Origin of the sequence: Pseudomonas atagonensis (assembly GCF_011369485.1) — a bacterium.
GTDB lineage: Bacteria > Pseudomonadota > Gammaproteobacteria > Pseudomonadales > Pseudomonadaceae > Aquipseudomonas > Aquipseudomonas atagonensis.
The window spans coordinates 167855-279342 of record NZ_VXCA01000025.1 but is presented as its reverse complement, the minus strand read 5'-3'; the positions used below and the strand labels follow the sequence as shown (position 1 = coordinate 279342).

The window sequence follows — 111488 nt, the reverse complement described above, 5'->3', positions numbered from 1 at the left end:
GCGATTTTCTGCGACGAGTGGTAAAAAACCCTCGTCAGCCTTTATCCAAGGCGTTCGCAGGCTGAAAAAGCGCCGTTTTGCCGATTCATTGCACACCGAATGTTGTTGCTCCTCAGTCTTTCTGGTATAAAGCAGCGCTCTTTTCTAGGGGCCCGGTTCCTTCACTGTAGGTGTAGCCGGTAAGACCTCTAAAGAAACGCGGCGCCTGGCGCCAAATGACTGAGAGATTAAGCGGCCAACCCATGCCGGGTTGGGCATGTGGTTTTAGAGGGCTGAGGCATGTCGAGAGTATGTCAAGTTACCGGTAAGGGTCCGGTAACCGGGAATAACATTTCCCACGCAAACAACAAAACCCGTCGTCGTTTCCTGCCGAACCTGCAGCATCACCGCTTCTGGGTTGAAGAAGAGAAACGTTTTGTGCGTCTGCGCGTATCTGCCAAAGGCATGCGTATCATCGACAAGCGTGGCATCACTGTCGTGCTCGCCGAACTTCGCCGCGATGGCAAGATTTAAGGGAGCTAATCATGCGTGAATTGATTCGTTTGATCTCGAGCGCCGGTACTGGTCACTTCTACACTACCGACAAGAACAAGCGTACTACCCCGGACAAAATCGAGATCAAGAAATATGATCCGGTTGTTCGCAAGCACGTGATCTACAAGGAAGGCAAAATCAAGTAATTGATTTTTCCCGACTTACAAAAAAGGCCCGTATCTCACGATACGGGCCTTTTTTGTTGCCTCGAATTTTGTAGCGCGTGTGCGGGCCTGCTCGCGACAGGGCCGGATCAGCCAGCCCAAATCTTCAAGCCTTCTGTTCAAAAATCACATAGATCTTGCGGCACGCCTCCAGCACTTCCCAGGTGCCACGGAAACCTGCCGGAATCACAAAGCGGTCGCCCACGCGCAAGGTTTTGGCATTGCCATCGCTGTCACGCAGCACCGAAACGCCCTGCAGGATTTCGCAGTATTCGTGTTCGGTGTAGTTCACGGTCCACTGACCCACCGCACCTTCCCACACGCCGACGCCCATCTGCCCACAAGGGCTTTCGTATTGATGGAACACGGCCTGCTCCGGATCACCCTTGAGCACTTTGGCCGGGTCCGGGCGATAGCGTTCGGCTTCGCTGCTGGTCAGGCTGATGTCGACGACGTTCTGGATGTTCATTGTTGTTTTCTCTCGTAATGACGGCGCGATGGTTGGAATGGGCGGAAGTCTATGTTTATTAAAATGAACACCGCAAGGCCGTATAGCGCGCTTATGTCAAATATATTGAAACAACCCCGGCCGCTGGTTTAGGGTGGCGGGTGCCTTGGCCGAAAAGCAGGCTGGGCCTGGCAGAATTCCTGAAGACGTCCGCGAAGAACGCGGCGCTCGTATTCAACAAGAGGAGGACACTTCAATGACCACCCTGACTCGTGCCGACTGGGAACAACGCGCTCGCGACCTGAAGATCGAAGGTCGCGCCTACCTCAATGGTGAATACACCGACGCCGTCTCCGGTGAGACCTTCGAGTGCATCAGCCCGGTTGATGGCCGTCTGCTCGGCAAGATTGCCAGCTGTGACGCCGCCGACGCCCAGCGCGCCGTGGAAAACGCCCGCGCCACCTTCAATTCCGGCGTCTGGTCGCGCCTGGCGCCGACCAAGCGCAAAGCCACCATGATCCGTTTCGCCGGCCTGCTTAAACAGCACGCCGAAGAACTGGCCCTGCTCGAAACCCTCGACATGGGCAAGCCGATCAGCGATTCGCTGTACATCGACGTTCCGGGCGCAGCGCAAGCGCTGAGCTGGAGCGGTGAAGCAATCGACAAGATCTACGACGAAGTCGCCGCTACGCCGCACGATCAGTTGGGTCTGGTAACCCGCGAACCCGTGGGCGTGGTCGGCGCCATCGTGCCGTGGAATTTCCCGCTGATGATGGCCTGCTGGAAACTCGGCCCGGCGCTGTCGACCGGTAACTCGGTAATCCTCAAGCCGTCGGAAAAATCCCCGCTGACCGCCATCCGCATCGCCGAGTTGGCCGTCGAGGCCGGCATTCCGAAAGGCGTGCTCAACGTGCTGCCGGGTTACGGCCACACCGTCGGCAAAGCGTTGGCCCTGCACAACGATGTCGACACGCTGGTGTTCACCGGTTCGACCAAGATCGCCAAGCAACTGATGATTTACTCCGGCGAATCGAACATGAAGCGCGTCTGGCTGGAAGCCGGCGGCAAGAGCCCGAACATCGTCTTTGCCGATGCGCCGGATCTGCAAGCCGCGGCTGAATCCGCCGCCAGCGCCATCGCCTTCAACCAGGGCGAAGTCTGCACCGCCGGTTCGCGTTTGCTGGTCGAGCGTTCGATCAAGGACAAATTCCTGCCGATGGTTATTGAAGCGCTGAAAACCTGGAAACCGGGCAATCCGCTGGATCCGGCAACCAATGTGGGCGCGTTGGTTGATACCCAACAGATGAACACCGTGTTGTCCTACATCGAGTCGGGTCACACCGACGGCGCCAAACTGGTCGCCGGTGGCAAGCGCATCCTTCAGGAAACCGGTGGCACGTATGTGGAGCCAACGATTTTTGACGGCGTGAGCAACGCGATGAAAATCGCTCAGGAAGAGATCTTTGGCCCGGTACTGTCGGTCATCGCTTTCGACACCGCTGAAGAAGCGATCCAGATCGCCAACGACACGCCTTATGGCCTGGCGGCTGCGGTATGGACTCAGGACATCTCCAAGGCTCACCTGACCGCCAAGGCACTGCGTGCCGGCAGCGTGTGGGTCAACCAATACGATGGCGGCGACATGACCGCACCGTTCGGCGGTTTCAAACAGTCGGGCAATGGCCGCGACAAGTCGCTGCACGCGTTCGACAAGTACACCGAGCTGAAGGCGACGTGGATCAAGCTGTAAGGCGTTGACGGGAGCCCGGCTACATCGGGCTCCCGCACGAAACAGAGATCCCCTGTGGGAGCGGGCTTTTGTTGCAGGGGATTTATCCCCGTTCGGCTGCGAAGCAGTCGCAAAATCATTGCACGCGGTGTAGCTGATGCATCGCGGTTGCAGGTTTTGGGGCCGCTACGCGACCCAACGGAGATAAATCCCTCGCCACAAAAGTCCGCTCCCACATTTGCTTGATGTGGCTTCTGAAAAATAATTATCCACAGGAGCGTGGAACATGCGGTGGGCGACGTATTTCGCCGTGTTGGCGTCTGTCTTGAGTGTCGGTCTGGCCCTGGGGGTCAGCATGCCGCTGGTGTCGTTGCGCCTGGAAGGTTGGGGCTACGGCTCCTTCGCCATTGGCGTAATGGCGGCGATGCCGGCGATCGGGGTTTTGGTGGGCGCGAAGATCTCCAGCCATCTCGCCGCGCGCTTCGGCACGGCGAATCTGATGCGCCTGTGCCTGTGGGCCGGTGCGTTGTCGATCGGCTTGCTGGCGTTGCTGCCGAGCTATCCGGTCTGGCTGGTGCTGCGCTTGATGATCGGCGTGATCCTGACGATTGTCTTCATTCTCGGCGAGAGCTGGATCAATCAACTGGTGGTCGAACACTGGCGCGGGCGTCTTGTCGCGCTGTATGGCAGCAGTTATGCGCTGAGCCAACTGTCCGGGCCATTGCTGTTGGGGGCGCTGGGTACGGAGCACGATTACGGGTTCTGGGTCGGTGTCGGCCTGCTGCTGGTTTCGCCTTTGCTGTTGCTGGGCCGCAGTGGTGCGCCGAGCAGCGAGGCCAGCAGCGTCACTTTCGTTGATCTGTGGGGTTTTGCCCGCGAACTGCCGGCGATTGCCTGGGCGGTGTCGTTGTTTGCCGCGTTCGAGGCGATGATCCTCACGCTGCTGCCGGTGTATTGCCTGCAGCAAGGCTTCACCGCTGAAATCGCCTTGGCGATGGTCAGCACGGTTGTGGTCGGCGATGCGCTGCTGCAACTGCCGATCGGTGCGCTGGCGGACTACCTGTCGCGGCGCACATTGTTCACCGGCTGCGCAGTGATCCTGATGCTGTCGAGCCTGGCGATACCCATGCTGATCGATACGCTGTTGATCTGGCCGTTGTGGGTATTGTTCGGTGCCAGCGCCGGTGGTTTGTTCACCTTGTCGCTGATTCTGATTGGTGAGCGTTACCGCGATGACGCGCTGGTGCGAGCCAATGCGCATATCGCGCAACTGTGGGGTGTGGGTTGTCTGATCGGGCCTTTGATGGCGGGGGCGGGCAGTCAATGGATCAGCGGACATGCGTTGCCGTTGTTGATGGCGGCGGGGGCGTTCGGGTTGGTGCTGCTGCTATTGCGCCAAGGTGCGTTTGGCCCAGTCACCGAACCTGCCTGACCCGAACCTGAAGCGCTGATGACCTGTGGCGAGGGGATTTATCCCCGTTGGGCTGCGAAGCAGCCCCAAAACCTGCGATTGTGGTGCATCAGATACACGGCGTGCGATGGTTTTTACGACTGCTACGCAGCCGAGCGGGGATAAATCCCCTCGCCACAAAAGCCCTCTAAAGCAAAGATTCTTGTGTGATTACAGCATCCGCTCCAGGCCCACGCGGGTGCTGAACCACGCATTGAATCGTCGCCACCAACTCCCCGGTTCCTTGGTCAGCGTGTGCATCTGACCGTTGTCCTCGGTCACCCAGACAATATTTCGATCCTGCAACTTCGCTTGATAGCTGAGCGCTGGCGCCATGCCTTGCAACGCCAGTTCGCGCACATGCTCGGCCAGCTCCGGGCTGTCCACCAATACGCCGACTTCAGTGTTCCACAACACTGAGCGAGGGTCGAAGTTGAACGAGCCGATAAACGCTTTTTGCCGGTCGAAGATCATCGCCTTGCTGTGCAGGCTCGAGTCTGAGCCGCGAAACGATTTGCTGTAAAACACATGTGGGCCGCTGCCGTAATTATCCCCAGGCTGGCGGCGCAGTTCATACAGCTTCACGCCGTGCTCCAGCAGCGCCTTGCGGTACGGCGCATAACCGCCGTGCACTGCTGGCACGTCAGTGGCCTCCAGTGAGTTGGTCAGCAGACTTACCGAGACCCCGGCATCGGCGCGTCCGGTCAGGTACACAAGCCCCGGTTGGCCCGGGACGAAGTAGGCCGAGATCATGATCAGCTCTTTACTGACACCGCGCAGTTCCGGTGACAGCTGCGTGGTCAGCAACAGTTGCGGATCCGGCTCGTCCTTGGCCAGTACTTTGCTCGGCGCATCCCACAGTGCCTGGTTCCAGGCCCAGATCAGCTCTTTGCGCCAGATGTCCATGCGCGGCTCGGTTTTGAACGTCATCAGCTGCTGATACAGCGCGTGATTCTGCTTGCGCGTTTCTTCCAGCGATTCTTCCAGCCGCGTGCGGGTGTTCTGCAGGTCTTTGGCGGTAGGTTTGCTCGAAAGGAACTCATCGATCGGTTTGCTCAGCGCGCTGTTCCAGTACTGGTCGAAGCTGTGCCCGAGTTGCTCGGCCACAGGTCCCACGCTGAGCATGTCGATGTCGGTGAAATTCAGGTTCGGTTCGGCATCAAAATACTCGTCACCCAGGTTGCGCCCGCCGACGATGGCCGCGCTGCTATCGGCCAGCCACAGCTTGTTGTGCATGCGCCGGTGTTGCAGCGACAGATTGAACAGGCGCCCGGCGGCCCGCGTCACGCCAGTGCTGCGGCCCAGATGCAGCGGGTTGAACAGGCGAATCTGAATCTGCGGATGTGCCGCCAGCGTGGCGATGATCAGGTCGAGGCCGTCGCTGGTGGTGTCATCGAGCAGGATGCGCACGCGCACACCGCGATCAGCGGCCTTGAGCACTTCTTCGACCAGCATCCGTGTGCTGATGCCGTCATGCACGATGTAGTACTGCAGGTCGAGACTGGTTTGCGCGTTGCGGATCAGCTCCGCGCGGGCGGTAAAGGCTTCGGTGCTGTTGGACAGTAAACGAAACCCGGAACGCCCCTGGTATGGCGCGGCTTGCGCGTGAATCGAGCGACCGAAACTTGAGTGGGATGCCGGCAGCGCCTGACTCGGCTCGCGCGGCACATCGAGGTTGGTGCAGCCGTTCAGGAGCGCGGCGAGCATCAAAAGGGCGAGCAGGGGCTGTCTGAAGCTCACGTAGGATCGTTCCGATAGGCGTCAAAGGTCGGCATATGGACGCTGGCCTCTCAAGAAAAGTCAGTCGGCTTCGGCCAGCAATTTGATTGCTGTGGCGCCGACCTTGCGCACCGCTTCTTCGATCTGCGGTGTCGGTTTGGCAGCGTAGTTCATACGCAAGCAATTGCGGTACTTGCCCGAGGCAGAAAAGATGCTGCCAACCGCAATCTGTACGCCTTGATCGTGCAGCGCACGATTCAGTTTCAGTGTGTCGAAGCCCTCCGGCAATTCAACCCAAAGCATGAAGCTGCCCTGTGGGCGGCTGGCGCGGGTGCCGACCGGGAAATAGCGGGTTACCCAATCGATCATCACGTCGCGATTGCGCTGGTATTGCGTGCGCATCCTCCGCAAATGCGGTTCAAAGTGACCGCTTTTAAGGAATTCGGCAATGGCAATCTGCGGCTGCGGCGCGGTGGATCCGGTGCTGATGTATTTCATGTGCAGCACCCGTTCCAGATAGCGCCCCGGCGCGACCCAACCAATGCGCAGGCCTGGCGCCAAGGTCTTGGAAAACGAACTGCAGAGCAGCACGCGCCCGTCCTCGTCGAAGGATTTGATCGTGCGCGGGCGCGGGTAGGTGTAGGCCAGTTCGCCATACACATCGTCCTCGATGATCGCCACGTCGAAACGCTGGGCGAGCGTCAACAACGCGCGTTTACGCGACTCCGGCATGATGTAGCCGAGCGGGTTGTTGCAGTTGGGCGTGAGCTGGATGACCTTGATCGGCCATTGTTCGAGCGCCAGTTCCAGTGCTTCTAGGCTGATGCCGGTGAGCGGGTCGGTGGGGATTTCCAGGGCTTTCATGCCCAGGCCTTTGAGGGTCTGCATGGCGCCGTGAAAGCTTGGCGAGTCCACCGCGACAATGTCGCCCGGTTCGCAAATCGCGTGGATGCTGGTGGACAGCGCTTCGTGGCAACCGGTGGTCACGACCAGGTCGCTGGCGCTCAACTGGCAGCCGGAGTCGAGCATTAACCGGGCGATCTGTTCACGCAGTTCGAGGGTGCCGTGGATGTTGTCGTAATACAGGCCGGGCATGTCTTGCCGACGGCTGATGCGTGCGAGGCCGCGCAGTAACGGTTTCATGGTGGGCGAACTGATGTCGGGCATGCCGCGACCGAGTTGCACGACGTCCTTGCGTGGCACCGCGCGAATCAGTTCCAGCACCTGATCCCATTGCGAGATTTCCACCGGCCGTTGCGCCGGTCGGCCGACGGCTGGCAGCTCCGGCAACTCGCGTCCAACCGGCACAAAGTAGCCGGACTTGGGTTTCGGCGTGGCCAGACCACTGTCTTCGAGCATTCGATAAGCCTGCTGCACCGTGCTCAGGCTGACACCATGTTCTACGCTCAAGGCGCGCACCGACGGCAATCGGTCACCAGGACGATAGAAGCCTTGTTCGATGCGTGTGCCGAGCAGCTCGGCGAGGTTCACATACAGGGTCATGACACTGCCTCGATGCAGGTGATTCGTTAAACCAGTACAGATGCGGCAAAAATCGGCAATTCAGTCTCGGAGACGGCAAATCTGTATGGAATTAATACAGATGTGTTGAATCTGTAATGCTTTTGCCGACCCGCGCATCATGGAATCTCTGGCTACCCAAGTAAACAGGAGCGACAAAAATGAACGGCTTGAGCGATGTGCGGCTGACGTTACACAGTCAGGAACTGGAGGCAGGGCAGGAGGACAGTGCATGGAACATGGCCATGCGCAACGCGCCGTCCGGCCTGAGTCGCTGGGGTCTGTTCTGGCATCGTCTGCACACGCGCAAGGCGTTGCTCGGCCTGACGCCCGCGCAGCTCAAGGATGTCGGGCTGACCCGCGAGCAGGCGCTGGAAGAAGGGTTGAAGCCGTTCTGGCGGATCTGAACGCTTTAGCGCCTGTTTCGGCCTCTTAGCGAGCAAGCCCGCTCCCACATTCGACCGTGTTCTTCAGTCGGAGCGCGGTCACCGGTGGGAGCGGGCTTGCTCGCGAAGGCGTACTCAGAGCCTCAACAAAATCATCAGACCAGCTCTTTGAGCCGATGCCACAGCATCCCCAACGCCAGCAATGGCGAGCGCAAATGCTTGCCGCCGGGGAAGGTGATGTGTGGCACCTTGGCGAACAGGTCGAAGCCACCGCTGTGCTGGCCGCTGATGGCTTCGGCCAAGAGCTTGCCCGCCAGGTGCGTGGCATTTACCCCATGGCCGGAATAGGCCTGGGCGTAATACACATTCGGCTGGTCATTGAGCCGGCCAATCTGCGGTAAACGGTTGGCGCCGATGCCGATCATTCCACCCCACTGATACTCGATCTTCACGCCGGCAAGTTGCGGGAAGACTTCGAGCATTTTCGGCTGCATGTAAGCGCCGATGTCCTTCGGATCACGCCCCGAGTAATGACAGGCGCCACCGAACAACAAACGACGATCCGCCGAGAGACGGTAGTAATCCAGCGCCACACGTTGGTCGCAGACCGCCATGTTCTGCGGCAACAGGTTGTGCGCCTGTTCTGCGGTCAGCGGTTCGGTGGCGATGATGTAGCTGCCCGCCGGCAGGACTTTACCGCTGAGTTGCGGATTCAGGTCGTTGAGGTAGGCGTTGCAACCAAGCACCAATGTCTTTGCGCGTACCGAACCTTGCCCCGCGTGTACTTTCACCTCGGGGCCGTAATCGATGCGGGTTACCGCCGAATGCTCGAACAGTTGCACGCCCAGTTGTTGCGCCGCTGCCGCTTCGCCCAAGGCCAGATTCAGCGGATGCAGATGCCCGGAACCCATGTCGATCAAACCACCGACATAACGTTTCGAGCCCACCACCGTGTGCATTTCATTGGCTTGCAGCAAGCGGGTTTCGTAGTGATAGCCGAGGCTGCGCAGCTCTTCTGCGTCTTCGGCAAACCCCTCAAGGTCGGCAGGCTTGTTGGCGAGGTCGCAGTAGCCCCAGGTCAGGTCGCAGGGGATCTGGAAACGTTCGACGCGCTGGCGGACGATTTCCACCGCTTCCAGACCCATCAGCTTCATTTGCCGCACGCCGTCGGTGCCGATCACATTGGCGAACTGATCGAGGCCATGACCGACCCCGCGAATCAACTGACCGCCATTGCGGCCGCTGGCGCCCCAGCCGATCTTGTGCGCCTCGAGCAGCACCACACTGAGGCCGCGTTCGGCCAGTTCCAGCGCCGTGTTGAGCCCGGAGAATCCGCCACCGACCACGCACACATCGGCAATCACTTCACCTTGCAGCGGCGGATGGTCGGGTTGCGGCAGGCTGCTGGCGGCGTAGTAAGAGGCAACGTGAGGTTGGCTCGCGATGGTTTGGGCGCGGGCGGTCATGGGCGTCATCCTGAGCGGGGGTGCGTCGAGAAAATTTGACGGAGCATAAGCCGCAGGCCCGAGGCCGGGCAACATTGGTCGGCCCGTGGTGTCTGGATCACGGCTTTTGCGGCACAATTGCCGTCTATTTCATGCCGGTTACCGCTGCAATGAGCTGCAACAGTCAAAAAATCCGCACCCTGCGTCAGCAGATTCCCTCGTTCGAGTGCGTGCCCGGCTGCCACGACTGCTGCGGCCCGGTGACCACCTCGCCAGAGGAAATGGCACGCCTGCCGCGCAAGACCCGCGCCGAGCAGGATGCGGCCATGGAAGAGCTGAACTGTGTGCATCTGGGGCCGAACGGCTGCACGGTGTATGAAGAGCGGCCGCTGATTTGCCGGTTGTTCGGCACGACCAAGACCTTGCCTTGCCCGAATGGGCGAGGGCCGGTGGAGCTGATTCATCCGCGGGTCGAGAAGCAGATCTTCGAATACATGGCGGCGAATCGGCAGGTGCTGGTTTAACGGGTTCACTCTGAACCGAGTCGAGGCCATCGCGAGCAGGCTCACTCCTACAGGGGAGTGCATTCCAACTGTAGAAGTGAGCCTGCTCGCGATAGGGCTGGGCCAGGTAATACAAAAAAACTCAGTCCGGAATCGGCAGGCTCAAACTTTCCTTTACCTCTTCCATCACGATATAGCTTTTGGACTCGCGCACATGCGGCAGCTTCAAGAGGATGTCGCCCAGCAGTTTGCGGTACGAAGCCATTTCGGAAATCCGCGCCTTCACCAGATAGTCGAAATCCCCTGACACCAGGTGGCACTCCAGCACGTGCGGCAATTTCAGCACCGCGCGTCGGAACTCTTCGAAAGTATCGCCGGATTTGTAGTCGAGGCTGATCTCGACGAACACCAGCAGACTACCCTTCAAGTGCTGCGGATTCAGCCGGGCGTTGTAGCCCATGATGATCCCCTCACGCTCCAGACGCCGCACCCGCTCGGTGCAAGGCGTGGTGGAGAGCCCGACTTTCTCACCCAGTTCGGTGAATGAAATCCGCCCGTCCGCCTGCAGGATCCGCAAGATGTTGCGGTCGATCTTGTCCAGCTCACGTTTGGTCTGAGTGTTGGTACGCATAGGGGATGCGCCTCCGTGAAAAGGGTTTTTGCCGAGAATTGTCGCCAAATATAGGCGCTTATATAGTGAAAAGCACTGGCATTTATTTTTTACACTGCGCGCATCATTGCTCTAACAACAGACGTACGCGGCACGCCGCGAGAGGGATAAAAAATGCGCGTTATGGTCTTGGGTAGCGGCGTCATCGGTACCGCCAGTGCTTACTATCTGGCCCGTGCCGGGTTTGAAGTGGTGGTGGTCGACCGGCAGCCCGCCGCGGCCATGGAGACCAGCTTCGCCAACGCCGGCCAGGTTTCGCCGGGCTATGCCTCGCCGTGGGCTGCGCCGGGCGTGCCGCTCAAGGCCATCAAGTGGCTGTTGCAGCGCCACGCACCGCTGGCGATCAAGGCCACCGCCGACATCGATCAGTACCTGTGGATGGCGCAGATGCTGCGCAACTGCACCGCCAACCGTTACGCGGTGAACAAGGAGCGCATGGTGCGTCTGTCCGAGTACAGCCGCGACTGCCTCGACGAATTACGCGCCGAAACCGGTATTGCCTACGAAGGCCGCAGCCTCGGTACGACTCAGTTGTTCCGCACCCAGGCTCAGCTGGATGGCGCCGCCAAAGACATCGCCGTGCTGAAAGAGTCCGGCGTACCGTTTGAAGTCCTCGACCGCGCCGGCATCGCCCGCGTCGAGCCGGCACTGGCCAATGTCACCGACATCCTCGCGGGTGCCCTGCGCCTGCCGAACGACCAGACCGGCGATTGCCAGATCTTCACCACCCGTCTCGCCGAAATGGCCGTGAAACTGGGCGTGGAATTCCGTTTCGGTCAGGATATCCAGAAACTCGACTTCGCTGGTGATCGCATCAACGGTGTGTGGATCGATGGCAAGCTGGAAACTGCCGACCGCTACGTGCTGGCCCTCGGCAGCTACTCGCCACAACTGCTCAAGCCGCTGGGCATCAAGGCCCCGGTGTATCCGCTCAAGGGTTACTCGCTGACCGTGCCGATCACCAACCCGGCGATGGCTCCGACTTCGACCATTCTCGACGAGACCTACAAGGTCGCGATCACCCGTTTCGACAACCGCATCCGCGTCGGCGGCATGGCCGAGATTGCCGGTTTTGACCTGTCGCTGAATCCGCGTCGGCGCGAAACCCTGGAGATGATCGTCAACGACCTTTATCCTCAGGGCGGCAATCTGGCCGAGGCGAGTTTCTGGACCGGTCTGCGTCCGACCACGCCGGATGGCACGCCGATCGTCGGCGCCACGCCCTTCAAGAACCTGTTCCTCAACACCGGTCACGGCACCCTCGGTTGGACCATGGCGTGCGGTTCCGGTCGTTTGCTGGCCGACCTGATGGCGAAGAAAAAGCCGCAGATCAGCGCCGAAGGCCTCGATATTTCCCGTTACGGCAATCAAACCCAGGAGTCCGCAAAGCATGGCAATCCAGCGCCAGCTCACCAATGAGCGCATGAGTCAGATCGTCAGCCACAACGGGACGGTATATCTGTCCGGGCAGGTCGGTGATGACTTCAACGCCGGTGTCGAACAGCAGACCCGCGACGTACTGGCCAACATCGAGCGTTTGCTCGACCTGGCCGGCACCGACAAACAGCACCTGTTGTCGGCGACGATTTACCTGAACGACATCGAAGCGCACTTTGCCGCAATGAACTCGGTGTGGGACCAGTGGCTGCCTAAAGGCGCTGCTCCGGCCCGTGCGACCGTTGAAGCGAAAATGGCCAAGCCGAGCATTCTGGTGGAGATTTCCATCGTTGCCGCGCTGCCGTAACTGATTCAAAGATCCCTCTCCCGGCGCTGTTGGCGGTTCACGTCGTCAGCCAGCGCCGGTTTTTCTTCCCATGACCGCCAAGAAGTCTGCTGCCATGCGTCCTGCCCGTGCCCTGATCGACCTTCAAGCCCTGCGTCACAACTACCAAATTGCCCGCGAAGTCACCGGCGCCAAGGCGCTGGCAGTGATCAAGGCCGATGCCTACGGTCACGGCGCGGTGCGCTGCGCCCAGGCGCTGGAAGCCGAGGCCGATGGTTTTGCCGTCGCCTGCATCGAAGAAGCGCTGGAGCTACGCGCTGCCGGTATTCGTGCACCGGTGTTGTTGCTGGAAGGCATCTTTGAGGCCGATGAACTGGCACTGATCGTCGAGCATGATTTCTGGACCGTGGTGCATTCGCTGTGGCAGCTCGAAGCGATCGAGCAGGCTGCGCTGAGCAAGCCGATCACCGTGTGGCTGAAACTCGATTCGGGCATGCACCGCGTGGGCCTGCATCCCAAGGATTACGCGGCCGCGTACCAGCGTCTGCTGGCCAGCGGCAAAGTGGCGAAAATCGTGCTGATGAGCCACTTCGCCCGCGCCGATGAACTGCACGAACAGAGCAGTGCCGATCAGGTGGCGGTGTTCGAGGCTGCGCGTCAGGGCCTGGCGGCCGAAGTCAGTCTGCGCAATTCGCCTGCCGTGCTCGGCTGGCCGCAGATTCACAGCGACTGGGTGCGTCCCGGCATCATGCTCTACGGCGCCACGCCGTTCGAAGAAGCCAACGCTGTGGCCGAGCGCTTGAAACCAGTGATGACCCTCGAATCGAAAGTGATCTGCGTACGTGAGTTGCCCGCCGGCGAGCCGATTGGCTACGGCGCAAAATTCATCACCGACAAGCCAATGCGCATCGGCGTGGTCGCCATGGGTTATGCCGATGGCTACCCTCGTCAGGCGCCGACCGGCACTCCGGTGCTGGTAGCGGGCAAGCGCAGCCGGATTCTCGGTCGCGTTTCGATGGACATGCTCTGCATCGACCTCACCGATGTGCCGGAAGCCGACCTCGGTTCGACCGTCGAGCTGTGGGGTAAAAACATCCTCGCCAGCGAAGTGGCGAAGTGGGCCGACACCATTCCGTACCAGATTTTCTGCAACCTGCGTCGAGTGCCAAGGCTCTATTCCGAGGCTTGAGGCCGCAACGGAGCCCACGTGTTGTAAATACTGAACGCTGTCGCCATGATAACGCTCAATATTTCTACAACATCAGGAGGCTCCAGCCTTGGACGTCGGTGAACGACTGCAATCGATCCGCAAGCTCAAAGGGCTTTCCCAGCGTGAACTCGCCAAACGCGCGGGCGTCACCAACAGCACCATTTCGATGATCGAAAAGAACAGCGTCAGCCCCTCGATCAGTTCGTTGAGGAAGGTGTTGGGCGGCATTCCCATGTCCATGGTCGAGTTCTTTTCCGAAGAGATTCTGCAGGAAAAACCAACCCAGATCGTCTACAAGGCCAACGAGCTGATCGACATTTCCGACGGCGCCGTGACCATGAAGCTGGTCGGCCGCGCGCACCCGAGCCGGGCCATCGCTTTCCTTAATGAAATCTACCCGCCGGGCGCCGATACCGGCGAAGAAATGCTCACCCACGAAGGTGAGGAAACCGGGATTCTGGTGGAAGGTCGTCTGGAACTGGTGGTGGGTCTGGAAACTTTTATTCTCGAAGCCGGCGACAGCTACTACTTTGAAAGTACCAAGCCGCATCGTTTCCGTAATCCGTTCGACTTGCCTGCGCGACTAATCAGCGCAGCCACGCCGGCAAATTTTTGATAAAGAGGTGCCAAGCCATGATGGCAAAGGCATCCGGAGAGTTTTTCTACCGCGCGGTATAACCCCTTCGACTATGGGGTTGTTTCAGTGTGGCGGGCTACCCGCTATACTTCCGCCCGCCTGCGAACCGTGGCCGCAGGCGTGAATAGCCACCATTGAGGGTGAACGCGTGAACCTAATTATGAAAATGCTGGCCGCACCAGCAACCGTACTGGCCCTCTGGGCTGTCAGCGCTCAAGCTGCGACGAACGACGACATTGCCAAACGCCTCGAGCCTGTCGGCCAGGTGTGCGTTCAGGGACAGGAATGCAAGGGAATGGAAGTGGCTGCGACTGCCGGCGGCGGTGGCGGTGCGAAAACCCCGGATGAAGTGATTGCCAAACATTGCAACGCTTGCCACGGCACTGGCCTGTTGGGCGCACCGAAAATCGGTGACGCCGCAGCCTGGAAAGAGCGCGCCGATCACCAGGGCGGCCTCGACGGCATCCTGGCCAAGGCCATCACCGGCATCAACTCCATGCCGCCAAAAGGCACCTGCGCCGACTGTTCGGATGACGAGCTCAAGGGCGCGATCCAGAAGATGTCCGGCCTGAAATAAGCCGCGCTTCTGATGAAAAAAACCGTCTCCGGACGGTTTTTTTGTGCCCGCGATTCAGGCCTGAGGCTGTTCATTGCAGCAAACAACCGGCAATCTCGGTCGTACCTCTATTCACGGAACGGGCGGGAGGCTTCAGATGGTGCAGTTGTGTTCGATCGAACAGGCAGTGGACGACGTACTGGCGCGATTGCCGGCGCATATCCACATGGGCTTGCCACTGGGGCTGGGCAAACCCAATCATTTCGTCAACGCGCTGTACCGGCGGATCAAGGGCCTGCCCGAGCGGCAACTGACGATCTATACCGCCCTGTGCCTGGGTCGCCCGAATCTGGGCGACGGTTTGCAGAAGCGCTTTATCGAACCCTTCGTCGAGCGGGTTTTCGGCGATTATCCGGAATTCGATTTCCTCGCCGACCTGCAGCGCGACAGCCTGCCGGCCAACATCCGCATCGAGCAGTTTTTCATGCAGCCCGGCAGCCTGCTCAACAGCGCGCCGGCCCAGCAAGACTACGTCAGCAGCAACTACAGCCATGCGGCCCGCGACATCAATGCGGCGGGCCTGAATCTGGTTGCGCAATTGCTCGCCAGTAGCAGTGAACACCCCGACCGTCTAAGCCTGAGCTGCAATCCCGACATCACCCTCGACCTGTTGCCGATGATTGCCAGGCGCCGCGAAGCGGGCGAGACCATTTTGCTGGTCGGTCAGGTGCACACGGAGCTGCCGTACATGCCCGGCGATGCCGAGGTCGATATCGACACCTTCGACCTGCTGATGGATGCCAAGGACAGCAGCACATTGTTTTCCACGCCGAATATGCCGGTCGGTTTTCAGGATCACTTTATCGGCCTGCACGCCAGTACGCTGGTACGCGACGGTGGCACGTTGCAGATCGGCATCGGCTCGATGGGCGATGCGCTGACCGCCGCACTGCTTGCACGCCAGGCCGATAACGACGGTTATCAGGCGCTGCTCGCCGACGTGAATCTCAGCCAGTGGGCGCAGTTGATCGAGCGCGAGGGCGGCACCGAACCGTTCGCCAAAGGCCTTTATGGCTGCAGCGAAATGTTCGTCAACGGCCTGCTGGTGCTGGCGGATGCCGGGATCATCCGGCGCAAGGTCTACCCGGATGTGCAGACCCAGGAGCAGGCCAACGCCGGCACCCTCGACGAGGCGGCGCAAACCGACGGCCTGTCGATCCACGGCGGTTTCTTCCTCGGGCCGCGCAGTTTCTATGAGCGTTTGCGTGAGTTACCGCTGAGCAAACGCCTTGAATTCAACATGACCCGCATCAGCTACATCAACGAGCTGTACGGTCAGGAAGAGCTCAAGCGCCTGCAGCGTCTGGATGCGCGGTTCATCAACACAGTGTTTACCATGACCCTGCTCGGCGCGGGTGTGGCGGATCAACTGGAAGACGGGCGGGTGCTCAGCGGTGTTGGCGGGCAGTACAACTTCGTCGCCCAGGGGCACGCGTTGCACGATGCGCGTTCAATCCTGATTCTGCGCAGCTGGCGCGAATCCGGTGGCGATGTCAGTTCGAACATTGTCTGGGAGTATGGCCACTGCACGATTCCACGGCATTTGCGCGACATCGTGGTCACCGAGTACGGCATCGCCGATCTGCGCGGCAAGACGGACTCAGCGGTCATTGAGGCGTTGCTCAACATCAGCGACTCGCGCTTTCAGTCAGGGCTGATCGAACAGGCGCAGAAGGTCGGCAAACTGCCTAAGGATTTCCGCCTCGATCCACGCTTCGCCGAGAATACGCCGCAACGCTTGCAGGCGATTGCCGCGCGGCATCCGCATCTGTTTCCGGAGTATCCGCTGGGCTGTGATTTCACGGCGATCGAGAAGGATTTGCTGCGGGCGCTGAACTGGTTGAAGAGCAAATTCAAGCTGACCGAGATTCTGGAGCTGGGCAAGGCAGCGCTGGACGCGCCTGAGGTTTCGCTGTATCCGGAGCATCTGGCGCGCATGCAGCTCACCGATCCGGAAGGTCTGAAGGAAGACCTGTTTCAGCGGTTGTTGCTTACTGGCCTAAAAGCCACCGCACAATAATCGTCCACCCCAAAACCAACTGTGGGAGCGGGCTTGCTCGCGAAAGCGCCGGATCAGTCAAAGAATATGTCGACTGACACGACGCCTTCGCGAGCAAGCCCGCTCCCACAGGGTAGTGCGGTGTTGCTGGTTATTCGATGAAGGTAACCACGCCATCCTTCAGCGACTTCACGCGGGCCAGCGATTCAACGCGATAACCCTGCGAGTCCAGCTCGGCACGGCCGCCCTGGAACGACTTTTCGATCACGATTCCCAGGCCGGCAACGGTCGCGCCGGCCTGCTTGATGATCGAGATTAGGGCTTGCGACGCCTTACCGTTGGCCAGGAAGTCGTCGATGATCAATACGCGGTCGCTGCTGGTCAGGTGACGCGGGGAGATCGCCACGGTGCTTTCGGTCTTCTTGGTGAACGAGTAAACGGTCGCCGACAGCAGGTTTTCAGTCAGCGTCAGGGACTGTTGCTTGCGGGCGAAGATCACCGGCACACCGAGATTCAGACCGGTCATGATCGCCGGGGCGATGCCCGACGCTTCGATGGTGACGATCTTGGTGATGCCGGAATCCTTGAACAGCGAGGCGAATTCGTCGCCGATCAGCTTCATCAGGGCCGGGTCGATCTGGTGGTTCAGGAAGGCGTCGACCTTCAGGACCTGGTCGGAAAGCACGATGCCTTGTTCGCGGATTTTCTGGTGCAATGCTTCCATGAAGCTGTCCTCATTTGGCGCTTGGTGCGCCGAAGGTCTAGTAAAAAGTGGTCAATTCTAGCGCTTTAACATCGCGCGTATATCAGCCAATGCGTTGTTGCCGCGCACGGCTTTGACTTCGGTCGGTGTATCGTCGTTGCCTTCCCACGCCAGGTCGTCCGGCGGCAGCTCATCGAGGAAGCGGCTGGGCGCGCAATCGATGATCTCGCCGTACTGTTTGCGCTTGGCGGCGAAGGTGAAGGCGAGGGTCTGGCGCGCACGGGTGATGCCCACGTACGCCAGGCGACGTTCCTCTTCGATGGTGTCGGCCTCGATGCTGGAACGGTGCGGGAGGATTTCCTCTTCCATGCCCATGATGAACACATAGGGGAATTCCAGACCCTTGGAGGCGTGCAAGGTCATCATCTGCACGCCTTCGGCGCCGTCCTCTTCTTCCTGCTGACGTTCCAGCATGTCGCGCAGGACGAGTTTGCCGATGGCGTCCTCGACGGTCATTTCGCCGTCTTCGTCTTTTTCCAGGGTGTTCTTCAAGGCTTCGATCAGGAACCAGACGTTGCTCATCCGGTAGTCGGCAGCCTTGTCGCTGGAGCTGTTGGTACGCAGCCAGTTCTCGTAGTCGATGTCCATGACCATGCTGCGCAGGGCGGAGATCGGGTCTTCGCCGGCGCACTGCTCGCGCACCTTGTCCATGAAGCGCTTGAAGCGCGACAGGCGATCGGTGAAGCGGCTGTCCAGATGCTCGCCCAGACCGATTTCGTCGGTGGCGGCGTACATCGAGATCTTGCGTTCGGTGGCGTAGTTGCCGAGTTTTTCCAGGGTCGTGGAGCCGATTTCCCGGCGCGGCACGTTGATCACGCGCAGGAAGGCGTTGTCGTCGTCCGGGTTTACGATCAGGCGGAAGTAGGCCATCAGGTCTTTTACTTCCTGGCGACCGAAGAAGCTGTTGCCGCCGCTCAAACGGTACGGCACCTGATGGTGCTGCAGTTTCAGCTCGATCAGCTTGGCCTGATAGTTACCGCGATAAAGGATCGCGAAATCGCTGTACGGGCGGTCGGTGCGCAAGTGCAGGCTGAGGATTTCCATGGCCACGCGCTCGGCTTCTGCGTCCTCGTTGCGGCAGCGGATCACGCGGATCTCGTCGCCGTGGCCCATCTCGCTCCACAGCTGTTTTTCGAATTCGTGCGGGTTGTTCGAAATCAGCACGTTGGCACAACGCAAGATGCGGCTGGTGGAGCGGTAGTTCTGCTCGAGCATCACCACTTTCAGGGACGGATAGTCATCCTTGAGCAGCATCAGGTTTTCTGGCCGTGCACCGCGCCAGGCGTAGATCGACTGGTCGTCGTCGCCTACCACGGTGAACTGGTTGCGCTTGCCGATCAGCATCTTCACCAGCAGGTATTGGCTGGCGTTGGTGTCCTGGTATTCGTCGACGAGCAGATAGCGAACTTTGTTCTGCCACTTTTCGAGGATGTCGGCGTGCTCTTCGAAAAGCTTCACCGGCAGCAGGATCAGGTCGTCGAAGTCCACCGCGTTGAACGCCTTGAGCGTGCGCTGGTAGTGGGTGTAGACGATGGCCGCAGTCTGTTCTTTCGGATTACGCGCGTTTTCCAGTGCCTGAGGTGGCAGGATCAGGTCGTTTTTCCAGGCGCCGATCATGTTCTTGATCTCGTCGACGCCGTCGTCCCCCGCGTATTCCTTCTGCATGATGTCGGTCATCAGGGCTTTGACGTCGGTCTCGTCGAAGATCGAGAAACCGGGTTTGTAGCCCAGCCGCACGTGTTCCTTGCGGATGATGTTCAGGCCCAGGTTGTGGAAAGTGCAGACCGTCAGGCCGCGACCTTCGCCGGCTCGCAGCAGGGTGCCGACCCGCTCTTTCATCTCGCGAGCGGCCTTGTTGGTAAAGGTCATGGCGACGATGTACTGGGCGCGGATGCCGCAATTCTGGATCAGGTGCGCGATTTTGCGCGTGATCACGCTGGTCTTGCCGGAGCCAGCACCGGCGAGCACCAATAGAGGGCCGCCGACGTAGTTCACGGCTTCTTGCTGCCGGGGATTGAGTCGGGACATACGAAAATTCGGGAGTCGTTGACGAAATGGGCCGGCATTTTAACAGGCTCAGCGATTTGTGCTGCTCTGTCCGACTTGTGACGTACCACGCGATTCAAATTTGCCGGTTTTGTTACTTTCACGCAGGATGCGCGGAGATTTTGCGGCTAATGTTCTCATTCTTGACACAAAATAACGTTTTGATAGCCGTTTTCATTGGGTCTGCTCATTGGTCATTGGTCAGCACAACGGCATAATGCCCCGCCCACATCATTGCAGAGTCTAGGGAGCTAGCTTGTCTACGCCTGTCGAACCCTTGCGTTTGCTGCTACTGGCCGAAGAGCCAGCGTGGACAGCGTTATTGCGCGAGTGTCTGGCTCCTATGGGGAGCGCGGCGGTGCTGATCAGCGCGCCGAGCTGGGAGTCGGTCAGCAGTCTGTTCGAAGACAACCGCCACGCGGTGCTGTTGACCGTTCCCGCCTTGCAGCCCGCGCCCGGCCGGTGCAGCCTGCCGACGGTGTTGCTGCTGGAACACGAACCGGCGACCACGCCCGACGGCGTCAGTGACTGGCTGGTGTTCGATGCTCTCGATGCCGGCATGCTGCGCCGTTGCCTGCGTCATGTGCGCGAGCGCGGCGTCCTCGAAAACACCCTGCAACGCCTTGCCGAACAGGATCCGCTGACCGGTATCGCCAACCGTCAGGGTTTTCAGACCTTGCTCACGGCGCGCCTCGCGGAAAACGACGGCCGCGGCCTGGCCCTCGGGCACCTCGATCTCGACAATTTCCGTCACGCCAACGACGCCCTCGGCCATCAGGCGGGCGACCGCTTGATCCTGCAAGTCGTCTCGCGTCTGAAAAGTCAGCTGGAGGCCGGTGATCAACTGGCGCGGCTGGGCAGTGATGAGTTCGCCCTTCTGATCGACACCCGCCGTGCGCCGCAACGGGCCGAGTGGATGGCCGAACGCATTACCGAAGCCTTGTCGGAACCCTACTGGGTCGATGGCGAAAGCCTGTTGATCGGTTCCAGCCTCGGCATCGCCCACGCCCGCGCGCAGGCTGGCGCTGATCCGCTGATGTGGCACGCCCACATCGCCATGCAGCAGGCCAAGAGCACGCAGGGCTGCACCTTTCATATCTTCAACGAACGCATCAACCGTAACGCGCGCAGCATGGCCGACCTCGAAAGCGAGCTGCGTCGGGCATTGCGTCGCGATGAGCTGGAACTGCATTACCAGCCACGGCTGAATCTCGAAGATGGCCAGATTGTCGGCCTCGAAGCCCTGGTGCGCTGGCGCCATGGCGAGCGCGGTTTGCTGCCGCCCAGTGAGTTCGTGCCACTAGCCGAACAGAGCGGGTTGATCGTGCCGCTGGGTTACTGGGTGATTTCCCGTGCCCTGCGTGACATGCAGGCTCTGCGCGAACGCGGGTTGCCGGCGCTGCACATGGCAATCAACCTGTCGTTCCGCCAGTTTCAGGACAGCCAGTTGTTGCCGACCCTGAGTCGTTTGATCGCCGAGCGTGGCGTCGAGGCGCAGTGGCTGGAGTTCGAACTCACCGAAACCGCTGTGATGCGCCGCAGCGATCTGGTCAAACAGACCATGGACGCTCTTGGCCGCCTCGGCGTGCGTTTCTCGCTGGATGACTTCGGCACCGGGTTCTCATCGTTCGTGCACCTCAACAGCCTGCCGATCACGTTGCTGAAGATCGACAAGAGCTTTGTTGGCGGCATGGAGCAGCGCGAAGAGAACCGCAAACTGGTACACGCGATGATCAACCTCGCGCACAACCTGCACCTGGAAGTGGTGGCGGAAGGGGTCGAAACGCCGGAGCAACTGGAATTGCTGCGCGGGTTTGGCTGCGATCAGGTGCAGGGTTATCTGATCAGCCGGCCGTTGCCGTTGGCGGAGCTGGTTGAGTACCTCACCTTCGGCTCAAGCCAACAGCCAGCCCTGGAAATTGTCAGCTAAACACCTATCCCTACAAGGGATTTCAGTCGGTCTGGGGGACTGTGAACCGACTTGATGGCGCAGGCTCACGCCGAATCATCCGCTTCATCTTCCACTCAAACGCCAGTGTCAGGCTGACCGCCGCACACGCCAGCCCCAGCGCCAGTCCCCACCAGACGCCAGTCGGCCCCCAGTTCAGATGGAACGCCATCCACCACGCTGCCGGCGCACCGATCAGCCAGTAGCAACCGAGCCCGACCAGAAACGTGGTCTTCGCATCCTTGAGCCCGCGAATGCAGCCCATGGCAATCGTCTGCGTGCCGTCGAACAACTCGAACCACGCCGCCACGGCCAACAGGCTCACCGCCAGTCGAATGACTTCGGCAAACGCCGGGTCGTTGTGATCGAGGAACAAGCCGACCAACTGATTCGGCAATAGCCAGAACACCATCGCAAACGCCAGCATCACCACTGCGCCGAACGCGATGCCGACCCGTCCCGACATCCGTGCATCCAGCAACTGCCCGGCGCCGTAATGCTGCCCGATGCGCATGGTGATGGCGTACGACATACCCGCCGGCACCATGAACGCCACCGAGACGATCTGCAGGGCAATCTGGTGTGCACCCATTTGCGTGCTGCCCATGGTGCCCATGCACAGCGCCGCGAAAGCGAACAGCCCGACCTCAACCGCGTAAGTACCGCCGATGGGCAGGCCGAGGCGCCACAGCTCTTTCAGGTACTGCATGTTCAGCCGCGACAGACCGGCGCGCAGCGGATAAGCGTCATACGCCGGGTGCCGACGAATGTGCCAGGCCAGCGCCAGCGCCATGCAGTTGGCGACAATTGCCGTGACGAGACCGATGCCCATCAAACCCAGTTTCGGCAGGCCGAACATGCCGGTGATCAGTGCGTAATTGAGCAGAAAGTTGGCCACCGTGCCGCCGAGGCTAATCACCATGACCGGCGTCGCTCGGCCGATTGCACTGGTGAAACCACGCAGAGCCATGAAGCTCAGATAGCCAGGCAGGGCGAAGGGCAGCGCAATCAGGAACTGGCCGGCCGCAGTGACGTTGGTTTCGGTCTGACCGAACAGCAGCAAAAGCGGTTTCAGGTTCCACAACAGCAAGCCGGCGCCCAGCGCCATCAGCCATGCCAGCCACAAACCGGCCTGGGTCAGGCGTGCCGCGCCAAGAATGTCGCCGGCACCCTGACGAATCGCCACCAGGGTGCCAACGGCCGCAATCACGCCGATGCAGAAAATCGACACGAACGAGTAAGACGCCGCGCCGAGGCCGCCGCCAGCCAGGGCTTCGGGACTGATGCGCGCCATCATCAGTGTGTCGGTCAGCACCATCAACATGTGCGCCAACTGTGAAGCGATCAACGGCCCCGACAGCCGCAGAATGGCCCAGAGTTCGGTACGCACAGGATGCTGCATGGTCATCACCACCCGATTATCGGAAGAAACAGAAGAGCGTCGATTCTCGGCGCTTGGACGGCATTGCACAAAGGGATAAAAAGGATGGGTCGCATGATTAAAACTCATCCAGAACAGATTCTGCTAAGTTGGCCGCATCCCGCTATAGGAGCTTTCCGAATGTCTCGTCGTCTTCCTCCCTTGTATGCCCTGCGCGCATTCGAAGCGGCGGCGCGACACAGTTCGTTTACCCGCGCTGCCGAGGAGCTGTCGATCACTCAGAGTGCGGTCAGCCGGCACATTCGCACCCTCGAAGATCATTTCGCCTGCCGGTTGTTTCACCGCAGCGGCCGCAACCTGCAACTGACCGAATCGGCGCGCCTGCTGTTGCCCGGCATTCGCGAAGGTTTCAGTGCCCTTGAGCGAGCCTGTAACACGCTGCGCGCCGAGGACGACATCCTGCGCATGAAAGCGCCCTCGACCCTGACCATGCGCTGGTTGCTGGCGCGACTGAGTCGCTTCCGTCATTTGCAACCGGGCAACGAAGTGCAGTTGACCAGCGCGTGGATGGATGTCGACTCGGTGGATTTCAACGATGAGCCTTTCGACTGCGCCGTGCTGCTCAGTGACGGCCACTTCCCGCCGGACTGGGAGGCCAGTCTGCTGTTTCCTGAAGAGCTGATACCGGTGGGCGCGCCCAACCTGTTGAATGATCAGCCATGGGATGTCGCTCGTTTGGCCAGTACCGAACTGCTGCACCCGACGCCGGATCGTCGCGACTGGCGCAGCTGGCTGGAGCACATGGGCCTGTCTGAACAGGTGTCGCTCAAGGGCGGTCAGGTCTTCGACACGCTGGAGCTCGGAATGATTGCGGCGGCGCGCGGGTACGGCGTATCCATGGGCGATTTGCTGATGGTGGCCGAGGATGTCGCGCAAGGACGCCTGAGTCTGCCGTGGCCGACCGCCGTCGCCAGCGGACTGAATTATTACCTGGTGTGGCCAAAAACCCGTCCGGGAGGTGAACGTTTGCGCCGTCTGAGTGACTTCCTGCAAGGCGAAGTGCGCGCCATGGAGCTGCCGGCAGTCGCGCGCTTGAGCTGAAACGTTCGAGCCGCCACAATGCCGGCCTTGCGCCATACCCTCGTTGCACGCTCAAGTATTCGCTTTTACCGCCGACTACGAGCAAGTGGGACCGTCGTGCCGGTCTCCACGATCCACCCCTATTACTAGAAAATTATCCGAGCTGCGATCAAGGAGGATCGAATGGCTCGGCCAGGAGCTGTCCATGTCTCAACCTCGCGCCCGGATCGCCTCGCAGCTGGGCCTCGCGCTCGCTGTGATACTGGCGATTGTCATCAGCGGCAGTACGGTGTTCGCCCTGCGTTCGCTGGACACTGCCAACCTCGCCACCCGTGAAGAGCATCTGGCCAGTGAGGCGCGGCTGCTGGCCGACCAACTGAGCACCTTCCACGGCACGTTGCGTGAAAGCACTCAGCGCTTGAGCGGACTGTTCGAGAAGCGCTTCAGCGTGGGCCTGAGCATTCACCCGAGCGAGCCGGTGACGGTGGCAGGCACCCAGACCCCGGGCCTGCACCTGGGCAGCGAGGTGTTGAACAACAACTTCAAGGAAGTCGACGAGTTCAAGCAGATGACGGCCGGCGTCGCCACGCTGTTCGTGCGCAGCGGCGAAGACTTTGTGCGGGTCAGCACCTCCCTGACCAAGCAGGACGGTACCCGCGCCATCGGCACCTTGCTCGATCACGCGCACCCGGCGTACGCAAAGCTGATGGCGGGGCAGGGTTATGTCGGCCGCGCCTTGCTGTTTGATCGTTCCTACATGACTCAGTACACCCCGGTGCGTGACAGCAGCGGCAAGGTGATCGCGGTGTTGTTCGTCGGCTTCGATTACACCGATGCGCAGAACGCCCAGTTCGACAACCTCAAGCGCTTCCGCATCGGTCAGAGCGGTTCGCTGGCGTTGCTCGATGAGCAAAACAAATGGCTGGTTGCGCCAGCGGGTGTCAAGGCGCTGGATCAGGCGGTGCCGGTGATCAAAGGCCTGGCTGCGAAACCGGGCAAGGGTGAGTTCTGGAGTGATTCTTCGGAAGACTTCTACAGCATCGCCGTACCGTTCGACGGCGGGCCGTGGGCGGTGGTGGCAAGTATGCCGAAAGCCGAAATCCGCGCGGTGACCTGGAGTGTCGGCACGCAATTGGCCATCGGCAGTCTGCTGGCGATGTTGATCGCGGTCGGCTCGGCGATGTGGCTGCTGCGCAGCAAGCTGCAACCGCTGGGTGACCTGGTGCGTCAGGCCGAGGCCTTGGGCGCCGGTGATCTGAGCGTGCGCCTGAACGTGTCGAGCAACGACGAAATCGGTCAGCTGTCTCGCGCCTTCAACCAGATGAGCCAGGCACTGTCGACCATGGTCGAGCACATTCGCCGCTCTTCGGAAGAGGTCAACAGCCGTGCGCAGGCCTTGTCCGGTTTGTCCGGTGGCGCGTACGAAGGCATGGAGCAACAGTCCGGTGAAATCACCAGCATGGCCGGCGCGGTCGAAGAGTTCAGCGCCACCTCGCTGAACATCGCCGACAACATGGGCGCCACCCAGCGTCTGGCGCAGGAAAACGCTCAGCAGACGCAGATTGGCCGTAGCTCGATGGAAGAAGCGTCGTCCTCTCTGGAGCAAATCGCTGGTGCCCTGAACAGCACCGCGACGGTGATCAACACCCTCGGTCAGCGCTCACAGGAAATCGGCGGCATCGTCGGGGTGATCACTTCGATTGCCGAACAGACCAACCTGCTGGCGCTCAACGCCGCCATCGAGGCCGCGCGTGCCGGTGAACAAGGTCGCGGCTTTGCCGTGGTGGCGGATGAGGTGCGCAGCCTGGCCTCGCGTACCCGTCAGGCGACCGATGAAATTTCCAGCATGATCCACAGCATCCAGCAGGAAACCGGCAACGCGATCAGCACCATGGAGCAGGGCAATGTGCTGATGCAGGAAGGCCTGTCGCGTAACGCCAATGTCGCCTCGGCGCTGGCACGCATCGACGAGCAAAGCCGTTCGGCGGGGCAGCAGTTTGCCGCGATCACTACGGCGACTCAGGAACAAAGCAGTACCGCGACGTTGCTGAGCAGCAATTTGCAGAGCATTGCGCTGGCCAACAGTGAGCAGCGTGAGGTGGTGTCGAACCTGGCTGTGACGGCTAAAGAGCTGGAGAAGCTGGCGGCGGACCTGCGTTCCGAGGTTGACCGCTTTCGTTGATTTGTCGCTGACATGGTCTTCGCGGGCAAGCCCGCTCTCACAGGATCTCCCCTGAACTTGTGGGAGCGGGCTTGCTCGCGAATGACGGCGGTTCGGTTTCAATACTTACTGAGTCGCCGGCCGATACTGCAGCGCTTCAGCCAGATGCTCACGGCTGATGTCCCTGGCTTGTTCCAGATCCGCCAGCGTTCGCGCGACCTTGAGCAACCGATGCGCCGAGCGCAGCGACAGGATCAGTCGCTCACACGCGGACTCCAGCCATTTCTCATCGGCTGTGGATAACTGGCAGTGTCGCTTTAACCCCGGCAGATCGAGAAACGCATTGGCGCAGCCCTGACGTTTCTGCTGGCGCTCCCGTGCCTCGGCCACGACGGCCGCCGCACTGACACTGTCCTCACCCGGTTTCACCTCTGGATTCAACGCTGTCGCCTCCCGCGCCACCGTCAGGTGCAGATCGATCCGGTCCAGCAGCGGCCCCGACAACTTGTTGCGATAGCGCTGCACCATGTCCGGCGTACACGAACACTTGCCGCTTGGCTCGCCTAGATATCCGCAGGGACACGGATTCATCGCTGCCACCAACTGAAACCGCGCCGGAAAACGCACGCGATCCTTGGCGCGGGCAATCACGATATGCCCGGACTCCAGCGGCTCACGCAGTACCTCCAGTACCTTGCGATCAAACTCCGGCAGCTCATCGAGAAACAGCACGCCGTGATGGGCGAGGGTGATTTCGCCGGGTTGCGGTTTTGAGCTGCCGCCAACCAGTGCCGGCCCGGAAGCCGAGTGGTGCGGTTGGCGAAACGGTCTCTGCGGCCAGTGGGTCAGCGGCACGCCGCTGGCGACCGATTGAATCGCTGCCACTTCAAGAGCTTCGCATTCTGATAACGGCGGGAGTAACCCCGGCAAGCGACTGGCCAGCAGCGTTTTTCCCGTTCCCGGCGGCCCGCTGAACAACAGGTTATGCGCACCTGCGGCGGCGATCAGCAGCGCGCGTTTGGCCGCCAATTGCCCCTGCACTTCGTTGAGATCTGGATAAGGCCGGGCGGCATGAATCAAACCGTCCGACACGTAAGGCTCCACCGGAGTGTGTCCGTTGAAATGTGCCACCGCTTCCAGCAGATGATCCACCGCGTACACCTTCAGGCCCGAGGCCAGACACGCCTCCTCGGCATTCGCCCGCGGCACCACCAGCGCACGACCCGCCTTGCGCGCCGCCAGTGCTGCCGGCAACACGCCACGCACCGCTCGTACTGCCCCGGACAACGCCAACTCACCAAGACATTCCACATCATCGAGCGTCAGGCACGGCACCTGCACACTCGCCGACAGAATTCCCAGGGCAATCGCCAGATCAAACCGCCCGCCATCCTTGGGCAGATCCGCCGGCGCCAGATTCAAGGTGATGCGCCGCGCCGGAAACTGCAGCCCGGAATTGATGATCGCGCTGCGCACCCGATCCTTGCTCTCCTTCACCGCCGCCTCCGGCAGGCCGACCATGGTCAGCGACGGCAGACCGTTGGCCAGATGGACTTCGACGGTGACAGCGGGAGCATCCACGCCAATCTGGGCGCGACTGTGGACGATGGAGAGAGACATGGTCGTTCCTTGAGCTGAATCGGGGGCCGCTTCCTGCGGGTTTTTGAAGGGTAGTCTGGGGAAAGGGCGTTGGTCGGACAGTTTTAAGGGCGAACTTTCACTGGATGTTGCCGGAGGCACTAATCCTCAGGCATAAAAAACCGCCTGTCAGGCGGTTATTTTGGCGGTACTCAGGTTCCACCACCGGCGAGCCAACCATCGGGCTCCATTTCCTTGCCGTAGGTCGCGGGCACTTTCAGAAAATGCCGCTGACTGGCTGAAACTCTGTCCGGCAATCCGAGTGCCTCGGTACCCTGTTTGGACACCCGTGCCGGTTGGGTTTTCTGCTTCTTCTGCTTCATAAACACCTCACGTGCCGGGATGCTTGATTCGATCTTATTGGTCGGATTCAGATTTGAGTGTCTGATTTCGAAGCTTGGTACCCTTTCCTTTTCTTCGTATCGTCTTGTTCTGTCGGGATCAAGCTGCAGACGATATCGAAGGCATTGATGCTTACGTAATCAGACGAAGGGGACGGTCTTCGTAGGACTGTGCCTGCGTGGGTGGAGGACGTTGGAGATGGCCAGTTCAGGATGTGGGAGGGCGGAGGGGCAATACTTTATGTCGGCATGGATGAGAGTTTTGCTCTGCAATCATAAATGAGCTTTGACTCCTGAGCGGTACTGAAGGATCCTCCCGTTCGAGGACTGCAACAGCGCATTCGTCGGGACTGGGCACCAGTAAAAGCTCCCCCGCATTTTTGGCAGCAGAGAAAGTTGGTTTCTCTGAAGTAGTGACGACGGGCTAGCCTGTCGGATTCTGAACCCAAGGCCGTAAAGCCAGGAGCTAAAGAATCGCTGCGACTACTCCTCCAAACACAAAAAAGGCGTCCTATGGACGCCTTTTTTATTTTTGACTCAGGATCTTCTACCGGCCAGCGGGCCGCTTGGCTCAAGCTCTGGCCCACATGTAACAGCAACTTCAATAAATCGCCGTTGGTTGGCTGACATATCCCCTGCCAACCGGAGTGCTTCGAGATGTAGTTCAACAATCTGAAGAAGCTTTGCCTTTCGCTTTTTTGGGCTCATACGCACCTCGTGCGATTGGGTTGTTGATTTCGATGTTATTGACCGTCCACAGAAATGACAAGCCGGTTGGTGTGGTCGAATTTGAACCCCAGTTTTCGGTAATAAAAAACAACATTCGGATCAGGATCCTGAATCTCGATTTCTTTGCATCCTAGCGCTCGCGCATAGTGATCTGCGACAAGCAGAGCAATCGGCGCGATCCTGCCGCGAAGCGGGTGTGCACTGTCCGGATGCCCTTCCAACAGAATAATCTTTAAGCAGATAGAGCTTGCGCGCGGGGTCGCATAGCACATGCCGCAAAGTATCTGTTTGTACCATATCGCCAAATCCAGACCTTTCGCATCTTTACTTTTCCAGTCTGCAACGTCATCCCAAGGGAAAATTGTTGGCCCCTCCCAGAGAAAGCATTGCGTTATCGCTGCTGGGGTAATTGGCTCAAACTTGACCGCTGCTGCATCAATATTCGGGATTCTCGGGGCAATGTTCTTGAGAAAGAATTTGTGGGCGATCTTTCGCGAGTTTGATCTGAATGTCTGGTTACGAAGATCCGTTGCTTTGCCTTTTCTTCTCATTGTTTTCATCTGTTTGGATCTGGTCGCAGAAGATAGCCAGCAGAGAGGGGGCAGCGAAATCAGACGTGGGGGACGCGTTTTGTAGGACGTTACTTCTGTGAGTGGGGGATTTCGGAGTAGGGGGCTGGAGAAAATGAAGACACAAAAAAGGTCATTTCAGTGGCATCACTGAAATGACCTTTGGTGAGGTTGCAGCGCAAAAATTCAGATCAATTGCAGAGCCTTTCTCCACCATGAGTTCACAGCCGTGCGGTTTACCTGTTCTCGCTCCGTCACCATGTGTGGCACATCCTGCAACCGTATCCACGGCTGATTATTCCAGTGCAACAAACTCAACGTCATATCCGGCCAACTGAGCAGGCTCAGGTGTGGGCGTTCGCTTGTGGTGGGCACTTGAGTGTCGCGCAGGGTGGGGATGACCTGGTGGGTGAGCCACTCGCGCAAGGCTCGGTATTCGGGGCAGTAGTGGTAGACGAGGAGGGCGTAGATGCCTGATTCGCTGATCAGCAGGGTTTTTTCGATCTGGTTGTGGATGAGGGTTTTGCGGGTTTGGTATTGGTCGGGGTCGAGTTTTCGCAGCATGCGTTCGTTGAGATGGATGTGCAGCAGGCGGCTCAGGTCTCGGGCGCAGAACCAGGGTTGGTTCTGGATGAGGAGGGCGTGGAGGGGGAGTTTGTGGCGGGTGAAGATGTGCGGGCTTAGATAAGTCTCTTCTTGATTCATTGAGCAGTTCCTCTTGCTTAAGGGGCTGCCCTCAATCGTCGCCAAACGATTGGGTGGCAGTTGTACGCGGGTTGGCGAACCGGAGCAAAAGGAACCCGGCAGACCCGAAGGTCTCCCACGCACAACCGCCATGAAACGATGTGGCGGTAAATGTAGCCGCCATCATGGTTGTCGTGCGCCTTAAGCTATCCAGGTCGCCAAACCCGGTGCTGAACATTCAGCATCGGGTGATGCTTAGAAACCTGGGCTTTTCGGCGCAATCGGACGGCGGTGGTGCAGGTTGTAGGACGTTGCCGAGAAGAATGAAGGGCTGAAGATCAAAAGATCGCAGCCTTCGGCAACTCCTACTGGGGGGGCGGAATTATTCGGCTGGTGGAGTCAGCTTGGCTTCCATTTCGGCGACTTTGGCTTCGAGGCTTTCGAGGCGGGCGCGGGTGCGGGCCAGTACAACCATCTGACTATCAAATTCTTCACGGCTTACCAGATCGAGTTTGCTGAACGCACTTTGCAGCAGCATCTTGAACTGGCTTTCGATTTCGGCTTTCGGCAGCGGGGTATCGCCGCTGAAGAGGCGGGAGGCAGTGCCGCTCAGGGCGTCGAGGAAGTCTTTGGGCGCGAGCATGATGGATGTCCTGGAAACAATGGCCGGCAGTGTATCACGCAGTGTCTATAGTCATTTGCGCAGGCTGGGATGCACGCTTTTCGCGCAAACGGATGGACGGCAGCGCACCGTTGTTGTGCGTATCCGTCGGGCCTTTTGGGCGGGAGTGCCTGCGGCAGCGGCCAAGGGATTGAAATCAGAGGTTTTTGGCGAGATGGCAAGGTTTCTGCTTAGTCACCTTCGACCCATGCACTGATGCAGTCGCTGTGACGAATGCAGTGCGGCAGGCGAAGCGGGGAGTTTCGTCTGATGCGGTTAGCTGGCGTCAGCGATGCGTTACAAAGCCAGGCACTGCGCTTAGACTTGAGTCGGGTTTGTTTTCCTGGGGCAAGTCCACCAATTCGGGAGAGAGTTTCATGAAGCTAGTCACTGCCATCATCAAGCCGTTCAAGTTGGACGACGTGCGCGAGTCGCTGTCCGAAATCGGCGTGCAGGGCATTACCGTTACTGAAGTCAAAGGCTTCGGCCGGCAGAAGGGTCACACCGAGCTGTATCGCGGCGCGGAATATGTGGTCGATTTTCTGCCCAAGGTGAAAATCGACGTGGCCATCGACGACAAGGATCTGGATCGGGTTATCGAGGCGATAACCAAAGCGGCCAACACCGGCAAGATCGGTGACGGCAAGATCTTCGTGGTCAATCTGGAACAGGCGATTCGCATCCGTACCGGCGAAACCGATACCGACGCGATTTAAACGCCGCCACAAACCCCAACGCCCCAGGAGAAAACAATATGACTCTGCGTAAATTCGCAGGGCTAGGAGCCCTGTTGTCCATCGTAATGCCCAGCCTTGCTATGGCGGCAGACGAAGTGGCGGCCCCAGTCCTCAATTCCGGCGACACTGCCTGGATGCTCACCTCCACAGCCCTCGTGCTGTTCATGACCATCCCGGGCCTGGCGCTTTTCTACGGCGGCATGGTTCGCTCGAAAAACATTCTTTCCGTGATGATGCAGTGCTTCGCCATTACCGGTCTGATCAGCGTCCTGTGGGTCATTTATGGCTACAGCATCGCGTTCGACACCACCGGCATGGAGCAGGGCGTCGTCAACTTCAACTCCTTTGTCGGCGGCTTCGGCAAGGCGTTCCTCGCGGGCATCACGCCAGCCAGCCTGACCGGGCCTGCGGCGTTGTTCCCTGAGGCGGTGTTCGTCACCTTCCAGATGACCTTCGCGATCATCACTCCGGCGCTGATCGTCGGTGCGTTCGCCGAGCGCATGAAGTTCTCCGCGATGCTGATCTTCATGGGCATCTGGTTCACTCTGGTTTATGCGCCGATCGCTCACATGGTCTGGTCCGGCAACGGTGGCCTGATGTGGGACTGGGGCGTACTCGACTTCGCAGGCGGCACCGTGGTGCATATCAACGCCGGTGTGGCCGGTCTGATCTGCTGCCTGGTATTGGGCAAGCGTAAAGGCTTTCCGACCACGCCGATGGCGCCGCATAACCTCGGTTACACCCTGATGGGCGCGGCGATGCTGTGGGTCGGCTGGTTTGGCTTCAACGCCGGTTCCGCTGCAGCCGCCAACGGCACTGCCGGCATGGCGATGCTGGTCACCCAGATTGCTACCGCTGCCGCCGCGCTGGGCTGGATGTTTGCCGAGTGGGTCACCCACGGTAAACCAAGCGCACTGGGCATCGCCTCGGGTGTGGTTGCGGGTCTTGTGGCAATCACTCCGGCTGCCGGCACCGTGGGCCCGATGGGGGCACTGGTGATCGGTCTGGCGGCGGGCGTGGTGTGCTTCTTCTGCGCCACTACCCTGAAACGCAAACTCGGTTATGACGACTCCCTGGACGCGTTTGGCGTACACGGTATCGGCGGTATCCTCGGGGCGATCCTCACCGGTGTGTTCGCCGCACCGTCGCTGGGTGGCTTCGGTACCGTCACCGACATTGCCGCTCAAGTATGGATTCAGTGCAAAGGCGTCGGCTTCACGGTGATCTACACCGCGATCGTCACCTTCATCATCCTCAAGGTCCTGGACGCTGTAATGGGTCTGCGTGTGACCGAGGAAGAAGAGTCGGTGGGCCTGGATCTGGCACAACACAACGAACGCGGCTACAACTTGTAAGTACGCGCATTGAAAAACTTGCCCGGCTTGCCGGGCATTTTTTTGTCTGGAATTTGTCATTCACGATACAGCTGAATGGATTTTTCATACGGCTTTGGTCGTGTTTACGACGGGCGTTTTTCTGCGGCCAATGGCTTACATCATTGCAGGAATATTAGGGTCTTTGTTTTTTCCCAGAGCGCGCTAGAATGCGCCCCGAACGTGCGGAGAACTGTATGTGGCAACAGACTCTGATAACCCTGCGGGCACGGCCCCGGGGCTTTCATCTGGTAACGGACGAGTTAATCGCCGGCCTGCCTGAACTCAGGAAGTGCCGGGTCGGTCTGTTGCATTTGTGGCTGCAGCATACCTCGGCGTCGTTGACCATCAACGAGAACGCCGATCCGGCGGTCCGTCGCGACTTCGAACGATTTTTCAATCGTCTGATCCCACAAGGAACAGACGGCTATGAGCATAACGACGAAGGCCTGGACGACCTCCCGGCGCACTTCAAGGCCAGCGTGCTTGGCTGCCAGATCAGTCTGCCGGTTTCGGCAGGTCGCCTGGCACTGGGAACCTGGCAAGGCGTTTATCTGGGCGAGCACCGTGATCATGGCGGTGCCCGAAAAGTCCTCGCCACCTTGCACGGTGAAGGGGCATAAACCGTTGGTCACCAATGGTTACTGATTTTTTAACGGCGACTTTCGACAGTTGCCAAAGCTGGTCTATAACTAATCTGCTTTTCGCAAGTCATGAGGTAGAACATGAGCGACGATGATCTGGAAAACGACGACCTCGAAGTAGGCGACGAGGACGAGGCCGAGGAAGGTCTGGAAGCAGCAGCGGAAGACGTTGCTGACGACGATGGCGGTGACGATACGCCGGCCCCGGCTGCCAAAGGCAAAGCCAAGGCTGCGGTGTCGGTTGATGAGTTGCCGAGCATTGAAGCCAAGAACAAGGAGCGCGACGCCCTGGCCAAGGCCATGGAAGAGTTCCTGTCGCGTGGCGGAAAAGTGCAGGAAGTGGAGGCCAACGTGGTCGCCGATCCGCCCAAGAAGCCGGACAACAAGTACGGTAGCCGCCCTATCTGAGGCGTGCCGCTTGCTTGCTGAAAAAGCCCGCCGTCGCTGCGGGCTTTTTCATGCCTGAAATAAAATCTCTGGATGCACCGCGATCCAATGTAGGAGTGAGCCTGCTCGCGATAGCGGTGTGTCAGTCAACGTAGATGTATCTGACTCACCGCTATCGCGAGCAGGCTCACTCCTACAAGGGAACTGTGTCAGTTCGAGAGGGCATTCCAGCGTGCGAGAACGGCAGGCAGATCAGTCAGGCTGCGAATTTCGGCATCCGGCAAACGCTCCGCTTCCCAGACTTTGCCCCCCGGGTTGAACCAGATCGCCCGCAACCCGGCCTGTTGCGCACCGGCAATGTCATCGCCCGGATGGTCACCGATGTGCACCGCCGCTTCCGCGCTCACGCCACCGCGCTGCAACGCTTCATGGAACAGTCGCGCATCCGGTTTGGCGATGCCGATGTCTTCGGCGCACAACGCAAACTTGAAGTAGTCCGCCAGCCCGAGACGGCGCACATCGGCGTTTCCGTTGGTGACCACGCCGAGGGCGTAGTGCTTGGCGAGGGTTTCCAGGATCGGCTCGACCTCCGGGAACACCTCGATCTGATGCCGCGCATGCAGAAACACTTCAAAACTCTTGTCCGCCAGCTCCGACGCTTCGCCATGAGCGTATCCGGCTTCTTCCAGCGCATGGAACAACACCCGCCGGCGCAGCGCGCTGATGCGGTGTTTGAGTCCCGGTTCGCTGGTCAATACCCGTTCGCGGATCGACCACAGATGTTCCACCGGCACCGCGCCCAGATTCGGCGCATGTTCGCTCAGCCATTGGCGCAAAACCGCTTCGGCGCTGACGATCACCGGGGCGGTGTCCCAGAGGGTGTCGTCGAGGTCGAAGGTGATCAACTGGATGCTCATGAATCGTCGCCTTTCATGCGTTTGGCCCGTGGATGGGCGCTGTCGTAGACCGCCGCCAGGTGCTGGAAGTCCAGGTGGGTGTAGATCTGCGTGGTCTTGATGTCCGAGTGGCCGAGCAACTCCTGCACCGCGCGCAAGTCCTGCGAGGATTCCAGCAAGTGGCTGGCGAAGGAATGCCTGAGCATGTGCGGGTGCAGGTTCTGCCCCAGTTCACGCTCGCCGGCCAGTTTCACCCGCACCTGAATCGCCCGTGGGCCGAGGCGTCGGCCTTGCTGGCTGACGAACACGGCATCGTCCGCCGGGTTGGTCATCGCTCGCAGCGGCAGCCAGTGTTCGAGGGCTTCGCGGGCTTTTTTACCGACCGGCAACAGACGGGTTTTACTGCCCTTGCCGAGCACTTGAACCATGCCGTCGGCCAGATCAAGTTGATCGAGATTGAGCCCGGTCAGTTCGGAAAGACGCAGGCCGGAGGAATAAAACAACTCCAGAATCGCCTGATCACGCCGGGCAAGAAAGTCGTCTTCCACGGTCCCTTCAAGCAGTTGCAGTGCACGGTCGGTGTCGAGGGTTTTTGGCAGGCGACGTTCGCCTTTCGGTGGCGCCAGACCGGTCGCCGGATCGTGATCGCAGAGACCTTCGCGATTCAGGTAGTGATAGAGCCCGCGCACCGCTGAGAGCAGGCGCGCGAGGCTGCGCGAGGACTGGCCCTGCGCATGCAGGCGGGCGATCAGGCTGCGCAGGCGCTGAATATCCAGCGCGGCCCAACTGCCAATGTTCTGCTTGATGCACCAGCCGAGGACTTTATCGAGGTCGCGGCGGTAAGCCGACAGGGTGTGCGGCGACACCTGCCGCTCACTGCGCAGGTGTTCGCAGTAAGCGTCCAGTTGTCGTTCCATGCTCAACGTACCGAGCGCAGGGAGCTGTTGACCCGTGGCAGCACGCGGCCCATGACTTCGGCGATGTAGCTCAGAAACAGTGTACCGACCGAGCTCTTGTAGTGCTGCGGGTCGCGGCTGGCAATCGCCAGAATCCCGTGGATGCCTTGATGACTGACGGCAACCACGGCGGTCGAACCGATCTGCTTGCGCTGTTCCTCACCGAAGAGGAAATCCAGTTCATGTTCGCGCAGGTTGCCGCTGACGCTTTTGCCTTCGGTGAGCAAACCGCCGATGGCCGTTTGCGCTTCGGCGTGGGTCACCCAGCGACCGACCGGCGCGGGGTTGTCGCCGAGCAGAATCAGGCTGACGAAGGGAACCTGAAAGTCCTGGCGCAGGCTGTCTTCGACGCTGATGACCACGTCTTCCAGGCTGGCAGCGTCCATCAGCGAGAGGATCAGGCGGCGGGTCTTGTCGAACAGGCGATCGTTGTCGCGGGCGACGTCCATCAAATGCGAGAGGCGGTGGCGCATCTCGACATTGCGGTCACGCAGGATGGTCATTTGCCGTTCGACCAGCGACACGGTGTCGCCGCGCTGGTGGGGAATACGCAAGGCCGGGAGCAATTCTTCGTGCTCTACGAAGAAGTCCGGATGAGCCTCGAGGTATGCGGCAACCGCTGCCGCCTCCAGGCTCTCGGACGCTGATTCGTCGGACTGTCGGGCGGGTACCTGAGGCTTATCGGTCATGGCTTCTGCTCACTCAAAGACGCACTTGTCCTTCGTATACACGCACTGCCGGGCCGGTCATCAAAACCGGTTGGCCCGGGCCTGCCCATTCAATGGACAGACGCCCGCCGGGCAGGTCGATCAACAGCGGCGAATCCATCCACCCCTGACTGATTGCTGCGACAGCCGCTGCACAGGCGCCGGTACCGCAAGCCTGGGTTTCCCCGGCGCCGCGTTCCCAGACGCGCAATTGCGCGCGGTTGCGGTCGATGACCTGGATGAAGCCGACATTGACCCGCGCCGGAAAGCGCGGATGGTGTTCGATCTTCGGCCCCAGTTCATGCACCGGTGCAGTGTTGATGTCCTGCACGCGCAGCACGGCATGCGGGTTGCCCATCGACACGGCGGCCAGTTCGACTGTGGTGCCGTCGACTTCCAGCTGATAGCTGGAGGCCTGCGCCGGTGCTTCGAACGGAATGTCCGCCGGCACCAGGCGCGGGGCGCCCATGTTCACACCGATCTGGCCGTCGTTACGCACGTCCAGTTCGATGATGCCGCCCTTGGTCTCGACGCGGATCTGGCGTTTGGCGGTCAGACGCTTGTCGAGCACGAAACGCGCGAAGCAGCGCGCGCCGTTGCCGCACTGCTCAACTTCGGAGCCGTCGGAGTTGAAAATCCGATAACGGAAATCCACGTCCGGGTTGCTCGGCGCCTCGACGATCAGCAATTGGTCGAAACCGATGCCAGTGTGTCGATCGCCCCATTGCTTGGCGTGCTTGGGCTGAATGTGCGCGTGCTGGCTGACCAGGTCGAGAACCATGAAGTCGTTGCCCAGGCCGTGCATTTTGGTAAAACGCAGCAGCATGGGTTACTCCGGCAGCAGGCTTTCGCCGGCAAACAGCTCGGCCACGGTCTCGCGGCGACGCACTTCAAATACCTGATCGCCATCTACCAGCACTTCGGCGGCACGGCCGCGAGTGTTGTAGTTGGAGCTCATCACAAAACCGTAGGCACCGGCCGAATGCACGGCCAGCAGATCGCCTTCGGCCAGGGCCAGTTCGCGGTCCTTGGCGAGGAAGTCGCCGGTTTCGCAGATCGGCCCGACGATGTCGTACTTGCGTGCAGCGGTGTCGCGCGGTTTGACCGCAGTGACGTCCATCCACGCCTGATACAGCGCCGGACGGATCAAGTCGTTCATCGCCGCGTCGACGATGGCGAAATCCTTGTGTTCGGTGTGTTTGAGGTATTCGACCTGAGTCAGCAGCACGCCGGCATTGGCGACGATGAAACGGCCCGGCTCGAACACCAGCGCCAGATCACGACCGTTCAGACGTTCACGCACGGCTTTGATGTAGTCGGCAGCCAGCGGCGGCTCTTCATCGCGATAACGCACACCCAGGCCACCACCGAGATCGATGTGGCGCAGGTGGATGCCGCAATCGCCGAGGCGGTCGACCAGATCGAGCAAGCGATCAAGGGCATCGAGGAATGGCGGCAGGGTGGTCAGTTGCGAACCGATGTGGCAATCGACACCCACCACTTCCAGGTTCGGCAGGTGAGCGGCGCGCACGTACACGTCTTCGGCGTCTGCAATGGCGATGCCGAACTTGTTCTCTTTGAGACCGGTGGAAATGTACGGGTGGGTACCGGCATCGACGTCCGGGTTCACCCGCAGCGAGATCGGCGCGACAACGCCCAGTTCGGCGGCGACCACTTGCAGGCGTTCGAGCTCGTCGGTGGATTCGACGTTGAAACAATGCACGCCGACTTCCAGCGCGCGACGCATGTCGTCACGGGTCTTGCCGACGCCGGAAAAGACGATCTTCTCGGGGCTGCCGCCAGCGGCGAGAACACGCTCCAGCTCGCCTCGGGAAACGATGTCGAAACCGGCGCCGAGACGGGCCAGGACGTTCAGAACGCCGAGGTTGGAGTTGGCTTTGACTGCATAGCACACCAGATGCGGCATGCCGGCCAGCGCATCGGCGTAGGCCAGATACTGGGCTTCGATGTGCGCGCGGGAGTAGACGTAGGTAGGCGTGCCGAAGCGGTCGGCGATGGCGGACAGCGCCACACCTTCCGCGAACAGCTCCCCGCCACGGTAGTTAAAAGCGTCCATGGCGATCCCTTAGTAAACGTCGTGCTTGTGTGCCTTGGAGACAGGCTGCTTTTGCGAAGACTGGGCTTGCTCGGCCGGGTCCTGATCGTCATCCGGCAGGTACAGCGGGCCCTTTTGACCGCAGGCCGAAACGAGACAGGCAACCGCGACGAGCGCAGCAAGGGAAGAGATCAGGCGCTTCATGGCGAAATCCTTGAAAATGCGTTAATTGCGCCGGAGTATACCGGCCACCCGGCAGCTTGCCTATGCGACGGGGTTCCCGTCCGGCGGGGCTCCTCAGATACGCTTAATTCCCTGTGGGAGCGGGCTTGCTCGCGAAAGCGGTGGGTCAATCGACAAAGGTGTTGGATGTGCCGGCCTCTTCGCGAGCAAGCCCGCTCCCACGGGTACAGTGTTTGCAGTGCCGGTATTGGTGCTTGGTCGTTATCCTTTGCAATCGGCCAGCGGCGTCCGTATCTTTCGGCGCTTGAGCCTGATCAGACATTTTTTGAGGTTGCCGCAATGAGTTTGTCCGAAGCCCGTTTTCACGATCTGGTCGATGAAACCCAGGAAAAACTGGAAGACATCTTTGACGAAAGCGACCTGGATATCGACATGGAGAACTCGGCCGGTGTCCTCACCGTCAAGTTCGAAAACGGCTCGCAGCTGATCTTCAGCCGTCAGGAGCCATTGCGTCAGCTGTGGCTGGCGGCGGTGTCCGGTGGTTTCCACTTCGACTACGACGAAGAGAGCGAGCGCTGGATGTGCGACAAGAGCGAAGAGCAACTGGGCGAAATGCTCGAGCGCATCGTCAAGCAGCAGGCCGGCGCCGAATTCGATTTCGAAGGCCTGTAACTCCGTGACTGACACCGCTCCCGTTCGTCCGCCGAAGCCGCTTTACAGCAATGTCAGCCAGGCCGTGCCTTCGCCGTGCACCGGCGTGTGCCGGCTGGACGAGCAGAAGGTCTGTCTCGGTTGCATGCGGCATGTCGAAGACATCCGCGAATGGCGTTCGGCGGATGATCAGCGCCGCCGGGTGATTTGCCAGCAGGCTGCCGCACGAAAATCCCAAGTCCAGTGATGTTGTGGAGTTCTCACACAGTCAAAAAAGTGGGTGGCTTGTATATTTTTTGAGCTGTGATAGTGTCCGGAAACGCCTCAACCCATCGAGGCCTGGTGAAAACCCCGTCTTTTGTGGCGGGGTTTTGCTTTTTTTGTGTGCAGAAGAAAGGAGTCTGCCCGGATCATGACCGCACCTTCCATCACCCTTACCCGTCTGGACGTGCAACGTCTGGAGCGCCTGATCGACAGCCTGGATGACACGCTGCCGGGCGTGATCGCGCTGCAAACCGAGCTGGACCGCGCCGACACCGTGGTCGGCCACGATGAAGTGCCCGCCGATGTCGTGACGATGAATTCCCGTGTGCATTGCCGCGAAGAAGGCAGTGGCAAGGATTACCACCTGACGCTGGTCTATCCCAAGGACGCCAATGCCGATGAAGGCAAGATCTCGATTCTCGCCCCGGTCGGCAGCGCGTTGTTGGGCCTGAAAGTCGGTCAACACATCGACTGGCCGGCTCCGGGTGGCAAGACGCTGAAGCTGACCCTGCTGGAAGTCGAATCGCAACCGGCCAACGGTGGTGATTTTCGCGAGTAACCCGCCTCAGACCTGTTCGAGCGCCTCGTTCAGGGCGCGCTCCAGGTCGGCCTTGTAGCGCAGATACAGATTGCTTGAACTTTGCCCGTCACCGAGCAGGCCCGACAGGTCCAGGTCGGTGATGTAGCAGCGGTAGCGCTCGGTCTCACGACGCTGCTCGACGATCTCCCGGGCGACCACGCTGAACAGCTGGTCGCCATGTTCCAGCTCGCTGAATTCCCTTTGATTGCAATATAGGGTGACTTGCACTTCCCCCGGTGCGGCTTTGCCGACGATTGCCTGCACGTCGTAAAACGGTTTGTTGACCGGTGTCTGTGGCGCTGGCCGCGCTTCGACGCGCCGTGCCTTGCCCGGCCCTGATGGCAATAACTGGTAATACAGTGTTTCGAGGCTGACCGCAGGCGCCGCGTCCATCGGGAGCAGGGCATCGCGCCGATACTGGATCGATTGCAGAAAACGCTGCAGCGGCACCAACAGGCTCTGTTCGTCGTGATACGGCAAGTGCTGCTGCCACAGCGCATTGAACTCATCCAGCACATACACCTCGGCCTGCTGCTCGGTGATGCGGTAAAACACTTGAATGCTTTCCGGCTGGCCCATCGGCAGGATCAGTGCGAGGTCGTGATCCTCCAGCGCCATCGGGTCCAGATGCAGCGGGCTGTAGCGCGCCTGCTCTTCGCCGAGATAATCGAGCAGTGCCGGCAGTGTCGCGAGGGCGACATGGTTGACCTGGCCCGGCACCAGTTCCAGCACGTGATAGTGCTGCTGCACCTGAATCAGGTAGCGGTGATTCAATTCGCTGAGTAGCAGGTTTTGCGCGGTGTCGACGATTTCCTCGACGCGGCGGGCGATGAACTGCGCACGGTTATGGCAGAAGCAGCGCACCTTCAACGACGGCTGCAACGGCCCGCGCGGCAGATTGTTCAGGTGGTCGCGCAGGCAGTCGAGCAGGGCATGAGGGCCGTCGAAGCGATTGACCAGCACTTCGTTCCAGCTGTTGAGCGTGACCTGATCGAGGGTCAACACGAGGTTTTCGCGCACGCCGGCGTAGCTCAAGGAGTCGGTGCGTTCGGTGGTCATCAGGATGTTGAGGTCGCGGTGGTGCTTGAGCGGATCGACGCCGACGTTGACCAGCATCAGCACTTCGCTCGGCACGGCTGCGCGCAACAGCGGCTCTTCGGCCACAGTGGGCAAGGGCAGGGATATGCACTGTTGCAGGCTGCCGAGCAGATTGAAAAGTTCGAACTCGCTCAAGTCGCTGGTGCCGGGGTGCAGGGCGAGGCGGGTACTGCTGTCGATCACGCCGTTGCGGTGGCACCAGGTCAGCAGTTCGAGTAATTCGCGGCTGCGCTTGATCGGCGCAAAGTGTTCCCATTCCAGCGCCGTGAGGCTGCCGTTGTACAGACCCCACTGAGTCTGCCCCGGTTCCTTCTTGTTGCGCGATTGCACCAGGGTCAGGGTGTCTTCGGCCAGGTCGGGGGCGATGCCGGGGTTGATGAACTCGACTTTGTCGGCCTTGCGCTCGAACGCGGCATACAGGCGGCGGCCGAGGACGTTGAGATCGCGCTTGTTGATCAGGCTGACGGTCTGTTCAGTACGGGCGAACTGAGTCAGGAAGCGATAGCTGTAATTCAGCTCGTTGACCAGCGCACGCCGCTCGGCGCTGACCTGGCGGACTTTCCACTGGCTGCGGCTGTCGAGCAACGCAAGTTGCCGCTGATCCCAATGCCATTCGCTGGCCAGGCGCTCTAGCAGCGAGCGTTGCCAGCTCTGGGTGCGGCTGTTACCGGTGAGCTTGCGATTGACCTTGAGGTACAGCGCGCGTCGCACCAGTTCAAGGCGTTCCGGCTCTTTGCGGGCAATGAGGTATTCCTCGATACGCCGGTACACGACCATGTACGGATCCAGCTCATCGAGATCCAGCTGATTGGCGAACACGGCTTTTTTGAAGCGCAGGCTCAGGCACTGCACCTTCGGGTGTTCGCTGGCGTAAACCTCGGTCAGCAGCAGTTTGAGCACCGACTTGTACGGCGACTCGATACCCTTGAACAGCTGCCACAACCCGGCACCAATGAATTCCCCCGGCGGAATCGTCGCCAAGTGCCCGAGGTCGAGGGTTTCGTCGGCGCGGATAAAGCGTTTCGACAGCAGGGTGTGGGTGTAAATGTCGTAGGCGGTTTCTTCGTAAACCGGCACCAGCCACCAGATCGGTGTGCGCCCGGCCAGCCAGATCGCAGTGCGGTAGAACTCGTCCAGCAGCAGATAGTGTTGGGTGGTGCCGCAGTTTTCGGAGCTGAGCTGGCTGTCGCGTTCGCCTTTGACGAAGCGCACCGGGTCGATCAGAAAGAAATGTGCCTCGGCGCCCTGACTCGCGGCCCAGACTTCGAGTAACTGGCATTTTTTGCTCAGCTCGGCCAGCTCGTTTTCAGTCAGATCCGGCGCGTGACAGACCCACACGTCCATGTCGCTCTGATCGGCCTGGGCCAGCGTACCGAGGCTGCCCATCAGGAACAGGCCGTGAATCGGTCGCGGCGGGTTGCTGCCGTGGCGCGGCTTGTAGGAGAACGAGCGGGTCAGGCGCTGAGCTTCAGCGAGCGCGTTGGCGTCCGGCTCGTAATTCGACAGGCCGGCCGGCGTGCTGCCCGAAACGTAACCGGGCAGCAAAGGATGATTGACGTGGAAGAACAGCGGTAGCAGCGTCAGCACGCCTTGCTGGCGTGTCGACAACCCTTCCATCGCCCGGCCCAGACGGCCCTCATTGAGTTTTAGAAAACGTGAGCGCAACTGGCTGAGAACCTTGCGGTCGATTCCCTCGTCCAGATCGGGGCGGATTTCGTGGGTGCGCGTCATGTCAGCTCAAACCGGCTCGCAGGCTCGGACGTAGAGGGGCTAAGTGTGGCAGGCAGTTTAGCCTTTGCACGACGGGACTTTTAAGCTGAATTTGTTTTTTGACGTCAGATTTCTATCGCTTGGCGACGATTGACGTCCGGACGGGCCCGCGGAAATCCCGTGGCAGGAGTTCCCGTGGGCGAAGTCAGGGGGGATCAGGCGGTTGCTTGCTCTTTCAGAATGGTCAGCACGGTTTGCACGTTTTGTGCGGCATCGCGACCGAGGCTGGTCAGGTAACCGCCATCAGGCTGGTCTGTCAGTTCTTTTTCAAAGAGGCGTTGGGCAGCGGCAATGTGCTTCGGGGCAGCGGTCTGATGAATTTTCAAACCTTCCTGGGAACTGTCCAGGTTGAAGAGTGCGAGGACTTCCAGTTCGGCAACCAACTCAGGGGTAAGCGACATAAGGACTCCAGACTTTCTAGGAATTGGACGACAGCGTCCCTAAGGTGAACCCGCTTTTGCGGCGTGTCCAGTGCTCAGATCAGGGATTTTGTCTTGAGGCGGGTTCCAGTGTAGTCAGGAGGCGAGAGTAGGCCGTGGAGATGGGTGACAAATTGTGTGGGAGCAGCATGGCTCCCACATCAGACTGCCCGGTTACGGCTTTTCCGGAGGCAGTTCCGGCAGTGCGCGCAGTGCCGCTTCGTACCATTCGGTGTTGAATGCGCGGTCTTCATCAAGCATCGCGTCAATCTCGTAGGCCAGCACGTGCGCCATCAGATTGAGGATTTCTTCGCGTTCAACGCCGACCAGGGTCAGCTTGTTGAAGGTCGCTTTGGCCGCTGGCGGGTTGTCGCTTTCGATCTGGTTTTCGATGGCTTCGATCAAAGTAGCCTCGGTGAACTCTTCTTCGTCGTTGTCGATGTCTGTCGGCTCGCTCATGGCAGGCTCCTCAAGGAAAGGCGCCAGTTTACCCGCATTCAGTGCGGTGATGCTGCTGGCAGGAATCGCCCGGGCGATCTATAAACAGACACCGCCCACCCCGCACGGCCTGGAGGCTCTGTGATGTTCAAGCTCTACGGATTTTCGGTCAGCAACTACTACAACATGGTCAAACTGGCGCTGCTGGAAAAGGGTTTGCCGTTTGAGGAGGTGACGTTCTACCCGACTCCGACGCCGGAGTCCCTGAAGATCAGTCCTCGCGGCAAGGTGCCGGTGTTGGGGGTCGAAGATGGATACATCAACGAAACGATGGTGATGCTCGAATACATCGAAAGTGTAGGCAAAGGCGTGCCGCTGCTGCCAACCGAACCGTTTGCGCGTGCGCAGGTGCTGGCAGTGGCCAAGGAAATCGAGCTGTACATCGAGCTACCGGGTCGCGCCTGTTATGGCGAGGCGTTCTTCGGCACAACGTTGCCGGACGCGATCAAGGAAAAGACCAAAACCGAATTGCTGTTGGGTTTCGCCGCACTGGGTCGGCACGGAAAATTCGCCCCGTACGTGGCGGGCGACAGCCTGAGCATTGCTGACTTGTACTTCCTCTACAGCGTGCCGTTGGCGTGTGCGGTCGGGCAGAAGCTGTTCGGAATTGATTTGCTGGCGGAGATGCCGAAGGCCAAAGCGCTGCTGGAGCGGCTGGAGCAGAATCCGCATGTGCAGAGGATTGCTGCGGACAAGGAAGCGGCGATGCCGACCTTTTTGGCGATGATCGCGGCCAAGAAGTGAGATTTGCAGTGTTGTGAAGGACGATTTCGCGAGCAGGCCGGCTCCCACATTTGGATTTATGTTGTCCACAGAATCTGTGACCGACATAAATCCCCTGTGGGAGCGGGCTTGCTCGCGAAGCTTTTGCTTTTAGCGGCTGGCGATCAGCGCCTGACCACGCACCACAGCAGCCTTGACCTGCGACGGAGCAGTCCCGCCGATATGATCACGGGCATTCACCGAGCCTTCCAGGGTCAGCACGGCAAACACGTCCTGCTCGATCTGGTCGCTGAACTGACGCAGTTCTTCCAGACTCATTTCTGCCAGATCCTTGCGGGTGTCAACGCCGTATTTCACCGCGTGGCCAACAATTTCGTGGCAGTCACGGAACGGCAGACCCCGGCGTACCAGGTAATCCGCCAGATCGGTCGCGGTGGAGAAACCACGCAGCGCCGCTTCGCGCATGATCGCGTGCTTTGGTTTGATCGCAGGGATCATGTCGGCAAAGGCTCGTAGCGAATCGCGCAGGGTGTCGGCGGCGTCGAACAGCGGTTCTTTATCTTCCTGGTTGTCCTTGTTGTAGGCCAGTGGCTGGCCTTTCATCAGGGTCAGCAGGCCCATCAGCGCACCGAACACGCGGCCGGTCTTGCCACGCACCAGCTCCGGAACGTCCGGATTTTTCTTTTGCGGCATGATCGAGCTGCCGGTGCAGAAGCGATCCGGCAGATCGATGAACTGGAATTGCGCGCTGGTCCACAGCACCAGCTCTTCGGAGAAGCGCGACAGGTGCATCATCGCGATGCTGGCCGCCGAGCAGAACTCGATGGCGAAGTCGCGATCGGACACGTTGTCCAGCGAGTTGCCGCCGACGGCGTCGAAACCCAGCAGTTGCGCGGTGTATTCGCGGTCGATCGGGTAAGTGGTGCCGGCCAGCGCGGCGCTACCCAACGGCATGCGGTTGGTGCGCTTGCGGCAGTCGACCAGACGCTCATAGTCGCGGCTGAGCATTTCGAACCAGGCCAGCATGTGGTGACCAAACGTCACCGGCTGCGCGGTCTGCAGGTGAGTGAAGCCCGGCATGATGCTCGCGGCTTCACGCTCTGCCTGTTCCAGCAGGCCTTTTTGCAGGCGGGTGATCTCGGCGAGGATCAGGTCGATTTCGTCGCGCAGCCACAGGCGGATGTCGGTGGCGACCTGGTCGTTGCGGCTGCGGCCGGTGTGCAGTTTCTTGCCGGTGACGCCGATGCGGTCGGTCAGGCGGGCTTCGATGTTCATGTGCACGTCTTCGAGGTCGACGCGCCAGTCGAACTGGCCGGCCTCGATTTCACCCTGGATGGTCTTCAGGCCATCGATGATGCTGTCGCGCTCGGCATCCGTCAGCACGCCGACCTTGGCCAGCATGGTGGCGTGGGCGATCGAGCCCATGATGTCGTGGCGATACAGGCGCTGGTCGAAAGTGACGGAGGCGGTGAAGCGGGCGACGAAGGCGTCGACGGGTTCACTGAAGCGGCCGCCCCAGGACTGATTGGTCTTGTCAGTGCTCATGAATTCGCTCGTATCGGCTTGAAAAAAGAAGGCGTGAAACGCTGGCGAGGATAATAACAGGGTTGCCAATCCTGTCGCTGACACTGGTCGATACGTTTTTTTCTCATCGGCTCCTTCATAGTCCGCGGCCGTGTCGGGGGATTTGCACAAGGATATTTTCCGATTGAGCAATATCGGCCCGGCGAGCGTCTACAGTTGGACATAAGGGTCGGCGCGACTGCGGATCGCGCAAAGGTCTGAGCGCCGACTATAAGAAGAGGGGGTGGGTGTATTGTCCTTCGGCATACCCCGCGAAAAACGCAGGAAACAGCGGGCTTTGAGCAGTACGACCCGGACACTGGCAAATATTGCTGGCCGACGTACGGCACTTTTTGGCGCTCGGGCTAGTCTTAGCGTGGATCGCGGTGACGGACGTCACTCCACCTGTCTACGCTATCCTTGTGCGAGACTCACGCAGGAATCCAGCGCAATATGAATGTCCTGATCGTTGATGACGAACCTCTGGCTCGCGAGCGCCTTAGCCGTATGGTGAGCGAGCTTGAGGGTTACACAGTCCTGGAGCCCAGCGCCACGAATGGCGAAGAGGCGTTGGCGCTGATCGACAGCCACAAGCCGGATATCGTGTTGCTCGATATCCGCATGCCGGGCCTCGACGGCCTGCAAGTGGCTGCCCGTCTGTGCGAACGCGAAACGCCGCCCGCTGTGGTGTTTTGCACCGGATCCGATGAATTTGCCGTGGAAGCCCTGCAGGCCAGCGCCGTGGGCTATGTGGTGAAACCTGTGCGAACCGAACATCTGCATGACGCCCTGAAACGGGCTGAACGTCCCAACCGGGCCCAGCTTTCGGCCCTGACCCGCCCCGCCGCCGAAAGCGGCAATGGCCCGCGCAGCCACATCAGTGCCCGCACCCGCAAAGGCATCGAGCTGATCCCGCTGGATCAGGTGGTCTATTTCATCGCCGACCACAAATACGTGACCTTGCGTCACGAGGCTGGCGAGGTGTTGCTCGATGAGCCGCTCAAGGCCCTCGAAGACGAATTCGGCGAGCGTTTTGTGCGTATCCACCGTAATGCGCTGGTTGCCCGCGACCGTATCGAGCGTTTGCAACGCACGCCGCTGGGGCATTTCCAGCTGTTCCTCAAAGGCCTCAATGGCGATGCGCTGATCGTCAGCCGTCGACATGTGGCGGGTGTGCGCAAGATGATGCAGGGTCTGTAACCCGGTCTTTCCGGGCGGTTCTCCAGTCATTTTACCGGGCATTGCAGGCCAGGGAGGCCACGCCGTTTCTGATTCAAGTCAAAGTGGATTTGGTTGAGCTGTTATTATCCGCCGTATCTATTCAGTACGGATTGATCCATGTCCTCTCGCGAAATCCGCATCGCCACCCGTAAAAGTGCGCTGGCCCTCTGGCAGGCCGAATACGTCAAAGCCCGTCTGGAGGCATCCCACCCGGGTCTGCTGGTGACGCTGGTGCCCATGGTCAGTCGCGGCGACAAGCTGCTCGACTCGCCGCTGTCGAAAATCGGCGGTAAGGGCCTGTTCGTCAAGGAACTGGAAACCGCGCTGCTGCAGAATGAAGCCGACATAGCCGTCCACTCGATGAAAGACGTGCCGATGGACTTCCCCGAAGGTCTCGGCCTGTTCTGCATCTGCGAGCGCGAAGATCCGCGCGACGCCTTCGTTTCCAATACCTATGCAAGTCTTGAAGCGTTGCCGGCCGGCAGCATTGTCGGCACCTCGAGCCTGCGTCGTCAGGCGCAATTGCTGACCCGTCGTCCTGATCTGGAAATCCGTTTTCTGCGCGGCAACGTCAACACCCGTCTGGCCAAACTCGATGCCGGCGAGTACGACGCGATCATCCTCGCGGCGGCCGGTCTGATCCGCCTCGGTTTCGAAGATCGCATCACCTCGGCCATTAGCGTCGATGACAGCCTGCCGGCCGGTGGCCAGGGGGCGGTTGGTATCGAATGCCGCAGCGCCGACACTGAAATTCACGCCTTGCTGGCGCCGCTGCATCACGCGGACACGTCTTCGCGCGTCACGGCCGAACGCGCACTCAACAAGCATTTGAATGGCGGCTGCCAGGTGCCGATCGCCTGCTACGCCGTGCTTGAAGGCGAGCAATTGTGGCTGCGCGGTCTGGTGGGCGAGCCGAGTGGCGGTCGCTTGATCAGTGCCGAGGCCCGCGCGTCACGCGCCGATGCCGAAGCATTGGGTGTAAAAGTTGCCGAAGACCTGCTCGGCCAGGGCGCCGAAGAAATTCTCAAGGCAGTCTACGGTGAGGCTGGTCACGAGTGACCGCTTGGCGCCTGCTGTTGACGCGCCCTGCGGACGACTGCGCGGCGCTGGCCGAGACGTTGGCCGGTGAGGGTTTTTTCAGCAGTTGCTTGCCGCTTCTGGACATTGTGCCGCTCCCGGTCTCTGACAAAGTACGCCAAGGGGTTGCGCAGTTATCCCGGTGCAGCGCGGTGATCGTGGTCAGCAAGCCGGCTGCGCGGATCGCGGTTGCACTGCTGGATGCCGATGGCCCGCATTCACTGGCCATGCCGTGGTTCAGCGTGGGGGCGGCGACGGCGCAGATTCTTCGCGATCATGGTCTCGATGCGCACTGCCCGGAAGAGGGCGATGACAGCGAAGCTTTGCTGCAATTGCCGCGTCTGCGCGAGGGTGTCAGCCTGCCCGGCTCGCGGGTTTTGATCCTGCGCGGGGAGGGCGGTCGCGAGTTGCTCGCCGAGCGCCTGCGCGAGCTTGGTGCTAGTGTCGAGTATCTGGAATTGTATCGACGTGACCTGCCAGCCTATGCGCCGCGAGAACTGCCACGGCGCATCGAAGCGGAACGCTTGAACGGGCTGGTGGTCAGCAGTGGACAGGGTTTCGAGCACCTGCGTCAGATGGCCGGCGATGCCTGGCCGACGATTGCGCAGTTGCCGTTGTTTGTTCCAAGCCCGAGGGTCGCCGAGCAGGCACGTGCCGCCGGGGCTCAAACAGTTGTGGATTGTCGCGGCGCGAGTGCCGCGGCTTTGCTGACGGCGTTACGGGAGCATCCCGTGCCCGTTTTCTAATGCAAAGGATGGATACGTGAGCGAAGCAGCCTTGCCAAAAGATGACGTCCAGCCTGTGATTGATGCGCAGGTTGAAACTCCACCGCCGGCCCAAGTGCCGCGCCGAGGCAATGGACTGGCCATCGTCGCCCTGTTGCTCGGCGCCGCCGGCGTGGCAATCGGTGGCTGGGGTGTCTGGCAGGTCCGTCACCTGCAGACCAACACCCAGCAGCAGTCGGGTCAGGTACAGGCGTTGAACGATCAGGCGCAGAGCCTGAAACTCAACGAACAGCGGCTGACCGAGCGCCTCGCGCAGTTGCCGGGTGCCGACGAACTTGCTGATCGCCAGCGTCTGGTGACGCAACTGCAGGGCGATCAACAACGCCTCAATCAACGACTGGAAACGGTTCTTGGCGCCAGCCGCAAGGATTGGCGTCTGGCCGAGGCTGAGCATTTGCTGCGCCTGGCCAGTCTGCGTCTTTCGGCCTTGCAGGACATCAGCAGCGCTCAGGCGCTGGTGCAGGGTGCCGACGAAATTCTCCGCGAGCAGAACGACCCTGGCTCCTTCGCTGCCCGTGAGCAAGTGGCGAAAACCCTGGTGGCACTGCGCAGCACCGAGCAACCGGATCGCACCGGGCTGTTCCTGCGTCTGGGAGCCTTGCGTGATCAGGTCATCGACCTCACCGAGCTGGCGCCCGAGTACAAGGATCGCGGTGAATCGCTGCTGGGGCTGACCGCCGACGGTGATGGCGCCAGTCGCTGGGCGCAATGGTGGGATAAGGTTTCGCGTTACATCCGCATCGATTTCAACGCTGACAAGAACGTGCGACCACTGCTGGCCGGGCAGAGTCTGAGCCAGGTGCGTCTGGCCCTCAGCCTTGCGCTGGAGCAGGCGCAGTGGGCCGCTCTCAATGGACAGGCGCCGGTCTACACCCAGGCGCTGGCCGAGGCGCGCGACGTTCTGAAAGGCAACTTCAACCCGGACAACCCGCAGAGCAAAGTGATGCTGGAGGAGGTCGCCGAGCTGAGCAAGGAGCCGGTCACCGTGAACACGCCGGATCTCACCGGCACCCTGAGTGCGGTGCAGGCTTATCTGGAGCGGCGTAACGTCAACGCCGAAGAGTCGGTGAAACCGTTCGCCAAACCTGCCGCCAGTACTGCGCAGGAGGCGACGCCATGAAACGCCTGTATGTGATCGTGTTTCTGGTGATCGCCGCCACGGCGGCGTTGGGCCTGGCGATTGCCGAGCACTCCGGTTACGTGCTGGTCGCCTACAAGTCCTTCCGGTACGAGTCGAGCCTGTGGGCCACACTGGCGTTGATTGCGGTGTTGTGGCTTCTGATCTGGGGGATCAAGGCGTTGGTCGAGCTGGTCATGGCTTCCAGCGGCGTGGTCAATCCGTGGTCACGGCGCAACCGTAGCCGACGCGTGCAGGTGGCGATCGAACATGGTCAGCTGGATCTGGCTGAAGGTCGCTGGGCCAGCGCTCAGCGCCATCTGCACCGCGCAGCCGAGGCCGAACGCCAGCCGTTGCTGTACTACCTCGGTGCGGCCCGAGCGGCCAACGAGCAAGGCAACTATGAAGAATGTGATCGTCTGCTCGAACGTGCGCTGGAGCGTCAACCGCAAGCCGAGCTGGCGATTGCGCTCAGCCACGCGCAGTTGCAGACCGACCGTGGCGACACCGACGGTGCCCTCGTCACATTGCAGGCGATGCACGAACGCCACCCGCACAACGCGCAAACCCTGCGTCAATTGCAGCGTCTGTACCAGCAACGCGGTGAATGGTCGGCGGTGATTCGCCTGCTGCCGGAGCTGCGCAAGGACAAAGTCCTGCCGGCCAATGAGCTGGCGGAACTGGAGCGACGTGCGTGGGGGGCCAATCTGTCTCTGGCCGCGCAGCGCGAAGAGGACGGCACGGTCGGTGTGCAATCGCTGGATCGCGCCTGGCAACAGCTTACTTCGGCGCAACGCCAGGAAGCACCTCTGGTGCTGGCGTATGCCGAACAACTGCGCCAGTTGGGCGCACAGGTGCAGGCCGAGGAAGTCCTGCGCAATGCTCTCAAGCGCAAGTACGATAGCCATCTGGCACGCCTGTACGGTCTGGTGCGCGGCAGCGATCCGGCGCGTCAGTTGCAGACCGCGGAAGGCTGGCTCAAGGATCATCCGGGGGATGCGAGTCTGTTGCTGACGCTGGGTCGTCTTTGCCTGCAAACCAGTTTGTGGGGCAAGGCGCGGGATTACCTGGAAAGCAGTCTGCGCGTAGAACGTAACCCGGAAGCCTGTGCGGAGCTGGCACGCCTGCTTGCTCGTCTCGGGGATACCGAGCGCAGCAACCAATTGTTCCAGGAAGGCCTGGTTCTGCTGGATGAACGGCTTCTGGCCGCGCCATTGCCGGTGCCGGTTCACGCCTGAATACAGCGTGGGAGTTCGCTCCCTCCTGCTGGCTCAACGAGCGAGCGATTGTCTTCAGTGGGCGACGGGTGCGAATTCCTACAGCCCACTTCATCTTTTCCTCGCAACTTTGTCGGGTTTTCCCTACACCTCCGCTGAACTGTCCGCAGCCCCCTGTCTTGAAAGCCTGACGGGCTTTCCTCTACCGTAACTGCCTGTCTCTACTGTTACGGAAATGCCATGTCGTTGGCCTGCTCACGCTCCTTGTTTTTCATCGCTTTCACGGCGGGGGCCATTGCCCTGGGAGCTTCCTATTACCTTGAATACGCCGTGGGTCTGACCCCGTGCAGCCTGTGCCTGGTGCAGCGTTTGTTTCTGACTTTGCTGGTGGCGATATGCGGCCTGGCAGCGGTGCATGGCCCACAGCAAGGAGGTTTGTCGTTTTATTGGTTGCTGGCGTTGTGCGCGAGTGCCGGCGGCATTACGGCGGCCTGGCGTCAGGTGCTGATTCAGAGCGACCCGGTCTGGCAATTGGTGAGTTGCTCGCCAGCGCCTGAAATGCTGTTCGGCGGATTGCCGTGGATCTGTGCGCTGGCGCGGATGTTCAACGGTGGCGCCGACTGCGCGGAAATTTCCTGGACGCTGTTTGATCTGAGCTTGCCGGAATGGAGTCTGCTGTTTTTTCTGGGGATGTCGATCATCGCCATTTACCAACTGCTGCGTCAGGTCTGGACGGCTCTGCAACGACCGCTCAGCGACCAAGCGTCGCACCGCCTGCTGGTCAGGGATTAAACACTTGTATGAACTTTATCTCCTGCGTACCTTGAAGCCATAAGCGTGCGGGCATAATCTGGCCCGCACGTGTCATTGGATTTATGTTGCTCGATGACGCTCTGCCCGATTGCCCCCAAGCCAAAAAGAGGGCGCGGGTGTAGAGCAGCATGACCCACAAGGGAAGAGAGATCGCCATGCTCGAAAGTTGTCAGAATGCTCAGGAACGTTGGGGTGGAGTTCATCTGCTGATCGACCGCTGGTTACAGGAGCGTGAGGAGCTGATCGGCGCCTACGACAAGCTCGGTGCGGAGCCTCAGACCCTGTCCGAGAACCGCAAGCCCCTGCAGGAATTCTGCGGCGTGCTGGTCGACTACGTATCGGCCGGGCACTTCGAAATCTACGAACAGCTGACGGGCGAAGCCAAGGCGTTCAATGACAAGCGAGGCCTTGAACTGGCCGAGACAATCTACCCGCGCATCGACGTCATTACCGAGAAGCTGCTCGCGTTCAATGACCTGTGCGACGAAGGCAAGTGCGTTGCCGAGAAATTCAAGGAGCTGGGTGGCCTGTTGCACGAACGCTTCGAACTGGAAGATTGCCTGATTGAGGTGCTGCACACGGCACACAAGGAAGAAGATCCGGTTCAGGCCTGATCAACGCCTTTCAAATGAAAACGGTGCGCCAAAAGCGCACCGTTTTTTTATTGCCCGATCAACTGGTGGCGCCACGCAATTCGACTTCGAACACCAGCGGCGTGAACGGCGCAATCAGGTCGCCGGCACCGTCGGCACCGTACGCCTGATCCGATGGAATCACCAACCGCCACTTCGCGCCTACCGGCATGTTTTGCAATGCGGTGCGCCATCCGGCGATCACGCTGTCGAGATTGAACCACTGCGGCTGACTGTTCTGATCGAACACCGTGCCGTCCGGCAACCGACCGATGTACAGCACCTGCACTTTTCCATCCGGCCCGGCTTTGGCGCCGGTGCCCGCCACCAGTTCGGTCAGGAGGATGCCGTCGGCCAGTTCCTTCACGCCGGGTTTGGCTTTTTCGGCGGTTAGAAAACGCTGCTCGTTTTCCATCGCGGCGTCGCTCGAAGGCTGCGCGGAGTGCTCGGCGTTTTGCGCTTCGTGATCGGCCAGAATCTGTTCGATGCGCGCTTCGCTCAGCGCCAGTGGCTTGCCTTGATAGGCCTGTTGCAAACCATCAACCAGTGCCTGGATCTGCAATTGCGGAACCTCCTGACGCAGTCGTTCACCCAGACTTGCACCGAGGCTGTAAGCCAGATCGTGAGCATCGTTTGCGCTGGTTTTTTCGTCAGCGTGGGCGGTCGAAAAGATCATGCAGAGGGATAAAAAAAAGTAGCGCGACATGGGCACTCTCCGTCCTGAGATGCGGTGGATTATGCCAGCGCGAACGTCTGCAACGGTGAACTGCTTTTGCCTTCGTGCAGAACATTTTCACTTCGGTGCAACGCAACGGAATTGATACTGTCAAGATGACCTAGCGGCGGTAGCAGCAGAGGTCTAGTATGAGCCGCACTCACGTCAGCCAGGAGGTAAACCATGTCGGCCACCAAGAAGCCTGTAAACACTCCGTTGCACTTACTCCAACAACTCTCGGGCAGCCTGCTCGAGCATCTGGAAAACGCTTGCTCCCAAGCCTTGGCTGATGCTGAAAAACTGCTCGCCAAACTGGAAAAGCAACGTGGCAAGGCGCAAGAAAAACTGCACAAATCCCGCACCAAATTGCAGGACGCAGCTGCGGCCGGTAAAGCCAAGGCGCAGACCAAAGCCAAAGGCGCAGTGAAAGAACTGGAAGACCTGCTCGATGCGTTGAAGGATCGTCAGTCCGACACGCGCAGCTACATTCTGCAACTCAAGCGCGACGCCCAGGAAAGCCTGAAACTGGCCCAGGGTGTCGGTCGTGTACAAGAAGCAGTGGGCAAGGTGCTGTCGACCCGTGCAGCCAAGCCTGCGGCGGCACCGGCGAAAAAAGCCGCTGCCAAACCGGCTGCCAAGGCTCCAGCGAAAACCGCTGCTGCCAAACCTGCCGCTGCCAAACCTGCTGCGAAAACAGCTGCCAAGCCTGCTGCCAAAGCACCGGTCAAAGCAGCCGCCAAACCTGCGGCGAAGAAACCTGCCGCGGCCAGTGCTGCAAAACCAGCGGCTAAAACCACTGCAGCCAAACCCGCTGCTCGTACTGCCGCTGCGAAGCCGGCTGCAAAACCAGCCGCAACCAGAGCTGCTCCGGCGAAAACCGCAGCCGCCAAACCGGCTGCCAAAGCCGTGGCTAAACCTGCCGCCAAGCCAGCGGCGAAAACCGCTGCTGCGAAGCCAGCAGCCAAGACTGCCGCTAAACCGGTCGCAGCCAAACCCGCTGCAAAAGCGGCGGCAAAACCGGCCGCCAAGCCTGCTGCCAAACCAGCGGTAAAAGCCGCCGCCAAACCGGCAGCCAAGCCAGCCGCGAAACCGGCTGCCGCTGCCAAACCGGCGACTGCCGCTGCCAAGCCTGCTGCCGCTAAACCAGCCGCCAAGCCAGCTGCAAAACCTGCCGTGAAAAAGCCAGCCGCTGCCAAACCAGCCGCCGCCAAACCGGCTACTGCTCCAGCAACCAAGCCTGCCACCTCGGCAACTCCGGTTTCGCCAACTGCACCGGCATCCGCTGCCTCTACCTCGACCACCACGACTGCGCCATCGCCAGCCGCTGCGTCGAGCGTCACCAGCAACCCGACCAGCGCTTCCTAAGCGCCGGTTGCCGCGACGCGCAGCACTTGCAGCGCGTCGCGGTGCGGTTCGGCCGCCGGGCCAGCCAGCGCCTCCAGCCACCTCGGCGACCCCGTTGCATGCCGTGCCCAGACTTGGGCCACACCTTCCAGTCTCGACAACAACGCTCGCTCGGCTTCAAGCTCCAGCGCCTTGACCTGATCGCGCATGCCTTTCAACACCGCATCGTGCACGGCCCGAGTTTTCCATTGCATTCGCAAGGTTCGCAGCGGTTGTACAACCATCGTGTCCCACGGTTCGGTCAGTGCCTGAAGCGCGCGCACGTGTTGTTCATCGCACGTCACCCCGCGCCGTTCCAGCCACAAACCGCACAGCAACAGGCACACATTGGCCCCCGCCGATTGCAGTTGCAGACAGGCGTCTTCCACGCCCGGACGGGCGTAGGTGGCAAAGGAAAAGCTCCACAGGTCAGAGGACATCGTGCTACTCGCGCCAGTTGTGAGCGAAGCTGGTAGACTCCGCCGCCATTATGATCCGACTTCAGAACCTGACTTTACAGCGTGGCCCGCAACGTCTGCTAGAAGACGCCGAGCTGACCCTGCACGCCGGCCACAAAGCCGGCCTCATCGGTGCCAACGGCGCCGGCAAATCCAGCCTGTTTGCCTTGCTGCGCGGCGAGTTGCACCCGGATTCGGGCGATTGCCTGCTGCCGGCCGACTGGCGCATCGCGCACATGCGTCAGGAGGTCGACACGCTCGAACGCCTCGCGGTCGACTATGTGCTCGATGGCGACCTGCGTCTGCGCGAGGTGCAACGTGACCTCGCGGTGGCCGAAGCGGCGCACGATGGCGTCGCTCTGGCCCGTCTGCACGCCGAGCTCGACAGCGCCGACGGCTACACCGCCGATGCGCGGGCGCGCAAGCTGCTGGCCGGTCTTGGTTTCACCAACGAGCAGATGGATCGCCAGGTCGGCGATTTCTCTGGTGGCTGGCGGATGCGCCTGAACCTGGCGCAGGCCCTGATGTGTCCATCGGATCTGTTGTTGCTCGACGAACCGACCAACCACCTGGATCTCGACGCGATCATCTGGCTCGAAGAGTGGCTGAAAAGCTACCCGGGTACCTTGTTGCTGATTTCCCACGACCGCGACTTCCTCGATGAAGTCGTCGATCACGTAGCCCACGTCGATCAGCGCAAGCTGACGCTCTACCGTGGCGGCTACACCGCGTTCGAACGCGCCCGTGCCGAACGTCTGGCCCAGCAGCAACAGGCCTACGAGAAGCAGCAGGCGCAGCGTGCGCACATGGAAAGCTACATCGCCCGCTTCAAGGCCCAGGCCACCAAGGCCCGTCAGGCGCAGAGCCGGATCAAGGCTCTGGAGCGGATGGAAGAGCTGTCGGCGGCCCACGTCGATTCGCCGTTCGACTTCGTCTTCCGCGAGTCGACCAAGATTTCCAGCCCGCTGATCGATCTGTCCGATGCGCGTCTGGGTTACGGCGACAAAACCATCCTCGAGAAGGTCAAGCTGCAACTGACCCCGGGTGCGCGGATCGGCCTGCTCGGCCCTAACGGCGCGGGCAAGTCGACGCTGATCAAAAACCTTGCCGGTGAGCTGTCACCGATCGCCGGGCGCCTGACCCGTGGCGAGAACACTGTGGTCGGCTACTTCGCCCAGCATCAGCTCGACTCGCTGGATTCCAAGGCCAGCCCGTTGCTGCACTTGCAGCGACTGGCGCCGACCGAGCGTGAGCAGACCCTGCGCGATTTCCTCGGCGGTTTCGACTTCCGTGGCGCGCGGATCGACGAGCCGGTGCTGAATTTCTCCGGCGGCGAGAAGGCGCGTCTGGCCCTGGCACTGATTGCCTGGGAACGGCCGAACCTGCTGCTGCTCGACGAACCGACCAACCACCTCGACCTGGAAATGCGCCTGGCGCTGACCATGGCGCTGCAGGAATTCAGCGGCGCGGTGCTGGTGGTTTCCCACGATCGTCACTTGCTCAAGAGCACCACCGATAACTTCTATCTGGTTGCCGATGGCAAGGTGGAAGAGTTCGATGGCGACCTCGAAGACTATGCGCGCTGGCTGGTGGAATATCGTCAGCGCAACGCGCCGGTCAGCAACACGCCGGTCAACCCGGACAAGACCGACAAGAAGGCTCAACGTCAGGCCGCTGCTGCCTTGCGTCAGCAACTGGCACCGCACAAGCGCGAAGCCGACAAGCTCGAAGCCGAACTGGGCAAGCTCCACGAAAAACTCGCCAAGGTTGATGCCAGCCTCGGCGACAGCGACATCTACGAACCGGCGCGCAAGAACGAATTGCGCGATCTGCTGGCCGAACAGGCCAAACTGAAAGTCCGCGAAGCCGAGCTGGAAGAGGCGTGGATGGAAGCCCTGGAAACCCTGGAAAGCATGCAAGCGGAGCTGGAGGCGCTGTCCTGATGGAGGCGTTCAAGCTTCCTTTGCCGGCGATGTGGGTCGAGCCGATCTGGCTTGGCGTACAGATTCTGCTGATCCTGCTGGCCGGTTATCTCACCCAGCGCTTCGTTGCCAAAGGCCTGACCCGGTTAGGCGAGCGTTACCCGTTCCCGCCTCAGTTGCTGATGCCGCTGCGTGGCGTGCTGCGTTGGCTGATCATGGGCAGCGCGGTGATCTTTGTGCTGGAGCGCCTCGGCGTCTCGGCCACAGTGTTGTGGACGGCGTTGTCGGGTTTTGTCGCCGTGGCGGCGGTGGCGTTCTTCGCGATGTGGAGTGTGTTGTCGAATCTGCTCTGCGCGATTCTGATTTTCACCGTCGGGCCGTTTCGCCTGGGCGATGTGGTCGAACTGGTGGACACCACTGACAAGCCCGGCGTCAAAGGCCGGGTGGTGGCGATCAATCTGCTTTACACCACGTTGATCGAGGCTGAAGAGCTGGGCACCGGCAGCGCGATGGTGCAGGTGCCGAACAGCCTGTTCTTCCAGCGTTCGGTACGGCGCTGGCGCGGTAGCGATGTGTTCCCTTCCAGCGGCTTCGAGAAGTAATTTCTGCGGCGTCTGTTCTAACGCCTTCGCGAGCGAGCCCGCTCCCACATTTGGAATGCATCCCCCTGTGGGAGCGGGCTTGCTCGCGAAGGGGCCGTCAGCGCCACCGGCAACATTCAGCAAAAAATCGGTAGTCATCCATTCAAACCCGCATTAGCTTAGGCATTTGTCACGAGCATGAATCGAGGTGTGCGATGGAGCTTCAAACATGGCTGGCATTCTTTGCCGCCTGCTGGGTGATCAGTCTGTCTCCGGGTGCCGGCGCCATTGCGTCGATGTCCAGCGGTCTGCAATACGGTTTCTGGCGCGGTTACTGGAACGCCTTCGGCCTGCAGATCGGTCTGGCCGTGCAGATTGCGATTGTCGGCGCCGGTGTCGGCGCCGTCCTGGCTGCTTCCGCCACTGCGTTCCATGCAATCAAATGGTTTGGCGTGGCCTATCTGGTGTATCTGGCGATCAAGCAATGGCGCGCACAGCCCATGGACATGAGCGATGACGCGGCGGTGCGGCCGCTCGGCAAGCCGCTGACCCTGTTGTTCCGTGGTTTCCTGGTCAACATCAGCAACCCCAAGGCGCTGGTGTTCATGCTCGCGGTGCTGCCGCAGTTCATCAATCCCCATGCACCGTTACTGATCCAGTACGTGGTGATTGGCGTGACCATGATCTGCGTCGACCTGATCGTCATGGCCGGCTACACCGGGCTGGCGTCGAAAGTGCTGCGCCTGTTGCGCACACCGACCCAGCAGAAACGCATGAACCGCACCTTTGCCGGGCTGTTCATTGGTGCGGCGGCGTTTATGGCGACGTTGCGTAAAGCCGCCGCGTAAAATGATCACGCACAAAAAAGGCGACCTCCAGAGGTCGCCTTTTTCATTTTTGCCGGTTGAAGATCAACTGTGGCAAGGGGGCTTTTGTGGAAGCCCTCAGCCAGAGTCAGCGCAAGATCATCGGCGCGGTATCACGCGGCAGATTGTTGCGTTGCTGCGGTTCACGCGGCTGCTCGTAACCGCCACCACCGAGTTGTTGGCTCAGTTGCCCGGCGACGTCTTCGCCCAGCGCCTTCGACACCTCACGTACCACCCGTGGGCGGTTCAGCGAGATCTTGATGTCGCGGCCGTTCACCAGTTTGGTGTCCTGCGCTTCACCCATCGCCGTGAAGGCCGAGGTGATTTCGAAGGTCTTGGTGTTGATCAGGCTGAAATCCGCCACCAACGTCAGGCCCAGTACCGCCGAATAGCTGTCGGTGTTCGCCAGCTCGTTCATGTCCTGGGTGAAGTCGATGTCCGACACCGTGCCGAACAAGACGTAATCGGCGCCTTTGAAGTTGCCGGCCTTGATCCGCTTGATCACGTCGTAGACGTCACCCTTGGACGACGCGGTGTACGGCGTGCCCTGCACCAGCTGGAACATGCCGGTGCGGAGAATTTCACCCTTGATGTCGCCGGTGAATTTACGCAGCTCGCCCTGTTCGATGTAGCTGGTGGTGGCTTCAAGCTCGTTGTAGCTCGAAGAACCGCTGGCGCTGTAGTAACTCTCGCGATGATTGCTCTGGGCTGAAACGATGTGGATGTATTGCTCCACACGTTCCTGATACGCCAGATCCGTCACCGCGACTTTCGGGGCCGCTTGCGCGCCAAACGCGCAAGCCAGGGCCATCATGCCAATCCATGTGCGCATCAATTAACGCTCCGTGGTTTTGCGGATCTCTTTTTCGTCCATCCACTCGGCCAGACCGCTTTCAACGTCGATCAATTGCAGGCTGAATTTGTAGAAGACGTCCTTGTAGTCGCTGCTGCGCTTGACGATCGAGCTGATCGAACCTTCGATGCGGTACTTGGCCGCGATCATGTTGCCGGTCTTGGCCACGGTGCTTTTCTTGTACAGACCGCTCTGGTTTTGCAGCTTCAGCTGGTCAACCTGGCTCTGCATCGCGTTGTTGTCGCTGGCGAAACGGGCCACGCCGGTCTTCATCAGTTGAGTCTTGATGCTGGTGGTGATTTCGCGGGTATCGATGTACTCGCTGGTCTTGTTCTTCACGTCGTAGACCTGAACTACCGGGCGATTCTGCAGAATGCCGGACTGAGCCAGCGAGCGGGTCATCGACTCGGCGATCATTTGCAGGTCGGTCGAACCGAATTCGTTGGTCACGGTTTCAACCGCTTTGGTGTCGCCGTAGCTGATGTTCTTGCTGCCCAGGGTCGGCGAAGTGTTGGCGCAACCGGAAGCCAGCAGGGCGATGACGGCGATGCAGGAAAAGCGTGCAAACATGGGAATGCTCTCTAAATCAGAAATAGGGTGGCGTGCTTAAGGCGTCTTGAGTTCCAGACGGAAGTCCACGGCTTTCGGTGTCGGGGCGATGCCTTGAATGAAGCTGGTCTGGGCGCCATACATCATCTGGCTTTTCCAGACTTCTTCCTCGGCAATCGGGAAGCCTTCCGGGCCGAGCCAGGCGAAGCGGTAGTAGAACGTCTTGTTGCTGTTGAGGGTGTTGCTCAACTGCACGTTGACGGTCATGAAGCCGTTTTCGCGAGCCACACGCATGGCGCCGACAACGATGTGTTTTTGCGGGCCCATGGCCACGACTTTGCTCGCGGCGCTGCCCGGCTCCGGCGGTGGCGGGGTGGCGCAGCCGCTGGCCAGCAAGGCGAGGGCGGCAACGGCGATGAGTTTGAAGCGCATGCAAAGACTCCGTTCTTAAGGTTGTTTGAGGCTGGCGACGTTGGTCGCGTTGGCGCTCGGCATCACGTGGGCGGCGAGACCGCCGGCAAACACTTGATTGCCCACGGCGCGCAGGCTGATCACCTGATAACGCTGATCGACGGTGACCTTGACCACCGAACCGCCCACGGCGCTCGGCAGAGTAACCTGATGCTCACCCTTTTTCAGGCGCAGACGCACCACTTGGGTGTTGTCCGGCAGGGTACGCCACGTACGGGTATCGGCACCTTCGAGCACGGCTGAAGAAATACCCACAGCCAGACCGGCCAGCGGATTGGTTTCGTTGATCTTTTTCTGCGCCACGCCTTTGGTGATCGCGCGTACGGTGGTGCGCACGATGATCCCCGGCATGTCATCGCGTAAGGCGCGGCGGGACATGGCGGTGGTGCTGTTGAGCGCAGTCAGGTCGACTTGCTGGCCATCGACACCGATCTGGGCGAACGGCGCGGTGGAAGTGTCGGCCTTGATGATCGGGAACGACAGCGGGGTGATCACCACATTGTTGGAAATCGGCAATGGCAGCGGAACGCGGATCGAGTCGCGGGCCGGCGCGAGGCCGCTTTGCACGACGATCAGGATGTCGCTGTCATCGCTCTTGGCCGGCTTGTCGAGATTGACCAGCGCCTGCTCCAGCAACGGCGTGTTCGGGCGCAGTTCGGCGGCCTTGCGGTAGCCCGGTGCAGCGAGGTCTTTTTCACCCAGTGCTTCGTAGACGAAACCGGCCAGGTAATGGCTGAACGCACTCTGGTAGCTGTTCTTCAGGCTCACCACTTCCGGCGCGTCGAGGCTGGCGACCGGGTAGCCCTGCAAGTCCTTGTACTGAGTCTTGATGCCTTCTTTCTCGGCCTCTTCTTCGCTCTTGAGGTATTCCTTGTCACGCAGGTCGGCGATTACCGCTTCGCGTTCGTGCGTCTTCTTGATCGCGGTACGCGCGCCGTCGAAGTCGTTGACCGCCAGCAGGTTCAGGGCCATTTGCGTGGTCAGCATGACTTTTTCGTAGTCGTAGCCCTCGTAGCGGCGAACCTTGTCATTGACGATAAAGCTGCCGAACTGGGCCAGGTACTTGGCGCTGTCGAGCTTGACCGCATCTTCCCACTGACCGACCACTTGATCGGCGCTGGTCCAGGCGTTCTGGCTGCCGGACAGATCACCCTTGGCGCGCAGCAACTCACCTTTCTCGAAGTAATAGAGCAGGTCTTTGTCGGGGCCGGTGTTGTTTTTTTCCAGCAGGGTCAGGGCGGCGTCGACGTTGCCGGAGGCCAGTTGCTGGTTGGTCTGTGCCAGTTCGGAATCGTAGTTGCGAAACGCCGAACAGCCGGACAGCAGAGTGACGGCGCTGAGCGCGATCAGAGTGGGAGCGCGGAATGCCATAGGGGGTACTTCTTCCCTGAGTGTGTAGTGCTGACTGCAGCCACGTGCGCTGGTCGGGCTGGTGTGACCCATCGACAGTGGCCCTGGCCTCCTGCCAATTCCTCATAACCTGAGGAGCTTTAATACCTCGTCGCAATAACGAGGCGCGGCATTATAGGCGGGCAATGCTGGCGTTGTAATAGCTTTTTAATTGCACCGGTTAGTTAGGTGCCATTACTTATTTCAGCCCGGATACGCGACTTTCGAGCGACGGGTTCGATTGGAAAGCGCTGCCATTGACGTAGATCAGCTTGCCCAAGGCTCGTAGCGCGATGACCTGACGGTTCTGGTCGATGCGAATTTTCAGGGGAGATGCACTCTGAGTGTTGGGCAGGCTGATCAGGTGATCGCCCTTTTTCAGGCGCAGGCGCACGACTTGGGTCAGGTTTGGCAAGGTGCGCCAGGTGCGTGTGTCTGCGTGTTCAAAACCGTCCCAGTGAGTCACGTAGGAGGCCTTGGCCGGATTGCGCCGATTGTCTGTGCCCTGAACATCGGCGGCGAGAAAAGCCCGGTAGGTGGTGCGCTGAACAATGCCCGGCATGTCGTCACGCAAGGTGCGCAACGACATGTCGGTAATGCTGTTGACCGCGATCAGCGCTTTCTGGCGACCGTCGATGTTGACCCGGTTGAACGAGGCCGTGGAAGTGTCCGGCACCATGACCGGAAACGAAATATTGGCAACGATGACTTGCCCGTCCGCCAGTTTCACCGGATACGGAACACGCACCGAGCTGCGGGCGGGTGCCAGGCCACTCTGCACGATGATCAGCACATCGCTTTCGTCCGCTTTCAGTCCCGGACTGTCGAGGTCTTTCAGTGCCTGCTGGAAAAACGTGATGTCCGGGCGCAACTCGATGGCCTGACGATAACCCGGAGCCGCGAGATCCTTCTCGCCCAACGCCTCATACGTAAAACCGGCGAGGTAATGACTGAACGCACTTTGATAGCCGTTTTTCAGGGCAATGACCGCGGGTGAATCGAGCATTACCACCGGATAACCCTGTAGGTCTGTGTAGTGCACGCGTGCGCCTTGGGACTTGGCAGCGTCTTCGACGCGCTCGTATTCCAGCTCCCGTTGCCGCGCGATCAGTGCTTCGCGCTCGTGGGTTTTCTTGATATCGGCACGGGCGCCGTCGAAGTCATTCTCGGCCAGTTGGTTGAGGGCCATCTGCGTGGTCAGCATGACTTTTTCATAGTCGTAACCCTCATAGCGGCGGACCTTGTCGTTGATGATGCTGCCCCAGTGATCGCCCATCGCCGCGAGCAATTTATCGGTGGTGGTTTGGAGAGTGTCCTGGCGCTGAATGATCATCTGCTCGGCACTGCGCCACGCCACCTGACTTTGCGCGAGCGCTCCGTCGAGGCTGAGCACGGCACCTTTTTCGAAGTAGTAGAGCAGGTCTTTTTCTTCGTCCGGGTTGTACGCTTCCAGCACATACAGCGCGCCTTCGGGATTGCCCTGTTTCAACTGGTCGGTGGTCTGCTGAAGTTCCAGGTCGTAGTTGCGCCAGGCACCACATCCGCTCAGTTGAACAATGGCTGCGAGCATCAGCAAAAACAGCAGGCATGGGCGCATGGCGGCGGGTTCTTCCTTGAACGAAAAAGGCAAAGAGGTGGCGCATTATAGGGTGCCGTCATGGCCATGCGCTGCGCCGTTTTTTGCGGCGTTATCTGTTCAGGATTCACACAAGTCTTGCGCGTAAACCTGCGCTTTATCCGGTTCAAAGGGATCGGCGATTGAGCTAGGCTTGTTCGTTTGTTGATCAAATCCGGGAGCCACGATGAATCAATTGCAGGCCATGCGCGCGTTTCGCTGCATCGTCGAGTGTCGCGGTTTCAGCGCTGCGGCCGAGCGGCTCGACACCACGCACTCGACCATCTCCCGGCAATTGCAGCAGTTGGAGAGCGAACTCGGCACGCGGCTGATCAATCGCAACACCCGTGGCTTCAACCTGACCAGCGCTGGCCAGCAGTATTACGCCGCGTGCGTGGACATTCTTGATCGACTGGATCAAGCGGCCGTGGCGCTGGGGCAGGCTCATGAAAGCCCCCGTGGCGTGTTGCGGATCAGCGCGCCGATGGTGATCGGCACGCTGGAACTGGCGAACTGGCTACCGGCGTTTCAACAGCGCTACCCCGACATTGAGGTCGATTTGTCCTGCGATGACCGCTTTGTTGACCTGATCACCGAAGGCTTCGATGTGGCGCTGCGCATTTGCGGGCCGCTGGAGGACTCGTCACTGGTGGCGCGCCTGCTCACCGTTTCGGAGATGGTGCTGGTTGCCGCGCCGGCGTATGTCGCCCGGCATGGGCTGGTGCGTCAGGTACGGGAGTTGATCGAGCATCAACTTCTGGCATTTACCGGCGGCAGCGACTGGTCATTGACCGACGCGCGCGGGGCGACCACGGCGATCAGTGCGCACGGGCGCTTCAAGGCGGATTCGATCAGCGCGCTGCATGCTGCCGCGCTGGCGGGTGTCGGCATCGCCTCGTTCACCCGTGCCACAGTGCAGGACGACCTGTTGAGCGGGCGGCTGGTGCAGATTCTGCCCAACTGCACGCTGGGCCAGCGCCACTATTACGCGTTGTATCCCCATGCCCGGCATGTCGCGCTGAAGGTGAAGGTATTCGTGGATTTCATGGCCGGGCATTACCGCCCTCTGACCGCGCTCACACACTAAACAACGGCCAGGGTGCCGACAAAGCTTGAGGGAAATGTCTTCGAAGTGAACAATATGTAACTTCGCATTTCCATTTGAGACCCCTTCATGACTGCCTCGTCCCGATTTCTGGCCTGGCTGGTGTTCCCGTTGTGTGCCCTGAGCAGCTTCAACCTGCTGGCCGATACCGTGGAAGGCGCACCGCAAGCGCTGCACCTGCTCGATTACATCAGCGCTGACTATCCGCAGACGGTGGCGGCGGGCAAAGTCGTCGACGACTCTGAATACCGCGAGCAGCTCGAATTCACCCGGGCGCTGCAAGGCTTGATCGCCGACATGCCGGCCAAGCCCGAGAAAGTGGCGCTGGAGCAGGGCATCGAAGCGCTGCACGCGGCGATCAAATCGAAGCAGGACGGCGCCGACGTGGCTCGTCAGGCCCGGCAATTGGGCGCACAACTGGCGGTGGCGTATGAAGTCAGCCAGGCGCCGATCATTACCCCAGACCCGACGCGTGGCGCGCCGCTATATGCGCAAAACTGCTCGGTGTGTCACGGCGACAGCGGCGCCGGTGACGGCCCGGCAGGTCTGGGTATGACGCCGGCACCGGCCAATCTGCGTGACGCGGCACGTCTTGATCACCTGAGCCTGTACGCAATCTACAACACCCTCGGCCAAGGCGTCGAAGGCACCGACATGCCGGCGTTTGCCGATCAGCTGGATGATCGTCAGCGCTGGGATCTGGCCACCTACATCGCCGGCTTCAGCGCCGACGCAGCAGTGGCCACCTCCGAGAAGACTTACAACATCGCCGATCTGGCGCGGCAGACGCCGGCCGAAGTGCAGGCTGCCGAAGGCGCGCAAGCCGCGGCGACGTTCCGCGCCCAGCGTGCGCAGCCGCCGCAGGTCAAACGCGGCCCGGCGCAATTGCTCGACTATACCGCCGCGACACTGGACAAGAGCCTGGCGGCTTACCGTGCCGGTGAGCACGATCAGGCCTATGACCTGTCGGTGGCGGCGTATCTGGAAGGTTTTGAACTGGTCGAGAGTTCGCTGGATAACGTCGACGCCAATGTGCGCAAAGACACCGAGAAGTCGCTGATGGCTTACCGGCAGTCGTTGCAGGACGGCCTGCCGGTCGAGCAAGCCGAGCAACGTCTGGACGCGGCGAAAGCCAAACTCAAAGAGTCTGCTGGCCTGCTCGGCAGCGATGGCCTGAGCTGGTCGCTGAGCTACATTTCCGGCCTGCTGATTCTGCTGCGTGAAGGCCTGGAAGCGATTCTGGTACTGGCCGCGATCCTCGCGTTCCTGCGCAACACCGGCCAGCAATCGGCGGTACGCAGCGTCAACGTCGGTTGGGGCCTGGCGTTGTTGGCCGGCCTCGGCACGTGGGCGCTGGCGGCGTATGTCATCGATGTCAGCGGTTCTCAGCGCGAATTGCTTGAAGGCGCAACCGCGCTGTTCGCCAGCGTCATGGTGTTGTGGCTCGGCGTGTGGATGCACGACCGTCGCCACGCAGCGGCCTGGCAGGACTACATCAAAAGCAGCCTGGTGGGCGGCGGCGGACGTTTCGGCTTTGCGATTCTGGCGTTCTTCTCGGTCTATCGCGAACTGTTCGAAGTGATCCTGTTCTACGAAACCCTGTGGTTGCAGGCTGGTCCCGCCGGGCATGACGCAGTGCTCGCCGGTGGTGCGACGGCGCTGGTGCTGCTGGTCGGTCTGGCGTGGGTGATCCTGCGCGGTTCGGCGAAACTGCCGCTGACGCTGTTCTTCAGCATCAATGCTGCGCTGCTGTGCGCGCTGTCGGTGGTGTTTGCCGGGCATGGTGTGAAGGCATTGCAGGAAGCCGGGATCTTCGGCACGCGGCCGGTGGCGTTCTTCGAGTTCGACTGGCTGGGGATTCACGCCGATGCGTATTCGTTGACGGCGCAGGCGGTGGCGATTCTGGCTATTGTTGTGCTGTACGGGCGCAGTTGGGTAGCCGAGAAGAAGCGGGTAGCCGCTTAACCGCATTCGCTGCGTTCACAAACGCGGGCAAGCCCGCTCCCACAGGTTTAGCGTTAACCTTGTGGGAGCGGGCTTGCCCGCGATGCTTTTTGGAAAGAGGAAGCGATGATGCGTGTATGGATCGATGCCGATGCCTGCCCACGGGCGGCGAAGGATCTGGTGGTGAAGTTCGCCCTCAAGCGTCAGTTCGAAGTGGTGCTGGTGGCCGGGCAACCGCAGACCAAACCGGGGCTGGCCATCGTCAAGCTCATCGTGGTACCGAGCGGCCCGGATGCTGCGGACGACTATCTGGTCGAGCACGCGGTGCCCGGCGAGCTGGTGATTTGCAGCGATATTCCGCTGGCGGATCGGCTGGTGAAGAAGGGCGTGGCAGCGCTGGATCCGCGCGGCAGGGAGTTCGACGCGCAAAACATGGGCGAACGATTGGCGGTGCGCAACCTGTTCACCGATCTGCGCGAGCAGGGCCAGATGAGCGGCGGGCCTGCGCCGTTCGGCGATCGCGAGAAGCAGGCGTTTGCCAATGCGCTGGACCGGATCCTCACGCGCCTGACCCGCAAAGCCTGAGCCTTACGAACGCTCGTTCCCATGCTCCGCGTGGGAATGCATCTTGGGACGCTCCGTGTTCCGGCCTCACCGCAAATGTAGCGCCAAAGTGAGCAGGCGCGGAGCGCCTATGGCGGCATTCCCACGCAGAGCGTGGGAACGATCATACGAGGTGGATCAGGCGTCGTTTTCGTGGGTCAGTTCGAGGACGCGGTCGACCAGTTTGTTGATCCCCGATGCCGCTTCGCTGATGTTTTGCGCCAGCATGTACGCAGGCGTGGTCACCAGTTTGCGCGCTTTGTCTTCGATGATGTCGCTGACGGCGCAGTCTTCGTGGGTCGCGCCCATTTTGTTCATCGCCGTGGCGGTGTCAGCATCGTTGCCGATGGTGCAGGTCACGCCCGGGCCGTAGATCTTCGCCGCGAGTGCTGGCGAGATGCACATCAGCCCCACCGGTTTGCCCGCTTCGGCGAACGCTTCCGCCAACGCCAGAACCTCAGGCTGGACGGTGCAACCCGCGCCTTCGACGGCGAAGTTCGATAGGTTTTTCGCAGCGCCAAAACCACCCGGCACGATCAGCGCATCGAAGTCATCGACGTCGGCGTCGCGGATGTCCTTGATGTTGCCGCGAGCGATACGCGCCGATTCCACCAGCACGTTGCGCGATTCGGGCATTTCTTCACCGGTCAGGTGATTGATCACGTGCAATTGCGCGATGTTCGGCGCGAAGCACTGCACCTGCGCGCCGCGTTGATCGAGACGCAGCAGGGTGATGACGCTTTCATGGATCTCGGCGCCGTCGTACACGCCACTGCCGGACAGGATCACTGCAACTTTTTTGCTCATGGGTTTCTCTCCAGATTCATGGCGCTAAATGTCCACTAATTTGTCGCGCGTGGCCATAGGGTCAATGGCCGGCAACACCTGGGATTTGTCCTCAGCCCTGCGCCATCCAGCCATCGCGTTCACGATGCACAGAGCGCTCTCTACATGGATCGCAGCGGCGGCGAGGTGTTCATTCTTTGGGATCGAATGTGTGGAATGACGCGCGGCGGGCCCGGGAGCCGCTTGCCGCCAGCGTCTTACTCGGCTGGCGTCTTGGGGTCGGCCGGGTTGGCCTGTTCGGCCTGGAGTTGCTCGGCTTTTGCCGCTTTGGCGATTTGCTCGTCTTCATAGACCTGTTTGGCCAGACGAGCATTCTTGAAGCGGCGACGCAGCCACAGGCCAACGCCCAGTACCAGCAAGGCGCCGAGCACCCACAGTTCGTATTTCTTGATGCTGCCGAGCATGCCTTCCAGCACCGCGCCGAAATGGTAAGCGGCGGCGGCCAGTGCGGTGGCCCAGATGGCGGCGCCAATGCCGTTGAGCAACAGATAACGTCCCGGCGGATAACCCGACAGGCCGATCGCCACCGGCATCACCGTGCGCAGGCCGTAAACGAAGCGGAAGCTCAGGACCCAGATGTCCGGATGCTTGCGAATGTGCTCCAGGGCGCGGTCGCCCATCATCTGCCAGCGCGGTTTGCGCGCAAGCAATTTGCGCCCGTGCTTGCGGCCCAGGAAATACCACAACTGATCGCCGGCATAACTGCCGAAGAACGCCACGACCACCACCAGGTTGATGTCCATGTATCCACGGAACGCGAGGAAGCCCGCGAGCACCAGGATGGTTTCGCCTTCGAAGAATGTGCCGAGAAACAAGGCAAAGTAGCCAAAGTCATGCAGAAATTGTTGGAGCATTGTCTGGGTGCTGGCGAAATGAACGCGCAGCCTAACCCTTCGGACACATTCATGAAAGTGTCCAAATGTGTCTCGACGTGAACAATTCCTACACTGAGAATGGAATGCGGCTACATGTCACGGGTCTCACACAACTGTCATCTGTTAGTCATAATGGCCGTCTATAACTGTCACGCTCGCCCGTTTACGCGGGCTCAGGAGTCTGCCGTGAGCTTTACCCCTGCCAACCGTTTGTTCCCAGCCACTCGCCTGCGCCGCAATCGCCGTGACGATTTTTCGCGCCGGCTGGTACGGGAAAATGTGCTGACGGTCGATGACCTGATCCTGCCGGTGTTCGTGCTCGACGGTGAAAACCGCCGCGAAGCCGTGGCGTCGATGCCGGGTGTAGAGCGCTTGACCATCGACCTGCTGCTCGAAGAAGCGGCGAAATGGGTCGAACTGGGCATTCCGGCGCTGGCGCTGTTCCCGGTAACGCCACCTGAACTGAAATCCCTCGACGCCGCCGAAGCCTGGAATCCAGAAGGTATCGCGCAGCGCGCCACTCGCGCCCTGCGTGATCGTTTCCCGGAACTGGGGGTGATTACCGACGTGGCGCTCGACCCGTTCACCACCCACGGTCAGGACGGCATTCTCGACGAAGAAGGCTACGTGCAGAACGACATCACCGTCGACGCACTGGTCCGTCAGGCTCTGTCCCATGCCGAGGCTGGCGCTCAAGTGGTCGCCCCTTCGGACATGATGGACGGCCGCATTCAGGCGATCCGCGAAGCGCTGGAAATCGCCGGCCACGTCAATGTGCGGATCATGGCCTACTCGGCCAAGTACGCCAGCGCCTATTACGGCCCGTTCCGCGATGCCGTGGGTTCGGCGTCGAACCTGGGCAAAGCCAACAAGGCCTCTTACCAGATGGACCCCGCCAACAGCGACGAAGCGCTGCACGAAGTCGGTGCGGACTTGTCTGAAGGCGCGGACATGGTCATGGTCAAACCCGGCATGCCGTATCTGGACATTCTTTTCCGGGTAAAAGATGCCTTCAAAGTGCCGACCTTCGTCTATCAGGTCAGCGGCGAATACGCCATGCACATGGCGGCGATCCAGAATGGCTGGTTGAGCGAGGCGGTGATTCTCGAATCACTGACCGCCTTTAAACGTGCCGGTGCTGATGGCATCCTGACTTACTTTGCTGTCCGTGCCGCTCAATTGTTACGAGAGCAGAAATAGCCCTCCCAGGAACATTCGATGAATACCGAAGGACTCACAGAAGTTGCAGTAAAAGAAGCTCAGCCGGTGGTGGAACAAATCACCGAAACCCCGCCGGAACTGGAGCCTGCGCCACCCGCGCCGGCGGCCGAAGCCGCTGCGGCGGTACCGGCCATCGCGATTCCGGGCCTGGATGACAGCAGCCTCTACATCCATCGCGAGCTCTCGCAACTGCAATTCAACATCCGCGTGCTGGAACAGGCGCTGGACGAGTCCTATCCGTTGCTGGAGCGGCTGAAGTTCCTGCTGATCTTCTCCAGCAACCTCGACGAATTCTTTGAAATCCGTGTTGCCGGTCTGAAGAAGCAGATCACTTTCGCCCGTGAACAGGCCGGTGCCGACGGCCTGCAACCGCATCAGGCGCTGGCGCGAATCAGCGAGCTGGTCCACGGTCACGTTGACCGTCAGTACGCGATCCTCAACGACATCCTGCTGCCGGAGCTGGAAAAGCATCAGGTTCGCTTCATCCGTCGTCGCTACTGGACGACCAAGCTCAAGACCTGGGTGCGCCGCTACTTCCGCGACGAGATCGCGCCGATCATCACCCCGATCGGCCTCGACCCGACGCACCCGTTCCCGTTGCTGGTGAACAAGAGCCTCAACTTCATCGTCGAACTCGAAGGCATCGACGCCTTTGGTCGCGATTCGGGTCTGGCGATCATCCCGGCGCCACGTCTGCTGCCTCGGATCATCAAGGTGCCGGAAGAAGTCGGCGGCCCTGGCGACAATTACGTGTTCCTGTCGTCGATGATTCATGCCCACGCCGATGACCTGTTCCAGGGCATGAAGGTCAAGGGCTGCTACCAGTTCCGTCTGACCCGAAACGCCGACCTGGCACTCGATTCCGAAGACGTCGAAGACCTTGCCCGCGCCCTGCGTGGCGAGTTGTTCTCGCGTCGTTACGGTGACGCGGTGCGTCTGGAAGTTGCCGACACTTGCCCGAAACACCTCTCGGATTACCTGCTCAAGCAGTTCAACCTGAGCGAGACCGAGCTGTATCAGGTCAATGGCCCGGTCAACCTGACGCGGCTGTTCAGCATCACCGGTCTGGACAGCCACCCGGAGCTGCAATACACGCCGTTCACCCCGCAGATCCCGAAACTGCTGCAGAACAGCGAGAACATATTCAGCGTCGTCAGCAAGCAGGACATCCTGCTGCTGCACCCGTTCGAGTCCTTCACTCCGGTGGTCGACTTGCTGCGCCAGGCGGCGAAAGACCCGCATGTTCTGGCCGTACGCCAGACCTTGTACCGCTCCGGCGCCAACTCGGAAATCGTCGACGCGCTGGTAGACGCCGCGCGCAACGGCAAGGAAGTGACAGCGGTCATCGAGCTGCGCGCACGCTTCGACGAAGAATCCAACCTGCAACTGGCCAGCCGTCTGCAAGCGGCGGGTGCGGTGGTGATCTACGGCGTGGTCGGCTTCAAGACCCACGCCAAGATGATGCTGATCCTGCGCCGCGAAGCGGGCGAGATCGTGCGTTACGCGCACCTCGGCACCGGTAACTACCACGCCGGCAACGCCCGTCTGTACACCGACTACAGCCTGCTGACCTCCGACGACGCCTTGTGTGAAGACGTCGGCAAACTGTTCAGCCAGTTGATCGGCATGGGTAAAACGCTGCGCATGAAGAAGCTGCTGCATGCGCCGTTCACCCTGAAGAAGGGCATGCTCGACATGATCCTGCGCGAGACGCAATTCGCGCTCGACGGCAAGCCTGCGCACATCATCGCCAAGTTCAACTCGCTGACCGATCCGAAGATCATCCGCGCGCTGTACAAGGCCAGCCAGTCCGGCGTGCGCATCGATCTGGTGGTGCGCGGCATGTGCTGCCTGCGTCCGGGCATCGCCGGGGTTTCGCACAACATTCACGTGCGCTCGATCATCGGCCGCTTCCTTGAGCACACCCGGGTGTTCTACTTCCTCAACGGTGGCGAGGAGCAGATGTTCCTCTCCAGCGCCGACTGGATGGAGCGCAACCTCGACAAGCGCGTCGAGACTTGCTTCCCGGTGGAAGGCAAGAAGCTGCTGACCCGGGTCAAGAAAGAGCTGGAGCTGTACCTGACTGACAACACCCACAGTTGGAGCCTGCAGTCGGATGGCCGGTACATCCGCAACACGCCAACCGGCAACCAGAACCCGCGCAGTGCGCAGGCGACATTGCTGGAGCGGTTGGGCAGCCCGATTTTGCCGGTGAGCAGCTAAGAGCTTAAAAGCACCCCCTCACCCTAGCCCTCTCCCATCGGGAGAGGGGACTGACCGAGTTGGATGTTCGAAGTACATCGACCTGAGATATCGAGTCGAACTCAGGATTTGAAAGGCCCATAAATCGGCTCCCTCTCCCTCCGGGAGAGGGCTGGGGTGAGGGGCTAGATTCAAGTAACGCCAAAACTCTTGAATCCGAACGCCCAAGCCAATAAAAAAGGCGATCCGAAAGGATCGCCTTTTTTGTGCCTGCCGGTTACTCAGTGCACGGTCAGGACAATCCCCACCCGCGTCAGCCACTCAGCCTCAAGCCCGAAATCCGCCTGAGTCAGCTGATTCTCATCCAGCCAGTTCTCCGGGAATTCCACGTCGAGGTTGTCTCCGTTGGCGTGCAGAACCACCTGCGGCATGGTCTGCGTGCCACGAATGTGGTGGAACAGGATCGCAAAGCGCAGCAGCACGCAGAGGCGTATCAGCTTGTCGCCGTCGTCACCGAACTCGGCAAACTTGTCCTTGGGGATGTTGCGACGGTGGCCGCGCACCAGCAGGGCAAGCATTTGCTGGTCTTCGCGGGAGAAACCGGCGAGATCCGAGTGCTCGATCAGGTAGGCGCCGTGCTTGTGGTAGTGATAGTGCGCGATGTCGAGGCCGACTTCGTGCACTTTCGCGGCCCAGCCCAGCAGTTCGCGCCAGATACCGTCGTCCAGCTCCCAGTCCACTGCGACCTGATCGAAGGCGTGCAGGGCTTTGCGCTCGACCCGTGCCGCCTGTTCGAGGTCGACGTGGTAGCGCTCCATCAGCGAGGTCAGGGTGCGTTCGCGCACATCTTCGTGGTGATGGCGACCGAGCAGGTCATACAACACGCCTTCACGCAGCGCGCCTTCGCAGTGATCCATGCGTTGCAGTTCGAGGGCGTCGAAAATCGCTTCGAGAATCGCCAGACCTGCCGGGAAAATCGCCCGGCGGTCAGGCTTGATGCCTTCGAAATCGATCTTGTCGACATCGCCGAGTTTGAACAGGCGACGCTTGAGCCACGCCAGTCCTTCGGCATTCACTTCGCCAGTACCGTGCCCGCCGGCCTTCAGCGCCAGGCCGATGGCGCGGATGGTGCCCGAGGAGCCGATAGCTTCATCCCAGGTCAGGCGGTGCAGGGCGTGTTCGATGCTCATGATTTCCAGGCGCGCCGCCGTGTACGCCTGGGCGTAGCGGGCCGGAGTGATCTTGCCGTCCTTGAAGTAGCGTTGGGTGAAGCTCACGCAGCCCATTTGCAGGCTTTCGCGCAGCAACGGCTCGAAGCGTTGGCCGATGATGAATTCGGTACTGCCGCCGCCGATGTCGGCGACCAGGCGTTTGCCCGGAGTGTCGGCGAGGGTGTGCGAGACACCGAGGTAGATCAGGCGCGCCTCTTCACGGCCGGAGATCACTTCCACCGGATGGCCGAGGATTTCTTCGGCGCGGTGGATGAATTCCAGACGGTTACGGGCCTCGCGCAGGGCGTTGGTGCCGACGATCCGCACGGCGCCCAGCGGCATACCGTTGATCAGTTGGGCAAAACGCTTGAGGCAATCGAGGCCGCGTTGCATCGATTCTTCGTTGAGGTGGCGTTCATCGTCGATGCCAGCGGCGAGCTGAACCTTCTCCCCGAGACGTTCGAGAATACGGATTTCGCCGTTCTGGGCCTTGGCCACGACCATGTGAAAGCTGTTGGAGCCCAGGTCGATTGCGGCGATCAGGGACAGATTCTTGGCTTGGGATTGCGGCATGGTCAGGGGGTCTCGGTCGATAACCCCGACATCGTGCCACGATCAAACGCTGGCGCCAACGCGCACGGTTCAAACCCTTGATTCAGCGCATAAAGTCTGTGACCGCTGCGCGGTCAATCGCGAGCAGGCTCACTCCTACAGGTGACCGCATTCCAATGTAGGAGTGAGCCTGCTCGCGATGAGGGCCTGAAAGCGCCTGTATTTCCTTCAGGCTGTCGCTTCAACCGTGCCAATGAAATTCGCCAGCTCCGGCGTCTGCGGATCGGCAAACAACACCTTCGGATCGCCCACTTCGTGCACCTTGCCTTGATGCATGAACACCAGTTTGTCCCCGACCTCCCGGGCGAAGCGCATTTCGTGGGTGACCATGATCAGCGTCATGCCTTCCCTTGCCAGTTGGCGCACCACGCTGAGCACTTCATTGACCAGTTCCGGGTCGAGCGCCGAGGTGATCTCGTCGCATAACAGTACTTTTGGCGACATCGCCAACGCCCGGGCAATTGCCACCCGCTGCTGCTGACCGCCGGACAGCCGATCCGGGAAGGCATCGAATTTCTCGCCCAGACCGACCCGGTCCAGCATCTCGCGCGCCAGCTCGGCAGCCTTGGTCTTGGGCACTTTCTGCACCACTTGCGGCGCGAGCATCACGTTTTCGCCCACCGTCAGGTGCGGGAAAAGGTTGAACTGTTGAAACACCATCCCGACTTTCTGCCGCAGGCTGCGCAGGTCGGCGCGGGCGGCGTCGAGGTACTCGCCGTCGACTTCGATCACGCCGTCGTTAATCGACTCCAGGCCATTGAGCGTGCGCAGCAGGGTCGATTTGCCCGAGCCGCTGCGGCCGATGATCGCCACCACCTGACCTTCCTCGACGCTGAGGTCGATGCCTTTGAGCACGTGGTGATCGCCGTAGTATTTATGCAGGGCGGAAATTCTAAGCAGAGGCATGCAGTCTCCTTTCCAGGTAGCGCGCACTGAGGGACAGGGGGTAGCAGAGCAGGAAGTAGCCCAGGGCAACGAGGCCGTAGACCATGAACGGTTCAAACGTTGCGTTGGCGAGCATGCCGCCGGTCTTGGTCAGTTCGGTGAAGCCGATGATCGAGGTCACCGCAGTGCCTTTGACTACTTGCACCGAGAAACCCACGGTCGGCGCCACGGCAATCCGCAAGGCTTGCGGCAGAATCACGTAGCGCAGTTGCTCCAGCGGATTCAACGCCAGGCTCGACGAGGCTTCCCACTGGCCATTCGGGATCGACTCGACGCAACCACGCCAGATCTCCGCCAGGTAGGCGCTGGTGAACAGCGTCAGAGCAATCGCCGCCGCCATCCACGGCGAAATTTCGATCCCGGCCAGCGCCACGCCGAAGAACACCAGAAACAGCTGCATCAGCAACGGTGTGCCCTGGAACAGTTCGATCCAGGTGCGGGCAATGTTGCTTGGCAGAGGGTTTTTCGAGATGCGCATGACCAGAATCAGCAGCCCGACAAGGCCTCCGCCGATAAATGCCACCAACGACAACGCCAGCGTCCACTGCAGGCCGGTGAGCAGGTTGCGCAGGATGTCCCAAAAGGTGAAGTCGCTCATGCGCTGCTCCTCGAAATGTAGCGACGACCGATCCAGTTCAGCAATTGGCGGATCAGCAGCGCCATGCACAGGTAGATCAGCGTGGTCAGCGCATAGGTTTCAAAGGCGCGGAAGTTGCGCGACTGAATGAAGTTGGCAGCGAAGCTCAGCTCTTCAGTGGCAATCTGCGAACACACTGCCGAGCCGAGCATGACGATGATGATCTGGCTGCTCAGCGCCGGCCAGACCTTGCCCAGCGCCGGCAGCAGCACCACATGGCGGAACGCTTCGAAGCGCGTCATTGCCAGCGCGGCGGCGGCTTCCAGTTGCCCGCGTGGGATCGCTTGAATACCGGCGCGGATGATCTCAGTCGAGTACGCGCCGAGGTTGATCACCATTGCCAGCACCGCTGCCTGCCACTCGGAAATCTGCACACCGAGCGACGGCAGCCCGAAAAAAATGAAGAACAACTGCACCAGAAACGGCGTGTTGCGGATCAACTCGACGTAGACGCCGAAGATCGCCGAGAACGGGCGAATGTTCCACGCCCGCACCAGCGCTCCGACAATTCCCACGCCAACCCCAAGCAGCGCGCCGATGGCCGTCAGCTCAAGGGTGAACAGTGCTCCGCGCAGCAGCAGGTCGGTGTTTTCCAGCACCGGCAAGAAATCGAACTGATAAGCCATGAAAATCTCCCGCGCAGTCGATCAGAGATCGGCCGGCAGCGGCTCTTTCAGCCAGGTCTGCGAATTTTTTTCCAGCGCGCCGTCAGCCTTGGCGGTGGTCAGGATATCGTTGACCTTGGCCAGCAGCGCTGCTTCGTTCTTGTTTACGCCGACGTAGACCGGCGAATCCTTGAGCTTCACTTTCAGCGCCGGCACGCGTTTCGGGTTTTTTTCGCTGATCGCGACCATGACCACGTTACCGCTGGCGATCAGATCGACTTGCCCGGCGAGGTAAGCGGCGATGGTCGAGTTGTTGTCTTCGAAACGCTTGATAGTCACGCCTTCGGGGGCGACTTTGCTCAGCTCGATGTCTTCGATGGCACCACGGGTGACGCTGATGGTTTTGCCCTTGAGGTCGTCGAGGCTGGCGATCGCGGCTTCTGGCGGGCCGAACACCGCGAGGTAAAACGGAGCGTAGGCGCGAGAGAAATCGATGACTTTCTCGCGCTCCGGGTTTTTGCCGAGGCTGGAAATCACCAGATCGACCTTGCCGGTGGTCAGAAACGGAATGCGGTTGGTGCTGTTGACCGGGGTCAGTTCGAGTTTGACCTTGAGTTGGTCGGCCAGCAGTTTGGCTGTGTCGATGTCCAGACCGCGAGGATTCATGTCCGGGCCGACCGAGCCGAACGGCGGGAAGTCCTGGGGCACGGCGACTTTCAACGTGCCGCGTTTGACCACGTCGTCGAGACCGTCGGCGTGGGCGGGAGCCTGACTCAGCAGCAGGCCGGCAAACAGGGAGGCGAGGAGGGCGCTGTAACGCTTGGTCATGAACAATCTCCGGATCGACGGGAAGTGATTTCTGCGATCGGACAGAGCATGGGCCGTGCCAATACGTGTGCTTAAGCCACGCAGGCCGCGGTTTTTCCGGGTTTGTTCGGTCTTACTGGTCTGAACAGTCAGGTTGTTTTTCGCACTGCCGTGGCGCATCGGCCCGCGGCACCGAACCCCGTTGGGGCACGACTTGCCGGACTCACCGAATAGCTTTACAACTAGCCGCACATTGGCCTGGTTCGTCTGGAAAACCATGAACTCGATCTCCCGCGCCGTACCCGAAGTGGCGTTGCAAGCGATCCGCAAACTGATCACCGAACAGGGCTTCGCCCCGGGCGACGCCTTGCCGTCACAGCGCGATCTGGCAGTTCAATTGGGCGTGAGTCGCGCGTCGTTGCGTGAGGCGCTGTCCTCACTGAGCGCGCTGGGCGTGGTCAGCATTCAGCCGGGCAAGGGTGTGTTCGTGCAGTCGCCGGTGGAGCTTTCGCGCAGCGAGCATTCGCTGAGCTGGCCGTTCGCCGCGCAAGCTTCGCCGCTGGACATCTTTCAGCTTCGTTATGCGCTCGAAGGCTTTGCCGCCGGGCTGGCGGCGGTGACGCTGAGCACGTTCGAGCTGGATGCGCTGGAAGACAATGTGGCGGCGATGCGTGAGCAATTGAAGGCTGGCGACTTCGAGGCGGCGGCGAAACTGGACTTCGAATTTCACCGGCGCATCCTGCTGGCCAGCGGCAATCAGGCGATGCTGAGCATCCTCACCAACAGTGCCGAGATCTTTCTGGAGAGCCAGAAACTACCGTTCATCCGCGCCGAACGGGCCATGGAAACCTGGCAGGAGCACCGCAAGATCCTTCGCGCACTGGCCCGTCGAGCCTCGGGTGCGGCGCAAAAAGCCATGCAGGAACACGTGCGCAATGCCGCACTGCGCACCGGAATTGCCTTCATCGCCCCCGCCACGGCGTGACTTGAGCTATACCCAGACTCATGGGGCACCATAGCAAGACTCAATCATCTGCGGCTTCCTGAACCGGGGAAGGGCGGATATGATGGGCCACGTTTTTTTGCTTACAACCTGGAGAATTCCATGAGCAGCGATCTTATCAAACACGTTAGCGACGCTAGCTTCGAAGCCGACGTACTCAAGGCCGAAGGCGCTGTCCTGGTCGACTACTGGGCTGAATGGTGCGGCCCTTGCAAAATGATCGCTCCGGTTCTGGACGAGATTGCCGAGACTTACAAAGGCAAGCTGACCGTCGCCAAACTGAACATCGACGAAAACCAGGAAACCCCGGCCAAGCACGGCGTGCGTGGTATCCCGACGCTGATGCTGTTCAAGAACGGCAACGTTGAAGCGACCAAAGTCGGCGCCCTGTCGAAGTCGCAACTGGCTGCTTTCCTCGACGCCAACATCTAAGCGTCGCTGTAAAGTGCCTGAAAAAAAGCCCCGCAATTAGCGGGGCTTTTTGCATATTCAGGGCTAGACGCTCCGAAACTCAGGTGGTACATTCGGCCCCGCACTGGTTTCTCCACTGCCCCCTGCTAGCCGTCGCCGACGCACTCCTTTTCGAACAAGTACGCGATCCTGTCGCCTTCTCCGCGGCGCGGCCTCATTAAGCCAAAAGCTTAATTTCCCCCCCTCCATAAATGATTACGTCATTCCTATATGAATCTGACTGAACTCAAGCAAAAGCCGATTACCGAACTGCTCGAATTGGCCGAACAGATGGGCATAGAAAATATGGCCCGTTCGCGCAAGCAGGACGTGATTTTCTCCCTGCTGAAAAAGCACGCTAAAAGCGGCGAGGAAATCTCCGGTGATGGCGTGCTGGAGATTCTCCAGGACGGCTTCGGCTTCCTGCGCTCCGCTGACGCTTCCTACCTCGCCGGCCCTGACGATATCTACGTCTCGCCGAGCCAGATCCGCCGTTTCAACTTGCGCACCGGTGACACCATCGTTGGCAAGATCCGCCCTCCGAAGGAAGGCGAGCGGTATTTCGCCCTGCTCAAGGTCGACACAATCAACTTCGATCGTCCCGAGAACGCGAAAAACAAGATTCTCTTCGAGAACCTGACCCCGCTGTTCCCGACCGTGCGCATGAAGATGGAAGCCGGTAACGGTTCCACCGAAGACCTGACTGGTCGTGTGATCGACCTGTGTGCCCCGATCGGCAAGGGCCAGCGTGGTCTGATCGTCGCACCGCCGAAAGCCGGTAAAACGATCATGCTGCAGAACATCGCAGCGAACATCGCCCGTAACAATCCTGAAGTTCACCTGATCGTGCTGTTGATCGACGAACGTCCGGAAGAAGTGACCGAAATGCAGCGCACCGTGCGCGGCGAAGTGGTTGCCTCGACCTTCGACGAGCCGCCGACCCGTCACGTACAGGTTGCCGAAATGGTGATCGAGAAGGCCAAGCGCCTGGTCGAACACAAGAAGGACGTGGTGATCCTGCTCGACTCCATCACCCGTCTGGCCCGTGCCTACAACACCGTGATCCCGAGCTCCGGCAAGGTACTGACCGGTGGTGTCGATGCCCACGCCCTGGAGAAGCCAAAACGTTTCTTCGGTGCCGCGCGTAACATCGAAGAAGGCGGCTCGCTGACCATTATCGCCACCGCGCTGGTTGAAACCGGCTCGAAGATGGACGAAGTGATCTACGAAGAGTTCAAGGGTACCGGCAACATGGAACTGCCGCTGGATCGCAAGATTGCGGAAAAGCGCGTCTTCCCGGCCATCAACATCAACCGCTCGGGCACCCGCCGCGAAGAGTTGCTGACCGCCGACGACGAACTGCAGCGCATGTGGATCCTGCGCAAGCTGCTGCACCCGATGGACGAAGTCGCCGCCATCGAGTTCCTGGTCGACAAGCTGAAAACGACCAAGACCAACGACGAGTTCTTCTTGTCGATGAAGCGCAAGTAATACGAAACACGTTTGGAAAGAAGCGCCCGAAAGGGCGCTTTTTTTTGCCCTGATGAATTTGTATCTGGAATGAAATTTACCCGGCTGATAAGTTTCGCCCTCTCTTTGGACGATGTATCCAGAATTGGAAAGGGCTTTCATGCACACGTTTGGCAATCGCCGTGATATCGACGGATTACGGGCTCTGGCGGTTATCCCCGTCGTACTTTTTCATTTCGGATTTACTACATTCAGCGGCGGTTTTGTCGGCGTTGACGTGTTCTTCGTCATTTCCGGTTTCCTGATCACCGGCATCCTGTTGCGGGAAATCAGCGCGCAGCGTTTCAGCTTTATTGATTTCTGGGCCCGTCGCGCTCGTCGCATTATTCCGGCCCTGAGCGTGGTCATGCTGGTCACGCTGGCATTGGGCTGGTTGCTGCTGACGGCCAAGGACTACTCCGAACTGGGACGAACGGTGCGCTATCAGTCGCTGTTCATTTCCAACATTCTGTTCATGCGTGAGGATGGCTATTTCCAGCCGGCTTCGGATCTGAAACCGCTGCTGCACACCTGGTCGTTGGCGGTGGAAGAGCAGTACTACATTTTCTTCCCGTTGCTGATGGCTGTGCTGGTTCGCTTTTTCCGTCATTGGCGCTGGGTGCTGCTTGCCGTACTGCTGGTGTCGTTTGGCTTTAACATTCACTACATCGAGCACAGACCGGAATTCGCCTTCTTCTCTCTGCCAACCCGTGCCTGGGAGCTGTTGTGCGGCGCAATGCTTGCCGTGACACCGGCGCCGAAACAGGCTGTACGTCCATGGTTGTATCAAACGGTCGGCGTCGCCGGGCTGGCAGCCGTACTGGTCGCGGTGTTCACTTTTGACAAATCCACCGTATTTCCCGGCTGGGCGGCTTTATTGCCGGTGCTGGGCACTACGGCGCTGATCTGGTCGGGCACGCAGAGCGCGTGCTGGACCGCCCGGTTGTTGAGTCTGCGCGCGCTGGTCTGGGTCGGCTTGCTCTCTTACTCGCTGTATCTGTGGCACTGGCCGGTCTATGTCTACGCGAATGCCATTTCGGTTGATGGAATTCAGCCTGTCGAGGCTATCGGCTGGATCGCTCTGGCGCTGGGCCTCGCGTGGCTGAGCCTGCGCTATGTCGAGTTGCCGTTCCGAGAGAAACGCCTGCTGGCTTCGCGCAATGCAGTGCTGGCCGGTGCGGTCGCGACCATCGCCGTATTGGTGGCGTCAGGTTCTGCGATTCGCTCGGCCGATGGTGTTCCGCAACGTCTGACCGGAAAGGCTCTGGAATATGCGCAGTCCCGTGAATGGCGGGCCGGGCAGATGAAGTGCATGTTGGTCACTCAGGACAAGTCGCTGGACAAGGCCTGCCTGGTCGGTGGCAATGACGATGTCCCGGCCACTCAACTGATCTGGGGTGACAGCCACACCGCCGCGTTGCTCCCGGCCATCGAGAGCAATGCCCGTCGCGAAGGGCGTCCGGTCTGGTTGTACAGCATGAGCGCTTGCCCGCCGATCCTCAGTGATGATCCGCGCCAGCGCTGCAAGGATTTCAACGAGCAGACCATGGAGCGAGTGCGCAGCCTGGGGATCAAGGATGTGGTGCTGGCGTCCAACTGGAGTCTGTACATGTATGGCCGCGAAGACGGGGACAAGAAGGTTCTGCTCAATCCCCAGGACGATATCGCCCAGGCCGAGCAGCGCATGGCCGTTGCGCTGAAGGCGCGAGTGGCTGCGCTGAGGGAAGCCGGGGTGCAAGTCTGGCTCTTTAAAGACGTGCCCTTGCAACACAAGGGCGCGATCAATCGCCTGACCAGCCTCGCGCGAATAGGTCGTTCGGCGGAGGGGCTCGGACGCCCTCTTGAAGAGCATCTGGCGCGACAACATTTCATCAGCGTCCTGTTTGAAGCCATGAGCGCTGCCGATCCGGGCGTGCACGTGATCGATCCGACACCGATGATGTGTGCGGGCGGCGTCTGCAGTATCGAGGTCAACGGTCATTCGCAGTACCGGGACGAAGATCATTTGTCGGACGCCGGCAGTGCACGATTGAGTCCGTTGTTTGCGCCGATACTGCTGGGTACCAGCCACAATTGAGCGATGCAGGGCGCTGACGGGCTGCTGTTTGCCCGTCAGAGCAGGTAGGATGTACGCCTATTTTGAGGGTGCCATCGTCAATGAAATTCAAGGATCTTCGGGATTTCGTGCAGCAGCTTGAGCAGCGCGGAGAGTTGAAACGCATCCAGATTCCCGTCTCGCCGGTGCTGGAAATGACCGAGGTGTGCGACCGCACGCTGCGGGCCAAGGGCCCGGCGCTGCTGTTCGAGAAACCCACCGGCTACGATATCCCGGTGCTCGGCAACCTGTTCGGCACCCCTGAGCGGGTTGCCATGGGCATGGGCGCCGAGTCGGTCAGCGAGCTGCGCGAAATCGGCAAGCTGCTGGCCTTCCTCAAGGAGCCGGAGCCGCCGAAGGGCTTGAAGGACGCGTGGTCGAAGTTGCCGATCTTCCGCAAGATCATCGCGATGGCGCCGAAAGTCGTCAAAGACGCCCCGTGCCAGGAAGTGGTCATCGAAGGTGATGACGTCGACTTGGCGATGCTGCCGGTGCAGACCTGCTGGCCGGGCGACGTGGCGCCGTTGATCACCTGGGGCTTGACCGTTACCAAAGGCCCGAACAAGGACCGGCAGAACCTCGGCATCTACCGTCAGCAAGTCATTGGCCGCAACAAGGTCATCATGCGCTGGCTCAGCCACCGTGGCGGCGCGCTGGACTTCCGTGAGTGGTGCGAGAAGCATCCGGGCCAGCCGTTCCCGGTTTCCGTGGCCCTTGGCGCGGATCCGGCAACCATTCTCGGCGCGGTCACTCCGGTGCCGGACAGCCTCTCCGAATACGCCTTCGCCGGTCTGCTGCGCGACAGCCGCACGGAGCTGGTGAAGTGCCGCGGCAACGACCTGCAAGTGCCGGCCACGGCCGAAATCATCCTCGAAGGCGTGATTCATCCGGGCGAGATGGCCGACGAAGGCCCGTACGGCGACCACACCGGTTACTACAACGAAGTCGACAGCTTCCCGGTGTTCACCGTCGAGCGCATCACCCACCGGATCAAACCGATCTACCACAGCACCTACACCGGCCGTCCGCCGGACGAGCCGGCGATTCTCGGCGTGGCGCTGAACGAAGTGTTCGTGCCGATCCTGCAGAAGCAGTTCCCGGAGATCACCGACTTCTACCTGCCGCCGGAAGGTTGCTCGTACCGCATGGCCATCGTGACGATGAAGAAGTCGTATCCGGGCCACGCCAAGCGCGTGATGCTGGGTGTCTGGTCGTTTTTGCGACAGTTCATGTACACCAAGTTCGTTATCGTCACTGACGACGATATCAACGCGCGGGACTGGAACGACGTGATCTGGGCCATCACCACGCGCATGGACCCCAAGCGCGATACGGTGATGATCGACAACACGCCGATCGACTACCTCGACTTCGCCTCGCCGATCTCCGGCCTGGGTTCGAAAATGGGCCTCGATGCTACCCACAAGTGGCCGGGCGAAACCACTCGCGAATGGGGTCGCGTGATCGTCAAGGACGACGCCGTCACCCAACGGATCGATGCCATCTGGAATCAGTTAGGAATAGATTGATGCGTGTAACCCTGCAGCCCTCCGGAGCGGTGCTTGAGATACGGCCCGGCGAGCGGATTCTCGATGGTGCGCGGCGCCTGGGCTACGAATGCCCGCAAAGCTGCCGCAACGGCAATTGTCATGTGTGTGCGGCGCTGCTGGTCGAAGGCCGCGTCGAACAGGCCGGCAAGGTGCATGACCACGGCGAGTTCTACACTTGCATAGCCGAGCCGCTGGAAGACTGCATCCTGCTGTGGGATGGCGTGCTCGCGCTGGGAGAACTGCCGGTGCGCAGCCTGTCGTGTCAGGTCATCGAATGCCGGGACGTCGGTGGCGATACCTGGCGCGTGCGCCTGCGTGCGCCGGCCGGCAAGCCGCCGCGTTATCACGCCGGGCAGTATTTGATGATCGAGCGCGAGAACGGCGAGAAGTCGGCGTTCTCCATGGCCTCGGCACCCCACGGCGGGCGCGATCTGGAAATTCACGTGCTGGCGCGCGAAGCCAGTGCACTGAGCCTGATCGAACAACTACAACGCAACGCGATGGTGCGCGTCGAGCTGCCGTTCGGTGATACCCACCTGGCCGAATTGCCGGACGGGCCGCTGGTACTGATCGCTGCCGGCACGGGCATGGGCCAGATTCACAGCCTGATCGAGCACTGCCGCGCCAATGGCTTCAAACACCCGGTGCATCTGTATTGGGGCGTGCGTCGTCCGGAAGATTTTTATCAGATCGAACATTGGGACGAATGGCTGAAGTTGCCCAATCTTTTTCTGCACAAAGTCGTCAGCGATCAATGTGGCTGGGAAGGGCGCTGCGGGATGTTGCACGAAGCGGTGTGCGAAGACTTCCCCGATCTGAAACCCTTGCATGTCTACGCCAGCGGCTCGCCGGCCATGGTCTACGGCACGCTGGATGCGTTGGTTGAAGCGGGGATGGACGCGCATCAAATGCGCGCTGACGTGTTCGCTTACGCGCCTCGTTCCTGAATCTTTATAACTCTCCATATAGCCGATCGGTATTTATGTAATTGCATAAATACCGCTAGGTTATATATAAAACAGGCAATCCATTAAGAACTGTGCCATGGCACTCAAATTGCCTTAAAACATATGTGCCTTATTGTTACAGCGGTGCGTTCTATTAAGTAATTCTTCACCCGCGGGGAGCTGAACGCTATTCGCCATGAGCGCCATTGAAAACGCTTTTCTGAACCTGGCTTACCCTCCGCGGCTCGATCTTGGGCCGCAGCTGACGCACGAACAACTTCTCGCTTCCATGCAATCGACCATGGCGCGCCACAAGGGCGGGCCGGTGTGGCTGTTCGCCTACGGTTCGCTGATCTGGCGCCCGGAGTGTTCGGCGGTCGAGCGCGTGCGTGGCCGCGTGCATGGCTACCATCGTGGTTTGTATTTGTGGTCGCACGAACATCGTGGCACGCCGGAAATGCCGGGACTGGTGTTCGGTCTGGATCGTGGCGGTTCGTGCAGCGGCTTCGCCTATCGGCTGCCGGAAGACAATCTCGACGCTGCGCTGTATGCGCTATGGAAACGCGAGATGCCATTCCCTTCTTATCGTCCACACTGGCTCAACTGCCGGCTCGAAGATGGCAGTCAGGTTCAGGCATTGGGATTCGTTTTGGAGCGACACCTGCCCAGCTATGCCGGCAACTTGCCGGATCATGTGCTGAGCCAGGTGTTCGAAAGCGCTTGCGGGCGTTACGGCACCACTCGCGATTATGTCGAGCAGACCGCGCACGCCCTGCGCAGCCACGCCATGCCAGACCGCAATCTGGAGGCGCGGCTCAAGCGCTGTAAGTCAAAGGCCGATCAAGCGACTGCTTCGCGGCTCTGACTGGCAACTTGCTTGTGCCACAGCGTCGGGGCCAGGAAGGCCATCGACAGCAGGCAAGCGCCCACCAGCAGCACGAAACCACCGTCCCAGCCGAAATGGTCCACGGTGTAGCCCATCGCCGCACTCGCCGCGACCGAACCGCCCAGATAACCGAACAGACCCGTGAAGCCTGCGGCCGTACCGGCTGCTTTCTTCGGTGCCAGTTCCAGCGCTTGCAGGCCGATCAGCATCACCGGGCCGTAGATCAGGAAGCCGATCGAGAACAGCGCGATCATGTCGACGGTCGGGTTGCCGGCCGGGTTCAGCCAGTACACCAGCGTCGCGACAGTCACCAAGGCCATGAACACCATGCCGGTCAGGCCACGGTTGCCACGGAAGATCTTGTCCGACATCCAGCCGCACAGCAGCGTGCCCGGAATGCCCGCCCACTCGTAGAAGAAATAGGCCCACGAGGTTTTATCCACGGTGAAACCCTTGGCTTCCTTCAGGTAGGTCGGCGCCCAGTCCAGCACGCCGTAGCGCAGCAGGTAAACGAAGACGTTGGCCATGGCGATGTACCAGAGCATTTTGTTGCGCAGCACGTATTTGACGAAGATTTCCTTGGCGCTGAATTCGTCTTCGTGGCTGGCGTCGTAGCCTTCCGGGTAATCGTTCTTGTACTTCTCGATCGGCGGCAGACCGACTGATTGCGGGGTGTCGCGCATGGTGATGAAGGCAAACACCGCCACGCCCAGTGCCACGGCAGCCGGTACATAGAACGCCGCGTGCCAGTCGTTGAACAGGCCCATGCCGATCAGGAACAGCGGGCCGATCAGACCGCCGCCGACGTTATGCGCCACGTTCCACACCGACACCACGCCGCCGCGTTCCTTCTGCGACCACCAGTGCACCATCGTGCGTCCGCTCGGCGGCCAGCCCATGCCCTGCGCCCAGCCGTTGATGAACAGCAGAATGAACATCATGGTCACGCTGGACGTTGCCCAAGGCGCGAAACCGAAAATGAACATCACCCCGGCCGACACCAGCAGGCCGAACGGCAGGAAGTAACGCGGGTTGGAGCGGTCGGACACCAGGCCCATGAGGAACTTCGACAAGCCGTAGGCGATGGCAATTGCCGACATCGCCAGACCCAGATCGCCACGGCTGTAGCCTTCGTCGATCAGGTAAGGCATGGCCAGCGAGAAGTTCTTGCGCAGCAGGTAATAACCCGCGTAACCAAAGAAGATACCGGCGAAGATCTGCCAGCGCAGGCGTCGGTAGGTGCTGTCTATTTTTTCTTCAGGCAGGGGAGCCTGATGTGCGGCAGGACGAAAGAAAGCAAACATTCAAGAGCTCCAAATTTCTTGTTTTGACTGCGGATGCGAATGTTACAGTTTCGTTACCGAAAATAGCACCGGTTCGCATTGACCAAACAGCGGAAATAGTGGAATTCGCGTGTTCCTTTACGAACCTGTCGCTCAGCTGTAAGAACAGGGCGTTTTTGTCTCGGTGCCGTTGCAGTGACTTAGACTCGCGGTCACTTACAGCCCCCTTCGCGCAGAGATAAACGATGGACCCGAACGTCCGCAGGTTATTGCCCAGGTTATTGATGGTGGTGGCCGTCGCTGTGTCAGTGGTGGCGCTGAGTTTTGCCCAGGGCGCTACGGCGCCGGGCTTGCGCAATGTCACTGTGTTGATCGTTCGTCATGCGGAAAAGCCCGAGGTGGGCCGGGAGCTCAACGCCCGAGGCGAACAGCGTGCCACGGCCTACGCCGACTATTTCGACCCGCTGAAACTGGGTGGCCAGGCGCTGATCCCGCAACGTCTGATCGCCACCGCTGACAGCGCCGAAAGCATGCGGCCTTGGCAGACGCTGATCCCATTGTCTCAACGCCTGCAACTGCCGATTGAACAGCCGTACGCCAATAATGATGTCGACAAACTGGTAGAGCTGCTGCGCAAGAAAAATCAGGCGAAAACCGTGCTGATCGCCTGGCACCACGGGCACATCAACAAATTGATCGCCGCGTTCGGTGGCGACGGCCCCGCGCTGATCGGCCAGCCAAAATGGCCGGTGGATGTTTATGACTGGCTGATTGTTCTGCGCTTTGATGACAAGGGGCAGTTGATCCTGTCACGCAGTCAGAAGATTCAGGAGCACTTGCTGCCGGGCGACATTGAGCAGTCGCCCGGGCAATCAGGCTTCAGCGCACCTGCACCACCACTTTGCCCACCGCCTTGCGCTGGCCAAGATCATTGATCGCCTGCGCCGCATTGTTCAGCGGATAAACCTGCGACACCAGTGGTTGCAACTTGCCTTCGGCAAACCAGCCGAACAGTTGCTGGAAATTCGCCGCGTTGTCCTGCGGTTGGCGTTGGGCGAACGAGCCCCAAAACACCCCGAGCACTGCCGCGCCTTTGAGCAGAGCAAGATTGACCGGCAGTTCGGGAATGCGTCCGCTGGCGAAACCGACCACCAGCAGACGGCCGTTCCAGGCGATGGCGCGGATGGCTTGATCGAACAGGTCGCCACCGACCGGGTCGTAAATCACGTCGGCGCCTTGGCCATCGGTAAGGCGCTTGATTTCGTCCTTGAGGCTGGTTTCGCTGTAGTTGATCAGTTCATCGGCGCCGGCCGCCTTGGCCACGGCGAGTTTTTCCGCACTGCTGGCCGCGGCGATGACGCGAGCGCCCATGGCTTTGCCGATCTCTACGGCAGCGAGGCCGACACCGCCCGACGCACCGAGTACCAACAGGGTTTCGCCCGGTTGCAGATTGGCGCGTTGCTTGAGGGCGTGCATCGAGGTGCCGTAGGTCATGCTGAAGGCGGCGGCGGTGTTGAAGTCCATCGACGGCGGAATCGGCAATACGTTATAGCCCGGCACTGCTACCTGCTCGGCGAAACTGCCCCAGCCGGTCAGGGCCATGACGCGGTCGCCGACTTTCAGGTGGCTGACCTTCTCGCCGACGTCGCGCACTACGCCAGCCGCTTCGCCACCCGGGGAGAACGGGAAGGGCGGTTTGAACTGGTATTTGCCCTCGATGATCAGCGTGTCCGGGAAGTTGACCCCGGCGGCGTGCACGTCCAGCAGGATTTCGTTCTTCTTGGCGACAGGACTGGCGACGTCTTCCAGCACCAGCGATTCGGCAGGGCCGAAGGCTTTGCACAGCACGGCTTTCATCAGGGCTATTCCTTTGGGAGTGATGGCCGATAAGTGTAGGTGTGTCAGTCAACGGGTCAACGAGCATGCCCGGCCCTGATAGTCAGCCATAAGCTTGTGCTTGCGCGGCGGGTCGTTATGCTAGGCCGCAAACCGGATAAGGAGCGAATTGTGAAAGCGTGGATCATGTTGTTGCTGGCCCTGTCTCTGCCTGTGGCAGCGCTGGCCGAAGAAGCCAAAGAAGGCGAGGCGCCGAAGGTCAACTACATCACCCTGAGCCCGCCGTTTGTGGGCAACTACGGGCTGGATGGCACGCCAAAGCTGAAGGTCTACAAGGCTGACGTCGCATTGCGCGTGACGGGCGAAGAGGCGACCAAACTGGTCAAGGCCAACGAACCGCTGATCCGCAACCAGTTGGTCGCGCTGTTCACCCAGCAGAGCACCGAGGCGATGAGCAGCATCGAAGGCAAGGAAAAACTGCGTCAGGAAGCGTTGAAGCAGACGCAGCAAGTGATGAATGACGAAACCGGCAAGCCGGTGGTCGAGGATCTGTTGTTCAACAACCTGATCATTCAGTAAGGCATTCGTTGTCCGGGCTGGCCCTATCGCTGGCAAGCCAGCTCCCAGAGTGGTTTTGTGGTGCCACACATTTGTGTGATCGCCGCTGAACCCTGTGGGAGCGGGCTCGCTCGCGAAGGCGTTTTGTCAGGCAACCAATGACTCAAGGTTTCAGCGCAATAACCGCCGCCCACTGCTCCGGCGTCACCGGCATCACCGACAACCGCGAACCCTTCTGCACCAACGGCATCTCGGCCAGCGCTGTCTGCTGCTTCAAATAATCAAGCTTCAATACCCGTGCAAACGTCTCTACGTGAGCGACATCAATCGCGCTCCAGGCGTTTTTCTCCGGCGTGGCTTTCGGGTCGAAGTAGTGACTTTCCGGCTCCAGTGCGGTGGGATCCGGGTACGCGGCTTCGATTATTTTGCCGATCCCGGCAATTCCGGGCTCCGGGCAGCTGGAATGGTAGAAAAAGAACTCGTCTCCCACCGCCATGGCCCGCAGAAAATTGCGCGCCTGATAGTTGCGAACCCCGTCCCAGCGCGCTTTGCCGAGTTTTTCCAGGCCTTTGATCGAGAGCTCGTCGGGCTCGGATTTCATCAGCCAATAGGCCATGGTGTTTGCTCCTGATGCGGTCATTGGACAAGTTGTCGGGCAATTTTATGACAAACCGACGGTCGGTTGACGTCAGCGTTTGCGCAGAGGTTCACGTTGTCGCAAAATGCCGGCCTTTAAAGCTTGACGCTGCTGCACGGCCTACGAATGGAAACCGCTGCTGTCATCGTGATGATGTGCCTTGAGGGGGGCAATCGATGAAACGCAAACCGGATTTGCTGTGGACTTTGGTGATTTTGTTCGGTCTGGGCGTCGTGACCACCGGTTATGCGCAAAGCCTGTGGGCCAACAAGGCCGATGCACCGATGGAAGTGGCGCAACAGGTTCAACAGTCGACAGCGTTCAAACGCTGAAACTGCTTTCTGGGCGCCGCTGTTCTGCGCGGCGTCTATTCCGCGAAATACCAGGCCTTGTCGGTAACCGTGCCTTGTAACGGGACATCCCAGCTCGCCTGCGCCAGTCGTTCGACTTTCTGACATTCATGGGCCAGCCCCAGCAGCGTCGGCTTGCGCCAGTTCTGGCGCCGCGCCAGATACGCCAGGCTCCGGTCATAGAAACCGCCGCCCATCCCCAGTCGCCCACCGACGTCGTCAAATCCCACCAGCGGCAACAGCACCAGATCCAGCGTCCAGATTTTTCGCTGGCGCGCCAATTGCGCGCGCGGTTCGAGAATGCGGAAGCGATTGGGTTTGAGTTTTTCGCCGGGACGGATGCGCTGGAAGACCATTTTGGTTCGCGGCCAGGCGCTGAGTACCGGCAAGTACGTGGCCTTGCCGCGTCGCTGGGCTTCGCGCAGCAACAGGCGCGGGTCGATTTCACCGTCGGTGGGCAGGTACAGAGAAATGTGTTTTGCCCGGCGAAAATGCGGGTCTTGTGCCAGTTGCCGGAACAGGCCTTTGGCGGCTTGGCGTTGTTCACCGGGGGTGAGTGAACGACGCGCCTTGCGCAGCAGGCGACGGAGTTGTGGGCGAGGCAGCAACGCGGGTTCGGTCATGGTTCGGCTTCGGCAGGTTGGACGAAAACGCACGCATAAAAAATCCGATGGCGGTTTTCACCGACATCGGATTCGAATCAGGCTCCCCGGATGAACCGCTGTCAACTTAGCCCTTGAACCCGAAAGTTCAAGGTGGAAGATGCAGTAGACCTTAAGGCTTTCCGTCTGGCGGACATGCACACCAGCCCAACGTGCAACTTCCAGGGTAGTGCGAATCGGCTCAGGGACATCGTCAACTGGCAAGCACCCCAGGGAGTGCCGCGAGTATACCTCAAGCGGTCTGGCGAATCAGCCCTTGCTGATGTCCGGATCGTCGGCCAGCACCAGATCGACACGATCGAGCAAGTCGCGCACCTGTTCACGGGTCGAGCCGCTGGCCTGGATGTCCGGGCGCTCTTCTTTGTGCAAGAGGTCATGGGTGATGTTCAGCGCAGCCATCACGGCAATGCGGTCGGCACCGATGACTTTGCCGCTGCTGCGGATCTCGCGCATCTTGCCGTCCAGGTAACGCGCGGCACTGACCAGATTGCTGCGTTCTTCCTGCGGGCAGATGATCGAATACTCTTTGTCGAGGATCTGCACGGTAACGCTATTGCTTGAACTCATGAGTCTTGCTCCAGGGCCTTGAGGCGCGAAATCATCGATTCGACCTTACGCCGGGCGATTTCGTTTTTTTCAATGAGGTGAGCGCGTTCCTCGCGCCAGGTCTTTTCCTGAGCTAGTAAGAGTGCGTTTTGACTCTTAAGTTGCTCGACTCGGCCAATCAGCAGTTCGAGTCTGGCCATCAGCGCTTGCAGGTCGGTGTCTTCCATTGTGTCCACTGAGTTGGAGTCTGTCTGATGGGATAGCTGGCGGACAGCCTTTAATAGTCTTGGCGAGTCTGTCGATGTAGGATACAAGGCCTTCATTCTAGACATAGCGCCGTCTGGCGCCTAGCTGCCCATGACCATTGCGAATTCCCCGTACCAAGCCTTTGCCACCCTGCTGACCTCCAGCGGCCACAATGTCTCGCCTGCCGAACTGCATGGCCTGCTGCTCGGCCGCAGCTGCGCCGGCGCTGGCTTCGACAACGAAGGCTGGCTGATCGACGCCGCCGAACTGCTCGAAGGCGACATCCAGGACAACGTCCGCAACGCCCTGATCGGCCTGCAAGAGATGGTCAAAGGCGAACTGACCGGCGACGACGTCACCGTCGTTCTGCTGCTGCCGACCGATGACGCACCGCTGGCCGACCGCGCCGCTGCATTGGGCGAGTGGTGCCAGGGCTTCCTCAGCGGTTTCGGCCTGAACTGCCGCGACAGCAGCATGCTCAGCACCGAAGCCACCGAAGTGCTGCAGGATCTGGCTGCCATTTCTCAGGTGCAAGATGCCCTGGAAGAATCCGAAGACGGTGAATCCGACTACATGGAAGTCATGGAGTACCTGCGCGTCGCGCCGCTGCTGCTGTTCTCGGAAACCAAAAAAGCCGACGTGCCGCCAGCCGCCAAGCCGTCGCTGCATTAATCGCGTGCCAGGGAAAGCCATCTGCCCATGATCCATATCCCGAAAGCGGAATACAGCCGTCGCCGCAAGGCGCTGATGGCGCAGATGGAACCCAACAGTATCGCGATCCTGCCCGCCGCCGCGGTGGCGATTCGCAACCGCGACGTCGAGCACGTCTACCGTCAGGACAGCGACTTTCAGTACCTCAGCGGGTTTCCCGAGCCGCAAGCCGTCATCGTCTTGATGCCCGGCCGCGAGCATGGCGAATACGTGCTGTTCTGCCGTGAACGCAATGCCGAACGCGAATTGTGGGACGGTTTACGCGCAGGGCAGGAAGGCGCGATCCGCGACTTCGGCGCCGACGATGCCTTTCCGATTACCGACATCGACGACATTCTCCCGGGCCTGATCGAAGGTCGTGACCGGGTGTATTCGGCGATGGGCAGCAACCCGGAATTCGATCGGCACCTGATGGACTGGATCAACGTGATCCGCTCCAAGGCGCACCTCGGCGCCCAGCCACCGAACGAATTCGTTGCCCTGGATCATCTGCTGCACGACATGCGCCTGTATAAATCGGCGGCAGAAGTGAAGGTGATGCGCGAAGCCGCACGGATCTCGGCGCAAGCCCACATTCGCGCGATGCAGGCCAGCCGGGCCGGGCTTTACGAGTACAGTCTGGAAGCCGAACTCGACTACGAGTTCCGCAAGGGTGGGGCGAAGATGCCGGCCTACGGCTCAATCGTCGCCGCCGGACGCAACAGCTGCATCCTGCATTACCAGCAGAATGACGCGTTGCTCAAGGACGGCGATCTGGTGCTGATCGATGCCGGTTGCGAGATCGACTGCTATGCCAGTGACATCACGCGCACCTGGCCGGTCAACGGCACGTTTTCGCCTGAACAGAAAGCGATCTACGAATTGGTATTGGCTTCGCAGGAAGCCGCGTTCGCCGAAATCGCCCCGAACAAACACTGGAACCAGGCCCATGAAGCCACGGTTCGAGTGATCACCACCGGGCTGGTGAAGCTCGGATTGTTGCAGGGCGAAGTCGACGAGTTGATCGCGACGGAAGCCTACAAAGCGTTTTACATGCACCGCGCCGGTCACTGGCTGGGCATGGATGTGCACGACGTCGGCGAGTACAAGGTCGGCGGCGAATGGCGCGTGCTGGAAGTCGGCATGGCGCTGACCGTTGAGCCGGGCATCTACATCGCTCCGGACAACCAGAATGTAGCGAAAAAATGGCGCGGCATTGGCGTGCGCATCGAGGACGACGTGGTAGTGACCAAAACGGGCTGTGAAATCCTCACCGGCGGCGTGCCGAAAAGCGTCGCTGAAATCGAAGCGCTGATGGCGCAAGCACGGACACACGCGGCATGAGTCGAGTCAATCTGGCAATCATCGGTGGCGGCCTGGTTGGCGCCAGTCTGGCGTTGGCCTTACAGGCCGGGGCCAAGGCGCGTGGCTGGAAAATCGTCCTGATCGAACCCTTCGCTCCCGGCGACAGCTGGCAGCCGAGTTACGACGCGCGTTCGTCGGCGCTTTCTTTCGGATCCCGTCAAATCTATCAACGGCTGGGCGTGTGGCAGGAAATCTCCCGCCGCGCCGAGCCGATCAAACAGATCCACGTCTCCGACCGGGGCCGCTTCTCCACCGCACGTTTGTCGGCGATGGAAGAGGGCGTGCCGGCGCTCGGTTACGTGGTGGAAAACGCCTGGCTCGGTCAGTGCCTGTGGCAGCACATCGATAAAGAAGTGATCAGTTGGCGTTGCCCGGCAGAAGTCACGCGCATGGAGCCGCTGCCCGATGGCTATCGCCTGACCCTCAACGATGAAACCACGCTTGAATGCGACCTCGCGGTGCTTGCCGATGGCGGCCGTTCCGGGCTGCGCGAACAGTTGGGCATCAACGTGCGCAAGCGTCCGTACAACCAGAGTGCGCTGATTGCCAACATCACCCCGAGCGAAGCGCACAACGGCATGGCCTTCGAGCGTTTCACCGATGAAGGCCCGATGGCGCTGTTGCCGCTACCGGAAAACCGCTGCGCGCTGGTCTGGACCCGTCTGGGCATGGACGCGCAGCGTTTGGCAGACCTGAGCGAGCGCGATTTCCTCAGCGAATTGCAGGGCGTGTTCGGTTATCGCCTCGGTACGCTGAAACAGGTCGGTGCGCGGCATCTGTATCCGTTGTCGCTGGTGGAGGCCGAAGAGCAAGTGCGTTCGCATCTCGCCGTGCTCGGCAACGCGGCGCACAGTCTGCATCCGATTGCCGGTCAGGGATTCAACCTGTCCCTGCGCGATGCCGACGCCTTGGCCGCTGCGCTGTTGAGCAGTGACAAACCGCTCGGCGACTTCGCCACGTTGCAGGCGTATCGCGAGCGTCAGCGTCTCGATCAGGATCTCACCGTCGGCTTCTCCGATCAGGTCACGCGCCTTTTCGGCAGCACACAGCCGCTGGTCTCGCTGGGCCGCAACATCGGCCTGCTCGGCCTCGATCTGCTGCCGCCGGCCAAACGCTGGTTTGCCCGTCAGGCCATGGGCTTGGGAACACGTCCGGATGCGTAACCGGTTGATGCGTTCGTTCGGCAAGGCGCGGTTGATGCGCTGGGTCATGACCTTTTACCCGCCATATCTCGGCGCCGGGGTGCGGGTGCGGCACATCAGCGATGACTTTCGTGACATTCAGGTGTCGATGGGACTGGGTTGGTACAACCGCAATTACGTCGGCACCCAGTTCGGCGGCAGTCTGTATTCGATGGTCGATCCGTTTTTCATGCTGATGCTCATGGAAAACCTTGGGTCGCGCTACATCGTCTGGGACAAGGCGGCTGACATCGATTTCATTGCGCCGGGCAAGGGCCCGGTGTTCGCCAGTTTTCATATCGACGAGACGTTGCTCGACGAGGTTCGCCGGCAGACCGCCAGTGGCGAGAAATACCTGCCGCAGTTGCAGGTCGACATTCATGACGGCGCCGGCAATCTGGTGGCGCGGGTCGGTAAAACCCTTTACGTGCGGCTCAAGCCGCAAGCGAGACAGGCTTAAAGCATGGAAATGCGCGCAGATCTGCTGATTGTCGGAGCCGGAATGGTCGGCAGCGCTTTGGCGCTGGCACTGCAGGACAGCGGGCTGGAAGTCCTGCTGCTCGACGGCAGCCCGTTGAGCGTCAAACCATTCGATGCCGATGCGGCGTTTGAACCGCGTGTCAGTGCGCTGTCGGCGGCCAGCCAGCGAATCCTCGAACGCCTTGGCGTCTGGGATGGCATCGCCAGGCGGCGCAGCAGTCCGTACACCGACATGCACGTGTGGGACGGCAGCGGCACCGGGCAGATTCATTTTTCGGCGAGCAGTGTGCACGCCGACGTCCTTGGCCATATTGTCGAGAACCGTGTGGTTCAGGACGCCTTGCTCGACCGTTTGCACGATTGCGATCTGGGCCTGCTGGCCAATGCACGACTGGAACAGATGCGTCGCTCCGGCGATGACTGGCTGCTAACGCTGGCCGATGGTCGGCAATTGCGTGCGCCGCTGGTGATTGCAGCGGATGGCGCCAATTCGGCCGTACGCCGCCTGACAGGCGTGGCGACCCGCGAATGGGATTATCTGCATCACGCCATCGTCACCAGCGTGCGCTGCAGCAAACCGCACCAGATGACCGCGTGGCAGCGCTTCACCGATCACGGCCCCTTGGCGTTTCTGCCGCTTGAACGTGACGACCAGCAGGATTGGTGTTCGATTGTCTGGTCGACCACGCCGAGCGAGGCCGAGCGCTTGATGAAAATGGATGAGGCGGATTTCTGCCGTGAACTGGAGCGTGCGTTTGAAGGCTGCCTCGGCGAAGTCATCAGCGCTGACCCGCGCCTGTGCGTGCCGCTGCGTCAACGCCACGCCAAGCGTTACGTGGCTGAAGGGTTGGCGCTGATTGGCGACGCGGCGCACACCATTCATCCGTTGGCGGGGCAGGGCGTGAACCTGGGCTTCCTCGATGCGGCGGTGCTGGCCGAAGTGTTGTTACAAGCGCACGAGCGTGGCGAGCGTCTGGCAGACGTGAAAGTCCTCAGCCGTTACGAGCGTCGGCGCATGCCGCATAACCTGGCGCTGATGGCCGCAATGGAGGGCTTTGAACGGTTGTTCCAGGCTGATCCTTTGCCGCTGCGCTGGTTGCGCAACACCGGGTTGAAACTGGTCGAGCAGTTGCCTGAGGCGAAGGCCTTGTTCGTGCGCGAAGCACTGGGTTTAACCGGCGATCTTCCGAGTCTCGCCAAACCCTGAGATCTTCATCGCGGCTGTTGGCCTCTTCGCGAGCAAGCCCGCTCCCACATTTGAAATGCATTCCAGTGTGGGAGCGGGCTTGCTCGCGAAAGGGCCAGAGTCGACAGCAAAGATTTCAGCTTGTGCAACATCTGGTAACTCCTTCAAAAAGAGTTCGATTGAGGTGGTAAATGTGAGTCCTTATCATTTGGCCCACATTTTTCCGACCGAGAGACCACTCCCATGTTGGCACCCAAGCGTCTTCTGACCGCACTGGCCTTGACCCTGATCGGCAGCACCACGGCCCAGGCCGCTGATGAGGTGGTGGTTTACTCGTCGCGCATCGATGAGCTGATCAAACCGGTGTTTGATGCCTACACCGCCAAGACCGGGGTGAAGATCAAGTTCATCACCGACAAGGAAGCGCCGCTGATGCAGCGCATCAAGGCCGAAGGCGAGAACGCCACCGCCGACCTGTTGCTGACCGTCGATGCCGGCAACCTCTGGCAGGCTGAGCAGATGGGCATTCTCCAGCCGTTCACGTCGAAGACCATCGACGCCAACATTCCTTTGCAATATCGCTCGTCCAGCCATGCCTGGACTGGCCTCAGCCTGCGCGCGCGCACCATTGCCTATTCGACCCAACGCGTGAAGCCGGGCGAGCTGACCACTTACGAAGCACTGGCCGACAAAAACTGGGAAGGGCGCCTGTGCCTGCGCACGGCGAAGAAGGTCTACAACCAGTCGCTGACCGCAACCATGATCGAAGTCCATGGTGCCGAGAAGACCGAGAAGATCCTCAAGGGCTGGGTCAACAACCTGTCCACCGACGTGTTCTCCGATGACGTCGCGGTGCTCGAAGCGATCAACGCTGGTCAGTGCGATGTCGGCATCGTCAACACTTACTACTACGGTCGTCTGCACAAGCAGAAGCCGGATCTGCCAGTAAAACTGTTCTGGCCGAATCAGGCGGATCGCGGCGTGCACGTCAACCTGTCGGGGATCGGCCTGACCAAACACGCGCCGCACCCGGAAGCGGCCAAGGCGCTGGTTGAATGGATGACCACGCCTGAAGCGCAGAAGATCTTTGCTGACGTGAACCAGGAATTCCCGGCCAACCCGGCAGTGAAACCTTCGGAAGAAGTGGCGGCGTGGGGCCAGTTCGTCGCGGATACCTTGCCGGTGGAAGTGGCGGGCAAACGTCAGGCCGAGGCAATCCGGATGATGGATCGGGCGGGTTGGAACTGAGTCCTTCCTGAAACCATTGTTTGCCATGATACCGCTGCCCTCACCCCAGCCCTCTCCCGGAGGGAGAGGGAGCCGATTTGGGTTGCTTTCGAGACCTGAGTTCGGCTCGATTTATCAGGTCGGCGTAACCCGAAAGATAATCACGGTCAGTCCCCTCTCCCTCCGGGAGAGGGTTAGGGTGAGGGCAGCAATCCTGACCTGAAACAAAAAAATCAAGAACACCTACATCCCTCCAGAGTTCTAAAAGTGGCCCACCCCGCCCAACGCCGCTGGTACCCCATCGTCTTCGCCATCGCCGCGTTGGTGCTGTTACCCCTGAGCGTCCTGCTGCTCTCGTGGCAGACCATCGATCAGCAGATCTGGTCGCACCTGTGGGAAACCCAGATGCCGCGCCTGCTGGGCAACACCCTGACGCTGGTCGTCGGCGTCGGTGTCGGCGTGACGCTGCTCGGCGTCAGCCTCGCCTGGCTCACCAGCCTCTGTGAATTCCCCGGACGCCGCTGGCTCGACTGGGCGCTGATGTTGCCGTTCGCCATCCCGGCTTACGTGCTGGCCTTCGTCTTCGTCGGCTTGCTGGATTTCGCCGGCCCGGTGCAAACGCTGCTGCGCGAATGGTTCGGCTCAGGCCTGCGGCTACCGCGAGTGCGCTCCACTGGCGGGGTGATTGTGGTGTTGGTGCTGGTCTTTTACCCCTACGTTTACTTGCTGGCGCGCACCGCGTTTCTTGCGCAAGGCAAGGGTTTGATGGAAGCCGCACGGGTGCTCGGGCAATCGCCTTGGCAAGCGTTCTGGCGCGTGGCGTTGCCGATGGCGCGACCGGCCATCGGTGCCGGCGTGGCGCTGGCACTGATGGAAACCCTGGCGGACTTCGGTGCGGTCTCGGTATTCAACTTCGACACCTTCACCACCGCGATCTACAAAACCTGGTACGGCTTTTTCAGCCTGCCGAGCGCGGCACAACTGGCCAGCCTGTTGCTGCTGGTGGTGATGCTGGTGTTGTACGGCGAGCGCCGCGCACGCGGGGCCAACCGGGCGAGCAACGAGCGACCACGGGTCAAGGCGCTGTACCACCTGCGCGGGCTCAAGGCGTTCGCGGCGATGAGCTGGTGCGGATTAGTGTTCGCCTGCGCCTTCGTAATTCCGCTGCTGCAACTGATTGTCTGGTTCTGGCAGCGCGGGCGCTCCGATCTGGATGAGCGCTACGCCGGGCTGATTCTGCACACCCTGTATCTGGGCGGCATGGCCGCACTGATCACCGTCAGCGTCGCGTTGTTGCTGGCATTTGCCCGACGTTTGGCGCCGACGCGGGCGATCCGTTCCGGGGTCAGTCTGGCCAACCTCGGTTATGCCTTGCCGGGTTCGGTGTTGGCGGTGTCGATCATGCTGGCGTTCAGTTATCTGGATCGTGAGCTGGTGATCCCGCTCTCGGGCTGGCTCGGTGGCGCCGGCAAACCTTTGCTGTTGGGTAGTCTGGCGGCGCTGCTGATGGCTTATCTGGTGCGATTCATTGCTGTCGCCTACGGGCCGCTGGAAGGCAGCCTGGCGCGTGTACGGCCATCTTTGCCCGAAGCGGCACGTAGCCTGGGTGTCAGTGGGCCGCGACTGTTTTTCAAAGTGTATCTGCCACTTTTGCTGCCCGGCACGTTGAGTGCTGCGTTGCTGGTGTTCGTCGATGTGCTCAAGGAAATGCCCGCGACCCTGCTGATGCGCCCGTTTGGCTGGGACACGCTGGCGGTGCGGATCTTTGAAATGACCAGCGAAGGCGAATGGGCGCGGGCATCGTTGCCGGCGTTGACTCTGGTTCTGGTCGGACTGTTGCCAGTCATCGGCCTGATTCGCCGCTCCGCCCATCGAAACACTTAGTAGTGAGTCCTGAATCATGCGGCTACAATGCGCGGCATTCGGTGCGGTTCGTCTGACAGACCCGTTCGCTGAAATCGGCTGGGAGTCTTCTATTTCAAGGCTTTCCCCCGTGCAGCGGCTGTCCGCACCCTCGCCACGCCCGGAAGGAGAAACCCATGGGACAGCGTACGCCTCTGTATGACCTGCATCTCGCCCTCGGCGCGAAGATGGTCGATTTTGGCGGTTGGGACATGCCACTGCATTACGGCTCGCAGGTCGAGGAGCACCACGAGGTGCGCCGCGATTGCGGGGTATTCGATGTTTCCCACATGACCGTTATTGATGTCACCGGTGTTCAGGCCAAAGCCTGGCTTCAGCATTTGCTGGCCAATGACGTCGAGCGCCTGCACCGTCCCGGCCGTGCGTTGTACAGCACCATGCTCAACGAGCGCGGCGGCATCGTTGACGACATGATCGTCTACCGTCTCGAGGACGGCTATCGGTTGGTGGTCAACGCCTCCACCCGCGATCAGGATCTGGCCTGGATGAACGCCCAACTGGGCGGTTATGACGTGCAACTGCACGAGCGCTCCGAACTGGCCATGCTCGCCATTCAAGGCCCGCAGGCCCGGCACAAGATTGCCGAACTGGTCACCCAGTCCCGCGCTGCACTGATCCATCACCTCAAACCGTTCGAAGCTGAAGTCGATGGCGACTGGTTCATTGCCCGTACAGGTTATACCGGTGAAGACGGTCTGGAAATCGCCCTGCCGGCCGATCAGGCTCCAGCGTTTTTCAACGATCTGGTCGGTGCCGGCATTTCGCCGATAGGCCTCGGCGCCCGCGACACGCTACGGGTTGAAGCCGGGATGAACCTCTACGGTCAGGACATTCATCAAGACGTTTCGCCGCTCGCCTCGAACATGGCCTGGAGCATTGCCTGGGAACCGGCCGCGCGTCAGTTCATCGGCCGCGCCGCGCTGGAGGCGGAAAAAGCCGCCGGAGTTGCGCACAAACTGGTCGGTCTGGTGCTGGAAGAACGCGGTGTTTTGCGTGCTCATCAGGTGGTTCGCATCGCCGATGTTGGCGAAGGAGAGATCACCAGTGGTAGTTTCTCTCCTACGCTGAGCAAATCGATTGCCCTGGCGCGTGTTCCGATGGCCACCGCCGACCGCGCCGAAGTGGAAATCCGTGGCAAGTGGTACCCGGTACGTGTGGTCAAACCGACCTTCGTGCGCCACGGCAAAACTTTGATCTAACCTTTTTCGGCGGGCTCGACCGCTGACCTATTTCCTGAGGACACCGAACATGAGCAATATCCCCGCTGAACTGCGTTTTGCCGAAAGTCATGAATGGGCACGTCTGGAAGCCGACGGCACGGTTACCGTGGGCATCAGCGATCACGCGCAAGAAGCGCTGGGTGACGTGGTGTTCGTCGAACTGGCTGAGGTCGGCAAGGTGTTTGCTGCCGGTGATGCGGCAGGTGTTGTCGAGTCGGTGAAGGCGGCTTCCGACATCTACTCCCCGGTTGGCGGCGAAGTGATTGCGGTCAACGACGAACTGGCTAACTCGCCGGAAGAACTGAACAACGATCCATACGCTGCCTGGATCTTCAAGCTCAAGCCAAGCGACAAGGCCGAGCTGGACAAGCTGCTCGACGCCGCTGCCTACAAGGCTGCCATCGGCGAATAAGCGCAATGCTGCATCCCAAAGCCCCGATCCGTCGGGGCTTTTTTGTGGGCGATGTTTTCTGGCGGGAGAGCGATCAGGCGTCGCGCAACACGGCTTTGACCGCCGCTACCGAGCGCTCGACGTCATCCTTGTTCATCGCAGTGAACATCGGCAGTGACACGATCAGCCGCCCGACACGCTCGGCCACCGGCAACATGCCTTCTTTGAAACCGCGCTCGCGGTACAAGCTCAGCAAATGGATCGACGGGTAGTGATAGCCGATGCCAATGCCGTGCGCCTGCATCTGTTCCATAAAGGTTGCCCGCGCCGGCCGCCCGTCCTTGCGCTCCGGCAACACCAGTTGGAACAGGTGCCAGTTGCTGTTCGCGAAATCCGCCGGCGGCAGTTGCGCGCCATAGACAGCTTCGAAATCCTCGCCAAAGCATTTGAAGTAATGCCGGGCCAGCTCACGGCGATGAGCGGTCAGCGTTTCGATGTGAGCGAACTGCCCGAGGCCGATGGTGGCTGCGACATCGGTCATGTTGAACTTGCCGCCCAGCACATCGACGTCCAGACCATCGAAACCGTTGCGGGTAACGCCTTGCAGACGGTACTTCTCGGCCAGCCGTGCTTCCTCAGGCGTGTTCAATACCAGGCATCCGCCTTCGGAACAGGTGACATTCTTGTTCGCCTGAAAACTGAACGACACGAAGTCGCCGGTGGCGCCGATGCGCTGGCCGTTCCAGCTCGATCCCAAGGCCTGAGCGGCGTCTTCGACGATGCGCAGATTGTGTTTGCGGGCAATGGCGTAGAGACGATCCATGTCCACTGGTAACCCGGCGAGGTACACCGGAATCAGCGCTTTGGTGCGCGGGGTGATGGCCGCTTCGAGCTTGTTCAGATCGATGTTGCGAGTCACCGGATCAATATCGGCAAACACCGGCGTGGCGCCGACTTCGAGGATCACGTTGGCGGTGGCCACCCAGGAAATCGCTGTGGTGATGACCTCGTCGCCCGGGCCGACGCCGGCGATGCGCAAGGCTATTTCCATGGTGCAGGTGCCGGAGTTGAACGTGCGCACCGGGCGGCCACCGAAGTATTCCGAAAGCTGCGCTTCGAAGGCTTGTACCTTCGGCCCGCTGGTGATCCAGCCGGAGCGCAGCACGTCGCCCACAGCGGCAATCGTCGCTTCATCGATGACAGGTTTGGAAAAAGGCAGGACTGGCAGTTGGCTCATGAATTTCAATCATCCGCGCGTTGGACGCCTGAAGCAGGCAGCACAGCATGGCCCGGAACAGCCTGCGCCGCCAAGCCGTGCGCGTCGGCATCGGCTGCTATGCTGGTTTGACCGTGTTGCATTGACGCCGAGCGCCAGCCAAGAGAGAGCCCGTCATGTCCCAGTTGCCGTCCCTGAGCCAGTTACGCGACCCCGATGCCTTTCTGCGCCGCCACCTCGGCCCCGACGCCGCCGAGCAACAGGCGATGCTCGACAGCCTCGGGCTGGGCAGTCGGGTCGAACTGATCGAGCAAACGGTGCCACCGGGTATCCGCTTCAACCGCGCACTGGATCTGCCGCCAGCGCTGGATGAGCAGGCCGCACTGGCCAGACTGCGCGGGTACGCCGAGCAGAATCAGGTCTGGACCAGCCTGATCGGCATGGGTTACCACGACACCCTCACGCCGGCCGTTATCTTGCGCAACGTGCTGGAAAACCCCGGTTGGTACACCGCGTACACGCCGTATCAACCGGAGATCGCTCAGGGCCGGCTCGAAGCCTTGCTGAATTTCCAGCAAATGACCATCGACCTCACCGGCCTGGAACTGGCCAACGCCTCGTTGCTCGATGAAGCCACGGCGGCAGCCGAAGCCATGGCGCTGGCCAAACGTGTCGCCAAGTCGAAGAGCAATCTGTTTTTCGTCGACGAGAACTGTCATCCACAGACCATTTCCGTCGTGCAGACCCGCGCCGAAGGTTTCGGCTTCGAGTTGATCATCGACGCTGTGGATAACTTGAAGCAGCACCAAGTGTTCGGCGCGCTGCTGCAGTATCCCGACACGCATGGCGAGATCCGTGATCTGCGACCACTGATCGATCACTTGCATGCGCAACAGGCACTGGCCTGCGTCGCTACGGATCTGTTGAGTCTGTTGTTGCTGACGCCGCCGGGCGAACTGGGCGCCGACGTGGTGTTCGGTTCGTCTCAGCGTTTCGGCGTACCCATGGGTTACGGCGGCCCGCACGCGGCGTTTTTTGCCAGCCGCGAGGAATACAAACGGGCGATTCCCGGGCGGATCATCGGCGTGTCGAAAGACGCCCGGGGTAACGTCGCGCTGCGCATGGCCCTGCAAACCCGAGAGCAACACATCCGCCGCGAGAAGGCCAACTCCAACATCTGCACTGCGCAAGTGCTGTTGGCCAACATTGCCAGTTTCTACGCGGTGTATCACGGGCCGGAAGGCTTGAAACGGATCGCCCAACGGGTGCATCGGTTGACCTGCATTCTGGCCACAGGCCTTGAACGCCATGGCATCAACCGGATCAATGCGCAGTTTTTCGACACCCTCACGCTGGACGTTGGCGGCGCGCAAACGGCGATCATCGAAAGTGCCCAGGCTGCACAGATCAACCTGCGGATTCTTGGCCGCGGTCGTGTGGGTCTGAGCCTTGATGAAACGAGCGATGAAAGCACCGTGGCGAAGTTGTTCGACGTGCTGCTCGGCGCCGATCATGGCTTGAACGTCGACGATCTCGATGCTGAAGTGCTGACGTGCGGCATTCCCGACTTTCTCCAGCGCAGCACGCCTTACCTGCGCCATCCGGTGTTCAACGCCCATCACAGCGAAACCGAGATGCTGCGTTACCTCAAGCAGCTGGAGAACAAGGATCTGGCGCTCAACCAGTCGATGATTCCGCTGGGCTCTTGCACCATGAAACTCAACGCCACCAGCGAGATGATCCCGATCACTTGGCCGCAGTTCGCCAACCTGCATCCGTTTGTGCCCCGAGAGCAGGCAGTCGGCTACACCTTGATGATCGAAGAGCTTGAGCGCTGGCTCTGCGCGATCACCGGCTTCGACGCGATCTGCATGCAGCCCAACTCCGGCGCGCAGGGGGAGTACGCCGGGCTGCTGGCCATCCGCAAATATCACGAGAGCCGCCAGCAGGGTGCGCGGGACATTTGCCTGATTCCGTCCTCGGCCCACGGCACCAACCCGGCCTCGGCGCAGATGGCCGGGATGCGTGTGGTGATCGTCGAGTGCGACGAGGCCGGCAACGTCGATCTTGAGGATTTGAAAGCGAAAGCTGCCGAGGCCGGGGACAGGTTGTCTTGCCTGATGGCGACCTATCCGTCGACGCACGGCGTGTACGAAGAAGGCATCAGCGAGATCTGTGAAGTTATCCACAAGCACGGCGGTCAGGTGTACATGGATGGCGCCAACCTCAACGCGCAAGTCGGCTTGGCGCGGCCGGCGGACATCGGCGCCGATGTCTCGCACATGAACCTGCACAAGACGTTCTGCATTCCCCACGGTGGTGGCGGGCCGGGCATGGGGCCGATCGGCATTCGCGCGCACCTGGCGCCGTTCGTCGCCAACCATCCGGTGGTGCCGATTGACGGGCCGCTGGCGCAGAACGGTGCGGTCAGCGCGGCGCCGTGGGGCAGCGCGAGCATTCTGCCGATCAGCTGGATGTACATCGCCATGATGGGCCCGCAACTGGCGGATGCCAGTGAGGTGGCGATTCTCGCGGCTAACTATCTGGCGCAGCATTTGTCCGGCGCGTTCCCGGTGTTGTATACCGGGCGCAATGGTCGCGTGGCCCACGAATGCATTCTTGATCTGCGGCCGCTGAAGGCGCAGACCGGGATCAGCGAGGAAGACGTCGCCAAGCGTTTGATGGATTACGGCTTCCACGCGCCGACCATGTCTTTCCCGGTGCCGGGAACCCTGATGGTCGAGCCGACCGAGAGCGAATCCAAGGCTGAACTGGACCGATTCATCGGCGCGATGCTGAGCATCCGTGCGGAAATCACCGAGGTGCAAAACGGCAACTGGCCGGCCGAAGACAACCCGCTCAAGCGCGCGCCGCATACGCTGGCGGATGTCACCGGGGTGTGGGAGAGGCCGTACAGCATCGAGCAGGGTATTACCCCGGATGCGCACACCAAGGCGCACAAATATTGGCCGGCGGTGAATCGGGTGGATAACGTTTACGGCGATCGCAATCTGTATTGCGCGTGTGTGCCGGTGGATGATTACCGCTGATTTCCCTGAAAGCACACAGTCCAAATGTGGGGGATTTGAAATTACGGGCAAAAAAATGCCGCTCAATCGAGCGGCATTTTTATTGATGCAAGGCTTATTCGGATGCCACGGCGTTCTTCGCCAGAATCGCGTTCGCCAGTTCCATGTCCGTCGCCTGCAGGCCCGGATTGTCGGCGCGGACTTTCTGCATCGCCGCTTCCAGATACGGCCCGCGGATGCCGCCGTCACTGGCAACGAAGCTGCCGGCATCGTCCTGTGCGGCGATGATCAGCTTGTGATCCTTAAAGGTCAGGTAAGTGGAGCCAGTGGTGGCGCCGGAGGAAATGACGTTACGCCAAAAGCTGTCCGCCATGGCCGAACCAACGGGAAGGGACAGCAGGGCCAAGGTGGCGACAGCAAGTTTGAGACGCATGATTAGGTGACTCCTGGGGGTTAACTACGGCGTTGGATCGTCATTTCCCGGATCCGGTTCCGTGTCGCTCATTTCTGCTCGCTCTGTGGCGTTACGCGCAGCACTTCTTCAACCGTGGTCAGCCCCGCCGCGACTTTCTGCGCGCCGGACAGGCGCAGGCTGCGCATGCCTTCCTTGAAGGCCTGGCGGCGGATGGCCGTGAGGTCGGTGTCCGGGGTAATGCAGGCTTTGAGGCTGTCGCTCAGTTGCATGATTTCATACACGCCGGCGCGCCCGTGGTAGCCGGTATCACGGCATTCCAGACAGCCAATCGCGCGTTGGGCGTTGGTCGGCAACGGCGCCTGCCACGGCCGGGTCAGGGTTTGCCAGTCTTGTTCCTCCAGCGTCAGTGGTGCCTTGCAGTGCGGGCACAACGTGCGCACCAGGCGTTGGGCCATGACCCCGAGCACGGTGGCCTTGATCAAGTAATGCGGCACGCCGAGTTCGAGCAGGCGGCTGATCGCGCTCGGCGCATCGTTGGTGTGCAACGTCGACAGCACCAGGTGCCCGGTCAGCGCTGCCTGAATCGCCATTTCGGCGGTTTCGAGGTCGCGGATCTCGCCGATCATGATGATGTCCGGGTCTTGCCGCATCAGCGCACGCACGCCGGCGGCGAAGCTCAGGTCGATGTTGTGCTGCACCTGCATCTGGTTGAACGCCGGCTCGACCATTTCGATCGGGTCTTCGATGGTGCAGAGGTTGACCTCCGGCGTCGCCAGTTTTTTCAGTGTGGTGTACAGGGTGGTGGTCTTGCCCGAACCGGTCGGCCCGGTGACCAGAATGATGCCGTTGGGCTGACGGGTCATGTCTTGCCAGCGGCGCAGGTCGTCAGCGGAAAAGCCGAGCTGGTCGAAATCCTTGAGCAGTACCTCCGGGTCAAAAATCCGCATGACCATTTTTTCGCCGAACGCGGTGGGCAGGGTCGACAGGCGCAGCTCGACTTCGCCGCCGTCCGGGGTCTTGGTCTTGACCCGGCCGTCCTGGGGTTTGCGCTTCTCGGCGACGTTCATCCGGCCGAGGCTTTTCAGGCGACTGACGATGGCCATGGTCACCTGTGGGGGAAATTGATAGACGTTGTGCAGCACGCCGTCGATGCGAAAACGCACGGTGCCTTGCTCGCGGCGCGGCTCGATGTGGATATCACTGGCGCGCTGCTGGAACGCGTACTGGAACAGCCAATCGACAATGTTGACGATGTGCGCGTCGTTGGCGTCCGGCTCCTGATCGCTGGCGCCGAGGTTGAGCAACTGTTCGAAGTTGCCGAGGTTGCCGCTCTGCGGGTCGGCATTGCTGGCGCCGCTGACCGACTTGGCCAGGCGAAAGAACTCGACGCTGAAGCGCTGGATGTCCGCCGGGTTGGCCACGACCCGTTTGATCGGCAACTTGAGGACATGGGTCAGATCGGCTTCCCAACCGGTCACGTAAGGCTGGGCGCTGGCCACGGTCACCGAGTCGCGGTCGACCGCGACGGCAAGAATCCTGTGCCGTTGGGCGAAGGCGTAGGACATCAGCGGGATGATGGCGGCGACGTTGATCTTCAGCGGGTCGATGCGCAAATACGGCTGGCCGGCCTGCTGTGCCAGCCACAGGGTCAGGCTTTCGAGGTCGAGGTGTTTGCCCGGACGGCTGAGGTCATCCAGTTGTTGGCTGGCGATGAATTCCAGCGGATGCATCTGGCCGTGGGCAGCGTGACGACGACGCGCGTTCAGCGCCTGCTCGGCCGCGTCCTGGCAGATAAAGCCTTGGGCGACCAGTTCACGCAACACATCGTTGAGCTCCAGCCAGCGCTCCTGAGTGGCGAGTTGAACGGACATGCGGGCTCCTTTTGAACGACTGTGCGCAAAGGATAGTCGTGGCCCCGCAGACTGTTGGGCCACTACCCGACGAAGCCGTTGCCGGATTTGTCAGCCGGCCGCTTGCGCCTGTGCATCCCACGCCGAGTCGGCGTTTTGCAGATGCACCGAGCAGACGCTGATCAGGTTACGAAGTTTTTCCGCAATCACTTGCGCGCGATGCCAGCTCAGGCCGCCCATGACAATGTCGACCGACATCAAGTCATCCATTCGCTGCACATTGACCTGCTCTGGCGTCAGGAACTGCAGCGCAAACAGGTTCAGCAGCCGCACCAGCAAGTCCGGTTCGGCTTCGGCGAGGATCTGATACTGCGCCAGGCAGTGGGCATTGCTGATATTCCAGACATCGGCGCGGGTTGGCGAGGGATTGACGGCTTCGAGGTGCGGCATGGCGAGTCTCCAAAATCACTGGAGGAATTTTTACATCTGGCGCCGGGTATTTCTTGGCTATGATCGGCTTTATTGGCGATTGATCGACTGGATCAATTTGCAGAATGTTCTGATTGAGGTTTTTTTATGCACTGCGAGCTGGACAGTTACGACCGCAGGATTCTCGCCCTGCTGCAAGAGGACGCATCGCTGTCCAGTGCGCAGATCGCCGAACAGGTGGGCTTGTCGCAATCGCCGTGCTGGCGGCGGATTCAGCGGATGAAGGAGGAGGGCATTATTCGTGGCCAGGTGACCTTGCTCGATCGCAAGAAAATTGGCCTGAACACGCAGATTTTCGCCGAGATCAAACTCAACGCCCACGGGCGTTCGAACTTCACCGAGTTCACCGAGGCGATTCGTGGTTTCCCGGAAGTGCTGGAGTGTTACGTGCTGATGGGCGCGGTGGATTTTCTGTTGCGGATTGTCGCGGCGGACATTGAGGCGTATGAGCGGTTCTTCTTCGAGAAGCTGTCGCTGGTGCCGGGGATTCAGGAAGTGAACTCGATTGTGGCGTTGTCGGAGATCAAATCCACAACCAGCCTGCCGGTACTGCGCTGAAGATCGTTCCCACGCAGAGCCTGGGAACGATCTTTAGCAGGGTGTTACATACGCAGCAGCATTTTCCAGGCGCGATTCTGGTAAACCGCAATCGCCTGCTGCTTGCGTGCATCGAGCAGTTCGTCAGTGATTGTCGGTTCGTTGGCCAGTTGCGCCAGTTTGTTCAGCTCGCCGTACAGGCGATCCATTTCCGGGATCTCCAGTACGTTACGAGCGTGGTGCAACCAGACCTGAATACGCTCGATTCGCGGCAGTTGTTCGGCCAGATCTTCCGGCTGCTGCTGGTAACGCTGCAACTGCAGGGCCGTGGCTTCTTCGCCCAACAGGCGCGGCAACCAGCTGTGCAACTGCGCGCCACCCTGACGGTTGCCACGCACGTTGCGCTCGGCGGTCCAGCTGCGAGCCAGCAACCAGCGCGAAGCGTTCAGCGAGAACAGGCCCCAGCGCGGGTCTTCCAGTTCTTCGAGGAACTGCTCCGGCGCGGCCTTGCGCACGTCTTCGTCTTCGATGCCGACCTGCACCAGCGGGCGCCAGTCTTCCAGCAAGGCATCCAGTGCCACGCGCAGGTCGTGGGTCGACGGACGCGGCGCGGCCTGGCCGAGACTGCTGAGCAGGGCGCGCATTTCCGCGAGGTTCTCGACCCAGTCGAGCAACAGGCGCCAGTGACCGTTGAAACGGTACTGTTCGGCCAAGCGCTGGCTGCTGCCGAGCAAGTGCCAGCACAACGCGGCGAAGGCGTCGTCGAGTTGGGTTTCCGGCGTCAGCTCCGGCGCCGGCAGGCTCAGCGAGTAGCTGTTGGCGTCGTACAGACGATAACCGCGCTCGGCCTTGCTGATGTCACACGGCATCAGCGCCAGGGTTTCAGCCAGTTCAGCGGCCAGTTCCAGCAGCGCGGCAGGCTCGCCTTCGCGCAGTTCCAGTTCCAGTTCGCAGATCTCTTCTTTTTGCTTGCCGACCACCACGTGGCCCAGATCCAGCGCGGCCTCAATGACCACTTTGGCCTTGCCACGACCCCAAGCGATTTCGGCGCGTTCGCGGACGAAGTCGGTGGTGAAGATCGGCTTCAGGGTTTTCTTGTCCAGCTCTGCCAGCGACTCGGGCCAGCATTCGCCGTCGAGTTTCTTCACGTCGAGTTTGGCTTTCGGCAGTTTCCAGTCGTACTCGTTACGCTCGGACAGACCGGCGACGCTCTGGCCGCGAGTCTTGAGGGTCTGAATCACTTCGTCGCCATCCTTGCGCAGGCGCAGGGCCACTTTGGCCTGAGCCAGATCGCGCTCAGGGGTGTCGAAGTACTGGTTCATCAACTCACGGCGTTCCCAGCCATTTTTGTTGCGTTTTTTCAGAAGCGGGTGCTCGCGCAGAGCGGCGAGGGTTTCGCGGCTGACGCGGAGTTTGATTTCGGTTTCTTTCTGCATGGCCGGAAAATCCAGGATCGGGAGCGCAGCCGGGGGAATGTGTGGCTGCCAAGGTCGTGCAGTGTACAGGACTCAAACTTCCTACGCCCTGCGGCGGTTTATTCCTGACGCCGGATGGCTCTATGATGGACTTCAAATCGGGAATGGGAGTCAGCGATGCCTTTGCCGTCCATGAAAGACCAGTTCGCTGCGCTGATTGCCGCGCCGTCGGTCAGTTGTACGCAACCGAGCCTGGATCAGTCCAACCGGGCGGTAATAGATCTGCTCGCCGGATGGCTCGGTGATCTGGGTTTCAGTTGCGACATCCAGCAGGTCAGCCCCGGTAAATTCAATCTGCTTGCCAGCTTCGGCAGCGGCCCCGGTGGCCTGGTGCTGGCCGGGCACAGCGACACGGTGCCGTACGACGACGCGTTGTGGCAGACCGATCCGCTGAAACTCACCGAAGTCGATGGTCGCTGGGTCGGCCTCGGCAGTTGCGACATGAAGGGTTTCTTCGCCCTGATCATCGAAGCCGTGCTGCCGCTGCTCGATCAGCCGTTCAAGCAACCGCTGCTGATCCTTGCCACCTGCGACGAAGAAAGCTCGATGTCCGGTGCCCGTGCGCTGGCGGAAGCGGGGCGACCGTTGGGCCGGGCGGCGGTGATCGGCGAGCCGACCGGGCTCAAGCCGATCCGCATGCACAAAGGCATCATGATGGAGCGCATCGATATTCTCGGGCAGAGCGGCCATTCGTCGGACCCGCGCCTGGGCCACAGCGC

The 111488-nt window shown here is 60.5% G+C and carries 109 protein-coding genes and 1 other RNA gene (1 of these 110 cut by a window edge); 61 read left to right on the top strand and 49 right to left on the bottom strand.

What is annotated here, in order from left to right:
- Nucleotides 1–279: 279 nt before the first annotated feature.
- Nucleotides 280–513 (top strand): 50S ribosomal protein L28, encoded by a 234-nt coding sequence (gene rpmB, locus F2P67_RS16865; RefSeq protein ID WP_007920377.1) that lies wholly within the window; start codon nt 280–282, stop codon nt 511–513.
- An 11-nt stretch (nt 514–524) separates the two neighbouring features.
- Entirely contained in the window at nt 525–680 is a 156-nt protein-coding gene (rpmG, locus tag F2P67_RS16860; protein ID WP_003177274.1) for a 50S ribosomal protein L33, read from the top strand.
- Between the two features lie 124 nt (nt 681–804).
- Here rpmG and F2P67_RS16855 read toward each other — a convergent pair whose 3' ends face one another.
- Entirely contained in the window at nt 805–1167 is a 363-nt protein-coding gene (locus F2P67_RS16855) for a cupin domain-containing protein (protein ID WP_064589815.1), read from the bottom strand.
- A 235-nt stretch (nt 1168–1402) separates the two neighbouring features.
- On the opposite strand from F2P67_RS16855, the gene F2P67_RS16850 reads away from it, so the two are divergent.
- Both F2P67_RS16850 and F2P67_RS16845 read left to right on the top strand, forming a co-directional pair.
- Complete coding sequence (locus F2P67_RS16850; RefSeq protein WP_166221809.1) at nt 1403–2896, top strand: aldehyde dehydrogenase; 1494 nt, start codon at nt 1403–1405, stop codon at nt 2894–2896.
- A 265-nt stretch (nt 2897–3161) separates the two neighbouring features.
- Nucleotides 3162–4307, top strand: coding sequence for an MFS transporter (locus F2P67_RS16845; RefSeq protein WP_166221807.1), 1146 nt, complete (start codon nt 3162–3164; stop codon nt 4305–4307).
- 189 nt (nt 4308–4496) lie between these two features.
- Here the strand turns inward: F2P67_RS16845 and F2P67_RS16840 are convergent, their stop codons facing one another.
- A complete protein-coding gene (locus F2P67_RS16840) occupies nt 4497–6065 on the bottom strand; it encodes a phospholipase D-like domain-containing protein (protein WP_166221805.1) in 1569 nt (522 codons plus the stop codon).
- A 60-nt stretch (nt 6066–6125) separates the two neighbouring features.
- Nucleotides 6126–7547 carry an aminotransferase-like domain-containing protein gene (locus tag F2P67_RS16835; RefSeq protein WP_166221803.1) on the bottom strand — a complete coding sequence of 474 codons (1422 nt, stop codon included), beginning with the start codon at nt 7545–7547 and terminating at the stop codon, nt 6126–6128.
- A gap of 179 nt (nt 7548–7726) precedes the next feature.
- Here F2P67_RS16835 and F2P67_RS16830 point away from each other — a divergent pair, with 179 nt between their 5' ends.
- Nucleotides 7727–7972, top strand: a complete 246-nt coding sequence (locus tag F2P67_RS16830) for a DUF1127 domain-containing protein (protein ID WP_166221801.1) — start codon at nt 7727–7729, stop codon at nt 7970–7972.
- Between the two features lie 134 nt (nt 7973–8106).
- Here F2P67_RS16830 and F2P67_RS16825 read toward each other — a convergent pair whose 3' ends face one another.
- The gene (locus F2P67_RS16825; RefSeq protein WP_166221799.1) at nt 8107–9417 is read right to left on the bottom strand and encodes an NAD(P)/FAD-dependent oxidoreductase; all 1311 of its coding nucleotides are present in this window, start codon (nt 9415–9417) and stop codon (nt 8107–8109) included.
- Between the two features lie 149 nt (nt 9418–9566).
- On the opposite strand from F2P67_RS16825, the gene F2P67_RS16820 reads away from it, so the two are divergent.
- The gene (locus F2P67_RS16820; protein ID WP_166221797.1) at nt 9567–9920 is read left to right on the top strand and encodes a YkgJ family cysteine cluster protein; all 354 of its coding nucleotides are present in this window, start codon (nt 9567–9569) and stop codon (nt 9918–9920) included.
- A gap of 121 nt (nt 9921–10041) precedes the next feature.
- On the opposite strand, the gene F2P67_RS16815 is transcribed toward F2P67_RS16820, so the two are convergent.
- Nucleotides 10042–10530 (bottom strand): Lrp/AsnC ligand binding domain-containing protein, encoded by a 489-nt coding sequence (locus F2P67_RS16815; RefSeq protein WP_003177284.1) that lies wholly within the window; start codon nt 10528–10530, stop codon nt 10042–10044.
- 153 nt (nt 10531–10683) lie between these two features.
- Between F2P67_RS16815 and dadA the strand changes: the two genes are divergently transcribed.
- The 6 genes from dadA (at nt 10684) to F2P67_RS16785 (ending at nt 16775) form a co-directional block, all read left to right on the top strand.
- Nucleotides 10684–11988: a D-amino acid dehydrogenase gene (gene dadA / locus F2P67_RS16810; RefSeq protein WP_166221795.1), complete on the top strand. Its 1305-nt coding sequence runs from the start codon at nt 10684–10686 to the stop codon at nt 11986–11988.
- Nucleotides 11960–12313 carry a RidA family protein gene (locus F2P67_RS16805; protein WP_166221793.1) on the top strand — a complete coding sequence of 118 codons (354 nt, stop codon included), beginning with the start codon at nt 11960–11962 and terminating at the stop codon, nt 12311–12313. The genes dadA and F2P67_RS16805 overlap by 29 nt, the downstream gene beginning before the upstream one ends.
- Nucleotides 12314–12407: 94 nt before the next feature.
- Nucleotides 12408–13481: an alanine racemase gene (gene alr, locus F2P67_RS16800; protein ID WP_166222263.1), complete on the top strand. Its 1074-nt coding sequence runs from the start codon at nt 12408–12410 to the stop codon at nt 13479–13481.
- An 88-nt stretch (nt 13482–13569) separates the two neighbouring features.
- Nucleotides 13570–14118 (top strand): cupin domain-containing protein, encoded by a 549-nt coding sequence (locus F2P67_RS16795; RefSeq protein ID WP_166221791.1) that lies wholly within the window; start codon nt 13570–13572, stop codon nt 14116–14118.
- 181 nt (nt 14119–14299) lie between these two features.
- Nucleotides 14300–14716 (top strand): c-type cytochrome, encoded by a 417-nt coding sequence (locus F2P67_RS16790; protein ID WP_166222261.1) that lies wholly within the window; start codon nt 14300–14302, stop codon nt 14714–14716.
- Nucleotides 14717–14852: 136 nt separating this feature from the next.
- Nucleotides 14853–16775: an acetyl-CoA hydrolase/transferase family protein gene (locus F2P67_RS16785; RefSeq protein WP_166221789.1), complete on the top strand. Its 1923-nt coding sequence runs from the start codon at nt 14853–14855 to the stop codon at nt 16773–16775.
- Between the two features lie 130 nt (nt 16776–16905).
- Here F2P67_RS16785 and F2P67_RS16780 read toward each other — a convergent pair whose 3' ends face one another.
- A complete protein-coding gene (locus F2P67_RS16780; protein WP_007920398.1) occupies nt 16906–17478 on the bottom strand; it encodes a xanthine phosphoribosyltransferase in 573 nt (190 codons plus the stop codon).
- Between the two features lie 57 nt (nt 17479–17535).
- Nucleotides 17536–19545 (bottom strand): DNA helicase Rep, encoded by a 2010-nt coding sequence (rep, locus tag F2P67_RS16775; protein WP_166221787.1) that lies wholly within the window; start codon nt 19543–19545, stop codon nt 17536–17538.
- 274 nt (nt 19546–19819) lie between these two features.
- On the opposite strand from rep, the gene F2P67_RS16770 reads away from it, so the two are divergent.
- Nucleotides 19820–21493, top strand: a complete 1674-nt coding sequence (locus F2P67_RS16770) for a putative bifunctional diguanylate cyclase/phosphodiesterase (protein WP_166221785.1) — start codon at nt 19820–19822, stop codon at nt 21491–21493.
- A gap of 22 nt (nt 21494–21515) precedes the next feature.
- On the opposite strand, the gene F2P67_RS16765 is transcribed toward F2P67_RS16770, so the two are convergent.
- On the bottom strand, nt 21516–22913 hold the full coding sequence (locus F2P67_RS16765) for a NorM family multidrug efflux MATE transporter (protein WP_166221783.1): 1398 nt from the start codon (nt 22911–22913) through the stop codon (nt 21516–21518).
- 159 nt (nt 22914–23072) lie between these two features.
- On the opposite strand from F2P67_RS16765, the gene F2P67_RS16760 reads away from it, so the two are divergent.
- Together F2P67_RS16760 and F2P67_RS16755 are read left to right on the top strand one after the other, a co-directional pair.
- Nucleotides 23073–23993, top strand: a complete 921-nt coding sequence (locus tag F2P67_RS16760; RefSeq protein WP_166221781.1) for a LysR substrate-binding domain-containing protein — start codon at nt 23073–23075, stop codon at nt 23991–23993.
- A 184-nt stretch (nt 23994–24177) separates the two neighbouring features.
- Complete coding sequence (locus F2P67_RS16755; RefSeq protein ID WP_166221779.1) at nt 24178–26154, top strand: methyl-accepting chemotaxis protein; 1977 nt, start codon at nt 24178–24180, stop codon at nt 26152–26154.
- Between the two features lie 105 nt (nt 26155–26259).
- Here the strand turns inward: F2P67_RS16755 and F2P67_RS16750 are convergent, their stop codons facing one another.
- The 5 genes from F2P67_RS16750 to F2P67_RS16730 all read right to left on the bottom strand — a co-directional run bounded on the left by F2P67_RS16750 (nt 26260) and on the right by F2P67_RS16730 (nt 30737).
- A complete protein-coding gene (locus F2P67_RS16750) occupies nt 26260–27753 on the bottom strand; it encodes a YifB family Mg chelatase-like AAA ATPase (RefSeq protein ID WP_166221777.1) in 1494 nt (497 codons plus the stop codon).
- A gap of 170 nt (nt 27754–27923) precedes the next feature.
- Nucleotides 27924–28094 (bottom strand): hypothetical protein, encoded by a 171-nt coding sequence (locus F2P67_RS16745; protein ID WP_166221775.1) that lies wholly within the window; start codon nt 28092–28094, stop codon nt 27924–27926.
- Nucleotides 28095–28855: 761 nt separating this feature from the next.
- Entirely contained in the window at nt 28856–29401 is a 546-nt protein-coding gene (locus F2P67_RS16740) for an N-acetyltransferase (RefSeq protein WP_343045159.1), read from the bottom strand.
- Nucleotides 29402–29596: 195 nt separating this feature from the next.
- Entirely contained in the window at nt 29597–30115 is a 519-nt protein-coding gene (locus tag F2P67_RS16735) for a BRO-N domain-containing protein (protein ID WP_166221773.1), read from the bottom strand.
- Nucleotides 30116–30476: 361 nt separating this feature from the next.
- Entirely contained in the window at nt 30477–30737 is a 261-nt protein-coding gene (locus F2P67_RS16730) for an accessory factor UbiK family protein (RefSeq protein ID WP_007920416.1), read from the bottom strand.
- A gap of 395 nt (nt 30738–31132) precedes the next feature.
- On the opposite strand from F2P67_RS16730, the gene glnK reads away from it, so the two are divergent.
- The 4 genes from glnK (at nt 31133) to sutA (ending at nt 33917) form a co-directional block, all read left to right on the top strand.
- Nucleotides 31133–31471, top strand: coding sequence for a P-II family nitrogen regulator (glnK, locus tag F2P67_RS16725; protein WP_002555808.1), 339 nt, complete (start codon nt 31133–31135; stop codon nt 31469–31471).
- 38 nt (nt 31472–31509) lie between these two features.
- Nucleotides 31510–32847: an ammonium transporter gene (locus tag F2P67_RS16720; protein ID WP_166221771.1), complete on the top strand. Its 1338-nt coding sequence runs from the start codon at nt 31510–31512 to the stop codon at nt 32845–32847.
- 215 nt (nt 32848–33062) lie between these two features.
- Nucleotides 33063–33488: a secondary thiamine-phosphate synthase enzyme YjbQ gene (locus F2P67_RS16715; protein WP_166221769.1), complete on the top strand. Its 426-nt coding sequence runs from the start codon at nt 33063–33065 to the stop codon at nt 33486–33488.
- 102 nt (nt 33489–33590) lie between these two features.
- A complete protein-coding gene (sutA, locus tag F2P67_RS16710; protein WP_007920420.1) occupies nt 33591–33917 on the top strand; it encodes a transcriptional regulator SutA in 327 nt (108 codons plus the stop codon).
- Between the two features lie 188 nt (nt 33918–34105).
- Here sutA and F2P67_RS16705 read toward each other — a convergent pair whose 3' ends face one another.
- Genes F2P67_RS16705 through lptM form a run of 6 tightly spaced genes read right to left on the bottom strand, consistent with a single transcriptional unit; the run spans nt 34106 to nt 38715 of the window.
- Entirely contained in the window at nt 34106–34813 is a 708-nt protein-coding gene (locus F2P67_RS16705; protein ID WP_166221768.1) for an HAD family hydrolase, read from the bottom strand.
- Complete coding sequence (xerC, locus tag F2P67_RS16700; RefSeq protein ID WP_166221766.1) at nt 34810–35709, bottom strand: tyrosine recombinase XerC; 900 nt, start codon at nt 35707–35709, stop codon at nt 34810–34812. Before xerC ends, F2P67_RS16705 begins: the two co-directional genes overlap by 4 nt.
- A 2-nt stretch (nt 35710–35711) precedes the next feature.
- Nucleotides 35712–36437: a DUF484 family protein gene (locus F2P67_RS16695; protein WP_166221764.1), complete on the bottom strand. Its 726-nt coding sequence runs from the start codon at nt 36435–36437 to the stop codon at nt 35712–35714.
- 13 nt (nt 36438–36450) lie between these two features.
- The gene (gene dapF / locus F2P67_RS16690; RefSeq protein WP_166221762.1) at nt 36451–37281 is read right to left on the bottom strand and encodes a diaminopimelate epimerase; all 831 of its coding nucleotides are present in this window, start codon (nt 37279–37281) and stop codon (nt 36451–36453) included.
- Between the two features lie 3 nt (nt 37282–37284).
- Nucleotides 37285–38532: a diaminopimelate decarboxylase gene (lysA, locus tag F2P67_RS16685; RefSeq protein WP_166221760.1), complete on the bottom strand. Its 1248-nt coding sequence runs from the start codon at nt 38530–38532 to the stop codon at nt 37285–37287.
- 9 nt (nt 38533–38541) lie between these two features.
- The gene (gene lptM, locus F2P67_RS16680) at nt 38542–38715 is read right to left on the bottom strand and encodes an LPS translocon maturation chaperone LptM (RefSeq protein WP_123469791.1); all 174 of its coding nucleotides are present in this window, start codon (nt 38713–38715) and stop codon (nt 38542–38544) included.
- A gap of 318 nt (nt 38716–39033) precedes the next feature.
- On the opposite strand from lptM, the gene cyaY reads away from it, so the two are divergent.
- From cyaY to rnk, 3 genes are all read left to right on the top strand, one after another.
- On the top strand, nt 39034–39366 hold the full coding sequence (cyaY, locus tag F2P67_RS16675; RefSeq protein ID WP_007911100.1) for an iron donor protein CyaY: 333 nt from the start codon (nt 39034–39036) through the stop codon (nt 39364–39366).
- A 4-nt stretch (nt 39367–39370) separates the two neighbouring features.
- Nucleotides 39371–39592 carry a DUF1289 domain-containing protein gene (locus F2P67_RS16670; RefSeq protein WP_166221758.1) on the top strand — a complete coding sequence of 74 codons (222 nt, stop codon included), beginning with the start codon at nt 39371–39373 and terminating at the stop codon, nt 39590–39592.
- 165 nt (nt 39593–39757) lie between these two features.
- Nucleotides 39758–40168: a nucleoside diphosphate kinase regulator gene (gene rnk, locus F2P67_RS16665; RefSeq protein WP_034152030.1), complete on the top strand. Its 411-nt coding sequence runs from the start codon at nt 39758–39760 to the stop codon at nt 40166–40168.
- Between the two features lie 6 nt (nt 40169–40174).
- Here the strand turns inward: rnk and F2P67_RS16660 are convergent, their stop codons facing one another.
- The 3 genes from F2P67_RS16660 to F2P67_RS16650 form a co-directional block, all read right to left on the bottom strand.
- Complete coding sequence (locus tag F2P67_RS16660) at nt 40175–43018, bottom strand: class I adenylate cyclase (protein WP_166221756.1); 2844 nt, start codon at nt 43016–43018, stop codon at nt 40175–40177.
- Between the two features lie 194 nt (nt 43019–43212).
- Complete coding sequence (locus tag F2P67_RS16655; RefSeq protein WP_166221754.1) at nt 43213–43458, bottom strand: TIGR02647 family protein; 246 nt, start codon at nt 43456–43458, stop codon at nt 43213–43215.
- A 192-nt stretch (nt 43459–43650) separates the two neighbouring features.
- Entirely contained in the window at nt 43651–43935 is a 285-nt protein-coding gene (locus F2P67_RS16650; protein ID WP_166221752.1) for a hypothetical protein, read from the bottom strand.
- Between the two features lie 123 nt (nt 43936–44058).
- Between F2P67_RS16650 and F2P67_RS16645 the strand changes: the two genes are divergently transcribed.
- Nucleotides 44059–44718 carry a glutathione S-transferase family protein gene (locus F2P67_RS16645; protein WP_166221750.1) on the top strand — a complete coding sequence of 220 codons (660 nt, stop codon included), beginning with the start codon at nt 44059–44061 and terminating at the stop codon, nt 44716–44718.
- 129 nt (nt 44719–44847) lie between these two features.
- Here the strand turns inward: F2P67_RS16645 and argH are convergent, their stop codons facing one another.
- A complete protein-coding gene (gene argH, locus F2P67_RS16640) occupies nt 44848–46242 on the bottom strand; it encodes an argininosuccinate lyase (protein WP_166221748.1) in 1395 nt (464 codons plus the stop codon).
- Nucleotides 46243–46713: 471 nt separating this feature from the next.
- Between argH and F2P67_RS16635 the strand changes: the two genes are divergently transcribed.
- From F2P67_RS16635 to rsd, 7 genes are all read left to right on the top strand, one after another.
- Complete coding sequence (locus F2P67_RS16635; RefSeq protein ID WP_166221746.1) at nt 46714–47460, top strand: LytR/AlgR family response regulator transcription factor; 747 nt, start codon at nt 46714–46716, stop codon at nt 47458–47460.
- 138 nt (nt 47461–47598) lie between these two features.
- Entirely contained in the window at nt 47599–48540 is a 942-nt protein-coding gene (gene hemC, locus F2P67_RS16630) for a hydroxymethylbilane synthase (RefSeq protein ID WP_166221744.1), read from the top strand.
- A complete protein-coding gene (locus tag F2P67_RS16625; RefSeq protein ID WP_166221742.1) occupies nt 48537–49304 on the top strand; it encodes a uroporphyrinogen-III synthase in 768 nt (255 codons plus the stop codon). Before hemC ends, F2P67_RS16625 begins: the two co-directional genes overlap by 4 nt.
- 16 nt (nt 49305–49320) lie before the next feature.
- Nucleotides 49321–50463: a uroporphyrinogen-III C-methyltransferase gene (locus F2P67_RS16620; protein WP_166221740.1), complete on the top strand. Its 1143-nt coding sequence runs from the start codon at nt 49321–49323 to the stop codon at nt 50461–50463.
- Entirely contained in the window at nt 50460–51698 is a 1239-nt protein-coding gene (locus F2P67_RS16615; protein WP_166221738.1) for a heme biosynthesis protein HemY, read from the top strand. The genes F2P67_RS16620 and F2P67_RS16615 overlap by 4 nt, the downstream gene beginning before the upstream one ends.
- 219 nt (nt 51699–51917) lie before the next feature.
- Nucleotides 51918–52469, top strand: coding sequence for a disulfide bond formation protein B (locus tag F2P67_RS16610; RefSeq protein ID WP_166221736.1), 552 nt, complete (start codon nt 51918–51920; stop codon nt 52467–52469).
- 176 nt (nt 52470–52645) lie between these two features.
- Complete coding sequence (gene rsd / locus F2P67_RS16605; RefSeq protein WP_166221734.1) at nt 52646–53104, top strand: sigma D regulator; 459 nt, start codon at nt 52646–52648, stop codon at nt 53102–53104.
- Between the two features lie 58 nt (nt 53105–53162).
- Here rsd and F2P67_RS16600 read toward each other — a convergent pair whose 3' ends face one another.
- Complete coding sequence (locus tag F2P67_RS16600) at nt 53163–53828, bottom strand: FKBP-type peptidyl-prolyl cis-trans isomerase (RefSeq protein ID WP_166221733.1); 666 nt, start codon at nt 53826–53828, stop codon at nt 53163–53165.
- 192 nt (nt 53829–54020) lie between these two features.
- Here F2P67_RS16600 and F2P67_RS16595 point away from each other — a divergent pair, with 192 nt between their 5' ends.
- Complete coding sequence (locus F2P67_RS16595; protein ID WP_166221731.1) at nt 54021–55202, top strand: AlgP family protein; 1182 nt, start codon at nt 54021–54023, stop codon at nt 55200–55202.
- Here F2P67_RS16595 and F2P67_RS16590 read toward each other — a convergent pair.
- A complete protein-coding gene (locus F2P67_RS16590; protein WP_166221729.1) occupies nt 55199–55660 on the bottom strand; it encodes a TIGR02444 family protein in 462 nt (153 codons plus the stop codon). The genes F2P67_RS16595 and F2P67_RS16590 overlap by 4 nt on opposite strands.
- A 50-nt stretch (nt 55661–55710) precedes the next feature.
- On the opposite strand from F2P67_RS16590, the gene F2P67_RS16585 reads away from it, so the two are divergent.
- The 3 genes from F2P67_RS16585 (at nt 55711) to rhtB (ending at nt 59029) form a co-directional block, all read left to right on the top strand.
- Nucleotides 55711–57621, top strand: a complete 1911-nt coding sequence (locus F2P67_RS16585) for an ATP-binding cassette domain-containing protein (RefSeq protein WP_166221727.1) — start codon at nt 55711–55713, stop codon at nt 57619–57621.
- Nucleotides 57621–58202: a mechanosensitive ion channel family protein gene (locus F2P67_RS16580; protein ID WP_166221725.1), complete on the top strand. Its 582-nt coding sequence runs from the start codon at nt 57621–57623 to the stop codon at nt 58200–58202. The genes F2P67_RS16585 and F2P67_RS16580 overlap by 1 nt, the downstream gene beginning before the upstream one ends.
- 194 nt (nt 58203–58396) lie before the next feature.
- Entirely contained in the window at nt 58397–59029 is a 633-nt protein-coding gene (rhtB, locus tag F2P67_RS16575; protein ID WP_166221723.1) for a homoserine/homoserine lactone efflux protein, read from the top strand.
- Between the two features lie 106 nt (nt 59030–59135).
- Here rhtB and F2P67_RS16570 read toward each other — a convergent pair whose 3' ends face one another.
- The 5 genes from F2P67_RS16570 to F2P67_RS16550 form a co-directional block, all read right to left on the bottom strand.
- Nucleotides 59136–59879, bottom strand: a complete 744-nt coding sequence (locus tag F2P67_RS16570) for a penicillin-binding protein activator LpoB (RefSeq protein WP_166221721.1) — start codon at nt 59877–59879, stop codon at nt 59136–59138.
- A 3-nt stretch (nt 59880–59882) separates the two neighbouring features.
- Nucleotides 59883–60470 carry a penicillin-binding protein activator LpoB gene (gene lpoB, locus F2P67_RS16565; RefSeq protein WP_166221720.1) on the bottom strand — a complete coding sequence of 196 codons (588 nt, stop codon included), beginning with the start codon at nt 60468–60470 and terminating at the stop codon, nt 59883–59885.
- A 36-nt stretch (nt 60471–60506) separates the two neighbouring features.
- Nucleotides 60507–60881: a YcfL family putative periplasmic lipoprotein gene (locus tag F2P67_RS16560; protein WP_011336502.1), complete on the bottom strand. Its 375-nt coding sequence runs from the start codon at nt 60879–60881 to the stop codon at nt 60507–60509.
- Between the two features lie 15 nt (nt 60882–60896).
- Nucleotides 60897–62291 carry a COG3014 family protein gene (locus tag F2P67_RS16555; RefSeq protein WP_166221718.1) on the bottom strand — a complete coding sequence of 465 codons (1395 nt, stop codon included), beginning with the start codon at nt 62289–62291 and terminating at the stop codon, nt 60897–60899.
- Nucleotides 62292–62508: 217 nt separating this feature from the next.
- Complete coding sequence (locus F2P67_RS16550) at nt 62509–63906, bottom strand: COG3014 family protein (protein ID WP_166221716.1); 1398 nt, start codon at nt 63904–63906, stop codon at nt 62509–62511.
- 205 nt (nt 63907–64111) lie between these two features.
- Here F2P67_RS16550 and F2P67_RS16545 point away from each other — a divergent pair, with 205 nt between their 5' ends.
- The 3 genes from F2P67_RS16545 to F2P67_RS16535 all read left to right on the top strand — a co-directional run bounded on the left by F2P67_RS16545 (nt 64112) and on the right by F2P67_RS16535 (nt 67558).
- Nucleotides 64112–65011 (top strand): LysR family transcriptional regulator, encoded by a 900-nt coding sequence (locus F2P67_RS16545; RefSeq protein ID WP_166221714.1) that lies wholly within the window; start codon nt 64112–64114, stop codon nt 65009–65011.
- Between the two features lie 87 nt (nt 65012–65098).
- On the top strand, nt 65099–66994 hold the full coding sequence (locus F2P67_RS16540) for an FTR1 family protein (protein ID WP_166221712.1): 1896 nt from the start codon (nt 65099–65101) through the stop codon (nt 66992–66994).
- A 108-nt stretch (nt 66995–67102) separates the two neighbouring features.
- Nucleotides 67103–67558 (top strand): YaiI/YqxD family protein, encoded by a 456-nt coding sequence (locus F2P67_RS16535; protein WP_166221711.1) that lies wholly within the window; start codon nt 67103–67105, stop codon nt 67556–67558.
- A gap of 156 nt (nt 67559–67714) precedes the next feature.
- Here the strand turns inward: F2P67_RS16535 and elbB are convergent, their stop codons facing one another.
- Both elbB and F2P67_RS16525 read right to left on the bottom strand, forming a co-directional pair.
- On the bottom strand, nt 67715–68383 hold the full coding sequence (gene elbB / locus F2P67_RS16530; protein WP_166221709.1) for an isoprenoid biosynthesis glyoxalase ElbB: 669 nt from the start codon (nt 68381–68383) through the stop codon (nt 67715–67717).
- Between the two features lie 236 nt (nt 68384–68619).
- On the bottom strand, nt 68620–69276 hold the full coding sequence (locus F2P67_RS16525; protein ID WP_166221708.1) for a DedA family protein: 657 nt from the start codon (nt 69274–69276) through the stop codon (nt 68620–68622).
- A gap of 207 nt (nt 69277–69483) precedes the next feature.
- Between F2P67_RS16525 and hemB the strand changes: the two genes are divergently transcribed.
- Complete coding sequence (hemB, locus tag F2P67_RS16520; RefSeq protein WP_166221706.1) at nt 69484–70497, top strand: porphobilinogen synthase; 1014 nt, start codon at nt 69484–69486, stop codon at nt 70495–70497.
- Nucleotides 70498–70515: 18 nt separating this feature from the next.
- Entirely contained in the window at nt 70516–72741 is a 2226-nt protein-coding gene (gene ppk1 / locus F2P67_RS16515) for a polyphosphate kinase 1 (protein WP_166221705.1), read from the top strand.
- 260 nt (nt 72742–73001) lie between these two features.
- Here the strand turns inward: ppk1 and ppx are convergent, their stop codons facing one another.
- From ppx to F2P67_RS16490, 5 genes are all read right to left on the bottom strand, one after another.
- Nucleotides 73002–74504: an exopolyphosphatase gene (gene ppx, locus F2P67_RS16510; RefSeq protein WP_166221704.1), complete on the bottom strand. Its 1503-nt coding sequence runs from the start codon at nt 74502–74504 to the stop codon at nt 73002–73004.
- 207 nt (nt 74505–74711) lie between these two features.
- Nucleotides 74712–75449, bottom strand: a complete 738-nt coding sequence (locus F2P67_RS16505; protein WP_166221703.1) for an amino acid ABC transporter ATP-binding protein — start codon at nt 75447–75449, stop codon at nt 74712–74714.
- The gene (locus F2P67_RS16500) at nt 75436–76086 is read right to left on the bottom strand and encodes an amino acid ABC transporter permease (protein ID WP_166221702.1); all 651 of its coding nucleotides are present in this window, start codon (nt 76084–76086) and stop codon (nt 75436–75438) included. The genes F2P67_RS16505 and F2P67_RS16500 overlap by 14 nt, the downstream gene beginning before the upstream one ends.
- On the bottom strand, nt 76083–76751 hold the full coding sequence (locus tag F2P67_RS16495) for an amino acid ABC transporter permease (RefSeq protein WP_166221701.1): 669 nt from the start codon (nt 76749–76751) through the stop codon (nt 76083–76085). Before F2P67_RS16495 ends, F2P67_RS16500 begins: the two co-directional genes overlap by 4 nt.
- A 21-nt stretch (nt 76752–76772) precedes the next feature.
- Nucleotides 76773–77558, bottom strand: a complete 786-nt coding sequence (locus F2P67_RS16490) for a transporter substrate-binding domain-containing protein (protein WP_166221700.1) — start codon at nt 77556–77558, stop codon at nt 76773–76775.
- A 256-nt stretch (nt 77559–77814) separates the two neighbouring features.
- Here F2P67_RS16490 and F2P67_RS16485 point away from each other — a divergent pair, with 256 nt between their 5' ends.
- From F2P67_RS16485 to F2P67_RS16455, 7 genes are all read left to right on the top strand, one after another.
- The gene (locus F2P67_RS16485) at nt 77815–78522 is read left to right on the top strand and encodes a FadR/GntR family transcriptional regulator (protein WP_166221699.1); all 708 of its coding nucleotides are present in this window, start codon (nt 77815–77817) and stop codon (nt 78520–78522) included.
- A gap of 120 nt (nt 78523–78642) precedes the next feature.
- On the top strand, nt 78643–78972 hold the full coding sequence (trxA, locus tag F2P67_RS16480) for a thioredoxin TrxA (RefSeq protein WP_003206727.1): 330 nt from the start codon (nt 78643–78645) through the stop codon (nt 78970–78972).
- A gap of 249 nt (nt 78973–79221) precedes the next feature.
- Nucleotides 79222–80481 carry a transcription termination factor Rho gene (gene rho / locus F2P67_RS16475; protein ID WP_003229334.1) on the top strand — a complete coding sequence of 420 codons (1260 nt, stop codon included), beginning with the start codon at nt 79222–79224 and terminating at the stop codon, nt 80479–80481.
- Nucleotides 80482–80620: 139 nt separating this feature from the next.
- Nucleotides 80621–82576, top strand: a complete 1956-nt coding sequence (locus F2P67_RS16470) for an acyltransferase family protein (RefSeq protein ID WP_166221698.1) — start codon at nt 80621–80623, stop codon at nt 82574–82576.
- Nucleotides 82577–82656: 80 nt separating this feature from the next.
- A complete protein-coding gene (gene ubiD / locus F2P67_RS16465; RefSeq protein ID WP_166221697.1) occupies nt 82657–84123 on the top strand; it encodes a 4-hydroxy-3-polyprenylbenzoate decarboxylase in 1467 nt (488 codons plus the stop codon).
- Nucleotides 84123–85091 carry a CDP-6-deoxy-delta-3,4-glucoseen reductase gene (locus F2P67_RS16460; protein WP_166221695.1) on the top strand — a complete coding sequence of 323 codons (969 nt, stop codon included), beginning with the start codon at nt 84123–84125 and terminating at the stop codon, nt 85089–85091. The genes ubiD and F2P67_RS16460 overlap by 1 nt, the downstream gene beginning before the upstream one ends.
- A 196-nt stretch (nt 85092–85287) precedes the next feature.
- On the top strand, nt 85288–85956 hold the full coding sequence (locus tag F2P67_RS16455; RefSeq protein ID WP_166221694.1) for a gamma-glutamylcyclotransferase: 669 nt from the start codon (nt 85288–85290) through the stop codon (nt 85954–85956).
- Here F2P67_RS16455 and glpT read toward each other — a convergent pair.
- On the bottom strand, nt 85932–87281 hold the full coding sequence (gene glpT, locus F2P67_RS16450) for a glycerol-3-phosphate transporter (protein ID WP_047596691.1): 1350 nt from the start codon (nt 87279–87281) through the stop codon (nt 85932–85934). The two genes, F2P67_RS16455 and glpT, sit on opposite strands and share 25 nt — an antisense overlap.
- Nucleotides 87282–87505: 224 nt before the next feature.
- Here glpT and F2P67_RS16445 point away from each other — a divergent pair, with 224 nt between their 5' ends.
- The gene (locus F2P67_RS16445) at nt 87506–88195 is read left to right on the top strand and encodes a flagellar basal body-associated protein FliL (RefSeq protein ID WP_246226512.1); all 690 of its coding nucleotides are present in this window, start codon (nt 87506–87508) and stop codon (nt 88193–88195) included.
- Here F2P67_RS16445 and F2P67_RS16440 read toward each other — a convergent pair.
- Entirely contained in the window at nt 88140–89117 is a 978-nt protein-coding gene (locus tag F2P67_RS16440) for an NADPH:quinone oxidoreductase family protein (protein WP_166221692.1), read from the bottom strand. The two genes, F2P67_RS16445 and F2P67_RS16440, sit on opposite strands and share 56 nt — an antisense overlap.
- Nucleotides 89118–89267: 150 nt before the next feature.
- Here F2P67_RS16440 and F2P67_RS16435 point away from each other — a divergent pair, with 150 nt between their 5' ends.
- The gene (locus tag F2P67_RS16435) at nt 89268–89675 is read left to right on the top strand and encodes a flagellar basal body-associated protein FliL (RefSeq protein WP_045123128.1); all 408 of its coding nucleotides are present in this window, start codon (nt 89268–89270) and stop codon (nt 89673–89675) included.
- Nucleotides 89676–89817: 142 nt separating this feature from the next.
- Here the strand turns inward: F2P67_RS16435 and F2P67_RS16430 are convergent, their stop codons facing one another.
- Nucleotides 89818–90270, bottom strand: coding sequence for an EVE domain-containing protein (locus tag F2P67_RS16430; protein ID WP_166221691.1), 453 nt, complete (start codon nt 90268–90270; stop codon nt 89818–89820).
- A 197-nt stretch (nt 90271–90467) separates the two neighbouring features.
- Between F2P67_RS16430 and F2P67_RS16425 the strand changes: the two genes are divergently transcribed.
- A complete protein-coding gene (locus tag F2P67_RS16425; RefSeq protein WP_166221689.1) occupies nt 90468–90623 on the top strand; it encodes a hypothetical protein in 156 nt (51 codons plus the stop codon).
- A gap of 35 nt (nt 90624–90658) precedes the next feature.
- Here the strand turns inward: F2P67_RS16425 and F2P67_RS16420 are convergent, their stop codons facing one another.
- The 4 genes from F2P67_RS16420 to F2P67_RS16405 all read right to left on the bottom strand — a co-directional run bounded on the left by F2P67_RS16420 (nt 90659) and on the right by F2P67_RS16405 (nt 92076).
- Nucleotides 90659–91264 (bottom strand): 5-formyltetrahydrofolate cyclo-ligase, encoded by a 606-nt coding sequence (locus tag F2P67_RS16420; RefSeq protein WP_166221688.1) that lies wholly within the window; start codon nt 91262–91264, stop codon nt 90659–90661.
- Nucleotides 91265–91343: 79 nt separating this feature from the next.
- Nucleotides 91344–91522, bottom strand: a non-coding RNA gene (gene ssrS, locus F2P67_RS16415) — 6S RNA.
- Nucleotides 91523–91552: 30 nt separating this feature from the next.
- Nucleotides 91553–91870, bottom strand: coding sequence for a cell division protein ZapA (locus tag F2P67_RS16410; RefSeq protein WP_007967943.1), 318 nt, complete (start codon nt 91868–91870; stop codon nt 91553–91555).
- The gene (locus F2P67_RS16405; protein WP_007911197.1) at nt 91867–92076 is read right to left on the bottom strand and encodes a TIGR02449 family protein; all 210 of its coding nucleotides are present in this window, start codon (nt 92074–92076) and stop codon (nt 91867–91869) included. Before F2P67_RS16405 ends, F2P67_RS16410 begins: the two co-directional genes overlap by 4 nt.
- A 130-nt stretch (nt 92077–92206) precedes the next feature.
- On the opposite strand from F2P67_RS16405, the gene F2P67_RS16400 reads away from it, so the two are divergent.
- From F2P67_RS16400 to gcvH, 9 genes are all read left to right on the top strand, one after another.
- Nucleotides 92207–92767: a YecA/YgfB family protein gene (locus tag F2P67_RS16400; RefSeq protein ID WP_166221687.1), complete on the top strand. Its 561-nt coding sequence runs from the start codon at nt 92207–92209 to the stop codon at nt 92765–92767.
- 27 nt (nt 92768–92794) lie between these two features.
- Complete coding sequence (gene pepP / locus F2P67_RS16395; protein WP_166221685.1) at nt 92795–94129, top strand: Xaa-Pro aminopeptidase; 1335 nt, start codon at nt 92795–92797, stop codon at nt 94127–94129.
- Nucleotides 94126–95313: a 2-octaprenyl-6-methoxyphenyl hydroxylase gene (gene ubiH / locus F2P67_RS16390; RefSeq protein WP_166221684.1), complete on the top strand. Its 1188-nt coding sequence runs from the start codon at nt 94126–94128 to the stop codon at nt 95311–95313. Before pepP ends, ubiH begins: the two co-directional genes overlap by 4 nt.
- Complete coding sequence (locus F2P67_RS16385; protein ID WP_166221682.1) at nt 95306–95791, top strand: DUF4442 domain-containing protein; 486 nt, start codon at nt 95306–95308, stop codon at nt 95789–95791. The genes ubiH and F2P67_RS16385 overlap by 8 nt, the downstream gene beginning before the upstream one ends.
- A 9-nt stretch (nt 95792–95800) precedes the next feature.
- Nucleotides 95801–97018 carry a 2-octaprenyl-3-methyl-6-methoxy-1,4-benzoquinol hydroxylase gene (locus F2P67_RS16380; RefSeq protein WP_166222257.1) on the top strand — a complete coding sequence of 406 codons (1218 nt, stop codon included), beginning with the start codon at nt 95801–95803 and terminating at the stop codon, nt 97016–97018.
- Between the two features lie 222 nt (nt 97019–97240).
- Nucleotides 97241–98245, top strand: coding sequence for an extracellular solute-binding protein (locus F2P67_RS16375; protein ID WP_166221680.1), 1005 nt, complete (start codon nt 97241–97243; stop codon nt 98243–98245).
- A gap of 246 nt (nt 98246–98491) precedes the next feature.
- A complete protein-coding gene (locus tag F2P67_RS16370) occupies nt 98492–100108 on the top strand; it encodes an ABC transporter permease subunit (protein ID WP_166221678.1) in 1617 nt (538 codons plus the stop codon).
- Between the two features lie 155 nt (nt 100109–100263).
- Entirely contained in the window at nt 100264–101346 is a 1083-nt protein-coding gene (gcvT, locus tag F2P67_RS16365) for a glycine cleavage system aminomethyltransferase GcvT (protein WP_166221676.1), read from the top strand.
- 49 nt (nt 101347–101395) lie between these two features.
- The gene (gcvH, locus tag F2P67_RS16360; protein WP_166221674.1) at nt 101396–101779 is read left to right on the top strand and encodes a glycine cleavage system protein GcvH; all 384 of its coding nucleotides are present in this window, start codon (nt 101396–101398) and stop codon (nt 101777–101779) included.
- Between the two features lie 73 nt (nt 101780–101852).
- Here gcvH and F2P67_RS16355 read toward each other — a convergent pair whose 3' ends face one another.
- Complete coding sequence (locus F2P67_RS16355; protein ID WP_166221672.1) at nt 101853–102995, bottom strand: DegT/DnrJ/EryC1/StrS family aminotransferase; 1143 nt, start codon at nt 102993–102995, stop codon at nt 101853–101855.
- Nucleotides 102996–103150: 155 nt separating this feature from the next.
- Between F2P67_RS16355 and gcvP the strand changes: the two genes are divergently transcribed.
- Nucleotides 103151–106024, top strand: a complete 2874-nt coding sequence (gcvP, locus tag F2P67_RS16350) for an aminomethyl-transferring glycine dehydrogenase (protein ID WP_166221670.1) — start codon at nt 103151–103153, stop codon at nt 106022–106024.
- Between the two features lie 94 nt (nt 106025–106118).
- On the opposite strand, the gene F2P67_RS16345 is transcribed toward gcvP, so the two are convergent.
- From F2P67_RS16345 to F2P67_RS16335, 3 genes are all read right to left on the bottom strand, one after another.
- Nucleotides 106119–106439 carry a DUF2388 domain-containing protein gene (locus F2P67_RS16345; RefSeq protein WP_171057234.1) on the bottom strand — a complete coding sequence of 107 codons (321 nt, stop codon included), beginning with the start codon at nt 106437–106439 and terminating at the stop codon, nt 106119–106121.
- Nucleotides 106440–106504: 65 nt separating this feature from the next.
- Complete coding sequence (gene tfpB / locus F2P67_RS16340; protein ID WP_166221668.1) at nt 106505–108289, bottom strand: type IV pilus assembly ATPase TfpB; 1785 nt, start codon at nt 108287–108289, stop codon at nt 106505–106507.
- Nucleotides 108290–108379: 90 nt separating this feature from the next.
- Nucleotides 108380–108718, bottom strand: coding sequence for a hypothetical protein (locus F2P67_RS16335; protein WP_166221666.1), 339 nt, complete (start codon nt 108716–108718; stop codon nt 108380–108382).
- Between the two features lie 126 nt (nt 108719–108844).
- Between F2P67_RS16335 and F2P67_RS16330 the strand changes: the two genes are divergently transcribed.
- Nucleotides 108845–109315: an Lrp/AsnC family transcriptional regulator gene (locus F2P67_RS16330; protein ID WP_166221664.1), complete on the top strand. Its 471-nt coding sequence runs from the start codon at nt 108845–108847 to the stop codon at nt 109313–109315.
- 44 nt (nt 109316–109359) lie between these two features.
- Here F2P67_RS16330 and F2P67_RS16325 read toward each other — a convergent pair whose 3' ends face one another.
- Nucleotides 109360–110730 carry a CYTH domain-containing protein gene (locus F2P67_RS16325; RefSeq protein ID WP_166221662.1) on the bottom strand — a complete coding sequence of 457 codons (1371 nt, stop codon included), beginning with the start codon at nt 110728–110730 and terminating at the stop codon, nt 109360–109362.
- 156 nt (nt 110731–110886) lie between these two features.
- Between F2P67_RS16325 and argE the strand changes: the two genes are divergently transcribed.
- A protein-coding gene (gene argE, locus F2P67_RS16320; RefSeq protein WP_166221660.1) for an acetylornithine deacetylase crosses the window boundary here: on the top strand, nt 110887–111488 show its 5' portion. Its footprint extends 568 nt past the window's final position; only the first 602 of its 1170 coding nucleotides appear in the window; it begins with the start codon at nt 110887–110889; its stop codon lies beyond the right edge, outside the window.

Excerpts from the sequence above, each read along its gene's own strand:
- F2P67_RS16740 (WP_343045159.1), bottom strand. The coding sequence starts at position 29,401 with ATGAAAACAATGAGAAGAAAAGGCAAAGCAACGGATCTTCGTAACCAG.
- F2P67_RS16375 (WP_166221680.1), top strand. The coding sequence starts at position 97,241 with ATGTTGGCACCCAAGCGTCTTCTGACCGCACTGGCCTTGACCCTGATC.
- lysA (WP_166221760.1), bottom strand. The coding sequence starts at position 38,532 with ATGGACGCTTTTAACTACCGTGGCGGGGAGCTGTTCGCGGAAGGTGTG.
- F2P67_RS16720 (WP_166221771.1), top strand. The coding sequence starts at position 31,510 with ATGACTCTGCGTAAATTCGCAGGGCTAGGAGCCCTGTTGTCCATCGTA.
- F2P67_RS16645 (WP_166221750.1), top strand. The coding sequence starts at position 44,059 with ATGTTCAAGCTCTACGGATTTTCGGTCAGCAACTACTACAACATGGTC.
- F2P67_RS16655 (WP_166221754.1), bottom strand. The coding sequence starts at position 43,458 with ATGTCGCTTACCCCTGAGTTGGTTGCCGAACTGGAAGTCCTCGCACTC.
- ppx (WP_166221704.1), bottom strand. The coding sequence starts at position 74,504 with ATGCCGCAATCCCAAGCCAAGAATCTGTCCCTGATCGCCGCAATCGAC.
- F2P67_RS16580 (WP_166221725.1), top strand. The coding sequence starts at position 57,621 with ATGGAGGCGTTCAAGCTTCCTTTGCCGGCGATGTGGGTCGAGCCGATC.
- F2P67_RS16785 (WP_166221789.1), top strand. The coding sequence starts at position 14,853 with ATGGTGCAGTTGTGTTCGATCGAACAGGCAGTGGACGACGTACTGGCG.
- F2P67_RS16455 (WP_166221694.1), top strand. The coding sequence starts at position 85,288 with ATGAGCGCCATTGAAAACGCTTTTCTGAACCTGGCTTACCCTCCGCGG.
- F2P67_RS16750 (WP_166221777.1), bottom strand. The coding sequence starts at position 27,753 with ATGTCTCTCTCCATCGTCCACAGTCGCGCCCAGATTGGCGTGGATGCT.
- F2P67_RS16790 (WP_166222261.1), top strand. The coding sequence starts at position 14,300 with ATGAAAATGCTGGCCGCACCAGCAACCGTACTGGCCCTCTGGGCTGTC.
- F2P67_RS16835 (WP_166221803.1), bottom strand. The coding sequence starts at position 7,547 with ATGACCCTGTATGTGAACCTCGCCGAGCTGCTCGGCACACGCATCGAA.
- F2P67_RS16535 (WP_166221711.1), top strand. The coding sequence starts at position 67,103 with ATGCGTGTATGGATCGATGCCGATGCCTGCCCACGGGCGGCGAAGGAT.
- F2P67_RS16545 (WP_166221714.1), top strand. The coding sequence starts at position 64,112 with ATGAATCAATTGCAGGCCATGCGCGCGTTTCGCTGCATCGTCGAGTGT.
- F2P67_RS16765 (WP_166221783.1), bottom strand. The coding sequence starts at position 22,913 with ATGCAGCATCCTGTGCGTACCGAACTCTGGGCCATTCTGCGGCTGTCG.
- F2P67_RS16815 (WP_003177284.1), bottom strand. The coding sequence starts at position 10,530 with ATGCGTACCAACACTCAGACCAAACGTGAGCTGGACAAGATCGACCGC.
- rpmG (WP_003177274.1), top strand. The coding sequence starts at position 525 with ATGCGTGAATTGATTCGTTTGATCTCGAGCGCCGGTACTGGTCACTTC.
- F2P67_RS16525 (WP_166221708.1), bottom strand. The coding sequence starts at position 69,276 with ATGCTCCAACAATTTCTGCATGACTTTGGCTACTTTGCCTTGTTTCTC.
- F2P67_RS16405 (WP_007911197.1), bottom strand. The coding sequence starts at position 92,076 with ATGGAAGACACCGACCTGCAAGCGCTGATGGCCAGACTCGAACTGCTG.
- F2P67_RS16400 (WP_166221687.1), top strand. The coding sequence starts at position 92,207 with ATGACCATTGCGAATTCCCCGTACCAAGCCTTTGCCACCCTGCTGACC.
- F2P67_RS16560 (WP_011336502.1), bottom strand. The coding sequence starts at position 60,881 with ATGCGCTTCAAACTCATCGCCGTTGCCGCCCTCGCCTTGCTGGCCAGC.
- F2P67_RS16805 (WP_166221793.1), top strand. The coding sequence starts at position 11,960 with ATGGCAATCCAGCGCCAGCTCACCAATGAGCGCATGAGTCAGATCGTC.
- F2P67_RS16490 (WP_166221700.1), bottom strand. The coding sequence starts at position 77,558 with ATGACCAAGCGTTACAGCGCCCTCCTCGCCTCCCTGTTTGCCGGCCTG.
- F2P67_RS16410 (WP_007967943.1), bottom strand. The coding sequence starts at position 91,870 with ATGAGTTCAAGCAATAGCGTTACCGTGCAGATCCTCGACAAAGAGTAT.
- ubiH (WP_166221684.1), top strand. The coding sequence starts at position 94,126 with ATGAGTCGAGTCAATCTGGCAATCATCGGTGGCGGCCTGGTTGGCGCC.
- cyaY (WP_007911100.1), top strand. The coding sequence starts at position 39,034 with ATGAGTTTGTCCGAAGCCCGTTTTCACGATCTGGTCGATGAAACCCAG.
- lpoB (WP_166221720.1), bottom strand. The coding sequence starts at position 60,470 with ATGTTTGCACGCTTTTCCTGCATCGCCGTCATCGCCCTGCTGGCTTCC.
- rpmB (WP_007920377.1), top strand. The coding sequence starts at position 280 with ATGTCGAGAGTATGTCAAGTTACCGGTAAGGGTCCGGTAACCGGGAAT.
- F2P67_RS16330 (WP_166221664.1), top strand. The coding sequence starts at position 108,845 with ATGCACTGCGAGCTGGACAGTTACGACCGCAGGATTCTCGCCCTGCTG.
- pepP (WP_166221685.1), top strand. The coding sequence starts at position 92,795 with ATGATCCATATCCCGAAAGCGGAATACAGCCGTCGCCGCAAGGCGCTG.
- F2P67_RS16470 (WP_166221698.1), top strand. The coding sequence starts at position 80,621 with ATGCACACGTTTGGCAATCGCCGTGATATCGACGGATTACGGGCTCTG.
- F2P67_RS16705 (WP_166221768.1), bottom strand. The coding sequence starts at position 34,813 with ATGAGCATCCAGTTGATCACCTTCGACCTCGACGACACCCTCTGGGAC.
- F2P67_RS16555 (WP_166221718.1), bottom strand. The coding sequence starts at position 62,291 with ATGGCATTCCGCGCTCCCACTCTGATCGCGCTCAGCGCCGTCACTCTG.
- F2P67_RS16540 (WP_166221712.1), top strand. The coding sequence starts at position 65,099 with ATGACTGCCTCGTCCCGATTTCTGGCCTGGCTGGTGTTCCCGTTGTGT.
- F2P67_RS16695 (WP_166221764.1), bottom strand. The coding sequence starts at position 36,437 with ATGACCGATAAGCCTCAGGTACCCGCCCGACAGTCCGACGAATCAGCG.
- F2P67_RS16825 (WP_166221799.1), bottom strand. The coding sequence starts at position 9,417 with ATGACCGCCCGCGCCCAAACCATCGCGAGCCAACCTCACGTTGCCTCT.
- ppk1 (WP_166221705.1), top strand. The coding sequence starts at position 70,516 with ATGAATACCGAAGGACTCACAGAAGTTGCAGTAAAAGAAGCTCAGCCG.
- hemC (WP_166221744.1), top strand. The coding sequence starts at position 47,599 with ATGTCCTCTCGCGAAATCCGCATCGCCACCCGTAAAAGTGCGCTGGCC.
- F2P67_RS16830 (WP_166221801.1), top strand. The coding sequence starts at position 7,727 with ATGAACGGCTTGAGCGATGTGCGGCTGACGTTACACAGTCAGGAACTG.
- F2P67_RS16660 (WP_166221756.1), bottom strand. The coding sequence starts at position 43,018 with ATGACGCGCACCCACGAAATCCGCCCCGATCTGGACGAGGGAATCGAC.
- F2P67_RS16570 (WP_166221721.1), bottom strand. The coding sequence starts at position 59,879 with ATGCGCACATGGATTGGCATGATGGCCCTGGCTTGCGCGTTTGGCGCG.
- F2P67_RS16845 (WP_166221807.1), top strand. The coding sequence starts at position 3,162 with ATGCGGTGGGCGACGTATTTCGCCGTGTTGGCGTCTGTCTTGAGTGTC.
- ubiD (WP_166221697.1), top strand. The coding sequence starts at position 82,657 with ATGAAATTCAAGGATCTTCGGGATTTCGTGCAGCAGCTTGAGCAGCGC.
- F2P67_RS16355 (WP_166221672.1), bottom strand. The coding sequence starts at position 102,995 with ATGAGCCAACTGCCAGTCCTGCCTTTTTCCAAACCTGTCATCGATGAA.
- dapF (WP_166221762.1), bottom strand. The coding sequence starts at position 37,281 with ATGCTGCTGCGTTTTACCAAAATGCACGGCCTGGGCAACGACTTCATG.
- F2P67_RS16485 (WP_166221699.1), top strand. The coding sequence starts at position 77,815 with ATGAACTCGATCTCCCGCGCCGTACCCGAAGTGGCGTTGCAAGCGATC.
- gcvT (WP_166221676.1), top strand. The coding sequence starts at position 100,264 with ATGGGACAGCGTACGCCTCTGTATGACCTGCATCTCGCCCTCGGCGCG.
- F2P67_RS16460 (WP_166221695.1), top strand. The coding sequence starts at position 84,123 with ATGCGTGTAACCCTGCAGCCCTCCGGAGCGGTGCTTGAGATACGGCCC.
- rsd (WP_166221734.1), top strand. The coding sequence starts at position 52,646 with ATGCTCGAAAGTTGTCAGAATGCTCAGGAACGTTGGGGTGGAGTTCAT.
- sutA (WP_007920420.1), top strand. The coding sequence starts at position 33,591 with ATGAGCGACGATGATCTGGAAAACGACGACCTCGAAGTAGGCGACGAG.
- F2P67_RS16600 (WP_166221733.1), bottom strand. The coding sequence starts at position 53,828 with ATGTCGCGCTACTTTTTTTTATCCCTCTGCATGATCTTTTCGACCGCC.
- lptM (WP_123469791.1), bottom strand. The coding sequence starts at position 38,715 with ATGAAGCGCCTGATCTCTTCCCTTGCTGCGCTCGTCGCGGTTGCCTGT.
- F2P67_RS16615 (WP_166221738.1), top strand. The coding sequence starts at position 50,460 with ATGAAACGCCTGTATGTGATCGTGTTTCTGGTGATCGCCGCCACGGCG.
- F2P67_RS16850 (WP_166221809.1), top strand. The coding sequence starts at position 1,403 with ATGACCACCCTGACTCGTGCCGACTGGGAACAACGCGCTCGCGACCTG.
- F2P67_RS16440 (WP_166221692.1), bottom strand. The coding sequence starts at position 89,117 with ATGAAAGCCGTGCTGTGCAAAGCCTTCGGCCCTGCCGAATCGCTGGTG.
- F2P67_RS16635 (WP_166221746.1), top strand. The coding sequence starts at position 46,714 with ATGAATGTCCTGATCGTTGATGACGAACCTCTGGCTCGCGAGCGCCTT.
- rhtB (WP_166221723.1), top strand. The coding sequence starts at position 58,397 with ATGGAGCTTCAAACATGGCTGGCATTCTTTGCCGCCTGCTGGGTGATC.
- F2P67_RS16610 (WP_166221736.1), top strand. The coding sequence starts at position 51,918 with ATGTCGTTGGCCTGCTCACGCTCCTTGTTTTTCATCGCTTTCACGGCG.
- F2P67_RS16445 (WP_246226512.1), top strand. The coding sequence starts at position 87,506 with ATGGACCCGAACGTCCGCAGGTTATTGCCCAGGTTATTGATGGTGGTG.
- glpT (WP_047596691.1), bottom strand. The coding sequence starts at position 87,281 with ATGTTTGCTTTCTTTCGTCCTGCCGCACATCAGGCTCCCCTGCCTGAA.
- gcvH (WP_166221674.1), top strand. The coding sequence starts at position 101,396 with ATGAGCAATATCCCCGCTGAACTGCGTTTTGCCGAAAGTCATGAATGG.
- F2P67_RS16385 (WP_166221682.1), top strand. The coding sequence starts at position 95,306 with ATGCGTAACCGGTTGATGCGTTCGTTCGGCAAGGCGCGGTTGATGCGC.
- F2P67_RS16855 (WP_064589815.1), bottom strand. The coding sequence starts at position 1,167 with ATGAACATCCAGAACGTCGTCGACATCAGCCTGACCAGCAGCGAAGCC.
- F2P67_RS16380 (WP_166222257.1), top strand. The coding sequence starts at position 95,801 with ATGCGCGCAGATCTGCTGATTGTCGGAGCCGGAATGGTCGGCAGCGCT.
- alr (WP_166222263.1), top strand. The coding sequence starts at position 12,408 with ATGCGTCCTGCCCGTGCCCTGATCGACCTTCAAGCCCTGCGTCACAAC.
- F2P67_RS16595 (WP_166221731.1), top strand. The coding sequence starts at position 54,021 with ATGTCGGCCACCAAGAAGCCTGTAAACACTCCGTTGCACTTACTCCAA.
- F2P67_RS16430 (WP_166221691.1), bottom strand. The coding sequence starts at position 90,270 with ATGGCCTATTGGCTGATGAAATCCGAGCCCGACGAGCTCTCGATCAAA.
- F2P67_RS16425 (WP_166221689.1), top strand. The coding sequence starts at position 90,468 with ATGAAACGCAAACCGGATTTGCTGTGGACTTTGGTGATTTTGTTCGGT.
- rep (WP_166221787.1), bottom strand. The coding sequence starts at position 19,545 with ATGTCCCGACTCAATCCCCGGCAGCAAGAAGCCGTGAACTACGTCGGC.
- rnk (WP_034152030.1), top strand. The coding sequence starts at position 39,758 with ATGACCGCACCTTCCATCACCCTTACCCGTCTGGACGTGCAACGTCTG.
- F2P67_RS16495 (WP_166221701.1), bottom strand. The coding sequence starts at position 76,751 with ATGGCTTATCAGTTCGATTTCTTGCCGGTGCTGGAAAACACCGACCTG.
- F2P67_RS16745 (WP_166221775.1), bottom strand. The coding sequence starts at position 28,094 with ATGAAGCAGAAGAAGCAGAAAACCCAACCGGCACGGGTGTCCAAACAG.
- F2P67_RS16500 (WP_166221702.1), bottom strand. The coding sequence starts at position 76,086 with ATGAGCGACTTCACCTTTTGGGACATCCTGCGCAACCTGCTCACCGGC.
- trxA (WP_003206727.1), top strand. The coding sequence starts at position 78,643 with ATGAGCAGCGATCTTATCAAACACGTTAGCGACGCTAGCTTCGAAGCC.
- F2P67_RS16585 (WP_166221727.1), top strand. The coding sequence starts at position 55,711 with ATGATCCGACTTCAGAACCTGACTTTACAGCGTGGCCCGCAACGTCTG.
- F2P67_RS16335 (WP_166221666.1), bottom strand. The coding sequence starts at position 108,718 with ATGCCGCACCTCGAAGCCGTCAATCCCTCGCCAACCCGCGCCGATGTC.
- F2P67_RS16650 (WP_166221752.1), bottom strand. The coding sequence starts at position 43,935 with ATGAGCGAGCCGACAGACATCGACAACGACGAAGAAGAGTTCACCGAG.
- F2P67_RS16715 (WP_166221769.1), top strand. The coding sequence starts at position 33,063 with ATGTGGCAACAGACTCTGATAACCCTGCGGGCACGGCCCCGGGGCTTT.
- F2P67_RS16820 (WP_166221797.1), top strand. The coding sequence starts at position 9,567 with ATGAGCTGCAACAGTCAAAAAATCCGCACCCTGCGTCAGCAGATTCCC.
- F2P67_RS16760 (WP_166221781.1), top strand. The coding sequence starts at position 23,073 with ATGTCTCGTCGTCTTCCTCCCTTGTATGCCCTGCGCGCATTCGAAGCG.
- F2P67_RS16730 (WP_007920416.1), bottom strand. The coding sequence starts at position 30,737 with ATGCTCGCGCCCAAAGACTTCCTCGACGCCCTGAGCGGCACTGCCTCC.
- glnK (WP_002555808.1), top strand. The coding sequence starts at position 31,133 with ATGAAGCTAGTCACTGCCATCATCAAGCCGTTCAAGTTGGACGACGTG.
- gcvP (WP_166221670.1), top strand. The coding sequence starts at position 103,151 with ATGTCCCAGTTGCCGTCCCTGAGCCAGTTACGCGACCCCGATGCCTTT.
- dadA (WP_166221795.1), top strand. The coding sequence starts at position 10,684 with ATGCGCGTTATGGTCTTGGGTAGCGGCGTCATCGGTACCGCCAGTGCT.
- F2P67_RS16780 (WP_007920398.1), bottom strand. The coding sequence starts at position 17,478 with ATGGAAGCATTGCACCAGAAAATCCGCGAACAAGGCATCGTGCTTTCC.
- F2P67_RS16590 (WP_166221729.1), bottom strand. The coding sequence starts at position 55,660 with ATGTCCTCTGACCTGTGGAGCTTTTCCTTTGCCACCTACGCCCGTCCG.
- F2P67_RS16420 (WP_166221688.1), bottom strand. The coding sequence starts at position 91,264 with ATGACCGAACCCGCGTTGCTGCCTCGCCCACAACTCCGTCGCCTGCTG.
- F2P67_RS16550 (WP_166221716.1), bottom strand. The coding sequence starts at position 63,906 with ATGCGCCCATGCCTGCTGTTTTTGCTGATGCTCGCAGCCATTGTTCAA.
- xerC (WP_166221766.1), bottom strand. The coding sequence starts at position 35,709 with ATGGAACGACAACTGGACGCTTACTGCGAACACCTGCGCAGTGAGCGG.
- argH (WP_166221748.1), bottom strand. The coding sequence starts at position 46,242 with ATGAGCACTGACAAGACCAATCAGTCCTGGGGCGGCCGCTTCAGTGAA.
- F2P67_RS16325 (WP_166221662.1), bottom strand. The coding sequence starts at position 110,730 with ATGCAGAAAGAAACCGAAATCAAACTCCGCGTCAGCCGCGAAACCCTC.
- tfpB (WP_166221668.1), bottom strand. The coding sequence starts at position 108,289 with ATGTCCGTTCAACTCGCCACTCAGGAGCGCTGGCTGGAGCTCAACGAT.
- F2P67_RS16755 (WP_166221779.1), top strand. The coding sequence starts at position 24,178 with ATGTCTCAACCTCGCGCCCGGATCGCCTCGCAGCTGGGCCTCGCGCTC.
- F2P67_RS16505 (WP_166221703.1), bottom strand. The coding sequence starts at position 75,449 with ATGCCTCTGCTTAGAATTTCCGCCCTGCATAAATACTACGGCGATCAC.
- elbB (WP_166221709.1), bottom strand. The coding sequence starts at position 68,383 with ATGAGCAAAAAAGTTGCAGTGATCCTGTCCGGCAGTGGCGTGTACGAC.
- F2P67_RS16735 (WP_166221773.1), bottom strand. The coding sequence starts at position 30,115 with ATGAATCAAGAAGAGACTTATCTAAGCCCGCACATCTTCACCCGCCAC.
- rho (WP_003229334.1), top strand. The coding sequence starts at position 79,222 with ATGAATCTGACTGAACTCAAGCAAAAGCCGATTACCGAACTGCTCGAA.